The organism is Bacillus sp. MYb209 (assembly GCF_002975175.1).
Taxonomy (GTDB): domain Bacteria; phylum Bacillota; class Bacilli; order Bacillales; family Bacillaceae_G; genus Bacillus_A.
Window position 1 is genome coordinate 287,175 of the sequence record NZ_PCNZ01000001.1, and the last position, 102,968, is coordinate 390,142.

At 35.4% G+C, this 102,968-nt stretch carries 110 protein-coding genes, 4 riboswitches and 3 other annotated features (1 of these 117 only partly in view); of the genes, 26 read left to right on the top strand and 84 right to left on the bottom strand.

All coding sequences use genetic code 11. The annotated features are described in order from the left end of the window. The 4 genes from CQZ94_RS01605 to CQZ94_RS31045 all read right to left on the bottom strand — a co-directional run. Positions 1-323: the beginning of a type 2 isopentenyl-diphosphate Delta-isomerase gene (locus CQZ94_RS01605; protein ID WP_105584024.1), read on the bottom strand. The gene continues 727 nt to the left of window position 1, outside the view; only the first 323 of its 1,050 coding nucleotides appear in the window; the start codon lies at positions 321-323; the stop codon falls past the left edge of the window. 12 nt (positions 324-335) lie between these two features. Next, positions 336-1,484: a 30S ribosomal protein S1 gene (rpsA, locus tag CQZ94_RS01610; RefSeq protein ID WP_105584025.1), complete on the bottom strand. Its 1,149-nt coding sequence runs from the start codon at positions 1,482-1,484 to the stop codon at positions 336-338. Positions 1,485-1,813: 329 nt separating this feature from the next. Continuing rightward, on the bottom strand, positions 1,814-2,491 hold the full coding sequence (gene cmk / locus CQZ94_RS01615; RefSeq protein ID WP_002086629.1) for a (d)CMP kinase: 678 nt from the start codon (positions 2,489-2,491) through the stop codon (positions 1,814-1,816). A gap of 130 nt (positions 2,492-2,621) precedes the next feature. Next, positions 2,622-2,795, bottom strand: coding sequence for a DUF5359 family protein (locus CQZ94_RS31045; protein ID WP_181149417.1), 174 nt, complete (start codon positions 2,793-2,795; stop codon positions 2,622-2,624). Between the two features lie 211 nt (positions 2,796-3,006). Between CQZ94_RS31045 and ansA the strand changes: the two genes are divergently transcribed. After that, complete coding sequence (ansA, locus tag CQZ94_RS01620; RefSeq protein ID WP_105584026.1) at positions 3,007-3,981, top strand: asparaginase; 975 nt, start codon at positions 3,007-3,009, stop codon at positions 3,979-3,981. A 34-nt stretch (positions 3,982-4,015) separates the two neighbouring features. On the opposite strand, the gene CQZ94_RS01625 is transcribed toward ansA, so the two are convergent. The 11 genes from CQZ94_RS01625 to CQZ94_RS01680 all read right to left on the bottom strand — a co-directional run bounded on the left by CQZ94_RS01625 (position 4,016) and on the right by CQZ94_RS01680 (position 14,008). Beyond that, positions 4,016-4,996: a YpdA family putative bacillithiol disulfide reductase gene (locus tag CQZ94_RS01625; protein WP_105584027.1), complete on the bottom strand. Its 981-nt coding sequence runs from the start codon at positions 4,994-4,996 to the stop codon at positions 4,016-4,018. 109 nt (positions 4,997-5,105) lie between these two features. Further along, positions 5,106-5,636, bottom strand: a complete 531-nt coding sequence (locus tag CQZ94_RS01630) for a peptidoglycan recognition protein family protein (RefSeq protein WP_002011791.1) — start codon at positions 5,634-5,636, stop codon at positions 5,106-5,108. Positions 5,637-5,715: 79 nt separating this feature from the next. Continuing rightward, positions 5,716-5,952, bottom strand: coding sequence for a DUF3961 domain-containing protein (locus CQZ94_RS01635; protein WP_002086635.1), 237 nt, complete (start codon positions 5,950-5,952; stop codon positions 5,716-5,718). Positions 5,953-6,312: 360 nt separating this feature from the next. Next, positions 6,313-7,599, bottom strand: coding sequence for an NAD-specific glutamate dehydrogenase (gene gudB / locus CQZ94_RS01645; protein ID WP_000225168.1), 1,287 nt, complete (start codon positions 7,597-7,599; stop codon positions 6,313-6,315). A gap of 356 nt (positions 7,600-7,955) precedes the next feature. Continuing rightward, positions 7,956-8,564, bottom strand: coding sequence for a genetic competence negative regulator (locus CQZ94_RS01650; RefSeq protein ID WP_002158605.1), 609 nt, complete (start codon positions 8,562-8,564; stop codon positions 7,956-7,958). A gap of 77 nt (positions 8,565-8,641) precedes the next feature. Next, a complete protein-coding gene (locus CQZ94_RS01655; protein ID WP_105584028.1) occupies positions 8,642-9,517 on the bottom strand; it encodes a MerR family transcriptional regulator in 876 nt (291 codons plus the stop codon). Continuing rightward, entirely contained in the window at positions 9,517-10,293 is a 777-nt protein-coding gene (locus CQZ94_RS01660; RefSeq protein WP_105584029.1) for a metallophosphoesterase, read from the bottom strand. The genes CQZ94_RS01655 and CQZ94_RS01660 overlap by 1 nt, the downstream gene beginning before the upstream one ends. Positions 10,294-10,362: 69 nt before the next feature. Beyond that, entirely contained in the window at positions 10,363-10,842 is a 480-nt protein-coding gene (locus CQZ94_RS01665; protein ID WP_105584030.1) for a LysM peptidoglycan-binding domain-containing protein, read from the bottom strand. Positions 10,843-10,864: 22 nt separating this feature from the next. Continuing rightward, positions 10,865-11,428 (bottom strand): CPBP family intramembrane glutamic endopeptidase, encoded by a 564-nt coding sequence (locus tag CQZ94_RS01670; protein ID WP_105584031.1) that lies wholly within the window; start codon positions 11,426-11,428, stop codon positions 10,865-10,867. Next, complete coding sequence (locus tag CQZ94_RS01675; protein WP_105584032.1) at positions 11,428-12,957, bottom strand: RecQ family ATP-dependent DNA helicase; 1,530 nt, start codon at positions 12,955-12,957, stop codon at positions 11,428-11,430. The genes CQZ94_RS01670 and CQZ94_RS01675 overlap by 1 nt, the downstream gene beginning before the upstream one ends. Next, positions 12,947-14,008: a YpbB family protein gene (locus CQZ94_RS01680; protein WP_105584033.1), complete on the bottom strand. Its 1,062-nt coding sequence runs from the start codon at positions 14,006-14,008 to the stop codon at positions 12,947-12,949. The genes CQZ94_RS01675 and CQZ94_RS01680 overlap by 11 nt, the downstream gene beginning before the upstream one ends. A 297-nt stretch (positions 14,009-14,305) precedes the next feature. Between CQZ94_RS01680 and CQZ94_RS01690 the strand changes: the two genes are divergently transcribed. Beyond that, complete coding sequence (locus CQZ94_RS01690) at positions 14,306-14,554, top strand: ferredoxin (RefSeq protein WP_001151994.1); 249 nt, start codon at positions 14,306-14,308, stop codon at positions 14,552-14,554. Positions 14,555-14,671: 117 nt separating this feature from the next. Here CQZ94_RS01690 and CQZ94_RS01695 read toward each other — a convergent pair whose 3' ends face one another. Beyond that, complete coding sequence (locus CQZ94_RS01695) at positions 14,672-15,250, bottom strand: ECF transporter S component (RefSeq protein WP_002011769.1); 579 nt, start codon at positions 15,248-15,250, stop codon at positions 14,672-14,674. Positions 15,251-15,413: 163 nt separating this feature from the next. Next, positions 15,414-15,553: riboswitch (FMN riboswitch) on the bottom strand. Positions 15,554-15,954: 401 nt separating this feature from the next. Here CQZ94_RS01695 and CQZ94_RS01705 point away from each other — a divergent pair. Then, positions 15,955-16,641 (top strand): hypothetical protein, encoded by a 687-nt coding sequence (locus CQZ94_RS01705; protein WP_002149409.1) that lies wholly within the window; start codon positions 15,955-15,957, stop codon positions 16,639-16,641. Between the two features lie 225 nt (positions 16,642-16,866). Here CQZ94_RS01705 and CQZ94_RS01710 read toward each other — a convergent pair whose 3' ends face one another. From CQZ94_RS01710 to CQZ94_RS01775, 14 genes are all read right to left on the bottom strand, one after another. After that, on the bottom strand, positions 16,867-17,481 hold the full coding sequence (locus CQZ94_RS01710) for a peptidoglycan DD-metalloendopeptidase family protein (RefSeq protein ID WP_002141020.1): 615 nt from the start codon (positions 17,479-17,481) through the stop codon (positions 16,867-16,869). A gap of 85 nt (positions 17,482-17,566) precedes the next feature. Further along, complete coding sequence (locus CQZ94_RS01715) at positions 17,567-18,148, bottom strand: cob(I)yrinic acid a,c-diamide adenosyltransferase (RefSeq protein WP_002149412.1); 582 nt, start codon at positions 18,146-18,148, stop codon at positions 17,567-17,569. A gap of 136 nt (positions 18,149-18,284) precedes the next feature. Then, a complete protein-coding gene (gene resE, locus CQZ94_RS01720) occupies positions 18,285-20,060 on the bottom strand; it encodes a sensor histidine kinase ResE (protein WP_105584035.1) in 1,776 nt (591 codons plus the stop codon). Then, complete coding sequence (gene resD / locus CQZ94_RS01725) at positions 20,060-20,776, bottom strand: DNA-binding response regulator ResD (protein WP_002158614.1); 717 nt, start codon at positions 20,774-20,776, stop codon at positions 20,060-20,062. The genes resE and resD overlap by 1 nt, the downstream gene beginning before the upstream one ends. Before the next feature lie 301 nt (positions 20,777-21,077). Continuing rightward, positions 21,078-22,235, bottom strand: a complete 1,158-nt coding sequence (gene resC / locus CQZ94_RS01730) for a cytochrome c biogenesis protein ResC (protein WP_105584036.1) — start codon at positions 22,233-22,235, stop codon at positions 21,078-21,080. A 14-nt stretch (positions 22,236-22,249) separates the two neighbouring features. Further along, positions 22,250-23,872, bottom strand: coding sequence for a cytochrome c biogenesis protein ResB (resB, locus tag CQZ94_RS01735; protein WP_070139008.1), 1,623 nt, complete (start codon positions 23,870-23,872; stop codon positions 22,250-22,252). A 127-nt stretch (positions 23,873-23,999) separates the two neighbouring features. Next, on the bottom strand, positions 24,000-24,521 hold the full coding sequence (gene resA, locus CQZ94_RS01740) for a thiol-disulfide oxidoreductase ResA (protein ID WP_105584037.1): 522 nt from the start codon (positions 24,519-24,521) through the stop codon (positions 24,000-24,002). A 113-nt stretch (positions 24,522-24,634) separates the two neighbouring features. Continuing rightward, positions 24,635-25,363, bottom strand: coding sequence for a 23S rRNA pseudouridine(2605) synthase RluB (gene rluB / locus CQZ94_RS01745; RefSeq protein ID WP_105584038.1), 729 nt, complete (start codon positions 25,361-25,363; stop codon positions 24,635-24,637). 289 nt (positions 25,364-25,652) lie between these two features. Further along, positions 25,653-26,183 carry a spore maturation protein SpmB gene (spmB, locus tag CQZ94_RS01750; RefSeq protein WP_105584039.1) on the bottom strand — a complete coding sequence of 177 codons (531 nt, stop codon included), beginning with the start codon at positions 26,181-26,183 and terminating at the stop codon, positions 25,653-25,655. Further along, positions 26,180-26,776: a spore maturation protein SpmA gene (gene spmA / locus CQZ94_RS01755; protein WP_002086662.1), complete on the bottom strand. Its 597-nt coding sequence runs from the start codon at positions 26,774-26,776 to the stop codon at positions 26,180-26,182. Before spmA ends, spmB begins: the two co-directional genes overlap by 4 nt. Beyond that, on the bottom strand, positions 26,769-27,893 hold the full coding sequence (locus CQZ94_RS01760) for a D-alanyl-D-alanine carboxypeptidase family protein (RefSeq protein WP_142395719.1): 1,125 nt from the start codon (positions 27,891-27,893) through the stop codon (positions 26,769-26,771). The genes spmA and CQZ94_RS01760 overlap by 8 nt, the downstream gene beginning before the upstream one ends. 112 nt (positions 27,894-28,005) lie before the next feature. Continuing rightward, positions 28,006-28,920, bottom strand: coding sequence for a superoxide dismutase (locus CQZ94_RS01765; RefSeq protein ID WP_105584041.1), 915 nt, complete (start codon positions 28,918-28,920; stop codon positions 28,006-28,008). A 106-nt stretch (positions 28,921-29,026) separates the two neighbouring features. Next, complete coding sequence (locus CQZ94_RS01770) at positions 29,027-29,518, bottom strand: YpuI family protein (RefSeq protein ID WP_105584042.1); 492 nt, start codon at positions 29,516-29,518, stop codon at positions 29,027-29,029. A 22-nt stretch (positions 29,519-29,540) separates the two neighbouring features. Beyond that, on the bottom strand, positions 29,541-29,930 hold the full coding sequence (locus tag CQZ94_RS01775; RefSeq protein WP_105584043.1) for a hypothetical protein: 390 nt from the start codon (positions 29,928-29,930) through the stop codon (positions 29,541-29,543). Positions 29,931-30,116: 186 nt separating this feature from the next. Between CQZ94_RS01775 and mprF the strand changes: the two genes are divergently transcribed. Next, positions 30,117-32,702, top strand: a complete 2,586-nt coding sequence (mprF, locus tag CQZ94_RS01780) for a bifunctional lysylphosphatidylglycerol flippase/synthetase MprF (RefSeq protein WP_105584044.1) — start codon at positions 30,117-30,119, stop codon at positions 32,700-32,702. 4 nt (positions 32,703-32,706) lie between these two features. Here the strand turns inward: mprF and CQZ94_RS01785 are convergent, their stop codons facing one another. Next, positions 32,707-33,501, bottom strand: coding sequence for a hypothetical protein (locus tag CQZ94_RS01785; protein WP_105584045.1), 795 nt, complete (start codon positions 33,499-33,501; stop codon positions 32,707-32,709). Positions 33,502-33,674: 173 nt separating this feature from the next. Between CQZ94_RS01785 and deoD the strand changes: the two genes are divergently transcribed. The 4 genes from deoD to CQZ94_RS01805 all read left to right on the top strand — a co-directional run bounded on the left by deoD (position 33,675) and on the right by CQZ94_RS01805 (position 37,355). Continuing rightward, positions 33,675-34,382, top strand: a complete 708-nt coding sequence (deoD, locus tag CQZ94_RS01790; RefSeq protein ID WP_000110707.1) for a purine-nucleoside phosphorylase — start codon at positions 33,675-33,677, stop codon at positions 34,380-34,382. 201 nt (positions 34,383-34,583) lie between these two features. Continuing rightward, positions 34,584-36,401, top strand: coding sequence for a sensor histidine kinase (locus CQZ94_RS01795; protein WP_105584046.1), 1,818 nt, complete (start codon positions 34,584-34,586; stop codon positions 36,399-36,401). A gap of 107 nt (positions 36,402-36,508) precedes the next feature. Then, positions 36,509-37,039, top strand: a complete 531-nt coding sequence (locus CQZ94_RS01800) for a tyrosine-type recombinase/integrase (RefSeq protein ID WP_000806236.1) — start codon at positions 36,509-36,511, stop codon at positions 37,037-37,039. 121 nt (positions 37,040-37,160) lie between these two features. Further along, positions 37,161-37,355 (top strand): DUF3924 family protein, encoded by a 195-nt coding sequence (locus tag CQZ94_RS01805; RefSeq protein WP_002149425.1) that lies wholly within the window; start codon positions 37,161-37,163, stop codon positions 37,353-37,355. A gap of 215 nt (positions 37,356-37,570) precedes the next feature. Here the strand turns inward: CQZ94_RS01805 and CQZ94_RS01810 are convergent, their stop codons facing one another. Then, the gene (locus tag CQZ94_RS01810) at positions 37,571-38,416 is read right to left on the bottom strand and encodes a DUF72 domain-containing protein (RefSeq protein WP_105584047.1); all 846 of its coding nucleotides are present in this window, start codon (positions 38,414-38,416) and stop codon (positions 37,571-37,573) included. 161 nt (positions 38,417-38,577) lie between these two features. Here CQZ94_RS01810 and CQZ94_RS01815 point away from each other — a divergent pair, with 161 nt between their 5' ends. From CQZ94_RS01815 to CQZ94_RS01825, 3 genes are all read left to right on the top strand, one after another. Beyond that, positions 38,578-39,828 carry an ATP-binding protein gene (locus CQZ94_RS01815; protein WP_105584048.1) on the top strand — a complete coding sequence of 417 codons (1,251 nt, stop codon included), beginning with the start codon at positions 38,578-38,580 and terminating at the stop codon, positions 39,826-39,828. 334 nt (positions 39,829-40,162) lie between these two features. Beyond that, positions 40,163-41,227: a Gly-Xaa-Xaa repeat protein gene (locus tag CQZ94_RS01820; protein ID WP_105584049.1), complete on the top strand. Its 1,065-nt coding sequence runs from the start codon at positions 40,163-40,165 to the stop codon at positions 41,225-41,227. A 220-nt stretch (positions 41,228-41,447) separates the two neighbouring features. Then, on the top strand, positions 41,448-41,876 hold the full coding sequence (locus CQZ94_RS01825; protein ID WP_105584050.1) for a hypothetical protein: 429 nt from the start codon (positions 41,448-41,450) through the stop codon (positions 41,874-41,876). Between the two features lie 179 nt (positions 41,877-42,055). Here CQZ94_RS01825 and CQZ94_RS01830 read toward each other — a convergent pair whose 3' ends face one another. Further along, positions 42,056-44,095: a transglycosylase domain-containing protein gene (locus CQZ94_RS01830; RefSeq protein WP_105584051.1), complete on the bottom strand. Its 2,040-nt coding sequence runs from the start codon at positions 44,093-44,095 to the stop codon at positions 42,056-42,058. 311 nt (positions 44,096-44,406) lie between these two features. On the opposite strand from CQZ94_RS01830, the gene CQZ94_RS01835 reads away from it, so the two are divergent. The 3 genes from CQZ94_RS01835 (at position 44,407) to CQZ94_RS01845 (ending at position 46,955) form a co-directional block, all read left to right on the top strand. Then, complete coding sequence (locus tag CQZ94_RS01835; RefSeq protein ID WP_105584052.1) at positions 44,407-45,027, top strand: DUF47 domain-containing protein; 621 nt, start codon at positions 44,407-44,409, stop codon at positions 45,025-45,027. Between the two features lie 11 nt (positions 45,028-45,038). Then, on the top strand, positions 45,039-46,037 hold the full coding sequence (locus tag CQZ94_RS01840) for an inorganic phosphate transporter (RefSeq protein WP_105584053.1): 999 nt from the start codon (positions 45,039-45,041) through the stop codon (positions 46,035-46,037). A gap of 117 nt (positions 46,038-46,154) precedes the next feature. Further along, positions 46,155-46,955: a sulfite exporter TauE/SafE family protein gene (locus CQZ94_RS01845; protein ID WP_002158631.1), complete on the top strand. Its 801-nt coding sequence runs from the start codon at positions 46,155-46,157 to the stop codon at positions 46,953-46,955. A 293-nt stretch (positions 46,956-47,248) separates the two neighbouring features. Here the strand turns inward: CQZ94_RS01845 and CQZ94_RS01850 are convergent, their stop codons facing one another. Then, positions 47,249-47,476 carry a hypothetical protein gene (locus CQZ94_RS01850; RefSeq protein WP_000883004.1) on the bottom strand — a complete coding sequence of 76 codons (228 nt, stop codon included), beginning with the start codon at positions 47,474-47,476 and terminating at the stop codon, positions 47,249-47,251. 170 nt (positions 47,477-47,646) lie between these two features. On the opposite strand from CQZ94_RS01850, the gene CQZ94_RS01855 reads away from it, so the two are divergent. Then, on the top strand, positions 47,647-48,159 hold the full coding sequence (locus CQZ94_RS01855) for a Crp/Fnr family transcriptional regulator (RefSeq protein WP_105584054.1): 513 nt from the start codon (positions 47,647-47,649) through the stop codon (positions 48,157-48,159). A gap of 29 nt (positions 48,160-48,188) precedes the next feature. On the opposite strand, the gene hmpA is transcribed toward CQZ94_RS01855, so the two are convergent. From hmpA to CQZ94_RS01870, 3 genes are all read right to left on the bottom strand, one after another. After that, positions 48,189-49,397, bottom strand: a complete 1,209-nt coding sequence (hmpA, locus tag CQZ94_RS01860) for an NO-inducible flavohemoprotein (protein WP_105584055.1) — start codon at positions 49,395-49,397, stop codon at positions 48,189-48,191. A 222-nt stretch (positions 49,398-49,619) separates the two neighbouring features. After that, a complete protein-coding gene (locus CQZ94_RS01865) occupies positions 49,620-50,138 on the bottom strand; it encodes a hypothetical protein (protein ID WP_105584056.1) in 519 nt (172 codons plus the stop codon). 114 nt (positions 50,139-50,252) lie between these two features. Continuing rightward, positions 50,253-51,350, bottom strand: a complete 1,098-nt coding sequence (locus tag CQZ94_RS01870) for a site-2 protease family protein (protein ID WP_105584057.1) — start codon at positions 51,348-51,350, stop codon at positions 50,253-50,255. A gap of 151 nt (positions 51,351-51,501) precedes the next feature. On the opposite strand from CQZ94_RS01870, the gene CQZ94_RS01875 reads away from it, so the two are divergent. Continuing rightward, positions 51,502-51,699 (top strand): hypothetical protein, encoded by a 198-nt coding sequence (locus CQZ94_RS01875; protein ID WP_000776287.1) that lies wholly within the window; start codon positions 51,502-51,504, stop codon positions 51,697-51,699. A 185-nt stretch (positions 51,700-51,884) separates the two neighbouring features. Here the strand turns inward: CQZ94_RS01875 and CQZ94_RS01885 are convergent, their stop codons facing one another. After that, entirely contained in the window at positions 51,885-52,736 is an 852-nt protein-coding gene (locus tag CQZ94_RS01885; RefSeq protein WP_105584059.1) for a YhfM domain-containing protein, read from the bottom strand. Between the two features lie 108 nt (positions 52,737-52,844). Here CQZ94_RS01885 and CQZ94_RS01890 point away from each other — a divergent pair, with 108 nt between their 5' ends. Continuing rightward, positions 52,845-53,621: a class I SAM-dependent methyltransferase gene (locus CQZ94_RS01890; protein ID WP_105584060.1), complete on the top strand. Its 777-nt coding sequence runs from the start codon at positions 52,845-52,847 to the stop codon at positions 53,619-53,621. Positions 53,622-53,660: 39 nt separating this feature from the next. Here CQZ94_RS01890 and CQZ94_RS01895 read toward each other — a convergent pair whose 3' ends face one another. Beyond that, positions 53,661-53,870: a hypothetical protein gene (locus CQZ94_RS01895; RefSeq protein WP_000880630.1), complete on the bottom strand. Its 210-nt coding sequence runs from the start codon at positions 53,868-53,870 to the stop codon at positions 53,661-53,663. 262 nt (positions 53,871-54,132) lie between these two features. Beyond that, positions 54,133-54,391, top strand: a binding site (T-box leader). A gap of 58 nt (positions 54,392-54,449) precedes the next feature. Here CQZ94_RS01895 and brnQ3 point away from each other — a divergent pair. Further along, positions 54,450-55,805 carry a branched-chain amino acid transport system II carrier protein BrnQ3 gene (gene brnQ3 / locus CQZ94_RS01900; protein ID WP_105584061.1) on the top strand — a complete coding sequence of 452 codons (1,356 nt, stop codon included), beginning with the start codon at positions 54,450-54,452 and terminating at the stop codon, positions 55,803-55,805. Positions 55,806-55,829: 24 nt separating this feature from the next. Here the strand turns inward: brnQ3 and CQZ94_RS01905 are convergent, their stop codons facing one another. The 6 genes from CQZ94_RS01905 to CQZ94_RS01930 form a co-directional block, all read right to left on the bottom strand. Continuing rightward, positions 55,830-56,186 (bottom strand): DUF3992 domain-containing protein, encoded by a 357-nt coding sequence (locus CQZ94_RS01905; RefSeq protein ID WP_002126339.1) that lies wholly within the window; start codon positions 56,184-56,186, stop codon positions 55,830-55,832. A 10-nt stretch (positions 56,187-56,196) separates the two neighbouring features. Next, positions 56,197-56,829: a response regulator gene (locus CQZ94_RS01910; protein WP_103591984.1), complete on the bottom strand. Its 633-nt coding sequence runs from the start codon at positions 56,827-56,829 to the stop codon at positions 56,197-56,199. Then, on the bottom strand, positions 56,826-57,884 hold the full coding sequence (locus CQZ94_RS01915) for a sensor histidine kinase (protein WP_105584062.1): 1,059 nt from the start codon (positions 57,882-57,884) through the stop codon (positions 56,826-56,828). Before CQZ94_RS01915 ends, CQZ94_RS01910 begins: the two co-directional genes overlap by 4 nt. After that, positions 57,884-58,624: a cell wall-active antibiotics response protein LiaF gene (gene liaF / locus CQZ94_RS01920; RefSeq protein WP_105584063.1), complete on the bottom strand. Its 741-nt coding sequence runs from the start codon at positions 58,622-58,624 to the stop codon at positions 57,884-57,886. The genes CQZ94_RS01915 and liaF overlap by 1 nt, the downstream gene beginning before the upstream one ends. A gap of 107 nt (positions 58,625-58,731) precedes the next feature. Further along, positions 58,732-59,394, bottom strand: coding sequence for a PspA/IM30 family protein (locus CQZ94_RS01925; protein WP_105584064.1), 663 nt, complete (start codon positions 59,392-59,394; stop codon positions 58,732-58,734). Between the two features lie 44 nt (positions 59,395-59,438). Further along, entirely contained in the window at positions 59,439-59,795 is a 357-nt protein-coding gene (locus tag CQZ94_RS01930; RefSeq protein WP_105584065.1) for a lmo0954 family membrane protein, read from the bottom strand. A gap of 310 nt (positions 59,796-60,105) precedes the next feature. Here CQZ94_RS01930 and CQZ94_RS01935 point away from each other — a divergent pair, with 310 nt between their 5' ends. Further along, on the top strand, positions 60,106-60,528 hold the full coding sequence (locus tag CQZ94_RS01935; protein WP_105584066.1) for a GNAT family N-acetyltransferase: 423 nt from the start codon (positions 60,106-60,108) through the stop codon (positions 60,526-60,528). A 68-nt stretch (positions 60,529-60,596) separates the two neighbouring features. Here CQZ94_RS01935 and CQZ94_RS01940 read toward each other — a convergent pair whose 3' ends face one another. The 3 genes from CQZ94_RS01940 to gltP form a co-directional block, all read right to left on the bottom strand. Continuing rightward, positions 60,597-61,913: a Na+/H+ antiporter NhaC family protein gene (locus tag CQZ94_RS01940; protein WP_105584067.1), complete on the bottom strand. Its 1,317-nt coding sequence runs from the start codon at positions 61,911-61,913 to the stop codon at positions 60,597-60,599. Positions 61,914-62,007: 94 nt separating this feature from the next. Continuing rightward, positions 62,008-62,113: riboswitch (SAM riboswitch) on the bottom strand. Between the two features lie 120 nt (positions 62,114-62,233). Further along, positions 62,234-62,752, bottom strand: coding sequence for a ribonuclease FAU-1 family protein (locus tag CQZ94_RS01945; protein WP_105584068.1), 519 nt, complete (start codon positions 62,750-62,752; stop codon positions 62,234-62,236). A 67-nt stretch (positions 62,753-62,819) separates the two neighbouring features. Then, positions 62,820-64,094: a glutamate/aspartate:proton symporter GltP gene (gltP, locus tag CQZ94_RS01950; RefSeq protein WP_105584069.1), complete on the bottom strand. Its 1,275-nt coding sequence runs from the start codon at positions 64,092-64,094 to the stop codon at positions 62,820-62,822. Between the two features lie 494 nt (positions 64,095-64,588). On the opposite strand from gltP, the gene CQZ94_RS01955 reads away from it, so the two are divergent. Next, on the top strand, positions 64,589-65,863 hold the full coding sequence (locus CQZ94_RS01955; protein ID WP_105584070.1) for a murein hydrolase activator EnvC family protein: 1,275 nt from the start codon (positions 64,589-64,591) through the stop codon (positions 65,861-65,863). 99 nt (positions 65,864-65,962) lie between these two features. Then, the gene (locus CQZ94_RS31050) at positions 65,963-66,124 is read left to right on the top strand and encodes a hypothetical protein (protein WP_002158647.1); all 162 of its coding nucleotides are present in this window, start codon (positions 65,963-65,965) and stop codon (positions 66,122-66,124) included. 30 nt (positions 66,125-66,154) lie between these two features. Here CQZ94_RS31050 and CQZ94_RS01960 read toward each other — a convergent pair whose 3' ends face one another. From CQZ94_RS01960 to CQZ94_RS02020, 12 genes are all read right to left on the bottom strand, one after another. Continuing rightward, positions 66,155-67,510 (bottom strand): sodium-dependent transporter, encoded by a 1,356-nt coding sequence (locus tag CQZ94_RS01960; protein WP_142395720.1) that lies wholly within the window; start codon positions 67,508-67,510, stop codon positions 66,155-66,157. Between the two features lie 111 nt (positions 67,511-67,621). Next, positions 67,622-67,869: a binding site (T-box leader), on the bottom strand. Positions 67,870-67,930: 61 nt separating this feature from the next. Then, a complete protein-coding gene (locus tag CQZ94_RS01970; protein WP_105584072.1) occupies positions 67,931-68,548 on the bottom strand; it encodes an NAD(P)-binding protein in 618 nt (205 codons plus the stop codon). Beyond that, complete coding sequence (locus tag CQZ94_RS01975) at positions 68,523-69,275, bottom strand: sirohydrochlorin chelatase (protein ID WP_105584073.1); 753 nt, start codon at positions 69,273-69,275, stop codon at positions 68,523-68,525. Before CQZ94_RS01975 ends, CQZ94_RS01970 begins: the two co-directional genes overlap by 26 nt. 1 nt (position 69,276) lies before the next feature. Next, positions 69,277-70,053, bottom strand: coding sequence for a uroporphyrinogen-III C-methyltransferase (gene cobA / locus CQZ94_RS01980; RefSeq protein WP_105584074.1), 777 nt, complete (start codon positions 70,051-70,053; stop codon positions 69,277-69,279). Between the two features lie 85 nt (positions 70,054-70,138). Continuing rightward, entirely contained in the window at positions 70,139-70,339 is a 201-nt protein-coding gene (locus tag CQZ94_RS01985; protein ID WP_070141468.1) for a DUF3906 family protein, read from the bottom strand. Positions 70,340-70,349: 10 nt separating this feature from the next. After that, positions 70,350-71,972 (bottom strand): nitrite/sulfite reductase, encoded by a 1,623-nt coding sequence (locus CQZ94_RS01990; RefSeq protein WP_105584075.1) that lies wholly within the window; start codon positions 71,970-71,972, stop codon positions 70,350-70,352. Between the two features lie 11 nt (positions 71,973-71,983). Then, positions 71,984-72,577, bottom strand: coding sequence for an adenylyl-sulfate kinase (cysC, locus tag CQZ94_RS01995; RefSeq protein ID WP_105584076.1), 594 nt, complete (start codon positions 72,575-72,577; stop codon positions 71,984-71,986). 12 nt (positions 72,578-72,589) lie between these two features. Next, the gene (gene sat / locus CQZ94_RS02000) at positions 72,590-73,726 is read right to left on the bottom strand and encodes a sulfate adenylyltransferase (protein WP_105584077.1); all 1,137 of its coding nucleotides are present in this window, start codon (positions 73,724-73,726) and stop codon (positions 72,590-72,592) included. A 39-nt stretch (positions 73,727-73,765) separates the two neighbouring features. Continuing rightward, complete coding sequence (locus CQZ94_RS02005) at positions 73,766-74,470, bottom strand: phosphoadenylyl-sulfate reductase (protein WP_105584078.1); 705 nt, start codon at positions 74,468-74,470, stop codon at positions 73,766-73,768. Positions 74,471-74,556: 86 nt separating this feature from the next. After that, entirely contained in the window at positions 74,557-74,700 is a 144-nt protein-coding gene (locus tag CQZ94_RS02010; protein WP_002149491.1) for a YezD family protein, read from the bottom strand. Positions 74,701-74,772: 72 nt separating this feature from the next. Continuing rightward, a riboswitch (SAM riboswitch) is annotated at positions 74,773-74,881 on the bottom strand. Positions 74,882-74,994: 113 nt separating this feature from the next. Further along, complete coding sequence (gene lysA, locus CQZ94_RS02015; RefSeq protein WP_105584079.1) at positions 74,995-76,311, bottom strand: diaminopimelate decarboxylase; 1,317 nt, start codon at positions 76,309-76,311, stop codon at positions 74,995-74,997. Between the two features lie 180 nt (positions 76,312-76,491). Further along, positions 76,492-76,673: riboswitch (Lysine riboswitch) on the bottom strand. 89 nt (positions 76,674-76,762) lie between these two features. Continuing rightward, the gene (locus tag CQZ94_RS02020; RefSeq protein ID WP_105584080.1) at positions 76,763-77,161 is read right to left on the bottom strand and encodes a DUF3888 domain-containing protein; all 399 of its coding nucleotides are present in this window, start codon (positions 77,159-77,161) and stop codon (positions 76,763-76,765) included. Positions 77,162-77,422: 261 nt separating this feature from the next. On the opposite strand from CQZ94_RS02020, the gene CQZ94_RS02025 reads away from it, so the two are divergent. Both CQZ94_RS02025 and pssA read left to right on the top strand, forming a co-directional pair. Further along, on the top strand, positions 77,423-79,309 hold the full coding sequence (locus CQZ94_RS02025) for an LTA synthase family protein (protein WP_105584081.1): 1,887 nt from the start codon (positions 77,423-77,425) through the stop codon (positions 79,307-79,309). Between the two features lie 165 nt (positions 79,310-79,474). Then, positions 79,475-80,176, top strand: coding sequence for a CDP-diacylglycerol--serine O-phosphatidyltransferase (gene pssA / locus CQZ94_RS02030; protein WP_002011698.1), 702 nt, complete (start codon positions 79,475-79,477; stop codon positions 80,174-80,176). 95 nt (positions 80,177-80,271) lie between these two features. On the opposite strand, the gene CQZ94_RS02035 is transcribed toward pssA, so the two are convergent. The 21 genes from CQZ94_RS02035 to CQZ94_RS32215 form a co-directional block, all read right to left on the bottom strand. Continuing rightward, on the bottom strand, positions 80,272-81,243 hold the full coding sequence (locus CQZ94_RS02035; protein WP_105584082.1) for an NAD(P)-dependent oxidoreductase: 972 nt from the start codon (positions 81,241-81,243) through the stop codon (positions 80,272-80,274). Positions 81,244-81,387: 144 nt separating this feature from the next. Next, the gene (locus CQZ94_RS02040) at positions 81,388-81,552 is read right to left on the bottom strand and encodes a YozQ family protein (protein WP_105584083.1); all 165 of its coding nucleotides are present in this window, start codon (positions 81,550-81,552) and stop codon (positions 81,388-81,390) included. A gap of 68 nt (positions 81,553-81,620) precedes the next feature. After that, on the bottom strand, positions 81,621-82,640 hold the full coding sequence (locus CQZ94_RS02045; protein WP_105584084.1) for a histidinol phosphate phosphatase domain-containing protein: 1,020 nt from the start codon (positions 82,638-82,640) through the stop codon (positions 81,621-81,623). A gap of 14 nt (positions 82,641-82,654) precedes the next feature. Then, on the bottom strand, positions 82,655-82,978 hold the full coding sequence (hisE, locus tag CQZ94_RS02050) for a phosphoribosyl-ATP diphosphatase (protein WP_105584085.1): 324 nt from the start codon (positions 82,976-82,978) through the stop codon (positions 82,655-82,657). Between the two features lie 10 nt (positions 82,979-82,988). Beyond that, positions 82,989-83,294 carry a phosphoribosyl-AMP cyclohydrolase gene (gene hisI / locus CQZ94_RS02055; protein ID WP_105584086.1) on the bottom strand — a complete coding sequence of 102 codons (306 nt, stop codon included), beginning with the start codon at positions 83,292-83,294 and terminating at the stop codon, positions 82,989-82,991. After that, complete coding sequence (gene hisF / locus CQZ94_RS02060) at positions 83,291-84,049, bottom strand: imidazole glycerol phosphate synthase subunit HisF (protein WP_105584087.1); 759 nt, start codon at positions 84,047-84,049, stop codon at positions 83,291-83,293. The genes hisI and hisF overlap by 4 nt, the downstream gene beginning before the upstream one ends. Beyond that, positions 84,043-84,762: a 1-(5-phosphoribosyl)-5-[(5-phosphoribosylamino)methylideneamino]imidazole-4-carboxamide isomerase gene (hisA, locus tag CQZ94_RS02065; protein WP_105584088.1), complete on the bottom strand. Its 720-nt coding sequence runs from the start codon at positions 84,760-84,762 to the stop codon at positions 84,043-84,045. The genes hisF and hisA overlap by 7 nt, the downstream gene beginning before the upstream one ends. Next, a complete protein-coding gene (gene hisH, locus CQZ94_RS02070) occupies positions 84,735-85,364 on the bottom strand; it encodes an imidazole glycerol phosphate synthase subunit HisH (protein ID WP_105584089.1) in 630 nt (209 codons plus the stop codon). The genes hisA and hisH overlap by 28 nt, the downstream gene beginning before the upstream one ends. Continuing rightward, complete coding sequence (hisB, locus tag CQZ94_RS02075) at positions 85,365-85,949, bottom strand: imidazoleglycerol-phosphate dehydratase HisB (protein WP_105584090.1); 585 nt, start codon at positions 85,947-85,949, stop codon at positions 85,365-85,367. Next, the gene (hisD, locus tag CQZ94_RS02080; protein ID WP_105584091.1) at positions 85,949-87,238 is read right to left on the bottom strand and encodes a histidinol dehydrogenase; all 1,290 of its coding nucleotides are present in this window, start codon (positions 87,236-87,238) and stop codon (positions 85,949-85,951) included. Before hisD ends, hisB begins: the two co-directional genes overlap by 1 nt. Positions 87,239-87,249: 11 nt before the next feature. Then, on the bottom strand, positions 87,250-87,885 hold the full coding sequence (gene hisG, locus CQZ94_RS02085; RefSeq protein WP_002158672.1) for an ATP phosphoribosyltransferase: 636 nt from the start codon (positions 87,883-87,885) through the stop codon (positions 87,250-87,252). Beyond that, on the bottom strand, positions 87,861-89,123 hold the full coding sequence (locus CQZ94_RS02090; protein WP_105584092.1) for an ATP phosphoribosyltransferase regulatory subunit: 1,263 nt from the start codon (positions 89,121-89,123) through the stop codon (positions 87,861-87,863). Before CQZ94_RS02090 ends, hisG begins: the two co-directional genes overlap by 25 nt. A 307-nt stretch (positions 89,124-89,430) precedes the next feature. Further along, a complete protein-coding gene (gene leuD, locus CQZ94_RS02095) occupies positions 89,431-90,012 on the bottom strand; it encodes a 3-isopropylmalate dehydratase small subunit (RefSeq protein ID WP_142395722.1) in 582 nt (193 codons plus the stop codon). Beyond that, the gene (gene leuC / locus CQZ94_RS02100; protein WP_105584094.1) at positions 89,990-91,384 is read right to left on the bottom strand and encodes a 3-isopropylmalate dehydratase large subunit; all 1,395 of its coding nucleotides are present in this window, start codon (positions 91,382-91,384) and stop codon (positions 89,990-89,992) included. Before leuC ends, leuD begins: the two co-directional genes overlap by 23 nt. Continuing rightward, the gene (gene leuB, locus CQZ94_RS02105; RefSeq protein ID WP_105584095.1) at positions 91,384-92,448 is read right to left on the bottom strand and encodes a 3-isopropylmalate dehydrogenase; all 1,065 of its coding nucleotides are present in this window, start codon (positions 92,446-92,448) and stop codon (positions 91,384-91,386) included. The genes leuC and leuB overlap by 1 nt, the downstream gene beginning before the upstream one ends. Before the next feature lie 76 nt (positions 92,449-92,524). Further along, positions 92,525-94,045: a 2-isopropylmalate synthase gene (gene leuA / locus CQZ94_RS02110; RefSeq protein ID WP_105584096.1), complete on the bottom strand. Its 1,521-nt coding sequence runs from the start codon at positions 94,043-94,045 to the stop codon at positions 92,525-92,527. Between the two features lies 1 nt (position 94,046). Then, entirely contained in the window at positions 94,047-95,057 is a 1,011-nt protein-coding gene (gene ilvC / locus CQZ94_RS02115; RefSeq protein ID WP_142395723.1) for a ketol-acid reductoisomerase, read from the bottom strand. Positions 95,058-95,084: 27 nt separating this feature from the next. Beyond that, positions 95,085-95,594, bottom strand: a complete 510-nt coding sequence (ilvN, locus tag CQZ94_RS02120) for an acetolactate synthase small subunit (RefSeq protein ID WP_000822949.1) — start codon at positions 95,592-95,594, stop codon at positions 95,085-95,087. Continuing rightward, positions 95,591-97,291, bottom strand: a complete 1,701-nt coding sequence (ilvB, locus tag CQZ94_RS02125) for an acetolactate synthase large subunit (RefSeq protein WP_105584098.1) — start codon at positions 97,289-97,291, stop codon at positions 95,591-95,593. Before ilvB ends, ilvN begins: the two co-directional genes overlap by 4 nt. A 72-nt stretch (positions 97,292-97,363) precedes the next feature. Beyond that, positions 97,364-97,590, bottom strand: a binding site (T-box leader). Positions 97,591-97,606: 16 nt separating this feature from the next. After that, complete coding sequence (gene ilvE, locus CQZ94_RS02130; RefSeq protein WP_105584099.1) at positions 97,607-98,503, bottom strand: branched-chain-amino-acid transaminase; 897 nt, start codon at positions 98,501-98,503, stop codon at positions 97,607-97,609. A 141-nt stretch (positions 98,504-98,644) separates the two neighbouring features. After that, entirely contained in the window at positions 98,645-98,860 is a 216-nt protein-coding gene (locus CQZ94_RS32215) for a hypothetical protein (RefSeq protein WP_105584100.1), read from the bottom strand. Positions 98,861-98,919: 59 nt separating this feature from the next. On the opposite strand from CQZ94_RS32215, the gene CQZ94_RS02140 reads away from it, so the two are divergent. Together CQZ94_RS02140 and CQZ94_RS02145 are read left to right on the top strand one after the other, a co-directional pair. After that, on the top strand, positions 98,920-99,159 hold the full coding sequence (locus CQZ94_RS02140; RefSeq protein WP_105584101.1) for a DUF3911 family protein: 240 nt from the start codon (positions 98,920-98,922) through the stop codon (positions 99,157-99,159). Between the two features lie 84 nt (positions 99,160-99,243). After that, on the top strand, positions 99,244-99,483 hold the full coding sequence (locus CQZ94_RS02145; protein ID WP_142395724.1) for a YkuS family protein: 240 nt from the start codon (positions 99,244-99,246) through the stop codon (positions 99,481-99,483). Between the two features lie 373 nt (positions 99,484-99,856). Here the strand turns inward: CQZ94_RS02145 and CQZ94_RS02155 are convergent, their stop codons facing one another. Further along, positions 99,857-99,946, bottom strand: a complete 90-nt coding sequence (locus tag CQZ94_RS02155) for a phosphoribosyl-ATP pyrophosphatase (protein WP_142395725.1) — start codon at positions 99,944-99,946, stop codon at positions 99,857-99,859. A 114-nt stretch (positions 99,947-100,060) separates the two neighbouring features. Beyond that, complete coding sequence (ytfJ, locus tag CQZ94_RS02160; protein ID WP_105584104.1) at positions 100,061-100,462, bottom strand: GerW family sporulation protein; 402 nt, start codon at positions 100,460-100,462, stop codon at positions 100,061-100,063. A gap of 172 nt (positions 100,463-100,634) precedes the next feature. Between ytfJ and CQZ94_RS02165 the strand changes: the two genes are divergently transcribed. Next, the gene (locus CQZ94_RS02165; RefSeq protein ID WP_097881431.1) at positions 100,635-101,009 is read left to right on the top strand and encodes an imidazole glycerol phosphate synthase; all 375 of its coding nucleotides are present in this window, start codon (positions 100,635-100,637) and stop codon (positions 101,007-101,009) included. Positions 101,010-101,043: 34 nt separating this feature from the next. Here the strand turns inward: CQZ94_RS02165 and CQZ94_RS02170 are convergent, their stop codons facing one another. Then, positions 101,044-102,387, bottom strand: a complete 1,344-nt coding sequence (locus CQZ94_RS02170; RefSeq protein WP_002140965.1) for a TrkH family potassium uptake protein — start codon at positions 102,385-102,387, stop codon at positions 101,044-101,046. Positions 102,388-102,968 lie beyond the last annotated feature (581 nt).

Consider the following 102,968-nt stretch of genomic DNA (forward strand, 5'->3'; position numbering starts at 1 on the left):
TTATAAGAAGCCGCCTCGCTTTCATTTTTTAAAGCTGCCATTTGCGACCCTACAGCCATAGCAAGGTTATGATGTTTCGCTACATATGCTAATTGCTCATTAATATGTAATGTTTGCTCTCCTCCACCACCAGTCATCGCATTGATAAAAATCGGCGAACTTAGTGAAAGTTCGCCGATTTTTGTTTCACATGTTACAGTATCATAACTTGAATTTGGCAAGCTTTGATGCACAAAATCAATATCATGAAAGCCATGCGTACGAGACTGACCAGTAGAAAGAGCATATTCAATATGATCTAATTTACGTTTTGCCCTTACCACTTGTACCCCTCTTTATTTCTTTAATTTTTTCAGTTGTTCACCAATAATATCACTTAACTGGAAAGTAGCAGAATCAGCATTTGGCTCATATTGGCTATAATCTTCTGTTACATTATTTTCTTCAAGCGTTTCTTTTATGCTTAAAGAAATACGTTTTTCTGCTACATGGACTTCAAGTACTTTCACTTTTACTTCTTGTCCCATTTCCAATACTTCATTTGGGTTTTTCACGTGACGATTTGCAATTTGAGATACATGCACAAGCCCTTCAACACCAGGTAAAATTTCAACAAATGCACCGAATGTAACAAGGCGTTTTACTACTCCCTCAAGAATATCTCCAGCCTTTATTTTGCCAGCAACATTTTCCCAAGGTCCCGGCTGAGCTGCTTTAATTGATAAAGAAATACGTTGCGTATCAGCATCAACAGATAACACTTTTACCTTTACCTTTTGACCTTGCTCTAATACCTCAGAAGGTTGCTCTACACGTTCGTGTGAAATTTGTGAAATGTGAACTAAACCGTCCACACCACCAACGTTAACGAAAGCACCAAAATCCGTTAATCGTTGTACTGTTCCTTCGACAATATCCCCTTCTTTTAACGAAGAGATTGCTTCTTTTTTCTTAGAATCTAGTTCTAGTTCTACTACCGCTTTATGTGAAAGAATAACACGATTTTTTTCACGGTCTAATTCAACAATTTTCACCGCTAATGTTTTTCCTTTATAGTCAGCAAAGTCTTCTACATAATGTACCTCTACAAGTGAAGCTGGGATAAAACCACGAACACCAAGGTCCACAACTAACCCACCATTCACGATATCTTTTACAATAACATCAAATACATGACCAGAATTAAATTTTTCTTGTAATTCTACCCACGCTTTTTCTGCGTCAACAGCTCTCTTAGATAAAACAAGATCATCATCTTCTAATTTAATAATTTTCAATTCAAGTGTTTGATCTAATTCTACAACATCGCTTGCTTTTTCAATATGAACGTTAGCTAATTCACTAATTGGAATTACGCCATCTGTTTTGTATCCAACATTTACAAGCACTTGTTTCTCTTCAACTTTCGTTACAGAACCTGTAACAACGTCACCAACTTGTAATTCTTTTGAATTCATAACTTCTTCATTCATTTTCTCTACCATGGAAATACCTCCCTACAGAATTGACAAAGCATTTTTATGTATATACGAAATGAAAACAAATGTTTTCATTTGCATGTTTAAGAATTTATCATCACATATTCTGTTTCAATATAGTTCACAAGAAACTATATTAAACCTATATAAATAGTATACAGCAAAATCATCTTGAAGAAAGTATGATTTGAAATATAATAGCGAATATATTCTGACAGTTTTTTTCCTCTGTAACTAACTTCTTACAAATTAGCCCATTTGTCAAGAAAAGAGACTCATAATTCACTTATCCTTTACATTTCAAAAAAAAAAAGAAAGAGGACAGTCCTCTTTCTTTATTTCGCAAATACTCCTGAAACAATACCCATAATTTTTTGGACAACTTCTTCAATTGATAAAGAAGTTGTATCTAATTCCAATGCATCATCAGCTTTTTTCAAAGGAGAAACTTCGCGTTCTGAATCTAATTTATCACGCCTAGCAATTTCTTCTTTTAACTGCTCTAAATTAGAATCGAAACCTTTATTCATATTTTCTAAATGTCTTCTTTCCGCTCTTTCTTCTACAGAAGCAAGCATAAAGATTTTCACTTCAGCATCTGGTAGTACATGTGTACCAATATCACGGCCATCCATTACTACGCCGCCTTTTTTAGCTAACCCTTGTTGACGACGTACCATTTCTTCACGAACAAGACGATGCTTTGCTACAATAGATACGCGATTCGTCACATCTGGCGTACGAATCACTTCAGAAACATCTTGTCCATTTAAAAATACAAGTTGTGTATTTTCCCCTTGCTGAAATTCAATATTTACATTTTTTACAACTTCCATTAACTTTTCTTCATTTTCAATATCCACTTTTTGTTCAAGGGCTGCATATGTAATAGTACGGTACATTGCGCCTGTATCAATGTAAACATATGAAAGTTTTTTTGCAACAACTTTTGCAACTGTACTTTTCCCAGCAGCCGCTGGGCCATCTATAGCAATCGAAATTCGTTTATCCATTGTAACACCTCATTTTTCACTTATAAAACAAAACGAAAAGCAGGTATTCTCCCCCTGCTTCTTCTCATTTGCCTCACGTCATTAAATCCTCAATAATTGTAGCATAATCCATCATAGAAGAAAATGAAAACTACTTATTCACCTGTAAGATTTCCGCCTTATTTTTCGTGACGACACCTTCGTAATAAACAATTTTCGATAAATATTTCACTGAAGATTTATGTATAAAAAACAGTTGGACGACAGAAAGACAAATAAATTGAATCAGTAATATACGAATTATAATTTCCTCCACTTTTTTCAAAAAGACTCACTCCTTCCCTCTCTAACTTACACATCTACTCTCATAAATTTCCACAAACAAAACCTAACCTAATAACCACTTACCGAGCACACTTAAAGTAATTTATTTTATTGTCATTTTCTAAGCATACTTTTATACATTTTCATTGTCGAATTTACTCAAAACATGTTATGTTCTAAATGTATGTTTCAACTTGAAAGGGGTATAAGCATTGAAAAGAATCCTAGTTTTACACACAGGTGGAACAATTGCAATGGAGGAAGATAAAGAAACTGGGGTCGTACAACCAGGTGAAAAGAATCCTCTTTTAAAATTTATTCCTGATTTAGAAGTCGATGTTGATTTAATTGTCGAAGATGTGTTCCATCTTCCATCTCCTCACATGACTCCTAGCGAAATGCTACAATTACAAGTCATCATTGACGAAAGAGTAAAACAAGACAATATTCACGGCGTAGTCATTACGCATGGTACCGATACATTAGAAGAGACAGCTTATTTTCTTGATTTAACAGTTCAAGCAACTATCCCAATCGTTGTGACAGGTGCAATGCGTTCTAGTAATGAATTAGGTGCCGATGGTCTATATAATTTCTTATCAGCTGTAAAAGTGGCTAGTAGTAATGAAGCTGCTGAAAAAGGCGTTCTAGTCGTATTAAACGACGAAATACATTGTGCTACAAATGTAACAAAAACGCACACAAGTAATGTCGCGACATTCCAAAGTCCACAGTACGGACCAATCGGCATGGTAACAAAACGTGGTGTTGTTTTCCATCATGCTTTAGTGCATCACGAAACATGCACAGTACGACAGATTTCTAAAAACGTTGTCGTTCTAAAAGCATACGCAGGTATGGATGATACATTATTATCAGCAATCGAAACACTACCAGTAGACGGAATTGTTATTGAAGCACTTGGACAAGGTAATTTACCTCCAAGAACACTTCCTAGTCTAGGGCGATTAATAGAAAAAGGCATTCCAATTGTATTAGTTTCACGCTGCTTTAACGGTATCGTTCAAGACGTATACTCTTATGAAGGTGGCGGAAAACAACTAAAAGATATGGGCATTGTTTTCACCTACGGTTTAAACGCTCAAAAGGCGCGAATTAAATTACTAGTCGCACTAGAAAACACAAACTCTCACGAAACAATCCAACATATGTTTATGCACGATTAAAAAAGAAGCTGTCGAAGATTTCGACAGCTTCTTTTTATTCTTCTCTTGATGCAATGGTTTGCGCAATCGCATCTCCATGGAATCTACCGTTTTCGATAAATATTTCATTTGCGTTATTCCCCGCAGCAATTACACCTGCAATAAAAATATTTTCAGCGTTTGTTTCCATACTACCCTCTGTATAAATCGGGCGCCCTGTTTCTTCATCAATCCGAACTCCCATTTTGGTTAAGAAGCTGTGGTCTGGATGGTAACCCGTCATAGCAAATACAAAATCGTTTTGAATTGTATTTGCCTCACCATCTACTGTATACGTCAACGTATGCTCAGTAATCTCTTTTATATGCGCATGGAAATGCATTTGAATTGTCCCATTTCGTACTAACGCCTCAAATTCCGGCAAAATCCACAGCTTAATACTTGGCGAGTATTCCCCACCACGGTATAGAACTGTTACACGTGCACCCGATTTAACAAGCTCTAACGCCGCATCTATACTTGAATTTTTACCACCTATTACAACGACATCTCGATCAAAATAAGGATGTCCTTCTTTGAAATAATGAGCTACTTTCTCAAGTTTCTCACCAGGTACATTCATATAATTCGGATTATCATAATATCCAGTTGCGACAACAATGTATTTCGCAACATATATTTCTTTGTTTCCGTCACGCTTCGTCGTTTCAACTTTAAAAACATCACCATCTTTTTGAACTTGTTCCACTCGTTCAAATGCATTTACACGTATAGATTTACGCTTTACTACTTCACGATAATATGCAAGCGCTTGATTACGAAATGGCTTACGATTTTCTGTAATAAAAGCAACTTCACCAATTTCTAATTTTTCACTAGAGGAGAAAAATGTTTGATGAGTTGGATAATTATAAATTGCATTTACAATGTTTCCTTTTTCGATTACTAACGGATTTAACCCCACTTTTTGCAACGAAATCGCCGCTGCTAATCCACATGGACCGCCTCCGATAATAATAACTGTTTCTTTTTGCATACTCGGTTCACTCCTAGTCTTCTAACTCTGCTCTATTTATATAAACAAGAAAAAACCTACTTACAGCAGTAGGCACCTATCTTTATTGTATTCATTTTTCATATATTTGTCATCTAAACGAAACATACATCCGATAGACATCTGCTAAAAACTGCTGAAATTTAATTCCTTGTTGCCCTAATACATTTTCAGGATCGATTTTCCGAGTAGGATCCAACGTTTTGTGTGACACAATAGCCTTTTTAGGATTCAAACCGAAATTTTGACATAAATAAGCGTGATACCACGTAAAACGAGTATACGCCTCCCAAAAGTTTACGTCGCCACCATAGCAAAGTTCCACCCCAATTGCAGCCTTATTCGCATCATAACCGAATAACTCATTATCCGTTGGCACATTGTATCGAACATGGTACGCAACTTCATTTATAGGGACAATTTCTAATATTGTTTTATCATCAATAAATGTATGCGCTGAAGCTTTCGGTTGTATTTCATTAAAGTAATCCCGATTTCCTATCGCATTGCTACCAGGGTTCCCCGTGTCATGACTTACAATAAATCTTACTTTTGAAAGAGGAATTCCTGGTCGTGAATTTCCATACCCAATATAGTTACGCTCTATAGGGAACATCGCCATTACTACCAACTCCCGCTCTAAAAAATTACCTTACTTCCTTATATATGTATTCGGCGGCAATGTCCTTATGGCATATTTCTTATGCGAAGAGAACATCGAAAATATTTGATGTGAATACCATAAATAATACAATACTTACAGCCACTCCGTAAAAACCGTAAAACCAAACACAATCTTCTTTCGTATCTAAACCGAAAAACTTATTTACTGATTGTAATAATGATCCACGCTTACTATGATTATTTCGTAAAACTTCCACTCGTTCCACAACATCTGCTGGCATCATAAATCTTTGGTCTACTGTCATTTTCATCATTTATCTCTCCTTAAAATCGTTTCCGTTTGCTTATCTAAGGAAAGTATAGCACGTTTGTTCGTACAGAACAAGCGTTCTTTTCGTTTTTATTTTATTTTTCACCAATCCACGTAATAATTCTAAATAATACAGCGATAATCGGCCCTCCAACAACCAGATGCAATAAACCCTCTCCAAACATTCTAAAAACACTTGTTTTCTGAGTATTTTTAGTTCTTACTAGTTTAGGTTTATCCTTTCTTCCAATTGATCTACTTGATCCATTTTTTCATTGTTCATATCCAACACCTCTAACTAGTAACTTCAACAAAAAACGCGATTCCCTCAAAAGGAAATCACGTTTTCTCAAAACATTATATATTATACCCAACCTCTGAAGCGACTAGCCTCAGCCATTTTACGAACACCAATCATGTATGCAGCCAAGCGCATGTTCACTTTACGAACTTGTGATGTTTCATAAATTGAATCGAATGATTTTACCATTACTTTTTCTAAACGTTGTTCTACTTCTTCCTCAGTCCAGTAGTAACCTTGGTTATTTTGTACCCACTCAAAGTAAGATACCGTAACGCCACCAGCACTTGCTAATACGTCTGGAACAAGTAAGATACCACGATCTGTTAAGATTTTTGTTGCTTCTAATGTAGTTGGACCATTTGCAGCTTCAACTACAATTTTCGCTTTAATCTTATCAGCATTTTCTTCTGTAATTTGGTTCTCAATTGCAGCTGGAACTAAAATGTCGCAATCAAGTTCTAACAGTTCTGTATTTGAAATTGTATTATTAAATAGTTTTGTTACAGTACCGAAGCTATCGCGACGATCTAGTAAGTAGTCAATATCTAATCCATTCGGATCATGTAGTGCACCGTAAGCATCTGAAATTGCAATTACTTTCGCGCCTGCATCATGCATAAATTTAGCTAAGAAGCTTCCCGCATTACCAAATCCTTGAACAACAACGCGTGCACCTTTAATATCAATGTCACGTTTTTTCGCAGCTTCACGAATACAAATTGTTACACCTTTTGCAGTCGCTGTTTCACGTCCGTGTGATCCACCTAATACAAGTGGTTTACCTGTAATAAATCCTGGTGAATTAAATTCATCGATACGGCTATACTCATCCATCATCCATGCCATAATTTGTGAGTTTGTAAATACATCTGGAGCTGGAATATCTTTTGTCGGACCAACAATTTGGCTAATTGCTCGTACATAACCGCGGCTTAATCTTTCTAATTCACGGAAAGACATCTCACGTGGGTCACAAATGATTCCACCTTTACCTCCACCATATGGTAAATCAACAATACCACATTTTAAACTCATCCAAATAGAAAGTGCTTTCACTTCATTTTCTGTTACGTTTGGATGGAAGCGAATTCCACCTTTCGTTGGACCAACAGCATCATTATGTTGTGCACGATATCCTGTAAATATTTTAACAGTCCCGTCATCCATACGAACTGGAATTTTCACTGTCATCATACGAATTGGTTCTTTCAATAATTCATATACTTCGTTTGGATAACCCAATTTTTCTAATGCTTCATTAATTACAATTTGTGTTGAATTTAACAATTCAAAATGTTGTTCCCCTTGTTGTTGTGTTTTCGTTTGAGTTCCCTTTTCGGCTACCATAGTAAGTAAACCCCCTGTAATTTCACTTGTTTAGTAAACCTTCATTGCCTAGTATACACCGTTAAATTTGGAATGCAATAGAAAACGCTAACAAATATATACAAACTATTTTTAGTTGCAAGCGTTTTCACTATTATTATAGTCCTTTTATTGCTTTTAGAAAAGTAAAATACTTAAATATTTAAATATTTTTTATTTTTATCAAAATACATTCGATAAAACAATTATTTCATCAAGAAATACTGATTTAATTTTTAAATATAGGTCGGCTAGTCTTGTTGCCTACACTGCGCTTTATAGATTTTAGATTTTCCAATCTTCAGCTGAATAAAAATAAAACCTCAAGCTACGTTACATTAGCTGAGGTTTTGTTTTTTCACAAAGTAATTGTATATTTGTTCAATTGCTTGAGAATCCATTAATTCTTTACCATATTCCATTATACGGTAAATTGTTGCTGTTGACGGATTACCGTACTCCGCTAAAATAGCTATAAAATCCGCCTTCAATAATTGAAATTGCTCTTCCTCTTCTATCCAAAGATAAAAACGATCATCCCACGTATACAACTTCCCATCAGTTACACCAAGGTTATATAAGCGATTTGACAAATTGATTACATCATCTAATGTAGCAAACTCGTAAAGTATATGTTCACTTTCATCAAGAGTCACTTGCATTTCAATAAACTCGTCACGGAACTCATCTTCTGTATCCACTTCGTGATTTTCTTTTGTTACAATTACAACCATACCTTGAGCTTGTAGAGAAAATACTTCAACAGCAATCGGTCCATCCGCTTCAAACCCTAATTCTTTATTCGCTTCTTGCATCATATCACGGAATAGTTGCTGTACTTTCGGTGCATTTCTCCACAAATCTTCTTTCGTTAATCCTCGTTCAGATAAATCATCAAATGTTAGGAAAATTTTGATCTTATTATAATTTAAACGTTCCAGTCTCATCTCATACCCTCCCTACGTAACCATTGCATCTAATTTTTATTATATGAAATAGAAAATAGATGGTTCTTTTCGAACGACTATTCTGACATTTTTAACCATCCATCCCATTCTTCTTTCGTGTTACCAATTAGGATATTTTGAAGATTTAATTGATCTCCAATGCCTTTTCTTCCTATAAAACCACCAGAGAGGTTTTCATTTTTTTCTTGCAACAAGTCAATAAATTTTACTGCCTCTTCAAGTTCTCGTTCATCATCAAAAGATATAAACAAATATTTAGGTTGTAATTGTTCAATAGCTAGTAAAATACCTTCTTCATCTAAACTTGTCCCCATATACATGGCTTGATATCCTTTTAGTCGTAAATACGTCGCGAAAATAAATCCTTTTAATATATTATTTTCTAAAACGAAAACTTTGTTAACGGAAGAATACACTGACGCATTATGATAGATCATTCCTAGACGTGTTTGTAAGAATGATACAACATATTTGAATTGTGACATTGTAATCTCATTATTATTTTTTAAAGTTAATAACTTGTTTGCCACTTGAAGAATGATGCTTGTAACAACCTTTTCCGTTGAATATATACTAAAAACCTCGTTTAATAATGCAGAAGTTGTAATTTCATCAAATTTTAACAAAGCTTGTAGTATATCGTCCACTAAAACAACTTCTGTATCTGTAATTTTTTCTTTTTGAATGTTGTTCTGCAACCGATTCCCTTCTAATAACTGAACTGCTTGTCCAATCATCATCCCCTCAGAAACTTTATTCATTAACCATTTCAAAATATGAATATGCTCTTCGGTATATAAACGATGCCCCGCACGATTTCTCTTTGGGGCAATAATATGATAGCGTCTTTCCCATGCGCGAAGTGTACTCGGTTGAATTCCGAGTATATTCGAAACAGCTTTTATATTATATTTCCCATTTAAAGTCGGCATTATTTCCCTCCACATAACGTAATGATATGTGTTTGGGAAGGTGCCCGAAAACGAAGAGGGAATAATGTTGTTCCATACCCATTACTAACAAAGAGAGTCGTATTAGAATGCTTATATACGCCACCCTTTAAATACTTTTCAGATGGAAACAACCGAATCTGACCTCCATGTGTATGTCCACTTAATACGAGCGAAATTTGTTCTTTACCAGACATTTTCTTTATTATACCTGGGTTGTGACTAATTAAAATGCGAAAACCTTCTTCTTTACAATCAGACAACGCTAAATCTAAACGATCTCGTTCTAATCCAACATCATCGATACCGAGTAAGCAAATTTTCTCTCCTAATTCAGACTCAAATACAAATCTTGTATTATCTAATACCTTCACATTATTTTCTATTAATAAAGCATCTAATTCGTGATATTCAATTTCATAATCATTATTTCCCCATACAAAATATACAGGGGCTATTTCTCTTAACTTTTGAATATTTAAAGAGATTTGCGATAAAGGTACTCCTTTTTCAGCTAAATCGCCGCCAATAATTACGATATCTGCTTTTCCTTTCACTCGTTCAATTAGCGAGCTAGAAATGATCCTTCTATGAATATCCGAAATAAAAAAAACATTAACTTTTTGAAAACTTTCCGGAAATTCTTCGAATACTAAAGTATGTTCCAACACTGTATTACGCATCGCTTCTTTATACATTCCAAGAAGACATACAAAACCAATGCATATGAGAGTACATAATAATATAATCCATGACATATATTTTTTACTCTCCCTCCTCGTAAAGTATAGTCCTTAATTTTATGTGCAGCTATATCACTCATTTAGCTAGCTCTCATACTTCGTGGACTTATCTTTTATAGGAATTTTCAATTCTTGTCCTACTTTCACTTCGTCTTCTTGTAAATCATTATATTTTTTTATTATTTCTATCCCATTTTCATCTGAGAAATATTGCTTCGCTATACTTTCTAAAGTTTCTCCATCTTTCACAACATGAGTTGCTACTTTCTCAGACTGCTTCTTTGATTCAGTCTTAGCTGAATCAAAGAAAATTACTTCAAACGCACTTTTCTCAGCATTATTACTATCACTTTTTACCTGTATATACTTATCCGTATACCATAGGATACTAATAGGTAACAATATGAATAAAAATGTTAACACTCGGACGAAAATGTGATTCATTTTAAACTTTGGTTTTTTCTCTTTATTTCTATGAATTTCACTACGCGGCGGTAAACCTTCATCTTCTTCCACTCGCTCAACTTCTAACTCCTCTTCAAAATCAGGAATTCGTTTTCTCATGTTGTTCACCACCACCTTCCATTTATTTTCTTAATTGGAGTCCCATTATAAAATCAACAAGAAAGTGTGCAAAGATCGTTATAAATAAATTTCCTGTCCACTCGAATACATAACCAAAAACAAAACTAATAAAGCAGACGAAACAAAACAAAAAAGGCTTCGTTATATACCGAATATGTAACACAGCAAAAATTAAACTCGCTATTACAATTCCGAAATGAGTCTGCACTACACCTCTAAATAAAAACTCTTCCGCAAAGCCAATAATAAACGTGATAACGAGTAAATGCATGACAGAAATCTCTTGAAACATTCTATCGTTAATGCCACCATCATCAAACCAAGATTCTGGAAACACTCGCATTGCAACATAATCTAATAACACAATACAAATCGCTAACAAGCCACCTATTACAAGTATAGAAACCGGTTCCCATTTCCACAAACTATAAACTTCTCTTTTATCTTGAAATAATATATATGCTAGTAAACAACCGATACCAATAATGATTAGTTGTGTTATGTAGAGATTCAGTCTTATTTCTCTCGGACTCATATCTTCAACATTATGCCTTTGAATGTCCATCATTCCTCCATCTTCCCTAGGCCGAAAAGCTTTTGTAACTCTGTTTCCCAATTATAGTCGAAAACTGACTGTTGCGCTCGTCTTTTTTTATACTCCGTTTTTGTAATACCACAGTAATCACAACAGTTTTCTATCTCTTTTTCCTTTCTATAACCGAATTGTTGTAATAAATATTCACGTCTACATCCTTGAACTTGTATCCATGACTTCATATTTTCTAGCTCACTATATTTATTACGAAGTCTCACTTCCACTTCCGCTATTAATCTGTGCATTATTTCATCTGACAAGCTCTCTAGCATAAGATTTCGCTGTTGTATGATTCCAAGATGTTCAAGATGATAACGGATAAAACGCCAATATTGTTCATTAAATCTTGCTGCATTATAACAAATTTCTTCTACATCTTCTAATGGTAATACTTTCGTTTGAAACATTCTTTCTTGTAGTAACGAAAATAAAAATTGTATTTGCGATTTACTTGGTAATTCATCTTCAATGATTGAAATTGGCAAATCGTGATCCAATGGACTACATAATAAAATGGCTATACTCAATTCTCCATCTCTTCCCGCTCTTCCAATTTCTTGTAAATAGGAAGCTACATTTGTCGGATATTGAAAATGAATAATATATCTTGTATTCGCCTTATTTACCCCCATCCCAAAAGCACTTGTACATATTACAATTTGCAACTGGTCATTCATAAACTGTTGTTGAATTAACATACGCTCTTCATGTTCCATACCACCATGATAAAAAGCTACACCTGTAATTCCTTTTCCTCTTAAATACTCGGTTAAACGCTCTGTCCAGGCCCTACTTGAACAATAAACAATACCAGGCCCTTGCAAATACATTACATGTTCAAAAAGCGCCTCTTTTTTTTCTTCTATTGTTTCCACAAATTGCACTTCCATCGCAATATTTGGACGATCAATTGAGTACACATGCTCAGCGATATTTTTTAGATTTAAACTTTCCGCTATATCTCGCAGTACATCCTTTGTCGCAGTTGCTGTTAATGCTAGTACTGTCGGAGATCCGATACTCTCAATTACTTTATCCAATTTTTTATAATCTGGCCGAAAATCATAGCCCCATTGTGAAATACAATGCGCTTCATCTACTACAAATAATGAAATATGAATTTTTTTCAATTCTCTTATTAGAAGTTCCGACTGCAACATCTCTGGTGATACAAAAACAAATTTATAAAAAGATAGCTTTTTCATTGCTTCTCTTTTTTCAATTAACGTCCGAAAACTATTCAATGCAATAACTCGATTTTTCACGACATACTTTAATTGCGTAACTTGGTCTTCCATTAAAGATAATAATGGTGATACAACAAGCACCGTACCCTCTTGCAGAAGCCCCGGAAGTTGATAACAAATTGATTTTCCCCTTCCAGTCGGAAGCATTGCTACAACATCTTTTCCTTCCAATAAGTCCGTAATAACTCCTTTTTGCCCCGGACGAAATTCAGAATATCCAAACCACTTATATAAATATTCCTCAAGCTTCATTTATACCCTCCATCCGCGCCAATACAAGACGGACTTCAAAATAAGAGATTTCCTCTCCAACCGCTTGCTTCAACACACGCAATTTACGTGTTTGTAATGCTTCAATTACTTTTGTTACTGTTTCTATTTTTTCTTTTTCCATAAACATCTCAATAGAAAATTCTTTTTCTCGTAAAGCAATTTCTACAAAATGGTCTTCTATCGTGGCAACCTTCAAGTTCCGAATTGTTGCTATTTCTTCTAAAGAGCGTCCTTGTCTCCAAAGATTATATGTTTTTTTCGTTGATAAGCTAAATAAATCAGCTTTCTCATTTGGATAAGATATAATTTCAGCTAATAATGGAAACTCATTTTCTTTATTGCGAACTTCTTGAATAATGAAATGAATTGTACCCCAAAATAAAAAATAAACTCGAAATATATCTTGTTTCGTAATTACCGCTAATTGTTGTAAAGTACACCCAATACGTTCATACCCAGTTAACCGATATGTTACGATTGTCGCCTCTACTGGATTATTTTTTTGTAAAAGTGTATGCATTTCTTTCCATAATCTTTTAGCCAATTCACTTCTCATATATGGTATTCCAGTGAGAAAACGTTTCACCCACATCATTATTTCTGTATCCTGTTGAATTGGAATAAATTTCGTATTCGCCTGTTGTAAATTCGAAATGGTTTGAACGATCAATGATAATCTCTTCCAAAACGTTTCACCTATTTCACCATAGTGTAAACCATTTAAATACGTCGGAAAGGCAAAGTCACCTTCCCATTTGTTTAATTGCATGTTACCAGCAGTCGTTAACACATATGTATTATCATGTATACCTTGAACTAAATCCGTTTGTAACAACTTTGCAACTTCTTGATCATAATCAGCTCTATTTAATGATTTATAAATCCCAAACAAAAAAGAAATTTGAAACATATTCCCATCTTGTAATGTTTGCGATGATCTCTTTCCTTTTAATAAATAATAAATCGAAGAAACGGTTCTTTCACCATTCAATTGTTTTAAACAATATAATAAAGTATATTGTAGCTGCATTACCGCTTCCACCTCTCAGTCTAACTTCATTCCTTTTTCAATACGATTGCACATTAACCGCTATTCATTTAACTTATCATGTTCACACTACATGCTTGTATATATTCTATTGTATCAAACGAAATAACATTTAAGTATTTTGAAAATCTTATGAAATACTTCAAAAATAAGTTGACACTCTAATTGATAAGCATTATCATTATAATTTTATGTTGAAAAGTTTTAAAAACCGTTTTACAATAAGGTTATAATTTTTTGGCGAACTTTTCACATACATATTATCAGGAGGGAAAAAATATGGCAAAATATACAATCGTTGACAAAGATACTTGTATTGCATGCGGTGCTTGTGGTGCTGCTGCACCAGACATTTATGACTATGATGATGAAGGTATTGCATTTGTAACATTAGACGATAACCAAGGTATCGTTGAAATTCCAGATGTATTAATTGAAGATATGATGGATGCATTCGAAGGTTGTCCAACTGACTCAATTAAAGTTGCTGACGAATCATTTGATGGCGACTCTTTAAAATTCGAATAGTCTTTTATTAACTTCAAAAAATCCCCCTCATAAGTATGAGGGGGATTTTTTGCTCTCTTTTTCATTCTCACTAACAAAAAAACCATTAGCAGTTACGCTGCCAATGGTTTAATATTTTTAAGCATTTTTCATTTTTGCAAATACCCATACTTTCAAGCGTGAAAATAATGCTACAAATACAATTGTTACAACAATTCCTTTAATTACATTAAACGGTAATATCGCCGTTACAATAGTTTGTCGCATAATATCACTAGACATAGCTGGTGAATTTAAAAACCAAGTGTACGCTGGTAAAATAATAAAGTAATTTAACACACTCATAATAACTGTCATAGTAATTGTTCCTAGCATTAATCCTGTTGTTAAACTTTTTACTGTGCGATACTTTCGGAATAAGAATGCTGCTGGACCAATAAATAAACATCCTGCTATAAAATTTGCTACTTCTCCTACTGGTACTCCCGTTAAACTTCCTTGAATTCCGTAATGCAAAATATTTTTTATCGCTTCTACAATTACACCTGCAATTGGACTAAAAATTATCGCTGCAATTAAAGCTGGCACATCACTAAAATCAATTTTTAAAAATGGCGGAAGCCCTGGGAATGGAAAATCCAACATCATTAGTAAATATGCAATACTACTTAGCATCGCTACACTCACCATCTGCACTACACTGTTTTTTTGTTTCATCTTTCTCTCTCCTTTTCCATCGATCTTCTCATGGAAAGTGGAAAGGTTCTGCTATGCCTATTTTTTCATAGAACGAAAAAACCCTTTGTGATTTACACAAAGGGAGAATTTTAAGGCACATCAAACAGACGTTCAAATACTTATCTTTTTTGAACGCTTGAACCTCCATCTTCTCCCATCCAGACTATACTGTCGGCTTTGGAATCACACCAAATCCTGCCTTAACGGCTCGCGGGCTTAGAACGACATTATTAACTGTTCATCACCGCCGGTCGGGATTTTCACCCTGCCCCGAAGATAGACCGATATTCTATTTTCCACTTCATTATACAACAACATGATTGTATTGTGAACAAAAAAAGTGTAACTTACTAAAAATAAGTTATTAATTTTATATAATCAGAGAAACGATCACTATATTTTACAATACAACCCATATTTTTTATCCCGCATTAACGGGCAGTAAGACTCCCACCTCGAAATTCGGCGAATGCGAGGAAGTTAGGCGGGAGATCAACTGCCCGTAAAAGCCCGATTGGTGAGGGCTAATAATCAGTGGGGAGTGGAAAAAAACCCCCACTGATTAAAGTTTCACTTTATAATTCGGTATTTCTCTTATGAATCCCCTAGTCATATGTCGTCAAAAGTGATAAGATGTTGAATTGTTAAGATAAGAACATTTTCTGAGTTATGGAGGAAATGTCATGAAGAAAGATAAAAGACACTCTATTCGAGAAGCAATGAAAAAAAACTTAAGAAAAGAATACTTTTATTTGAAAAAAGAATTACTTTTCTACTGTCCAATTGATCTAGGCACATTCTCAAGAGAGACATACTACGCTACTTTTGACCAAGATGGCATAAGTATTTATCAGTATGATAAAAAAACAGAAAGTAAATTAAAATTGTGTGAACGTCATCCATGGAAGAGTTGGAATAAGGTAAAAGTTGATCACTATTTAACAACTTCTCAATTTATTTTCCAAGGTGAGCGAAACTGGATTTTATCCCTTTTCCAAAAAGGAAAAGAAGCTCAAAAAATAATTGAAGAACATACATCTTTACAAACGGAAGTTGTTTCCCGTCCGTTTTCCAAGAAACTTCCTGGTTTCCGTTCTGATACACCATTGAATAAATACATCGGTAGCATTTGTTACACTGCACTTATTGCATTTTTATTAAAATGGATGATTCCATTTCAAGCACCACAAATCGCCCTGTATTCTCTTTCAATTGGCTTTATGCTTCTTGGTTTACTTTGTCTTACAATTGGTCTAATCGAACCAACTATCGTACTATTTCGGACAAAAGAAAAAACAAGAACAAAAGTCTTTTACTTATATAGCTACTTAGCTATTTCTGGATTTATATGTGTCTTTATTTTTTGGTAAAAGAAACCGTCCCAAAAGATCTTTTGGGACGGTTTTTCGTTAGGAATAGGTTGCTCTTATTGTCGTATTTTGTTGTTAAGTCGATATTTCTTGTAGAAATGTCGATATAATAAGAGCTATGTTCGATATATTTCAATTTGCGTCGATATAATTTCATTTACTATCGCAATCTTAAATAAGAAGAAAATAAATCTATTCAAAAGTTATGCTTTTGGGACGTTGCCTTTACTTGACGTATAGTTGTTGGTTCGGATAGATTTGCTCTTGTCGCAATCCATTCCTCACTTTAATTTCCTCAACTGTCATACTAAATTTTCGAGCAATACCAACTAAAGTATCACCTTTTTGTACAATATATAGTGATGATGACACAACTTGATTTTTTTGTTCATTTAAAACAAGCAACGGATTCATCGCATTCCTTTTCTCCATCGTCCATCTCCCTTGATGCACTTCTAGATGTAAATGCGCTCCTCGCGATTCTCCTGTATTCCCTACCTCTCCAATTAGCTCTCCTTTTGAAATGTTATCCCCTTGAACTACATATCTCTTATTTAAATGCGCATAAACAGCCTCATATTCTCCATGTTTAATAAACACAACATTTCCATAACTACTTGAAAAATAAGACTTTGTCACCTTACCATTTTGAATAGCTGCAACAGGCGTTCCAATAGGCGCAGCTATATCAATACCATAGTGTTTCCCATGTCTTGTCCCAAAATAATCACTTATCTGCCCATCAACAGGCCATATCCACTGATTCCCTTCAGCGTAAACATGTAATTGAGATAAAAATAATACACTCAATATCACCACGCCACATTTTAACGCTTTCATATACATCCTCCGTTTTCTAATAACCGTCATACCTTCTCTATTGTGGGATATTACAGAAAAAAGTATACAAAAAAAAGAAAGTGTATTACTCCACTTCCTTCTCTTCTTTATTACGAAAAACAAGTGCACTGCGGTTATATTCCACATCTTTCACTTGTAAACGTGCATTTATTACTCTAGCAAGCGCAAATAAATAATCAGATAACCTATTTACATACTTTAGAACAATTTCATTGGTTTCTCCTTCTTTTTGCAATGACACTATACAACGTTCTGCTCTTCTTATAACTGTACGTGCAATGTGTAGTGCAGCCGATACCTCGCTACCGCCTGGTAAAATAAAACGCTCTAACGGCGGCGCTTCTTCTGTATACGAATCAATTCGTCTCTCTAAATACTCGACCATCTCTATCGTTACTTTATAGGGGATTTTCTTCTCTACTATTGCTAAATCCCCTCCACAATCAAATAGTTCATGTTGAATATTTTCAAGTTCGTTATAAATGTTACGAAAACATTCCTCTTGTAATTTAGACATGGCATATCCGATATGAGAATTCGCCTCATCAATTGTGCCATAAGCTTCTACACGTATATGATCTTTATCCACTCGGCCACCTATGACACTCGTTTCCCCTTTATCACCTGTTTTTGTATAAAGTTTCATTTCATCTCGACACCTCTCTTTTTATTTTAATTCTGATTATAAAAAAACTCTACCATTCTTTATTTAATTGCACTTACAAAAAAATAAAAAAACAGTAAAGCTTTTATTCATGATCAACTTAAAAAAACATATATATCTAAATTATACGATTTGGTAAATATACAGAGAATATAGTTCCTTCTCCAACGACACTTGATACAAAAATCTTCCCGTCATGACCTTGAACAATATTTTTAGCAATCGCAAGCCCGAGTCCTGTTCCAACTTTTTTCCCACGCGTTCTCGCTTTATCAGCTTTATAGAATCGATCGAACAAGAACGGAATATCTTCTTCTGGAATACCAGCACCTGAATCTTGCACTTCGAAAGTAAGGCCACTATTTTTCGTATTAATTACAAGTGTAACATGTCCACCTGCATTTGTATGACGGATTGCATTATCAATTAAATTCGTCAGTACCTGTTCCATACGGTCTGCATCAAACGGATATTGTGCAATTGGACTTTGGAAATCCACTGTTAATTGGACTTCTTTATCCTTTGCAATCCCCTGGAATTTACGGCCAATTTTTTCGACAAATGGATGAATATCTACTTCACCTATATGTAACTCTACATGTCCACTTTCCATACGGGCTAAATCTAATAACTCATTTACAAGTTTACCTAAACGAACAGATTCATCATAAATAATTTGAACAAACTCATTAATTTCTTCTTTCGTTTGCACAATATCATCTAAAATTGCTTCACTATATCCTTGAAGCATTACCATCGGTGTACGAAGTTCATGTGATACATTCGCAATAAAGTCTTGACGCATTTTCTCAAGACGACGCTCCTCCGTCATATCTCGCAATACTGCTACAGCTCCACGAATTTTTGTTTGATTGTAAAGCGGTGTCATAAGAACTACGTAGTTACCTTTTTGCAAATTAATTTCAACAACTTGTTGTTGCTCACTTTCTACAACGAGATGGAATAGTTCAACAAGTTCAGAAGGCAGTTTTTTACTTAACTCTACTTCTTTTTCTTCATGCCAAACTTGTAAGAAGTGTTCTGCCGGTGGGTTGATAACAACGACTTCACCTTCTTGATTTAACGTAATAACACCATCTGCCATACTACTCAAAATGCTAGCCAACTGCTCTTTTTCTTGCTGCAGGGCATTCATATTAAACTTCAACTGTTTCCCCATTTGATTTAAAGCAGTTGCAAGCTCACCAATTTCGTCCTGCGACACCATAGGGGCTTTCGTATCAAATTTCCCGCGCGCTACCTCAAATGCAACCTCACGCATTTTACGAAGCGGTGCCGTAATTCGAGTAGATAAGAAAAATGCAAAGAAAGTTGTTAAAATAATCGCAATCCCGGCTGATAAGAAAATAAAATCAGTCGTTCTCTCCATACCTTGTATTGGAACTTGCAATGATTCATATACAAACACCGCACTTTGATTTTTTGACTGTACTGGTTTCCCGACGATCATAATATCATTTTCAGTGTTCTTATTCTTCCTACTATTAGAAGCTTTTCTAATATTATTCTTAATATCCTTTTTATCTGTAAAAACAGCTGCTAATTCTTTATCATTTTTCAAATCATCTATTGTAAGAGTAACTAATCCTTCTTGTTTCGGCGAAGAAGAAATTTCCTTACCATCTTCTACAATGATAATCCTTGAAAGTGGATCAGAAAATTTGTAAGCAATATCCTCAATCGTTTTTACATCGGCACCTTCTTCAATTAATTCCGTTACACTTGTTGCAACTTTCTGAAGCCTAGCTTCACTCATATCAACATAATACGTTCTAAAAAACTGTGAAAGTAAAATAGCAACAAATCCAAGAACAAACGAAACGAGAAGTAATATGGTCATCCATAACTTCCCTACTACACTTCTCCAAAGCATCAGTCGTTCACAACCTCAAACTTGTAACCAACACCCCAAACGGTAACAATCATCTTCGCTGCATCTGGTGATTGTTTACTTAACTTTTCACGTAAACGCTTTACATGCGTATCAACTGTACGTAAATCTCCGAAGAACTCATATTGCCATACTTCTTTTAACAATTGCTCACGGTCAAAAACTTTATCCGGAGCTTTCGCTAAGAATAATAGTAATTCATATTCTTTCGGTGTTAAGTTTACTTCATTACCATCCGCTGTAACGCGGTGCGCATCATTATCAATTGTTAAATGAGGGAACACAGTAACATCTTTCGTCGTTGTATCTTGTGTAAAGAATGTCGTTGGTACAGCGCGGCGTAATACCGCTTTCACACGAAGTACTACTTCACGCGGGCTAAACGGCTTTACAATATAATCATCAGTTCCAACTTCAAATCCTTGTACCCTATTTACTTCCTCACCTTTTGCTGTCAGCATAATAATTGGCGTCGCTTTCTTCTCACGAATCCCTTTACACACTTCGATACCATCTTTACCAGGCATCATAATATCCAATAGGATTAAATCATAATCATTTTGTAACGCCATTTCTAAAGCTGTATCACCATTATCCGCTTCTTCAATTGTGTATTGCTCTCTTTCTAAATACATCTTTAATAAACGACGAATACGATCCTCATCATCTACAATTAAAATTCTTGATTCATTTTCCATTTCTACCCGCTGCGTACTTTTACCACAACGGTTTACACCTACCCTTCTACAATATAATGTTGCACCTATCCTCGTTTAATTAAGCATTTTTTAACGTTCCACTTCCCATATTATGCTTCACAAGAATAATAAAGTTTGTTCATTTTTTTTCCAAAACTATGTATTTTTTTTGAACAGTATATTTGGTCCTCGACATCATTTTACAGAATCAACCGCTACTTTGTCATGTTTTTCTCAAAAAAGAAGAAAATTTGACAAAAATAAAATAGGAAAGTGACATACACTCTCCTATTTTATTTCTCTATGCATATGAATGTAAACCCGCGATAATTAAGTTTACTACAATAAAGTTAAACATAATGATTGCAAAACCAATTACTGCAAGCCAGGCGGATTTTTCTCCATGCCATCCTTTAGATAAACGTAAATGTAATACCGCAGCATAAAAGAGCCAAGTAATAAGCGCCCAAACTTCTTTTGGATCCCACCCCCAAAAGCGCGTCCACGCTATTTGAGCCCAAATCATCGCAAAGATTAACGCCCCTAATGTAAATACCGGGAACCCAATTGCAATAGATCGATACCCAATTTCATCTAATAAATCGCTATTCGTATTTTTTACTAACGGCTGAAGTGCCGCTGATACTCGTTTTCGTAAAACAAGTCTTAATACAATATAAAGTAGCGTTCCGACTATCACTGACCAAATAACAGTATTTAATTTTTTCGCATTTACAATTGCTGGAAGCTCTACTGTCGGCTCTAATTTATTTTCTGTTATTAACTTCCCTTCATGTGGTCCAACTAAAGCCGGAAGATTATACTTCATCTCAACTTGTTGTTCATTTTTATCAATCCATTGAAACTTTGCTTCATATTTCATACTAGAGAATACCGTTGTTACTCCAATAAATCCAACTGTACAAACAAGTGTGAAAACTACTGTTTCTAACCAAAATGTGCGCTTACTTTTTGTTGATTGATCTACATTTTTCAGTAAATACATTACGCCTGTAATAAAACTAATTGCTAATATTGCTTGTCCCGCTGCCGCTGTCGTTACGTGAATATGTAGCCAATTACTTTTTAAAGATGGGATAAGGGGTGATATTTCTCTAGGAAACATACTTGCATATGCAATTAATAAAAGCGCGATTGGCAATGCAAATAATCCGATAATACTTACACGATACATAAAATACATAACAATAAAAGCGCCAACAAGCATCATACCGAAGAAGGTACCAAACTCGAAGAAATTACTAACGGGTGCATGTCCTGAAGCAATCCATCTTGTTATAAAATATACCGTTTGGGCTACAAAACCTAAAATCGTTATTGTTATACCTATATTTGCCCACTTGTTACCTTTTTCTTTAATTGCTCCTCCAAAAAATAAAGTTGCAATTAAATATAAGATGAACGCGGCGAACAGAAAATTACTACTTATTTGTACCATATCGTTTCCCCACCTTAACTAATTTTTTTATCATTCATTTTATCGTGTGGTTGTGGAATCGCTGTTCCTTCTAGTACTCTTTCAATATCTTTCTTTAAGCCGAACCAATTTTTATTCGTATGGCCTGCAACCCACCATTCATCATTAACACGTTGTATCCAAATACGTCGATGGTTCCAATACATACCTTGAATCACACCAACCATAAATATAAATCCTCCAATACCGAGAATCCAAAGCGTCAAATCTTTTCTTACTGTAAGAGCTGTTGCATTTTGCATTTCCACACCTGCAAATGACATTTTATATTTATTATTCCCGTCAGGCTCTATGTTTTGCTGAATACCGACGAAACTAACTTCACCATCTGGTGTTTCCGGGGTAAACATTTTAAAGACGAATGCAGGATTATTCGGTAATTTTGTTTTCGTATTCGGCCTTCCATTCTCATCAAAATAAAAATCAGGAAAATAGCTTAATAGTTCTAGAGAATACCCATTTCCTAAATCATATTTTTCTGTAGGATTCGCTAAATCTACTTTAATCGGTCCCCACTTTTGATTATTTTCTTTGTTTTGCAAATGGAAAGACATGCTTTTAAATTCACTTTCTTTGTAATCCACTTGATAAACAGCAAATTGATCAAATTTCAGTGGCTCATTCACTCGAATTTCAGCTTCTTTTACCTTTTCTAATTTTGGTTTTTGACCCGCTATATTTTCTCCTACCGCTTTATATAATACAGCATTTGTTTGGAAGTTTTTCGCAATCATTTTATCACCAACACGATCAATTGCTTCATCAAAAACTTCTTTATCCTTACTCTTATCATAAACTTCCTTGATAAACTTTTCGTTTTTCAAATAGTATTGACCATCTGTTCCTGGTATTTCTTTCGTTTCACCGTCACGTAACCAAAGTGCTTCATCTACATACATACTCGGTAAAAAACGTAGCATTGCACCGAATAGAAAGATAATAAGACCAATATGGTTTACATATGGACCCCAACGGGAAAAACGTCCCTTTTCCGCTAAAACGTTCCCGTCTTCCACTTTCACATTATAATTACGTTTCTTTAAATTAATTTGAACTCGTTCTAAGTCACCTTCATGTGGCGTACCAGTCCCATGCACTCTCTGTCTCTTTAAAAAACTTGGGTGTCTTTTCACCCCCTGTTTTTTTAATGCTTTATAAAGAGGAATCACACGGTCTAAACTACATATAACAAGTGAAATACCAATGGAAGCAATTAAAATCATGTACCACCATGATCCATATAAATTATTAAATCCTAATTGATAGTATAATTGTCCTAAAAATCCATACTCGGTCTTATAATATTCAGCTGGTTCGATTCCTGGAGTTATGTACATTTCTTGGGGAAAGATAGTTCCTATTGCCGATGCAGCTAAAGTTATTACGATTAACCATACGCCTACTTTTACAGAAGAGAAAAAACTCCAAATTTTATCGACTATCGTTTTTGTATGTGTGAGAGATCTCCGAGCACTCCCCTCATATCTCATATCCAATAATTTCATATTTTCATTACTTTCAAATGGTTTCCCACATGCTTCACAAAAAATGGTTCCTATCGGATTAACATGTCCACATTCACATTTAATTTCTTTCAAAGCCCTCACCGCCCCTGTATCTATTATGTACTATTGTATATTCTACCTTCAAGTTACCGCAATACTCAGAATCTTTTAGAGTGAAGGTGCTATACACCAAGCACCTCTTATGTGAAGGCTATCTTTATTATGGAGTAATTTTCTTTAAATAGGCTTCCAGTTGTTCCTTCGTTTGCTCACCTATAATTTGCTCAACTACCTTGCCTTCCTTATCAATTAAAAAGGTTGTTGGTAATGGTCCCACTCCATATGTACCTATGATCTTTTGCCCTTTATCAATTGCAACTGGGAATTTCAAATCATATTGGTTCACAAAGTTCTTCACTGCGATATCCGTTTCATCTGCATCTAAGGCAATAATTTCAACGCCTTTTTCTTTATATTTCGGATATAATTCATTCATATAAGGCATTTCTTTTTCACAAGGTTTACACCAAGTTCCCCAAAAATTTAAAAATACACCTTTTCCCTTTAAATCTTTTAATTCAATATTCTTTCCTTCTAAATCAGTTACAACAAAGTTAGGTGCTTCTTTTCCAATTTGCATTTTCTCTTTATCAGAAAAAAATCCTTGATACAGTGTAAATCCTACAGCACCGCTTAAAATGAGCAGAATGATAACACGAAATAATAATCTATTTTTTTTCATATTGTCTCTCCTCTCTTCAATGAATAATAAATATATGTATTCTTTACTTCAAATATTTTATTGAACAAATCACCAGCGGATAATTCCACTGGTGAAAGGTTTCACTTTATCGCTTATCTTGGCTTTGTAGAAGCAAGTGCACGTAACTGCTTCACCTCATGCGGTGTCAATTCTCTTGCATCACCAGGTCGCAAACTACCCACTTCTAAAAAGGCATAACGTTCACGTTTTAATTTCATTACTTTACAATCTAACGCTTCAAACATGCGACGTACTTGACGGTTACGTCCTTCATGAATCGTTAATTGTACAATCGCCATCTCTTTACGCTTATCCCAAGAAATAATTTTCACTTGTGCTGGTGCTGTTTTCCCATCTTCTAATGCAACACCTCGTTCTAACATGCGAATTTTCTCACCTGTTAATGGCCCTTTAATTTTCGCAACATACGTTTTTTCAACTTTATATCTCGGATGCATTAATACATTTGCGAAATCTCCATCGTTTGTCATCAATAATACGCCAGACGTATCATAATCTAAGCGTCCGATTGGGAATAGACGTTGTCTAATTTCAGGGAAAAAGTCTGTTACAACATTTCTTCCTTTATCATCTGATACACTTGAAATTACACCAGTTGGTTTATATAGTAAAAAATAAACAGGTTCTTCTTTTTCAAGAGGAATGTTATTTACTTCTACTTTATCTTGAGGAGTTACTTTTGTTCCTAACTCCTTCACTATTTTCCCGTTAACTTTCACTTTCCCTTGCTGAATTAATTCCTCAGCCTTTCTTCTCGATGCAATACCTGCTTGCGCAATCACTTTTTGTAATCGTTCCATTTCTTTTTTTCACCTCGAATTTATCTTACCTTACATTAGAAAGACTTGGCAACCGCATACGCTTTACGGTTATTCGCTCCATCTCACTTAAACAACATAGCGATGATAATAAACATATAAAGGTCAAATCATGTTTTTACCCTTTATTATTGTCCATATTTTTCATATTCCTCACAATAAAAGTTCATCATTTTGTCAAAAATACCGCATAAAAAAACCACTATTAAGCTACACCTTAATAGTGGTCGTATACATATTATAAGCGAAATAGCGTAAAAAATGAATAGCATTACTGAAACAATAAAGAAACAAACACAATTGAGCAGATAATTCCGATTAAATCTGCAAAAAGTCCTACCTTTAATGCATCTCCCATTTTTCTAATACCGACAGCCCCAAAGTATACTGTTAATATATAAAAGGTCGTATCTGTGCTACCTTGCATCGTTGAAGCTAACCTACCAATAAACGAGTCTGGCCCATATGTAGCGATTAAGTCGGTCGTAATACTTAAACCAGCAGATCCCGAAATCGGACGTATAAGTGCAAGTGGAACGATTTCGGCTGGTACATGAATAAAGTCTAACATCGGCTTCATTACTGATATCATCGCATCTAGAGCACCTGATGCCCGAAAAATAGAAATAGATGCAAGCATTCCAACCATAAACGGCAAAATGGAAACCGCAATTTGAATCCCTTCTTTTCCGCCCTCAACGAACGATTCATACGTTGGAACTTTCTTTATCGTGCCATACAAAAGGATAAAACCAATTACACAAGGAATTACCCATAATGAAATTGTATTTACAATACTCATTTTTTCCGCCCCTTTCTACTCCTTCTCCGGTAAAAATAGCGGTCAATCCAAATCGCTCCAATCATCGATAACACTTGTGCTATAAATGTTACGCCAACGATTTCAGTAGGGTTTGCTGATTCATAAGTCATTCGAATCGAGATGACAGTAGTCGGAATTAATGTAATTGCTGAAGTATTTAATGCTAGAAACGTCACCATAGAACGACTTGCTGAATCCTTTCCACCATTTAACTCTTTCAGTTGTTCCATTGCTTTAATACCTAAAGGTGTTGCTGCATTACCTAACCCAAAAAAGTTCGCCATCATATTTGATAAAATGAATCCCATTGAAGGGTGATCCTTCGGTATTTCTGGAAATAATCTTTTTACTATCGGCATAAAAAGTGATACTAACTTCTTTAACAATCCAGCTTCCTCAGCAATTTTCATTAAACCGAGCCAAAATACTAAAACACTAATAAGTCCAATACAAATCGTTACAGCATCTTTTGACCCTTCAAACACTGCTTTGGTCACTTCTTCCATCGTTCCATTTATCATGGCATACACAATCCCTATAACTGCCATCGCTGCCCATACGAGATTAACCATCTATCCCAACACCTATCATGTAAGAGAAGATTTCTTTTACGTTATTCCAATACATTCCCGTTGTAGCTACTAACTTTCGTTTACTGTAAAACAAATTTCGTTCTCCAACTTTCTCGTTCCCTACATAAATTTCTGTCTTCCCAATCTTTACTCCATCCGTAAGTTTTGCACTTTTGTCGAGCTCAACTTTCAATAACACGCTCTTTCTTTCCTCTTCAGTTAAAGGTACAGAAAAACTATTTTTCGTATAAACATGATTGGCATATTTCTTTTCATTTATTTCAGCGAGTGCTCCTTGTCCTAAAACTTTCGCTTGCTTATAGCGTTCAAAGCCTTTATCAAACAAATTCATATGATCATCCCAGTCACTAGAAGCACTCAAAGTTACGACAATTAAATCTAGTCCATCTTTTGAAGCTGTTGTGACAAGCGTCCGTCCTGCTTTCTTCGTAAAACCTGTCTTTCCCCCTGTTGCAAATTCATAATAGGATGTCACAAGCTTATGTTTATTTTTCCACGGATAATCCCAAGAATCTGATTTATACGTTTTTGTTCCAAAAATCTCCTTAAAGGTCTCGTTCCCCATTGCATATTTCGTTAATAATGCCATGTCATAAGCCGACGAATAATGCGATCCATCCCCATCCAAGCCATGCGGGTTTGAGAAATGCGTATCTTTCATTCCGATTTCTTTCGCCTTTTCATTCATTAAATATACGAACCCTTCTATACTCCCTCCCACGTTTTCAGCAATTACTTGTGCTGCATCATTACCAGATCTAAGCATTAATCCGTAAACTAAATCTTCTAACTTCACTTTTTGTCCAGGTTTTAAATAAATTGCCGATCCTTCTACTCGTACTGCTTCATTACTAACCGATACTAGCTCTTTCATTTTTCCTGATTCAGCAGCTAACAATGCTGTCATAATTTTTGTTATACTAGCAATTTTTTGTGGCTCATGTTCTAATTTTCCATATAGCACACGACCGGATTGTTGTTCCATTAAGACTGCGTTACGAGCACTGACACCACCGTTCATTTTTGCATATGCAGGAATCGGCATAATGCTTGCGTACATTATAATTAGCGTAATTATTATACAAATTCGTCTCATATTTCCCCCCACGTCCTTTTGGCACTTTTTGTACAAGTTTATGCTTGGCCTTTTAAAATATGAACGAAATCTTCCTTCCACCTCCACTAAAAAAGACGCATGGGATATGCGTCTAATACGGTGTCCATTCAATTTGCTTCGCAATTTCAAATCGCTTTTCTACATCTGGCCAATTTACAACATTCCACCAATTTTTAATATATTCATCTTTTCGATTTTGATATTGTAAATAATATGCATGTTCCCATACATCCAGTACAAGGAGCGGTATCGTATCCCACTGTGTAAACAATTGATGAAGCGTGCTTTGCAAAATTTCTAACCTTCCTGAACGGGGTACCCATACAAGAATCGCCCATCCTGAACCTTCCACTTTAGAAGCTGCTTCTGTGAAATGCTTTTGAAAACGTAAAAAACTTCCGAAATCTTGCTCAATTTGTTGTGAAAAAGCCCCTCTCGGACTTCCACCACCATCTTTTTTCATGTTATTCCAAAATATCGTGTGTAAGTAATGACCTGATCCATGAAAAGCCGCTTCTCTTTCCCAATGCTTAATTAAATCAAATTGATTTGTTTTTCTCGCTTCTTCCATCATCTTCTCTGCTTTATTTAATCCTTCCACGTAACTACGATGATGTTTATCATGGTGTAACATCATAATTTCTCGTGAAATGTACGGTTCTAGCGCATTATATGGATAAGGTAATGGCGGAAGGGTATGCCCCCCAATCGGAACAGCTCGTTCGCTATCCCCTCTTTCACATAGTTCATATTCCTCTCCTTCTTGCATAAATACTTCCTGTAAATGGTGTTGAATATGTTCTACATCCTCACTTATTTCATACATAAACTCGGCATCTGTGTCGTACTCATGCTCTTTCATACGCTCTAATAAAGTTTGAATTTTATAAGCAAGCATATGGACATCATACACTTCCATTGCACGGCTATCTAATACTTGAAGAACACTTTCACACCAGCTCTCTACTTCATGAAAGTAATCTGTAAATACACCTTGTTGACTCATGTCGCACCTCCTTGATGCTATCCACTTTAACTATATTCAATTAAAATCCCTTATATAACTGGACAAACGGAAAAGAAGCTAAGTGTCCTTAGCTTCTTTTCCTTAATTAATATTTGTGCAACATTTTTGTTTGGTAATCTGTCTCATAATATTCTAGTTCTTCACGCATCAATTGAAATTTCCCTTCTAAATCCTTCATCATTCGTTCTATAGATCCAGGGGGGCTTTGCTGAAAAACAATAGAATTTTTCCCTGTATAAGCAGAACGACTATTTTCATACCAATGATCATTCTTTGGCGAAAAAAACTCTGCAATTACTTGATGGTAAATCTTATATAAAACTTTTTCAGCTGCGGTCTTTCGAAATGGTTGGCTATTCAACAAAACAAAACATGCATCAAGTCCTTCTTCACAAAAAACAAGAAGTCTTCTTATTGATGCTAATATCCCTTTATAGTATTGCTCGTTTCCTGTTGGTGTCTCCTCCAATAAAGAAGGTAACGTATGATAATTTACATAATTAGTTATCAAGGAAATTACATCTTCTAAAAATATAGAAACTTGTTCTGTTTGATTTTCAACCATAAAATTAGACATGGCTTCTCTCTCCTTTGCCGTTTTACGCTATTTCTACTCTTTTATTTTTATGTAATTCAGCTAATATTTCTTGTACTTTCACCACTGTTCCCTCGTCAAAGTATCGTTGAAAGTCTGTTACTTCATTGAGATACAAGCGCTTCTGCGCGCGTAGCTCTTTATTGTTCACTAAACAAGCGATCGCTACAATATCTCGTAAATATACGTCTTGTTCTTCTACTTTATAAACTGGATTTCCTTCAAAAGGGGTAATTTCTTGTAAAATTTCTTCAAAATATCGAACATATAAGACAGAAAAGGTTTTCTCTTGATTATTTAATATATATGTCACTTCAGATCTATTAAAAAAATCTTCTGATGTATTCGGTTGTGCTTTTTCTAACTCATATCCTGCATAACCTATTATAATCATCTACTTCCCCTCTCTTCCTTCTTTCATCTTATTTTAACTTAATTTTTCGATAAACGAAATATTCTTTTAAATATAACCTATATAAAAAATAGCTTCCCTATACAGGAATTTACCTTTTTATTTTTCTTGAAGTTTGTCATAATAATATTATTGTCTCAGTTTTCTTACACAAGGAGAGTTGTATTTATGTCGTTTTCATGGAAACGTTTCTTACAAATCGGGAAAATAATCTTCCCATTTGTTGTCTTAACAATTGTTTTCTTTCAAGCTAAAAAAGAATTAGCGGGCATTTCTTTTTTAGAAGCAATTGAAACAATTAAAAACATTCCAACTGGTGGGGTATTTTTAGCGATTACACTCGGTGCATTTGCCGTTTCAACAATGTTCTTTTATGACTTTGTTATGCTTCGTTACTTAAAAGCAGATATACCTGTACAAAAGATTTTCCGTATCTCATGGATTGCAAACACTTTAAATGGATTTATCGGTTTTGGTGGTCTTGTTGGTGCCGGTGTACGTACAATGCTATATCGTCCACATATAAAAGAGAATGGGAAACTTATTAAAAGCATTGCTTGGATGACAACCGCTTTTATTAACGGATTAGCCATTCTGTCATTCCTCGGCCTTATTGGAATATTAGACACTAGTTTTATTCTGCACGAAAAACCGTGGTTATGGCCTGTTCTTATCTTCTTTGCTCTTTTCGTTCCTATATATATTGGGTTTTCTAAAATTAAAAATAGAAAAACAAAACAGACAGACGGACAAGATGAAGAAGAAGAAGAGAAAAATCCAACTGTTTTATATTCATTAGTTTCATTAGTCGAGTGGGTATCAGCTGGTATCGTTATGTACGTCATTTTAATATTGTTTGGAATTGATATCGAATTTCAAAAGTTTTTAGGTGTTTATGTAATTGCTGCTTTAGCTGGTGTCGTAAGTCTTGTCCCTGGTGGCCTTGGTTCATTTGATCTTGTTTTCTTAACCGGACTAGGACAATACGGAGTTGATACAGGCGTATTACTACCCGCTATGTTATTATATCGACTTGTCTATTACATCTTACCATTCTGCCTTGGTCTCATTTTTGCAGCATTTGAAATGACAGGAGCGGCCATAAAAAAAATTGAAGACAAACCATTTATTGCACCTGCATTAGAAACAACTGGTGTAATTTGGACTTTACAACGTGATTTTTTAGGGAAATTAGGTTCATGGGCATCCGCCGCATTAACCGTATTCGCTGGCTTAATGGTTATTCTATCAACAATTTTACCGACTAGTATAAATCGAGCTCACGCCTTACATATTTTAGCTCCAAAGCATCTTATTCAATTTTCTTTTAGCTTATCATTAACATTCGGTATTCTCCTCCTGATTCTTTCGCGAGGCATATATTATGGAACAAAGCGTTCTTACTATATGACGATTGTTTCTTTAATTGGAGCAGCAATCTTTAATACCCTAAAAGGAATTGATATTGAAGAAACCTTTATTTTATTAATCGTACTTGCTGTGTTGTATATGCTTCGCAAAAGATTTGCACGCGAGAAAATGGAAGTCTCTCTTTCTGACATCGTAAAAGTGTTTATCTTCTTATTACTTACGTTATATTTATATAAAAACTTAGGTATTTTATTTGCGGGTGCAAAAGAAGCGTTCCAACCTGATTTTGTCGTTCGAAATATTACACAAGTTAAACGAAGTGCATTAGCAGCAGCCTTTTTCGTTCCTACTTTTTTACTTATCGGTTCACTAATTGCCAATCGTTACCGTAGTCAATTTCCCGGGCAACCAGCTAATGATAAAAGGTTAGAAAACTTCTTAGATGAACATGGTGGGAACGTACTTAGTCATTTAGGTTTTTTAGGAGATAAACAGTTCTTCTTCAGTAGTGACGGAAAAGCACTTCTTCTCTTTTCAATTACTGGAAAACGTCTTGTTGTACTAGGTGATCCAATTGGTGATCCATCCTCCTACCGCACTGTGTTGCAAGAATTTTTAGCTGAAGCTGATCGATTTGGGTATATTTGCGTATTCTATCAAATTGAAAGCAAATGGATGAGCTTATACCACGATTTCGGCTACAACTTCTTTAAACTTGGCGAAGAGGCTGTCGTTGATTTAAATACGTTTACAATAACAGGAAAAAAACGTGCTGGTATGCGAGCTACTTTCAACCGTTTTGAACGAGAAGGTTATACATTCTCTATTCATAAGCCACCATTCTCAGACGAATTATACGAGGAATTAAAGAAAGTGTCTGATGCTTGGCTCGGCGGAAAAAAAGAGAAAGGATTTTCACTTGGGTACTTCGATCGTGAGTATATTAGTCGTGCCCCTATCGCTACATTATCTGATGCAGAAGGAAAAGTCATTGCATTCACAACCTTTATGCCAGTATATCAAAGTGGCATATTATCTGTTGATTTAATGCGTTATTATCCAGATGCCCCTAGCGGAATTATGGATGCAATTTTTATCCACTTATTCCACTGGGCAAAAGAAAATGAATACCATTCCTTTAATATTGGTATGGCACCACTCTCAAATGTCGGTTTATCAACGCAATCGTTCTGGTCTGAACGAGTTGCTGCTGCAATATTTAATAACGTTCGTTACACATATAGCTTCAGCGGTTTACGACATTTCAAAGAAAAATACAAACCTGCATGGAGTGGAAAATATTTAGCATTTCGAAAGAATCATTCTTTACCAATTACAATGCTCTCTGTAACAAAATTAATAGGAAAACGAAAAAACAGCTAAGTACTTAGCTGTTTTTTCGTTTTTGCACTTGTATACTAAACTCCTTTTCATACTTCTTACCATTTATATAGAAATCCCCCCATATTTTATATGTTCCTTCTTCTGGAAATGTAATACGATATTGTAATTGTTCATCCGTATCAACAGGAATGACATATAAAAAATGTTCCCTCGTTTCATCAACGATATATAGAGCGTTGACTTCACCTCTCCCTGAATTTAATTTCAGCTTTTCTCCCTTTTTCGCTTGAAACTGAAATGTTAATGTCGCTGCCTCATTCGGATGTAATGCACCAAATAAAAGAGACACTTGATGCTCGCCTATATTTTTTGTAAGTACAGTATCGACAGGTAGTTTCTTTTTATTCTTGTCCTTGCTTTTCTCCTTTTTTTCTTCACCAAAATCTTTCTTAGAAAATGATTCCACAGACTTATTTTCATCTTCATACAAAAATATCGTGTACTCTTCACCTTTTGCTACATCTGAAGATAGCTTATACGATCCATTTCCAGCAAATATAGGCTTCGTTTGTTGTATGTTTTTCAAATTCCCATCCACTATCACTGCTCGAATTTGATTGTTCACACCACGAACTTCATTATTCATTTTATTTAGCAATTGAAACGAAATATCGACTTTTTCATTTCCCTTTTTATTTTTTACATCCCATCTCACTTCTTGAACATCTCCGGTCGTTTCTACAGTTTCTTGATATTTTTTTATGTAAAATCCTCCTGCCACAATAAGTACTAGTGCAATAAGCCCAATGACAAGATTTTTCAAAATATCACCTACCATTTTTATTGTCTTTATCCATGCAAAACCTCTTAAATATATATTCTAGATTATGATTTACGAAATCCTCCTCTTTTGCACATATTACAAATAAAAAAGATTTTGATTGAAAGGAGTCGTAGTGTATAATGCAAATGATATTGATTTCTATCAATACATTATAAGGAGGATTTTTCATGAGTGTACATATTGAAGCAAAACAAGGCGAAATTGCTGAATCCATTCTATTACCTGGTGATCCATTACGTGCAAAATATATTGCTGAAACATTTTTAGAGGATGTTACTTGTTATAATAACGTGCGTGGCATGTTAGGTTTCACTGGAACTTACAAAGGAAAGCGTGTATCTGTTCAAGGTACAGGCATGGGTGTTCCTTCTATTTCTATTTATGTAAACGAATTAATTCAAAGCTACGGAGTGAAAAATTTAATTCGTGTTGGGACATGTGGTGCAATTCAAAAAGATGTTAAGGTACGTGACGTTATTATTGCGATGACGGCTTGTACAGATTCTAATATGAACCGCTTAACATTCCCAGGTTTTGATTTTGCTCCTGCTGCAAACTTTGATCTTTTAAAGAAAGCTTACGATGCTGGAACAGAAAAAGGATTACACGTTCGTGTTGGTAACGTATTAACAGCAGATGTATTTTATCGTGAGAGCATGGACATGGTTAAAAAACTTGGAGATTACGGTGTATTAGCAGTAGAGATGGAGACGACTGCTCTTTACACATTAGCAGCTAAATATGGTGTAAATGCATTATCTGTATTAACAGTAAGCGACCATATCTTCACTGGTGAAGAAACAACATCTGAAGAGCGTCAAACTACATTTAACGAAATGATTGAAATCGCTTTAGATGCAGCAATTCAGCAATAGCACACTAAAGAACTTGTCATACGTCTGGCGAGTTCTTTTTTATGCTAAAATACTTCGACGGTCACTGTACCTTCTCTTTATGTGACTTTCTATAAAAAACTACTTTAGAGAGAGACAGATTTATCCCCTCTACTTTTTTGTAACCTTTGTTATAATTAAGTAATCATTTATATTACAGTATTTTTCATACGAGGTGAAACAGTGAAGAACAGAAGCATCGTCTTTAAACTATTTTTATTAACATCAACTTTATTTACAATCATATTTCTCCTTTTTTTCCTTGGACAATCTCTATTTTTAGAGAAGTTTTATATTAATAAAAAAGTAAAAACCGTTCAAACGGCTTTTGAAAAATTCGTAGATAATTACGAGAAAAGCGACCAAGGCTTTGAGGAAACTAGAAAATTAAAACAAGAATTTCATGATAAAACAAATGCCGAAATCCAATTTTTAGATTCTAACGGAATTATTAAAAGTGAATACAGTTTTTCCATTGATGTGATTAACCCTAACAATAATAAAACCTATTCCATCCCCCTTAACAATCTTTTAACACCAGAAGAATATAATAAATTCGCAAACTTAGGATTAAAAAAAGATGGAATAATTTATGTAGACGGACTACTCCAACCGAATAATATAATAACACCTCAAGAATTAATAACTAATAATACTAGATGGGAAAATGAACAATTTAATTCAGATTTTCAATCCATTAGTGGTAATCCATCTAAAAATAAACTTAAAAATCGATATGATAATACTGGTTCCCCAATCCATTTTACTGGGGTAATATCTAAATTACAGCTTCCTTCCAAGGCTGAGGTTCGTCTTGCAAAGGATTTTGAAACATTACAAGCTGTTCAATATTTTGCAAGAACTATTAGACAAGGTACTTCTAATTCAAATCAATTAAACACGTATATTTTAGATAGTGGGGAAAATATAAAAAACAGTGTCTTTGTAAAGCCTATTATGGAAAACGGAGAAATTAAGGAGTACGCTTTTGTGATAGCATCTTTACAACCTGTTAATGAAGCGATGCTCGTTTTAAAAGATTATTATGTCTATGCCTTAATTATCGTGTTTCTCGTTATTATTTTGTTATCCTTCTACTACTCAAAAATCATTGTTAAACCATTAATTAAGATAAATCGCGTTACAAAAAAAATGGCCAACTTTGACTTTAGCGAGAAGTTACCTGTTACAGCAGACGATGAAATTGGCGGGTTATCCAGTAGTATTAATACACTCTCTGTAAATTTAAAAGATCGAATCGACCGATTAAATGTTGCCAATACAAAATTACAACAAGATATTGAACGCGAACGTCAATTGGAAAAAACGAGAAAAGAATTCATTTCTGGTGTATCTCATGAATTAAAAACACCACTTAGTGTTATTCGTAGCTTCGCTGAAGGTATTCAAGATGGCGTAAGTAAAGATACGACATATTATACAAATGTTATTTTGGAAGAGACAGATAATATGAACAGGCTCATTGTTGAAATGTTAGAATTAGCAAAACTAGAATCAGGTACGTACAAACTAGAAATGTCGACATTCTCGATCGGTGAATTAATTCAACAAGTCTATACAAAATTATTATTTAGCATGGAGGAAAAACATTTACAAGTGGACATCCATGCTGACTCTTCTCTATTTGTTAAAGCAAATCGTAGCCGTATTGAGCAAGTCGTTGTAAACTTACTTAGCAATGCAATTCGATATACTCCAGATGGTGAAAAAATACACGTCTCTGTTGTAGAAATGGAAGATACAGTGAAAATCGAAATTGAAAACACAGGCAATCCTATTCCAGAAGAAAGCCTTGAAAAAATTTGGGATCGCTTCTACCGTTTAGACGCTTCTCGTAGCCGTCATACTGGAGGTACTGGCCTTGGGTTATCCATTGTGAAAAACATTTTAGACTTACATCGCGCTGAATATGGTGTGTATAATACCACTAATAGCGTTGTATTTTATTTTAATTTACAAAAAGTGAAAGAAGTCAAATAATTTGTCTTAATTTCACTAGGAGTTCACATGAAATTCACACTCTCCCTTTATAGTAAGAAACAAGTTAATCCTTTCCTTTACACATATAAAAGAGGAGAGTGCGTGAAATGAAACAAGCAGGACAACCTATTCAAAATGAAAAACAATTAGAAACTATCAAAAATATACTTTTACAATCTTCGAAACGTGATGGCTTATTATTCGTATTAGCTGTAAATTCTGGCTTAAAAGTAAGTGAAATCTTACAATTAAAAGTTAGTGATGTAATCGATGAAAATGAAAATGTTCGCCATTCCATTTTATTTTACAATGAAAAAGTAAAGAAACATAAATGGTTTGCTGTAAATGAAGACTTACAGCACGCAATCGAAGACTACATGAAAGAACGTAAAACTTGGAAACGTAATGAACCATTATTAAAGTCTCAAAAAGGAACAAAGTCTATTACGAGACAACATGCATGGTACATTTTAAACAAAGCTGCAAAAGAAGTTGGATTAGAAGGGATTAGCTCACATACACTTCGAAAAACTTGGGGCTATTGTGCATACAAATCAGGTGTTGATATTGCATTTTTACAACACTTCTTTGATCACAGTACTCCATCAAAAACTTTAAAGTATATCGGTATTGCTTAATAACTCTTATACATAAAAAAGGTTACCATTTGTAAATTTGGTAACCTTTTTTATGTTTCATATTCTCTTTTCTTGTCTCTCCTATACTGTAGTGGTACTCTAATAGTAAGGGGGAGAAATTATGAACACATTAACAATTGAATTACCGAAAGAAACGGCTGAAAAACTTGATTTATTAAAGAAATCTTATGAAAAGAAAACAGGTGCTACAATTTCTGAAAGCACTCTTGTTCAAACACTTATCTCAAAGGAATTTATCCAAGCGATAACTCCTTTTGATTTACAACAATTCGTCAATGGAAAAGAACAGCAGTAATCGCTGTTCTTTTTTTATTTATTTTCAAAATATCAAAAGTTTTTTATTTATTTTCCGAAAAACTATTGACTATGATAATGATAACCATTATCATTTATTACGAAGCCAACAATTGATGAATCAACCAAACGCTCAGTAACATTGTTACCCCTCTTTTTCATATAGAAAAGCATTGTACATTCCCCCTGTTTGTACAGTGCTTTTCTTGTTTGTATTTATTCAAATAAATTTAATTGCTCTGGTTTCGGCTCGCCATATGTAATATTCGTCATTTCCATCAACTGTTTCGCATTGTCCGCCGCATCCCCACCCGAATTATTGTTAAACAAAACGTATATGTCCTTAGTCTTTTTTTTCAATTGCTCTAATCGTTTAACCCATTCTTTCAACTCATTATTATTGTAGCGATATAAACAACGAACCGCTCTCCAATTTTCCCCTTTGTCAAGCCATCCATGAACATTCCGGCCATGAAAACGTATTAACGCCATGTCTGAGTTTGTTGCCTCTAATACAAGCGGTACTGATCCTATTCCTGCCTGAGGCTCATCGCAAATTGTATGAATCCATTTTTCTTGTTCTAAAAATTGTAACGTCTTATCTCTCATTTCTAGATAAAACCATGTTTGATTTCGAAATTCTATTGCACATGGAAAATCTTCCATTTTCTCTTTCGTGTATCGAAGTAAATCTACATTTTTCACTTTACAATCGAACCATGGTGGATATTGAAATAAAATCATTTTTAATTTATTCGCTTCTATTAAAGGAAAAATTGATTGTTTATACACATCAAACATCTCATCGAACGTAGAAAAAGGGATTTCCCCTTTCATATGTCCTGTCATTCCTTGATAAGCTTTTACTATAAAAGAAAAATCTTTTGGCGTTTCCATCGCCCATTTTGTATAATTCCGCGCAGGTTGTATCGCATAAAATGAACTATCTACTTCCACAATGGGAAAATGTTCACTATAAGTTCGCAATTTATTTCTATTTTCATAGGGATTACTATATAAAGAATCATGATCTCCCCATCCCGTCACTCCAATAAAAAGCAAACGAATTCCTCCCTTCCCAACTTCAGCTTACACTCATTCTATATTACTTCACAAAAATACCATCCGATCACTTTCATAAAGTCGCTCTTTCTTTAAGAGTATCCGTATAAAAATATGATATACTAGATGGAAGAATTTTTAAATTGAGGAGTTATTTACTTATGCTTCAAGACGATATTATTTTATCTCATGAAAATCGAATAAAAGAATTGGAAAATAAAGTACGGTTATATGAAGAGCTTGTAAATCAATTACCACATCATTTCACATATAAAAATCCACATATTGGTTTGCAAATAAAAAAAACGAGAACATCTCATTCTATTCAACACATACAACAAAAAGATAAAGAGCCTACCTTTCAGCTTACTTGCGATTCACTATTTTTATTTGAACAACTCGAAAAACATTTTGTTCATATTTTCGATGCATTCTCGCATCACGTCACTTTTATTGATAATAAAGGTAACATTACATTATGTAATCAAGCTGCAGCAGATGATTTTAGTGTAATACGAAATTCTATAATTGGGGAACCAATTCAACAATTATTAAACTTACCTGAAGAACAAATTAAAGCTATTGAAACGTTAAAAACGGGAACCGAAATATATAATGAGGAAGTGTTAGACAAAAACTATGGCATCGTAAATAACCGCATTATTCGTGATTATAATGGAGAGATTTTCCGAGTTATTAGTGTATTTCATTATTTAAATACAGAACGTGATGCCGAAAAGTTTTCCCTAGCTGGGCGAATTGCAGCTGGGATTGCACATGAAGTACGAAATCCCCTTACAACGGTACGTGGGTACTTGCAATTTCTACAAGATAGCGTTTCTCCATCCAATAAAGAATTGTTTAAAAGTTTACTCATCCCTGAATTAGATCGTGCCAATAGTATTATTACAAAATTTTTAGCTATTTCAAAAACGCGTGAATTTACTAGAGAACATTTTCCAATCAATACGTTTTTACGCGAGTATATTCAACAACTACTTGCTAGTGAAGTTTTTTTACACAACATTTCTATTGACTATGATTTTTCTACCGAATTAGATGGTGTACTCGTCAATATTGATCGCCATGAACTCGTGCAAGTTTTTTTAAATTTATTTCAAAATGCTGTCGACGCTCAAGGTGAAGAACCTCTTTCTATTCAAATTACTAGTTATCGCTTAGATAATTTTGTTCGTATTACTTTCAAAGATAACGGAACTGGCATTCCTCCAGCTATTCAAGAATATATATTTGATCCATTCTTCTCTACAAAAGACTCAGGAACGGGACTGGGATTATCAGTAACGAAGAAAATTATTCAAAACCATAACGGTACATTAAAAGTTTCCAGTAATCAAAATAGTACAACTTTCACTATCTCTATTCCCTTATTACCAAAAATAAACAATTAAATGGTTGATAAATAAGAAACAGTGGGGCAGTTCATTCACATCCCACTGTTTTTGTTTATCTCACAAATCCCCCACTGATTATTAGTTGAACCAATCGGGTATTTACGGGCAGCCCAACTCCCCCTAACTTCTTTGCTTTACATCCGAATTTTGAGGTGGGAGTCTTACTGCCCGCAAATAGCTGGATAAAACTCCTATGCCTTGGTTGTTCTTACTAAGTAGGTGTCATTCTTATTTTTTAATAAATAGTAGTTTGTCCATCACGAATTTAGTTTTATTTTCATTTTATTATACGGTAAAGACTATTTACTTTATAAATGAAAGGAATGAAAAGATGAACAATAAAAATAAAGGAAAAGTATTCTTCGGTAACGATTGTTGCGAAGTCCGTGCTTGCAGTTATATTAACATCTCTAAATCTGAACTAAAAGAATTCGTTAAAATACTTCAAGAGCTTGAACAAAATATTAAAGATGTATTCCAAAATTCTTCTCAAAGTAATATTGATAAACTTATAGCTACCCTAGATAACCTACAAAAACTCCTCAAATGTTTAGACTTATCACCTGCACAAGAGAAAATCGGAACTTCTATTATTGCTAACCTATTAACTATTCTAAAGACAAAACCTTTCTCATGCGGAGCATTATACGTTGAACTGCAAAGTCTGATTAATTTTTTACTGTATATCGCTAAGTTATTTAAAGTTGATTGCGGTACTATCGACAAACTTGTTAAGCTGATTACAGAAATCCAAACCATTTTAGTTAAATATGGCTCTGGTTGCCTTGGTGGAGGTGCTACCGGTGCTACTGGACCTCAAGGTGCTATCGGACCTCAAGGACCTCGGGGTGCTCAAGGTGCTACTGGTGCTCAAGGACCTGCTGGTGCTACTGGTGCCCAAGGACCTGCTAGTGCTACTGGTGCCCAAGGACCTGCTAGTGCTACTGGTGCCCAAGGACCTGCTGGTGCTACTGGTGCTACAGGGGCTGCTGGAACTCCAATCCCTGTAACTATAGCTGCAATAGGAAACTCAATTGCACAAACTATATCCCCTGGAACAAACATCCAATTCAATCAAGTTTTCGAATTAACTAACATTACTTTTAATGACACTTCAGATACTTTAACTATTTTAGAAACAGGAGTATACGATATTAGTTTCTCAGCATCTACGACCTTCCCAGGTTCTTCACCGTTTGGATTTGGTCTTTCATTTAACGGTCAACCACCTACTCGTAATTTTTCAACTAACGTTATCGGTAGTGCAGTTTCTTTCTCAACGATTGTTACATTAACAGCTGGCACAACAATTTCTGTACAACCTACAGCAAATACTATTTCTATCCCTAACACAGGTGACACAACAGCTACACTATCTGTCTTCCGAATTTACTAACTTTTAGTTTTCAATCTTTTTTTGAACGAACAAGCAGAATTGATTTATAGTAATCCGTATTGTTTTGATTGTGTGTTAAATCTCTCTTTAAATAGAAAGGAGCACTTATTTGGGAGGATAAGTGCTCCTTCTTTACGTTTCTTTACTTCAAATTTACTCTAGCTTAATCCTCTTTTTGTATAATGAATAGTGAAGACAAAGACATGAAAGAGGGATGATAATGAGAGTTATATCACTGCCACGTTTTTGGTTTGTTCTCATGGTATGCATGATTTTATGTATAGGATTTCTTTTAACTCTAAATTATTCAGCTATATCAAAAGCAGAGAGAAAAACAGTCCCATACGAACTTCTGTATACAAAGCAAAACAACATCCCTTATTCCTCCTCCACAAAGAATGAAAAAAAGGTTATAAAAGGAATGCTTATTACAGAGGCTTCTAGTTATGAAAACTTACTTCAAATTGCAGAAACGATTAAAGATCAATATAAAAATAAATACGTTGATGAAATAACACTTTCTATCCATAATGAAAATACTGGAAATTACGAAGAAGAATTACCATATGAACCCATTAGTAAAGGAATAATAACCGTTACGTATGATTCTCAATACTTCGGTAGTACCAATGTTACGCTAAACAAATAAATTGAAGCTTTAATCAGTGGATTTTGCTCCCTACCCACTGATTATTAAGTTAAAACAATCGAATTTTTATAGGCAGCTCGACTCCCACCAGACTTCTTTTCTGCTACCAAATTTTGAATCGAGATAAAATCACTCATTTCTCATAAAAAAAGAGGCGAACTCGTTATTCGCCTCTTTTTTTACCAAAATGGAATCCACTCTTTTACTTTATCTATCCATTCCTTTTGCTGTTCTTTTCTTTGTTGTTCCTCTTCTTTTCGTTTTTTCTCTTCTTCTTTCCTCCGTTTTTCCTCCTCAATCATTTTTAATTGTTTTGTATAATCCGCCTCAGGTATTAGAGATAACTGAAATGCCTTTTGAGTTGGATTTCCATTCGCTTTCTTCATAATGTCCCGGAACATTGTCGTTGTAATTTGGCTGCCTCCTGGCACATAATGCTCACTATCCGTTTTATCATACCCTACCCAAATCGCACCTACTAAATCCGGTGTGTATCCAACAAACCACGAATCCTTCGCACCAGTGCTTGGTCCATTTACAAGCTGGGTAGTCCCTGTCTTGCCTGCGGTATCGATATTATTAACTTTCGCTTTTTCACCTGTTCCCCTTTCAATAACACCTTTTAATAAGTATGTCATCTTTTGGGCAACTTTCTCGTTCGTCACACGAGTTTCTTTCTTATACCATTTTCCAATTGTTTCTCCTTCAGCATTTTGGATTTCTCTAATGGCATGAGCTTCTACTTGGACACCATCATTTGCAAGTGCGCTATACGCTTGAGCCATTACAAATGGAGAAGTCCCTACATACATACCTCCTAAAGCAATCGGATACGTATGGTCTTCAGGCTCTAATGGAATACCAAACCGCTCTAAAGATTTCAATCCTTTATCTAATCCAATTTGCTCTAATAGCCAAACTGCTGAAACATTATATGACTTTGCCACCGCTTCATACATCGTCACATTACCATGGAACGTATGATCACTATTTTGTGGTGCATATTCTTTAATATTAAACGGTTCATCTTTTAAGACATCGTATACTTCATATCCTTGTTCTAACGCTGGTACATACACTGCAAGAGGCTTTAACGTTGAACCTGGCTGTCTTTTTAATTGTGTTGCATGATTAAACTGTAAAAATTGATAAGGACCTCTACCTCCAACTAAAGCCGGAACACCGCCAGTTTTTGGATTCATAAGGACCACTCCAGTTTGCATAAGCTGATCTGAACCACTATCTTTAAAATAACTATCATTATTCACGACATCTTCAACCGCTTGTTGTTTTTTCGGGTCAAGTTCCGTATAAATACGATAACCACCTGCTAAAATTTCATTTTGTGTTAATTCATACTTGTCCATCGCTTCTCTAACAATATAATCTACGTATTGAGAATATTTTCCCTTATATTTATCGTCAACACCACGTCGTAATACAAGACCTGATTCTTTCTCCTGATTATATTGTTCTTCAGAAATATATCCTTGCTCCTTCATTAAACCTAATACAACATTACGTCTTTCAATTGATTTATCAAAGTTTTTATACGGCGAATACGCAGATGGCGCTTTAATTAATCCTGCAATCGTTGCAGCTTCTGAAATCGTTAAGTCTTTTACTTCTTTATCAAAATAAGATTTAGCTGCTCTTTTTATCCCCCAAGCACCTTCACCAAAATAAATTTGATTCATATACATTTCAACAATTTCATCTTTCGTATAAGTACGTTCTATTTTTTTCGTTAGAAAGTATTCCTTTATTTTACGCGAGAATGTACGGTCTTGCGTTAAAAATACATTTTTCGCAAGTTGTTGTGTAATCGTACTACCACCTGCCACAACTTCACCGGCTGTAATGTTCTTAAATACAGCACTTATGATTCCACTATAGTAAATACCATGATGACTAAAAAATTCCTTATCTTCTACTGCAACAATTGCTTGAACCATAATATCAGGAATATCTTTCCTTTTAACCCCTTCTGTTTTAGAAGAAGCTAATTTAGTCGCAACTTCATTATTTGCATCATAAATTAAAGTCGGTTGTGGAACAGCTTGTTTTAATTCAGATATATCTTGAATGGAAATTATTATATTTACAACAGTAAATAGAGTAGCAAGTAAACTTCCCAATACAATTAATGAATTGCGTAGTTTCTTCCTCTTATTGAACCACTCAAGCGTTTTTTTTAAGTGAGTGTTCTTCAATTTCATTCGTTCACTTCCTTCATTTGTTTACACCCTTCTTTTTAAAAGGAAGAATATACCTCCTTTTAAATTTATTATAATAACGTAGTCGTTCCTATAGTGTAAAGCTTTTCTTTCACATTCATACTTTTCACAAGAAAAGGACATTCTACAAGTAAGATATTCACTATTCAGTATTAATATTATTAATACAACAATGAGAGTTATGTTAAGTTTTTGTAAACTTTTCGATAAAATGTTTTAAAAAACGACAGTTTTTTGTTAGAATTGATTAGCCAATATATTTTACATATATTACTTTTGTGGGGGTAACAATAATGGTCTTTAAATCAAAGAAAGATAAATTTTCTGAAATGCTAATGAATGTTTCCGAAAATTTAAAAGAAGGCGCGCAGTTTTTCGTGGAGTATAAAATTAAAAATGCTAGCGATTTAAAAGAGTTTTCTATGCGCATGAAAGATTATGAGTCAAAAGGTGACTCATTCATTCACGAAATCATTATGGAGCTAAACAAAGCGTTTATTACTCCTATTGAACGTGAAGACATCCTACAGCTTGCAATGAGTATGGATGATGTATTAGACGGATTAGATCATAGTGCTGGTCTATTCGAAATGTATTCTATTACAGAAGCTGATGAATACATGATTAAATTCGTAGAAGCAATTAATCAATGTGCGATTGAAATTGCAAACTCTGTTGAATTACTGTCTAAAAAGAAATTAGTCGATATTCGTACAAATGCGATTAAGATTAAGGATTACGAGTCACAATGTGATGATATTCGCCGTCATGCGATTAAGCACCTATTCTCTCGTGAAAAAGATCCGATTAAGATTATTCAATTTAAAGAGATTTACGAAGAGCTTGAAGAAGTAGCTGATAGCTGTCAAAGCGTTGCAAACGTATTAGAAACAATTATTATGAAGAACGCGTAAGGAGTTTGATCATGGATACACTCTTGATACTGACCGTTTTAGTAGTCATTTGCGCTTTAGCTTTTGACTTTATCAATGGATTTCACGATACAGCAAACGCTATTGCAACGGCTGTTTCAACGAAAGCTCTAAAGCCTAGACATGCAATTATTATGGCAGCTATTATGAACTTTTTAGGTGCGATGACATTTACAGGTGTAGCAAAAACTATTACAAAAGATATCGTTGACCCATTTGCTTTACCTAATGGTTCTCTTGTAATTTTAGCTGCTTTGCTTGCGGCAATAGCTTGGAATTTAATCACTTGGTACTATGGTATTCCAAGTAGTTCTTCGCATGCAATCATTGGCGCAATCGCTGGTGCAGCAATTGCTGCTGCTGGTGTTAACGCATTAAACTATAAAGGGTTTATAAAAATTCTTGAAGCTTTAATCATTTCACCGATTATCGCTTTTGTTATTGGTTATATCGTATATAGTATTTTTAAAGTCGTCTTTAAAAACTTTAACTTAACGAAAACGAACAAAAACTTCCGTATATTCCAGATCTTTACTGCAGCATTACAAGCTTTTACACACGGTACGAATGATGCACAAAAAGCAATGGGAATCATTACGATGGCTCTTATGGCCAATAACTATCATACTTCTGACGACATCCCTTTCTGGGTACAATTAGCTTGTGCAACTGCAATGGGCCTTGGTACTTCTGTCGGTGGATGGAAAATTATTAAAACTGTCGGTGGACAAATTATGAAGATTCGTCCTGTAAATGGTGTAGCTGCCGATTTATCATCATCACTTGTTATTTTCGGTGCAACATTCATTCACTTACCGGTTAGTACGACGCACGTTATCTCTTCTTCTATTTTAGGGGTTGGTGCTTCTCATCGTGTGAAAGGTGTAAAATGGGGAACTGCAAAACGCATGTTAATTACATGGGTTATTACACTTCCAATTTCAGCTTCTTTAGCTGCTCTATTTTATTACCTACTACAATTACTATTCTAATCAAAAGTCGTCTTCCTTATTTTTCTAGGAAGACGACTTTTTTGTGAACAAGCCTATTTCTTATTAAAAAGCGTGTATAATGATTGTTGGATAAGTTATATAGAGGAGTTGGCAATTTTGGAATACATCATGTTACTTTTCATCGGATTAATCGCTGGGACAGTCGGGAGCCTAGTCGGACTTGGGGGCGGAATTATTATCGTTCCGTTATTAATTGGATTGCACAGTTTATCCCCACAACTCGCAGTGGGAACTTCTATGGTAACAGTCGTTTTTACAGGGCTGTCTTCTACCCTTACTTATATGAAACATAAACGGGTAGATTATAAAAGTGGACTTATTTTATTTATCGGGAGTGGTCCTGGTGGTATTATCGGATCATGGGCAAACAAATTTTTAAATCAAGATACATTTTCTTTATACTTTGGGATTTTTCTTATATTCGTCTCCATTCTTCTTATACTACGAGACAAATTGAAACCTCTTTCCCTATCAAATATGACTGTAATTAAGCGATCTTTTACAGATAACGAAGGAAATACTGTAGACTATCAATTCCCACCATTTCTCGCTATCTTTATTGCCTTTATAGTTGGATTTATATCCGGATTATTCGGAATCGGTGGTGGCGCCTTACTTGTGCCAGCGATGATGCTCCTTTTTGCGTTCCCAGCACACATTGCTGTAGCAACTTCAATGTTTATCGTATTTCTCTCAGCAATTGTAAGTTCTTTAACTCACATCTCTCTAGGAAATGTCAGCTGGGCTTATGCATTAATTCTTATTCCTGGTGCATGGATTGGCGGAAAAATCGGGGCTTATATTAACACAAAATTAAGCGGTAATGCAGTAATTAATTTATTACGTATCACATTAATTATTCTTGGAACTAGATTAATCATTACTTCATTTTTATAACGCGTTCTTTCTAGAATGCGTTTTTTCTTATACACATGAATATAAAAAGGCTCCTAGGAGAACAAATAAAACTAAACAAACACTTAATAGCATAAAATTTGAAATATGTACTTTCTTCAAGTTGATCACTCCTATAGCTATGACTGTTATCTTTATGATAGCGAAAAAACAGTTATCTTACAGTTACAAAGTGCTAACAATGCAAAATCATTTATTACAAATTTTATCCTTATATTGCATTTCTTTGTATAATCTATCGATTAAATAAAAAAAGATGTCATATTGACATCTTTTTAGTGAAGAAGTGACCATCCCATAAAGTCTTCATGTACTTGGCACGCCCTCTTATCGTTTCGATCATATAATTCAGCATAACTATCTGTTTCTTCATCATAAGCCATCGTATAAATAATTTGGCCGTCTATTTCAACGGATAAAACGACTCCACCTTTCATCTCTTCTACATGAATGATAGCATTCGCCGGAATTCTCATATCCGTCATCTTCATCGCATCTAACAATATACTAAACCCCCTACAGCGTATTCATTGCTAGTACTATTACACACTAAATAGTATACTACTGTAATAGCATACATTTCGTCAATGAAATTGCTGTTTAAAAAGCATATTATCTTTATACATATACGCTAAAATAGAAGAGATAGAAATGTTTTAATGGGGGGCTAACATTGATTCTACATAAGGGAGATGTATTATTCCGTCAAGGTGAGGACGGTCCTTTATACTTTATAAAAACAGGTTTATTAAAAGTTATTCGATTAGAAGAAGACGGAACACCATTTTTATTTAATATTATCGTTCCTGGTGAAACGATACCTCACCATTCTTTAATTTCACCGAAGGAATATCACGGCACAGCTATCGCTTTAATGAAAACAGAAGTTGAGCCTATAATTAGTAATGAATGGTACGATAAACTTCAGGCGAATCCCGCATCATATGCAAATATCGCTATGCAATTACAATCGAAATTACGAATGATGCAACAGCGTATCGATCAATTGACAACTGTCTCTCCTAAAGAGCGCCTTCATCGTTTACAAGAGTGGTTCACCTTATATTTAGGTGACATCCCTATTTATGAAATATTAACACAAACTGAAATTGGTCAGCTCATAGGTGTACGCCGTGAAACAGTAAATCGATTATTAAGAGAACAAGCAAAAAACGAGGTAAAATAATACCTCGTTTTTTGCTTGGCAACGTTAATCTATTGTAAGCTTGCTGCGGGACCGAAAAATTCATAATGAATGTTCTCTTGTTTAACACCTAACTCGATTAATGCGGCATAAATATGTTTCATAAATGGCACTGGACCACAGAAATAAAATTCTGCTTCAGTTGTCGGAATAATAGATTGTAGCCACTCACCTTCAATGAATCCTTCTTTATCAAAATTCTTCATTTCCACATCTTGCTCTGTCGGTGAAGAATAGCAAGTATATGCTTTAACTTGTTCATACTCTTTTTCTACTGTCTCAACATGCTCTTTCATCGCATGTGTATTACTATTTATCGCCGCATGAACAAAGCATACATTACGCTTTGATTCTTGTTCAATTAACGTATTTAACATACTCATCATCGGTGTAATACCTACTCCACCACTAATTAGTACAACAGGTAATGTTGACCCCATATTTAATACGAAATCTCCCGCTGGTGCACTTACTGGTAAGACATCTCCTTCCCCTACATAATCATGTAAGTAATTAGATACTTTACCATCTGGTGTATCTACACCTTTTTCTTTCTTTACACTAATACGATAATATCCTTTTCCAGGAGCATCAGATAAGCTATATTGACGATTATGCGTATATGTTTCACCTTCAATATTTATTTGAATCGTTACATATTGTCCTGGGATGAATGAAGAAACTTTCCCACCATCTTCAGGTTTTAAATAAAATGATGTAATAACGTCGCTTTCCTTCACTTTTTTAACAATCACAAAGTTGCGGAAATCTTTCCATCCACCTTCTTTATGTGCAGCTTCTTCATACATATCCGCTTCAATGCTAATGAATGCATCAGCAATGACGCCATATGCTTCTCCCCATGCATTTAAAACTTCATCAGGTGCGCCTGCGACCTCTTTAATCGCTCGTAGTAAGCATGTACCTACTATTGGATAATGCTCTGCTTTAATACCTAAACTTCTATGCTTATGACCGATTTGTTTTACAACTGGAATAATAGCTTCTAAATTATCAATGTACATTGCAGCTGCATAAACAGCATTTGCTAACGCTTGTTGTTGTCTTCCCTTTTTCTGATTCGTATGGTTAAAAATATTCAATAACTCCGGATGTTCCGAAAATAAAATTTGATAAAATCTCGTTGTAATTTCAACGCCTTTTTCTTGTAATAACGGTACTGTTGACTTTACGATTTCAATTGTTTTTGCACTTAACATTGCATCCCACTCCTCTATTTCCTTAACTGTTTTTAGTTTAACTGAATTGTGTAATACATATTGTGATTTTAATCACTATTAACATGGTGTTTTTGTGAAAAATATATGAACAATGCACATATTAAATAAATTTTAACTAGTGGCGTGCTCCCATCCGCTACTAATTATTAGCCCTCATTAATTGTGCTCAAAAAAAAGCTAACTAGAATTCTAGCTAGCCTACTACTTTGTTTGTATTGCTTGTTCAATTACTTTTAGATTCTGCCCGTTTCCAAGCTCTGTATACCCCCATATATTCGTTTCACCTTTATATTTATTCATAAGTATATCCAAGTCATGATATACGCGATGAGCATAGATCACATACTCCATATTCTGAAGCTCCACACCTTTTTTTACAATTTCATAACTTCTATTCACATCGCGTTTTATTTTTTCATTTTTTATTTCTTTATGTATATTTTTTAAAGAGGCTTCTTGCTCTTGAAACCATTGTTTAAAATGTTTCCAATCCCCATCTGTATATTTCTCTGCCTTACCATAATTCAAGAAATTATTATAACTTTCATGTGTCGTACGAACAAAATCGAGTGTCTTCTTCTTCTCTTGCACCTCTTCCATTTGTGCTACTGTATTTACTCCAGCAGACTTATTCGCATAATATAATAGTATTTTCATAAGACTATAGCTCGCTATTGCCATCACAGTAATAGTTACCAATACACTTAACAATTTCTTCATATACAGAACTCCTTTTCTACTATGAATATTACAATGTACTTTTACACTTGTAACATTCTCTCGCAGAAATACAATTCCTGTTTAAACCTTTCCTATCATTTCGACACTATTTTTCTACAAACTTCTCTTTGGCAAGTGTTCTTGTAAAACAACATAACCTTCATAAGCTGTATAACCGAGTATAGCCATTAATCCGATATAACAAGCAAATACTGTCCATTTTGTTTTTGTATCGACTTTATAATAATTTTCTTGTTGTTTCTTTTCTGTTTCCCATTCATTTAATTTTCTTTCCGACAGTTCAAACGCTTCTCTTATACGAATTGTATACTCATCTTGTTCATCTTCATATGGAACATAATCAAGTGGCTCAAATTTTGGTAAAAGATACTCTAGCACTTCAATCTTTTGAAGTTCTCCTGTTTTTAATTCTTTTTCACGTTCTCTTTGTCTTAATACATTCATCTCATGGTGAATCATATAAATCGTTCGATGCACCGCACCAGTTTCTTTTAATTCCTCTTCAAGCCTAGCAACATATTCTTTCATTCCATCGATTTTATATCCTAATTCCTTAATCGGCTCATCTCTCTTTATTACTCTATATAGTTCCATACAGCCGATAATAAAAATAAATCCTCCTAAAATACTCTTGAAGTAAATAGAATAGCCGAGTAGTAAAGCTAGCCCTGCTCCCCAAATTTTCGTGCTTACAACTGAAATTATTCGTCCACCATCTAACGGAGAAACTGGAATTAAGTTAAAGAAATTAATCATACTTCCAAGTAAAATAATAAGCGCCCAAAACGGCTCTTTCGTTATTATATACAGTGGGATCGCGGGTAAAAATGAAAGCAATCCGAAAAGAGGTCCCATATATGCAATGTAAGCTTCATCTTTTGCATTTTTCGGCATCTCTTTCATCCCAATAAGAGCTCCCATAAATGGTATGAAGATTGCTGGCGATGTTGGTATACCTTTCTTTCTCGCTGCCCATAAATGCCCCAACTCATGTACAAACAATAAATACACGAGTGCTACCCCAAACTTCCAACCATATATGACTGCGTATGCACCAAGCGATAAAAACATACTAAATACTGTTGAAAATTTTGCTAACTTAAAAATTGCAAATACCCATTTTAACTTAGATAGTAAAAATAACCCTATTGCAACAATAATTCCCCATAACCCTTTTTTATTATTTTTCATATTCCTCTCCTTTATCTCGCTTTACTGAGCCATATACACTCATCAAAACTTATTCTTTTCTCTATTATGACATATTTTTTTCTATTGTTAGAAATAATGTTTATTTCATCCATTTTTAGCCAAAAATAAAAATAAAAGGAGGTAAATACAAATGAAATTACAATCTCTTATGATAGGCGCTCTATCGTTTTTAGCTTCAACTCTTATTTTTTATACCGTCAGTTACGTATTATTATTAGATTGGTTGCCAAATCACTTATTTATAGCCCTTATTATTCTTTCTGCTCTTATGATTTCCTTTCTAATTACACGAAAATCAATGAATGAACCATCTGCAAAAGCAAAATAATAGAGGGGACCTTTCCCCTCTATTATCATTTCCTAGGAAAGGCCATATAGACTTTATGATTCTTACTGCCCGCTATTTGCGGGTAGTAAGAATCCCACCTCAAAATTCGGCTGGAGCAAAGAAGTTAGGTGGGAGTCATGCTAATAATCAGCGGGGGATGCCCCCCCACTGATTAAAGTTTCACTTTATCTTTGTAAATTCATTTTTTCACCATACTCTTTAACAATTTGAATAATGTTTTGAAATGCTCCTACTTTTTCTTTCTTACTATTTAATATTTGCAAATCGTAATTATCATAATAGGTTTCTAGTGATTTTAATTGTGATTCTGAAGCATCTTTTATCGGAACAGTAACATTCAATTCATACTGTTTATACCCTTCCTTTACTTTTTCAGCTGAAATTATTTCACTCTCTTTTGCGCTAATTAATTTTTGAACCTTTTCCGGGAAAATTAATTGCAAATAATATTCTTGTTCCTTTGCTAACTTATTATATAGTGATTGTGAAATCGTATAACGTACTGTATAATTCATTTTTTGATCACCTGCTTTAATATGAAACGCAGTAATCTGCATGTCTTTTTTTGTTACTTCCGTTAAAGTACCTACCTGCATCTCATCTTCTTTTTGTTCTGGAATCTTTGGAAATATAGCCAAAAGCTTTTCCGTATCTTTTTCGTTAAGCATATACATATCTTTCTTATACTGTACCCATCCTCGGCGGTCTTCTCCTCTTAACCATGCATAATATGTTTCTTTTTTTCCATCTCTACTAATTTGTATTTCATATTCCGGTTCACCAAAACTACCCGTTACTTCTTGTTTTTCCGCTTTGTTTATAATATCCACCACCAACTCCGCATCCATTTTCTTTAAATTTTTTTCTTCTTTACCTTTTTGCATAACAGTTACTTGTAATGGTTCTTTCACTTCATTCACTGTCTCCTCTACTTGTTTTGATTCTTTCTTTTGCTCGGCTTGACCACACGACGCGAGTAAAATAACACATAAAAACATTAAATATTTCCCTTTCAAATCGATTCTCCTTTTCCAATAAGAAATTCTTATAATCCTCATACATAAAACAAAAACGTTACATTATATAGAATGAGCTATACTATACATTGAAGGGAGGATTTTACAATGTCCATTAATTTTCATGATGCAAATAATAAGTATACGTATGCAAATCGTAACGCACATATTTCATGGCAGGACACAATAAATAATATTGCAGATGTGCAAAATAAAAAAGTAATTGATATAGGTTGTGGTGGCGGCATTTATACGAAAGAACTTGCTCTTATGGGAGCCAAAAGTGTTGTTGGGCTTGATTTTTCAAAAGAAATATTACAAGCTGCAAAAGAAAATTGTAATGCCTTCCCGAACATTTCATTCATTCACGGTGATGCGCATAATATTCCATACCCTAACGAAACATTCGACCTTATCATTTCGCGTGCAGTCATTCATCACTTACAAGATATTCCTATTTTTATACGAGAGGCTTCTCGCATATTAAAAAAAGACGGTACACTTATTTTACAAGACCGAACTATTGAAGATTGTACAATTCCAGGAAATCCTGAACACATTCGTGGATATTTTTTCTCTGTATTTCCAAAACTCATTGAAATAGAATCAAAAAGAAGACCAAAAACCACTACCATACAGCAAGAATTACAAAAATATTCTCTTCAAGTATTCCCCATACAAACACAATGGGAAGTACGAAAAACACATGATTCTGTAGAAGCATTGCTGCAAGATTTATCTCCTCGAACCGGACGATCCATTCTATATGAATTAACAGATAATGAACTTTCTCAACTTCTACATCATATCCAAACCGCATTACAAAACGTCTCTCCTATCATCGAAAGAGATCGTTGGACAATTTGGAGCGCGAAAAAATTGTAAGGAAGGAAGCCTCACAAAATAATGTGAGGCTTCCTTCTTTCATAATCTAATTTTGCAACACTCTTGATATCCTCCACTCCTGGCCTGTGCACTTCCACACTTCGGACATACTAAATATCTAGACTGATTTGTCAACAAACTACCTTTTTGGAAGAGTAAAACTTCTGCTTGTTTAAACGAACGCGAATAATATAACCACATAAAACCAATTATAGCAATAATGCCAAATAATACTCCCATCGCAAGCATTTCAGTCACCTCTTTTGGTTTGTTCTTTCCAGCAAGTGGATTGTTGTATTATTCTCTGCAAATTCAAACAATTCCTCCCTTACTCCTATAAATATCGATTTTCTCCATAAACTTTACAATTCTCTATAATGTTTTACAGCATTTTTACAAACAGCATTAACCCTTATATTCTCAGCTATATTTCTATAGGAAAGTGTATTTCCCAAAAAATATGTTGACTTTCTAAAAAAAACATGTGAAAATATTGTCAGAATACTTGAATAAAAATTCATTGACGAGAACGAGTATGTTATAGAGCTGTTCCCCAGAGAGTTGGTATTTTGCTGAAAGCCAATGCTCAGTTCGTAACCGAAAATCATCTCCGAGAAGTAGAACCGAATGCTGAAGTAAGTTCTTACCGGTCGTCCCCCGTTACAAGGAACACGTATCATGTTGTACGTTGTAAAGCCGTATACATATAGATATATTTCTACATGTATAAATTAGGGTGGTATCGCGGGTAAATATAACTCGTCCCTTTCTTAAGGGACGAGTTTTTTGTGTTCTTACAATGAATTTACAAAAAAGGAGGAAAAAACAATGAACACTGTATCAAAAAAACATGTTTTTTTCACAGGTCTTATGCTATTTTCTTTATTTTTTGGAGCAGGCAATTTAATTTTCCCTCCAATGCTTGGACAAAATGCTGGTGAAAACTTTTGGCCAGCAATGATTGGTTTTTTACTAACAGGAGTCGGCTTACCGCTACTTACTGTTATCGCCATTTCTCTATCAGGAAATGGAATGCAACAACTTGCAAGTCATGTTCACCCATTATTCGGAATATTCTTTACGGTGGTTGTATACATTGCAATCGGTCCGTCTATGGGCATCCCACGTGTTGCTAATGTCGCTTATGAAATGGGAGTTAGTTCTTTCTTACCAGAAACTATTCGCTCTAGCAGCCTAACGCTATTTTTATACACAGTCATCTTCTTTGCTATCGTATTTTGGCTTAGTTTAAATCCTTCTAAACTCGTCGATCGTATTGGAAGTGTATTAACACCTATTTTATTACTCTCTATTTTCTCATTATTTGTTAAGGGTGTATTTACACCCCTCGGGCAATCCGGACCAGCAATGCAAGAGTATCAAATTTCTCCAATTTTCAAAGGTTTTATGGAAGGATACTTAACGATGGATACCATTTCAGCACTTGCATTTGGAATTATCGTTGTAAATACAATTCGCTCAAAAGGTGTGAATGACCGTAAATCAATTGCCATCGCAACAGCAAAAGCAGGACTTATTGCCGCTACTGGTCTCATACTTGTATATGGTGCACTTGGCTGGCTCGGTACAACTAGTGTCTCTCTCGGATACGCAACAAACGGCGGACAGCTACTTACCGTTATCGTACAACAATTACTTGGTCCCTATGGTCTAATTCTATTATCTCTTATCGTTACACTCGCTTGCTTAACAACATGTATTGGACTTGTATCTGCATGCAGTCAATACTTCTCAACATTATTGACAAAATTTTCATACAAAATGTTAGCAAGTGTCATTTGCACATTAGGATTATTAGTTGCCAACTTAGGTTTAACAAAAATCATCGCAATCTCTGTTCCTATTTTACTTGTTGTATATCCAATTGCGATTGTACTTGTATTACTATCCTTACTTCATAAATATTTCGGTGGATATCGTTCTGTTTATGTAGGTGCGTTAATCGGATCTGCAGTTGTGAGCGTATTTGATGGATTAAAACAAGGGAATATTCCTGTTTCATCTATCACATCTTATTTCGAGTTTATTCCATTATATAATGAAGGAATCGGCTGGTTAGTACCAGCATTAGTTGGGGCTATTATCGGTCTTGCTATCGCAAAATTAAGTGGTGCAAAAGCAGTACCATTAACGGATCATTCACCTGAATCGAAAGTATCATAAAAAAACTCCCATTTCGGGAGTTTTTTACATTTGATAAGAAGTATGATTAAAGCTACTTACTTTATAAGCTTTCGTATAGTAATCAATATTCGTATCCACTGTTTCTACTTTTACAACATCATAGCAATCTTCTTGCTTCACTAGAAATAAATAATATTCTTCTGTTGCCTCAATAATTGCAATACGATCTGTTTCAATATCATATTGTTCACAAAGTGCTTGCAACGCATTCACATAGTTACCTAATTTTTTCGTTTCATCCATTCCAAATATCGTTTGAACTAACATACACTCTCTCCCCTTTGTATGTACTGTTAACACCTTAATGATAACGCTTACATAAATGACCGTCAACAAAAAGCTTTGACCATATATAGTCAAAGCTTCCTTCTTATTTCGTCAATTGGTGTCTAAACGCATAAATAACCGCCTGTGTCCGGTCACTTACATTTAGCTTATTTAATATATTACTCACATGTGTCTTTACTGTTTTAAGGGCAATAAACAACTCATCTGCAATCTCTTGATTACTTTTCCCCTCTGCAATTAATAACAAAATTTCAGACTCTCTTTCTGTTAACTCCTCATGCAAAGGGTGTTCTTTCTTCTGACGCATACGAGACATCATTTTGCCAGTAACTTTCGGCTCTAATACCGTTTCCCCATCATAAGTAGCTCTTACAGCGTCTGCAATATCACTCGCTCTTGATGTTTTTAATAAATAACTTGTCGCTCCCGCCTCAATAACAGGATATAACTTTTCATCATCTAAAAAGCTCGTTACAACTACAATTTTCGCTTCTGGCCATTCTTGAATAATAGCACGTGTTGCTTCAACCCCGTCCATCTCATCCATAACAAGGTCCATTAAAATAATATCCGGTCTTAATTGCAAAGCTAACTCTGAACCTTTTCTTCCATTTTCAGCTTCTCCAACTACTTCAATATCTGGCTGCGTTGATAAATATGCTGATACACCCATTCGAACCATTTCATGATCATCAACTAGTAATACTTTTATCATGATTCTCCCCCCCCTCTCTCAATCATAATAGGTACTTTCACTTCTATTTGCGTACCTTTATTCGGAAAACTAAGAACTTTTAATGTACCACCAATTTCATGAACTCGCTCTTGCATTGACCTTAAACCGTATGAACCAGCCTTATTAACCCCAACTTTAAACCCAACACCGTCATCAATAATTTTCAAAATCGCATATTGATCAATTTTACGAAGGCGTACTTCGGTTTTCTTTGCCTTCGCATGCCGTAAAGTATTAGACAGCGCCTCTTGTACAATACGGAATAAATGATCCTCTACACCTTTTTTTAATTGAATCGGTTCAATTAACCATTCAATTTTCATATGTTGCTTTCTAGACAGTTCTGTTAATAATTCTTCTATACCCTCTGTTAGTTTCTTACCTTCTAACTGCACTGGGCGTAAATGAAGGAGCAATGCTCTCATTTCTGATTGTGCATTTACAACCATATTCTCAACAAGCTGCAACTGTTTTTTCGTCGTGTCTGGAATTTCAGCTACTTGTTCATTAATGGCTGACATCATCATCGACATTGCAAAAAGCTGCTGACTTACAGAATCATGCAGCTCTCTCGCTAATCGATGCCTTTCTTGAGAAATCGCTTCTTGTCTCATCTCTTCATTCCAATGGGCTCGTTCATTCGTTACTTTTTGAAATAGCCCAGCTTGCTCCTCTAAGCGACGAGCAAGACCAATTACTTTTCGTTCCACTTCATGAAATTCATCGTCCGCAGTAAATGAAACATCACTCGGAAAATTCCCTCGCTCTACTTCAAATAGAAAAGTATTTAATCCTTGTATACGCTGTTCTATATAATAACCGATTGCATATCCTACAATTCCTCCGATAAGAAGACTCGTACTCATAATAAACAAGCCAATTGGAACAGAAGCAATGGATTCTTTCCATAGTAAATCATAAACTTGTTGCTCGCTTTTCCATACATATACAATTGTACAAATAAGTGCGATACTTACAGAGGACAACATAGAATAACGAATATACATCCACGAAATATTCCTTTGTTTTTTCATTATACTTTCCTCACTTCCGTATCGCCTACGACAAGCGAAGAAATAATTTTAATACGACGAGGGGCTTCTTTATACTGTTCTGTTCTAAACGTAACATTACGGTTAAATCCTGTTTCTTCGTGTCCTGGCAGGAGCACTCGCCCAACAATAACAGAATGATTTAAAGACAATTCAATATCATATGGTACATATAAACGAATATTACCAATGACGCCCCGAATAACAATAACCGTTTCCCCCTCCGGAATCATAGCAGTTGTTAAATCAATCTCGACATCACAAGCGCCATATTGGACGTTAATATCCTCTAGTTCATAAATATGATCCATCATTCGTACATTACCTACAAACATATTTTTTATATACGGTTCTGTACGATATATTTGTTTTTCTTCATCTATATATCCCTTTTCTTTAATTTCAACTTTCATTGCTTTTTGCTGATGTCCTTGTTGAATAAGTTGATAACCAATTAAAGCTAAACAAGCAAACACAACAAGTACGAATGCTGCTGATGAAAATAAGAAGAATAAGAATACAATACCACCAACAAATAAAAATACATTCCCTCTTACATAACGGTTCTTCTTTCGATAATGTCTTCCAAACATAATCATAATAAATGCAAATATTAGACCACCTGGTTCAAAATGTCCAAGTAGCATATCAAGAAAAAGACCGAATCCAAATATGATGAGGAGCATCCCCATTAATTGTGTTTTTGAAAAGTGCTTCTTCATTTCAGCTCCCCCCCTCTTTGTCACCTATACATAGAAGAAAAGGCATTGCTTTCCAACACCTTTTCTTCTATCACTATATCATAAGCCAGTTTTATTATATACTACAATTATTTTGTTACTTCTTTCGTTAACGATACTTCATTTTTCTCTTTCATTTCACGCTCTAGTTTTGCAATTTTCATATCAAATGTATCACGCTCATGCTCTTCATTTATACGAAGCTCTATGTCACGAATGTGATCTTCAATTTCTTCGAATCGTAAGAACGGATTATTTTCATCCATTTTATGCATAGCAGTATTCATACGGCGGTTTGCATGCGCCATATTTTCACGTGCCATTAATTCCATACGCTTTGCGTTCATTTCTTTTAATTTATTTTTCATTTCTGAAAGCCGACGCTCTAACTCATCAATTTGCTCTACAACACCAGCATACATTTCTTCTAAGCGAGTTACTTGCCCTTCATAATACGCTACTTCTTCTAATGCACGTTCATGCAATTGCAATTCGCCTGCTTCTTGTGCGATGATAGCTTGCTTTGATCTTTTATTAATGAAATAACGTGCTTGCTCAAGCTCACGAGCGAAGTTAGATTTTAATGTTTTATGACGCTGAATTAACTTCTCAATTTTTGTTATTTCACGCTCACTATCGCGTAAATATTGGTTTAACATAGCAATTGGATTTTTTCTTTCTTTCTCATCTAACACATTATGAAAATCAGCTAAAATTGCATCGCGTACACGTCCGAATAAAGATTGTTTCATTATAATCTTCCTCTCTTCTACTTTATAATTTGATTTATTTTATATTAGTTTTTCATTAACTTGTTCCACTCATCTTCAAAGTTGCTATATGGTTTAGAACTTTCTGGAGCAGAATCAACAACTACATTTTTTCCTTTTTTCCACTCACGGTATCCGTAGTATAAAACTACTAATGCTGCGATACCGATTAATGCTGGGGAATGAGAAAGTGCAATGGACAAGCCGATCAAACCAACAATACCCCAAGCTAACTTTCCAAAAAATGATTTAGCTCGCACAAATGATTTATAGCTCCAGTACACAACTCCTGCTCCGATTGCGAATCCTATAATACCAGCAAGACTACCAAGAGCAATTAAAGCCAAAATACCGGCCGCGATAAACGCTAGAAATTGTTTCATCTTGTGCTTGCCTCCCTTCGATTTGATACTCTTATCTTAACTATTTTTTCATTTTTTCATAACGAGCTTAAGAACTGTTTTCAACTCAGACTTAAGACTGAGTTGAATTCAGCCTCTCTCAAAACGAACATGCATTCGATGTGTATAGATACAGAAAAATTCTTATTCAATAACGGGTGATAATCTCAACTTGCGCGTCCAAAAAATTAGCAATACGTACAAACGTTTATTAAATTACATTAAAAATATTATTAAGAAAATTATGTTAAAATACATCAGAAGGCTATATTTAAATTAAAGGGGATATATCATGAATTTACACATTACGAAAGAAATCAATACCACCGCTAAAAACTATATAAACAATCAGCTTTATGAATATAATTTAAAGCACTTTCCATCTGATTTAAGAGACAGATACTTAGAGATTCATTTATTTCTTAAAGATGAAAATAGTAAGATACGCGGGGGAATATTAGGTGAAGTCTGTTGGAATTGGTTAGAGATTCACTCTTTTATCATCGATGAAGATATACGTGCATTAGGGTATGGAACTAAACTGTTATTAGAAGTAGAAAAAATTGCTTTAGAAAGAAATTGTGATTTTATAAAAGTTGACACTTTAAGCTTTCAAGCATTAGATTTCTATAAAAAATACGGTTATAAAGAGTATGGTATCCTCGATAACGTAGGAAGAGATTATAAGCACTACTATTTGAAAAAGGATTTATAAATAATAAAAAACGCTCAGAGAATGTTCTCCGAGCGTTTTCAACTGCTAATAATAAATGTCTCTTTATTTTATGCAGTTTTATGATACTCTTTTTTTTCCGCCACTTTAGAAAACCTCGGGAAACCAATTAATATAGAAATGATTCCACATACTCCAACTAAAATTGGATAAAATGCATATGGTAACAATTCGACCGGAGATAACGCAGCAAATCCTGCCGCTGTTAACATTTGAGCACCATATGGGATTAACCCTTGTATACAGCAAGAGAAAAGATCCAGTACACTCGCTGATTTACGGGGATCAATTTCATACTGATCCGCAATATTTTTCGCAAGCGGACCTGTAAAAATGATAGAGATTGTATTATTTGCTGTACACATATTCGTCATACTCACTAAGCCAGCAATACCAAACTCCGCTCCTTTTTTCGAACGAATATTACGTGTTAAAAGATTCATTAAATATTGAATGCCGCCATTATACTGGATAAGTTCAACCATACCACCGATTAAAATGGCAAGTAACACTAACTCCATCATACCGCCCATTCCAGTCGTTACACTTTTAAAGAAACTCTCTAACGTATAACTTCCATCTATAAGACCGATAACACCAGATAGTACAGTTCCACCAGTTAATACAATGAGTACATTCCAGCCAAGTAGCGCTGTAACAAGTACACCTGCATATGGTAAAATCTTCACCCAATCAAACGTATGAGCTTTAATTTCTGTATCATTTCCTAAAGTAATCATTACTAATAGTACAATTGTAATGACTGCAGCTGGCAATACAATTAAAAAATTCGTTTTAAACTTATCTTTCATTTCTGTTCCTTGCGAACGAACAGCAGCAATTGTCGTATCAGAAATAAATGATAAATTATCGCCAAACATCGCTCCGCCCACAACAGTAGCCATCGTAAGCGCAATTGAGATATCAGTTTGCCCACTAATACCTACAGCAATCGGTGCTAATGCAGCAATTGTTCCCATTGAAGTTCCCATCGCTAATGAAATAAATGCCCCTATAACAAAAATTCCAGCAACGATAAATCCTTGGGGTAAAATAGATAACGCTAAGTTAACAGTGGAATCGACTCCGCCCATCCCTTTTGCTGTTTCAGAAAACGCCCCTGCAAGTACAAAAATCAGAACCATGATCATAATATCAGGGTTTCCTGCACCTTTAGCAAATCGTTCTACTTTCACATTAAAGCTTTCTTTACGATTCATCACTAAAGCGATTCCTACAGCAATTGAAATCGCTACAAGTATCGGCAATTTATAGAAATCACCTGTAATAATCCCAGAACCAATAAATAGCGCCAAAAATATTCCAAGTGGTAATAAAGCTAAACCATTTCCTCTCGTTTCTTTCAAAGTATCATCTCTCCCTAGTTTTCAACCTTTTCTAATAAACAACAAAAGACCTCTTCCAATGAGAAGAGGTCTTATACATCTATAAGAAACGCTCTTCTCATCTTTCAAGCACATGCTTGCTGGATTTGGCACAGCACTCTGAAATCGAGTCCGCTGCCGAGGCATCGTAGGGCCAGTCCCTCCGCCTCTCTTTATAAGAAGGTTTCATATTTAATTTTTAATAATAATTTCTTTCCTAACTTTACTCGCTTACAAAACAAAAGTCAATTATTTTTTGTATAGTTTTTTTTGGTAATTATACAAAAAGGTGAATAAACCAATCATTTTAACTTTTTAATTTCTTTATCCAATATTGAGATCCAATAAAATTTTCTATTTTTTATAGTCGCTATAATCCATTTTGTTGTATTCCATGCTAACTCATATTCTTCCTTTGTAACATCACCAATTTTATAAGCATCCTCTAACTCGTCTTCATCCAATACATAGATTTCACCGTTCGGTAACAATACTACATCTAAGTATAAATCATCAAAATAAGGTAAACCACGATCGTCTATTTTAAATTCTTTCGTCACATCGATATAATATTGCACTAATTGTTTTTGATTGTCTAACATAGCTGTAATTGCAAAGTTTTTCCCGTTTATAAAATATTGCATCCATGTATACCCATCACCTGCAATGCAAAGCTCTTTACTATTGTATTCTTTATAACTAGGCTCTCTCACCTTTTTTATATCCAATATTCCTAACATACCTGCTTCAGCTTGTTTTACTGTGTATGTCTTCTCTAGTAATCGCTTCCACGTAGAACCATCACCGTACTTACGTTTCATAACTTTCTCTCCTCTTCTACATACAGAAAAGCTCTCACATAATATGTGAGAGCTTTTCAAATCATAATTAAGCCGCTTGACCCTTTTCAGATATCTCTTTTAAATAGGCTTGTCCTTTTTCAGCGTCATATTGACCTTCCCACTTAGACATAACTACAGCCGCTAAAGAGTTACCTACAACGTTAACTGCTGTACGAGCCATATCTAGAATACGGTCAATACCTGCGATAAACGCTAAGCCTTCTGCCGGGATACCTACTGTACCAAGTGTTGCTAATAATACAACGAATGATACGCCTGGTACACCCGCGATACCTTTTGATGTAACCATTAATACAAGTAATAATGTAATTTGTTCTGTAATGGATAATTCAATACCGTACATTTGTGCTAAGAAAATTGCTGCAATTGCTTGATATAAAGTTGATCCATCTAAGTTAAATGAATAACCTGTCGGAATAACGAAAGATGTAATTGCTTTCGGACAACCGAATTTCTCCATTTTCTCCATAATTTTCGGTAAAACTGTTTCTGAACTCGCAGTAGAATACGCAAGAATAAGCTCGTCTTTTAAAATTTTAAAGAATTGGAAAATGTTAATACCGAATATTTTCGCTGTAAGTCCTAATACAACTACAACGAAGAAGATCATTGCTCCGTATACTACAATGAGTAATTTCCCTAATGGAATTAATGAAGATAAACCGAATGTAGAAACTGTTACACCAATTAATGCGAATACACCAAACGGTGCAAATTTCATAACTTGGTTAGTCACGTAAAACATCGCATCTGCTACACCTTGGAAAAATTGAAGAACCGGTCTTCCTCTTTCACCAATCGCCGCAACTCCTAAACCAAATAGTACAGAGAAGAAGATAATAGCAAGCATATCGCCTTCAGCTAATGATTTCATAATATTCGTTGGAACGATATTCACAAATGTATCTGCAAACGAATGACTTTGTACTTGAGCCGTTGTTTCTGCATATTTAGAAATATCAGTCTTCGTCAATTGATCCATATTCACGCCTTTTCCTGGTTGGAAAATGTTCGCTATTAATAGACCAACAACAATTGCAAGTGTTGTAATAATTTCAAAGTAAAGAATTGTTTTTCCGCCTAGTCGGCCTAACTTCTTAACATCGCCAACACCAGCAACACCAACAACGATACTTGCTACAACAATCGGTACAACGATCATTTTAATTAATCGGATGAAAATATCACCAATTGGTTGTAAGTACTTCACCACTTCCGGATTGCCAAAGAAAATCGCCCCAACTGCAATACCAAGCGCAAGTCCTATTAAAATTTGCCATGCAAGTCCTATTCTTTTCATACTTTTTGTAACCCCCTCTTCGATGTGTCACTCTATCTCTCATTCTATCTCTATAAAACATGAAATTAAGAGTATTACATATTATTCGACAATTCACTACATTTTGTCCCTGTTAAAAATCATAAATCAAAATTTAAAATCTGACAACAAAATAAGTTTGCCCGAATACAAATAATTTTCTTGACAAAAACAAAGCCCATGTCAGAAAACCTCACATGAGAACGATTCCTCACTAGTGATTTAAAGGTTTTCAAAGTAATGTTTCACCATGGAAAACTCCATCATTTCCCATGACTTTTTTAGAAAAAATAGAAATTGATACCTTTTTCTATACATTCAAGAATTTTAACTTTATGACAAACACTACGAAAAGATACTAAATTCCGACAAAACTTAGCAAATTTATAAAGTTTTCTTTACATTATGATTACAACGATAGACACCCTTCTTCTTCTTATGATATATACATTCATAGGGAAAGGAGCAAGACAACAATGAAAAAGAAATTTGCAGCATTTAGTGTTTTAGCAGCTGGAACGATTTTCGTTTCCCCGTTACTTTCACCCGTATACGCTGAAACGAATGAAAATAAATTATCTAATATTCAATCCGAATTAGAAGGCAAACAAAATGACTTACAAAATAAATCAGCTGAGAAAGAACAAATAGAAAAAGAAATCCAGGAATTACAAAAGAAAATCGACGAATTAACTACTTCTATTAATAAAAACGAAGCTGAATTAAACGATACAAAAAAAGAAATTAGCAACACACAGCAAACAATTGCTGAAAAAAAGAAACATATCGAGCAATTACAAACAAACATAGATACACGTCAAGAGGTTATTAAACAACGGCTACAATCTATGCAAGAGAAGCCTCGTACGAGTATCATTACAGAAGTAATAACAAGCTCTGCAAATATTGCCGATCTTGTTGATAATATGTACTCCGTAAGTTTAATTTTAAATAACGATACAGATATTGTGAAAAAGCAAACAAGTGATCAAAATGCCGTGACGACAGAAAAAGAAGCTGTTGAGAAAAAAGAGCAACAATTGAAAGAATCTGAACAAAAATTAGAACAAAAACAACAAGAGTTACAAAGTAATCAACAACAGCAACAAACTCTTATTAAAGATCTACATACGAAAGTATCAAAAGTAGATTCCGAGATTGAAGGATTAGAAGAGTCACAAGGTATTTTAGAAAACCAGCGTCAAGCTGTTCAAAAAGCAATTGAAGAAGAAAAACGTGCGGAAGAAGCTCGGAAAGCTGAAGAGGCACGCAAGGCTGAGGAAGCAAAAAAACAAGCCGCCGCTTCTGCTAAAGAAAGCACACAATCCACACCAACACCGCAAGATACGAACAAAGGTGGATTTATTAAGCCAGCCGCTGGATCAAAAACTTCTGGATTCGGCGCACGTTCTTTAGATAACCATAAAGGAATCGATATCGCAGCTTCGGGAACAGTTCCAATTATTGCCGCTGCAGATGGCGTTGTTATCCGTTCAGAATTATCCTCTAGTTACGGAAACGTTGTTTACTTATCTCACCGTGTTAACGGAAAAACATATACGACAGTGTATGCACATATGAATAGCCGCTCTGTATCCAATGGACAAACTGTAAAACAAGGCGATCAACTTGGCTTTATGGGAAATACCGGTCAATCTTACGGACAACATTTACACTTCGAACTTCATATTGGGGAATGGAATGTTGGTAAGACAAACGCAGTTGATCCGTCTCCTCATATCGGATTATAAAAAAACTCGGTGCATACCGAGTTTTTTTTACTACTTCACACTTTTTAGGCATTTTACATAAACTACAACTAAATGCCTATATTTTGCGGGGTGATAAATATGAATACACAATTACAAGAAGAAATAGAAGAAGCTAGAGAAACATACATCGGCCGGTTATTTACATTCGGGGGCTCAGCGTTATTTTTAATTGGATCATTTATCGCAGTTGTCACAGCTTATAAAGCATATAATCGCTTATTAAATACTTCTACAACATAATAAAAAGATGGAGAAATCTCCGTCTTTTTATTATGCAAATATTTTAAATACGCCTACCGCATTTAAAAATACGATAATTACAGTTACCGGAATGACATAACGAAGTAAGAAGAACCAAATGTTAAATAATGTTTTCCCTTTCGTATCCGTAACTTCTAATTCTTTCATTAATAACTCTTTACTCATTTTATTTGGTACGAATAGCGAAATGGCTAGTACTCCTAATGGCAGTAATACATTACTTACCGAAAAATCGACGAAATCAAAGAATGTCTTACCAAATATTTTCACATCACTCATAATTCCAAACGATAACGCTGATGGAATTCCAACTGCAAAAATAAGAATACCAATTAATAACGAAGCTGACGGACGCTTCTTCTCATTATCTTTCGCAACAGATGCTACTACAATTTCAAGCATTGAAATAGCAGATGTTAAAGTCGCAAAGAAGAATAACACTAAAAACATAATGAAGAAAAATTGTCCAAATGGAATTTTCGCAAAGACAGCAGGAAGAACGATAAACAGTAGTCCTGGTCCTTCTGTCGGTTTAACTCCTAATGCGAAAATCGCCGGAAAAATCGCTAATCCTGCAAGTACTGTAATAAATACAGTTAAACTTACAATAGATGTTGCTGATTTAGCTAAATGCTCTTCTTTCTTTAAATACGAACTATACGTTACCATTACCGAGGCACCTACCGTTAGTGAGAAGAAAGATTGTCCCATCGCATATAAAATCGTATCTGCTGTAAGCTTTGAAAAATTTGGTTTTAAGAAGAACTCTACCCCAGCCATAGCACCATCAAGTGTTAACGCACGAATAATGATAGCAATAAATAAAATGAATAATAGCGGCATCATGTACTTACTTGCTTTTTCTATGCCTTTTTCCACACCTTTACTAACAACAAAAATGGTACAAAGCATAAAGATGAATTGCGCCCCAATCGCACTTACTGGATTTGAAATTGTTTCAGCAAACAATTTCCCATAATCGACTACTCCGTTCCAGAAACTACCTGTGACACTATAGTATAAATAAAGTAAAATCCATCCACCTACAACACTATAAAAAGATAGTACGCTAAAACAAGTAACAACTCCCATACGACCAATCCAAGGATATAACTTGCTATTCGGTACTAATACTTTATAAGCTGTAACTGCCTCTTTTTGAGTACTACGGCCAATAACAAATTCAGCTAAAAGAAGAGGCATACCAATAAATAAAGTTAATAGTAAGAATACAAGGAAGAATGCGCCTCCCCCTCCATTACCTGCAACATATGGAAACTTCCATATTGCACCAAGACCTACTGCGGCTCCGGCTGCTGCGAGTACAAATCCAATTTTCGACGTCCATTGCTGTGTTTCTTTCATCATAATTTCTCCTTTTCTGAATATTATAACTTTTATTAATTATACACTTTCATTTCATACTCGCACACCTCCTTTAGAAAATAAAAAAGTCCCCTACACGCAAATATGCATGTAGAGGACGATATATGTAATATAAATACCGTGGTACCACCTCAATTGGATTGATAAATCCCACTTGTTCAAGCACAGGAAAATTCCGATACTCTATCCTTTTAACGGCGGAACCCGGGTTGCCTACTGCAATGTTCAGCATACCTCTCGCAAGCCCATTCTGTATATTTTATCGTACCGGGCTCACACCTTACCCCAGTTCTCTGAACGCCTCAAATATACGTACTCTTCTTGCTCATCGATTTCATCTATTGAAGTTACTTGTGATTATAAATTATATTTTTATATTTGTAAAGCACAATTCACTCACTATCCTATATAAATTCCCCTCTCTAATTCTTGTAAAAAAAGCTCTCTTTTTTGTTCACTTTGAACATATATCGACTTTAATACTTCTTGCAACAATATATTTTTTTGCCTTTTCTCTACTTGTAATTCTTTCACTTTTATTCTAACTTCATATAAAAAATCAAGATACGATTCATACTTCTCATCATATTTATTTGCGATATCATCACGGATTTTTTTTGCAAGTTTCGGACTTGCCCCTCCAGTAGAAACAGCTACATTAAGTAGTCCACGATGAATTGCCGCCGGAAAATGAACATTTCCACTTTCCGGATTCGTAATAACATTTACCAATTGATTTACCGAGGCATCTTCAGCAATTTGTTCATTTAGTACCGAATCGCTAGTCGCTGCAACTACTAAAAAAGCATCTTTAATATCACTTTTCTCATACTCTCTTTGATACCAACGAATTTGCTTTTCTTCTACAAGTTTCACTAAATTCGCATCTAATTCTGTACTTACCACAACTATATCCGCACCTTGTTTTAGTAAAGGAATAATTTTAAACCCTGCTACTTTCCCTCCACCAATGACAACAACACGTTTCTTATCAACTCGCACTGTAAGTGGATACATATTGATCTCCCTTCAATATTTCCTCTGTTTTCTGAATTAACATCTCTCGAAACGCTACATTCTTTCCTAAATATGGACTTATTTTTATCTCTCCCGACTCATATTGACGCACTTCTTTCTCAACATGCTTCATGAGTAAGCCTGTAAATAATAAGTAAGGTAACACAACAATGTTTCGTTCTTTTTGTTCTACAATTTCTTTCAACTTCTCATCAAACTTCGGCTCCGCGGCTGCTAAATAACAGACTTCCACCTCTTTAATGTTCTCTTCTTTTTGAAATAAAGAAGAAATCCACTTTATGTCTTGTAAAGTTTCCGGATCACTACTCCCTCTTGCAACAAGCAAAAGTGTTACTTCTTCTTCATATTCTTTAATGCCACTGCCGTTATATACCGCTTTTACAAGCACTTCTGATACACCAAATGGATTACCATACACTATTTTGATATCCGGATATTCCTCGTTTAACTTTCGTAATTCAAGCGGAATATCTTTCTTTACATGTCCTGCCGCCAATAAAAAAACAGGAATAGCAACAATCTCTGTAGCACCACGCTTCACACATGTACGAAATCCTTCTTCAATAGAAGGACTCACTAGCTCTAAAAAACAAATTTCTTGAATATTTGCCTCTACACGGTTCATACATGACGTAATAAATGCAACCGCTTCTTCTTTTGCTGCTTTCAAACGACTTCCATGACATATATATATAACAGCCTTCATTTTACAATACTCCGCTTACTTGATATGCATTTTCCGTTTGTTTCTCAAACCAATGTATCTTTTCTCTAAAACGGACAACTTCTCCAATAATAATCATACTCGGATTTTGAATTTGTTCTTTTTTGGCAACATCTACAATTGTTCCTAACGTCGCTGTAACAGTGCGCTGCATAGATGTCGTTCCCCACTCAATGATAGCGGCGGGTGTACTTTGATCTTTTCCATGTTTTATTAGTTGTTCACATATGTAAGGTAAATTACTAACCCCCATATAGACCGCTAATGTATCTACACCTTTCGCTAAACTTTCCCACTTCACTTCCTCTTCAGCCCCTTCTTTCCGGTGCCCTGTCACAACAGCAAAACTTGCACTTGCATCGCGGTGCGTTACTGGAATTCCAGCGTAAGCAGGAGCAGCTATACCAGCTGAAATACCAGGAATAATTTCAAATGGGATACTTTGCTTCGCTAACGCTTCAGCTTCTTCTCCACCTCTTCCAAATACAAATGGATCTCCACCCTTAAGCCTCGTTACAACTTTTCCTTTTTTCGCATATTTAATAAGAAATGTGTTAATTGTCTCTTGCTTCATCGTGTGATAATTCGGGAGTTTCCCGCAATAAATTAAATCTGCTTCAGGCTTTGCATAAGAAAGTAACTCTTTATTCACAAGGCGGTCATACAAAATAACGTCCGACTTCTCGATACATTTCAATCCTTTAACAGTAATTAAATCTGGATCACCAGGACCCGCCCCAACGATATAAACCTTCCCCATCATCTCTCCTCATTTCTACTATAAAATGAAACTTCCACTCTTCATCACGAATGGAAGTTACTCTTATTTCGTGTTACACTGCTCCTTACTCGTGAATAACAAATGCCGCACCTTTTCGAATCTTCTTTTTTTCATATAAAGAGAGTTCTTTCACTTCTGGTAGCGGTAAAAAGTATTTTTCAAGTTCTATCTCTGCAAGCTTAAATGCTTGTTCTTCACTTTGAGCAACAACGACTATCGGAACAACACTATTCGCTAATACAGCTTCAAATCGATATAAATCCATATTGTCCCTCCTAAGACTCTATTACTTCTTCTAATACACGATTTAGTACAATTTGTAATTCTTCCACTCCAACACGTCCTACGAAATCATAAAACGTTTCGGCTAGTAATTTATTCTTTTGGAAATAACTTAAAAAGGACACGAGAACATCCGGCAAATCTTCTCCATCTATTTTCCCTTTTAATTTTTCGTTATATGCTCCTCCGTCTAATAGCGTTCCGCCCACATATATTTCAAACGCCTCAACGATTCCCTTTTCCTTCGTTTTCAGTTTTACCCCTTGCAAACCAATATCAGCAATTTGACGTTGACCACAGGAGTTCGGGCATCCTACCATATGAATTCGAACTGGAACATCGAGTGCAATTTGTGTATCTAAGTACTCTGCGATTTTGCGTAATCTTTCTTTCGTTTCTACTAACGCAAGATTGCAATACTCAATACCAGTACATGAAACCGCATGACCAATAAATGATTTCGGATTTGCAGAAATTGCTTCAAACAACGGTTCACTTAATAATCCTGCAACATTTTCTGGCGGAATATTCGGAACAATGAAGTTTTGAGAGTTACAAGTTCGAATTTGCCCGTTTCCATATTTCTTTGCAATTCTTGCAATCTCAAACATTTCCTCTGCATGCAAACGCCCTACTGGTACATTAAAGCCGACATACTTTAATCCTTCTTGTTTTTGATCTTGAACGCCATAAAAGTATCCTGCATTCCAGCCTTTGAGAGCACTTTCCCCTTTACTTTGCAATGGGCCTGTGTATTCTACTAGTTTCTCTTTAAATTTCTCAGCGCCCCAGTCAGCGACAAGAAATTTCAAACGTGCTAAGTGGCGTTTTTCACGATATCCAAAATCACGGAATATAGTAGCAATTGCAATCGATACTGCCTTCACTTCTTCTGGTAAAACGAATACATCTAATTCTTCCGCTAAGTACGGACGAGCTGATAAGCCTCCGCCTACTTTTATATGAAAACCAACTTTTTTCTCACCATCTATTTCTTTCGTAGCAGGTGTAAATGCCACACAGTTAATCTCTGCATTTGCTGAATTATAAATGTTAGAACTAATAGACATTTTAAATTTACGTGGTAGATTAGAAAACTCTTCATTATGTTGGAAGTAATCGTATATTTCTTTAACAATCGATGTTGTATCAAATAGTTCATTCGCATCAATTCCAGCAAGTGGATTACCTGTAATATTACGCGTAATATCACCACATGCCCCTGCTGAAGATAAACCAACTCTCGCTAATCTTTTAAAAATATCCGGAATTTGCCCAATTTCTAACCAATGAAACTGAATCGCCTGTCTTGTCGTAATATCTAACACATCACGCCCATAATCTTCAGCGATAGAAGCAAGTGCTTCTGCCTGTGCATTTGTAATAATCCCAGAAGGAATATTAACACGCATCATAAAATATCCTGCTTCTTTCGGACGTTGTAAATACAATCCTGCCCATTTAAAGGAGTCCCACTCTTCTTGCGGAATAGATTCAAATCCATTCTCCGCATAATACGGAATATCATTAAAGATTTCTAATCCATCTTTTTCTAATTTCTTTTTCTCGGACGGATTCAATTTTTCATTATTTGCCCATACTTTTTCATACCTCATCTTTTATCCCCCTATATAAAACTACGCTCTTGTAAGTAATTCACAATTTGTTCTGCACATTCTTCAATAGAATTCATGTGCGTTTCTACAATTAATTCCGCCTTTTCAGGTTCCTCGTAAGGTGAATCAATACCAGTAAACTGTTTAATATCACCTTGTCTTGCTTTTTTATAAAGCCCTTTCGGATCACGTTTCTCACACTCTTCAATCGGACACTTCACAAAGACTTCAATGAATTCATCTGCCGCTAAAAGGTCTCTAACTTGTTTACGATCTACTCGAAATGGTGAAATAAACGCTGTAAGGACAACTGTTCCTTGATCTACAAATAACTTCGCTACTTCACCAATGCGTCGTATATTTTCCATACGATCACTTTCAGAGAATCCCAAATCCTTATTTAAACCATGGCGAATGTTATCCCCATCTAGTACGTAATTCCCTATATTTTTTCCGAATAATTTTCGAGCAACTGCATTTGCTACAGTAGATTTACCTGAAGCCGACAAACCAGTAAACCAAACTACAAAACTATGATGCCCATTCTTCAATCTTCTCTCATCTTTTGAAACAGACGCTGTATGCCAAGTAATATTCGTATCCATGTCGTTCTCTCCCTATTCTGTTACTACTTCTTTTTTCAAACCTTTAATTAACACTTCTACTACCTCTTTACGACTAAATGTACTTGGCGGAATCTCACCATTTCTTAACATTTCTCTTACTTTTGTACCTGATAAAATGACACGGTCCTCTTTTCCGTGCGGACACGTTTTCGTTGAAGCCATTGCTTCACATCTAGTACAGTAAAAACTATGTTCAAAGAATAGCGGCGTAATCCCTAACTCTTCTACTGTAAAATTCGTAAAGATTCCCTGTGCTTCGTATGTTCCGTAATAGTCTCCTACCCCAGCATGATCACGCCCTACAATAAAGTGGGTACATCCAAAATTCTTTCTTACTAATGCATGAAATATCGCTTCCCTTGGACCTGCATATCGCATCGCTGCAGGAAATACCCCTAAAAAAACACGATCTTTTGGATAGTAATTCTGTAGTAATACTTCATAACTTTCCATCCTTACATCAGCAGGAATATCATCTGATTTCGTTTCACCAACGAGCGGGTTTAAAAAGAGACCATCTACAATTTCAAGTGCCGACTTTTGAATATACTCATGGGCACGATGTACCGGGTTTCTCGTTTGAAATCCGACTACTGTTTTCCAACCACGTTTTTTAAATCCTTCTCTCGTTTCAATTGGATCTAAATGATAAGAAGGAAATAGATTATTTTCAAAGCGTTTTATAAGAGTAATAGCTCCTCCAACGTAAACATTTGATCGTTCATATAATTTTTTCACTCCTGGATGAGCCTCATCCGGCGTTTTATATACAAGTAACGCTTCTTTTTCTTTATCTGGTACAAAAATATCTTCTATTCTAATGACACCATATACATTTCCGGCGTTGACAAGTTTTACTTCCTCTCCAACCTGCAGTTTCTCTGCTACTTCTTCTGTTACCGGTAATGTAATCGGTATACTCCATACGCTACCATTTGCTAAACGAAGCGTTTCTACTACTGAGTCATAATCTCTCTTCCCTAAAAATCCTGTAAGAGGGCTATATCCTCCTGTCGCCAAAAGTTCTAAATCACTAAGTGCAATTTTGTCTAGCTCGATTCCCTTTACAATGTTCGATATGTCATATGTTTCATCAATGCGATTTACTAATTCATTTGTTGTACTCATCTTCTTATATCCCTTCTTAGCTTTATTTCAAAATCTATCTCATTGAAAGTGAAGTCCACATTCTGTCTTCATTTTCCCAGCCCATCTTCCATCTCTTGAGTCGCCACCATCACCTACAGGTAATGTACATTTCTCACACCCAATACTCGGATAGCCAACATCATGCAATGGGTTATATGGCAAACTATGTTTGTATACATATCGCCAAACTTCTTTCCAAGTCCAATGAATGAGCGGACAAACTTTAATAGATTGAAAACGACGATCTTGATTTATAAACTGTGTATGCTTACGCGTTTCTGATTGTTCCCTTCTAAGGCCTGATATCCACGCTTTTTCGGCTGCTAATGATTTTTCTAGCGGCAAAATTTTTCTTATCTTACAACAGAGATTCGGATTACTTTCCCATAACTTCTCTCCATGAAGCTTCGCTTGTTCATCAAGTGTAAGTTCTGGCTGTTTTTCTATAATATTTAATGAAGGAAATCTCTCGCGTACCTTCTTAATTAATTCGTATGTTTCTTGAAAATGAACATTTGTATCTAAAAATACAACTTTAGCAGATGGATTTACTTGGTTTATAAGATACAATAAAACCATTCCCTCCACCCCAAAGCTACATGCATATACAATTTCATCTTTATACTCTCTATAAGCCCAACTTAATACCGATAACGCACCCTTCGTTTCATTTTCTTCAGAAAATGAAACACTATTTTCTTTCCACGTTTCGTACGTCAACATGTTTTTTCCCCCTGTAAAAGCAAAAAGACGGTTTTAATCTAATAAAATAGATTAAAACCGCCTCTAGTTTTTCTAGTCAGCGCTTTTTACTTTAAACGGACCTTTTCACTTTTCTCTAATTGAATCACTTTTCCATCTTGCACAACAATTGTAATTGAACCATATTTCATATCAGCAAGCATCGTTTGAATTTTTTCGGACACTTCATCAAAATGTTCCCGTACGCTCACGCAAACAGCCCCCCTTTTTATTCATAAAAAAAATCTTTCCCATTTCGAAAAGACTGTTCGGTAATATATTTTACCTTATCTTTCAAAATGGATTCCATTTTGCTGGATTTAGCACCTTGCTTTCTATAAGCAGGTTGCCGAGCTTCGTAGGGCCAGTTCCCTCCGCTTCTCTTGATAAGCTTTGTATTTGTATTTTATCACAATTCTGATTTTTTTCAATCCTAGTTTTCCGATATATTTTATTTATTTTATAAAAAAGGAATTGCCCATCCTGAACAACTCCTTTTTTCATATTTAAACAAGTTCTTTAATACGTATGCGATCGTTCCCAATAATATTTTCATATGTTTCACGTTCTACAACAATTTGTGATGTTCCGCCTTTTGCGAAGACTACAGCCGGTCTACGAATACGATTATAATTATTAGCCATCGAATACCCATATGCTCCCGTGCAAGAAATTGCTAGTAAATCAGAAGAAGCAACTTGCGGTAGATTAATATCCCAAATCAGCATATCTCCACTTTCACAGCATTTCCCAGCAATCGAAACAAGTTCCTCATTCTCATCATTCCCTCGATTCGCCAACATGGCTTCATAACGCGCTCCATATAGAGCCGGTCTTAAATTATCTGTCATCCCACCATCGACTGAAACATATTTCCGAATACCAGGAATCTCTTTCACCGCTCCGACTGTATAAATTGTTGTTCCAGCATCACCTACAATACTACGCCCTGGCTCAATCCATATTTCAGGAAGCGGATATTCACATAATGTAAACTGCTCTCTCACCGTACTTGTTACAGCGTGCACATACGTTTCAAGTGTTAACGGTGTATCAGACTCCGTATAACGTATACCGAAACCTCCGCCGACATTTAATACTTTCACTACATAATTTGTTCGCTCTCGCACTTCTTCTAAAAATTGACGTAATACTTCAATTGCTCGAACAAAACCAGCCGTTTCGAATATTTGCGATCCGATGTGCGAGTGAATCCCTAGCACATTATAATTTGATTTTTGCAAAGCTAGCTCAATTGCTTGCATCGCTTGACCATTTGAAACACCAAATCCAAATTTCGAATCCTCTTGACCTGTTGTTATATATTCGTGTGTATGTGCCTCTACTCCAGGCGTTACACGGATTAATATGTTCACAAATTTCCCATGTTGCACTGCTAAATCATGTAAAATTTCTAATTCTAAGAAATTATCTACCACAAAACAACCAATATTCGCCTGAAGAGCCATAATCATTTCTTCTTCTGTTTTATTATTTCCGTGAAAATGAATGCGCGATGCCGGAAATCCTGCTTGGAGTGCAGTATATAATTCTCCTCCAGAGACAACGTCTAAAGACATATTTTCTTCACGAGCTACTCGGCACATCTCCATGCACAAGAACGCCTTGCTAGCATATGCTACTTGATAAGAGAAACCACTTTCCTTAAAAGCACGATGAAACGCACGACATTTCCCTCGGATTGACTCTTCATCGTATACATAAAGTGGTGTTCCGTATTGTTTTGCTAGTTGCGTCGTATCGCACCCTCCAATTTCTAAGTGTCCTTGCCCATTGATTCGGCTTGTGCCGTGAAAATACATTTGAATTCCTCCCTTATTTCCTCTAAAACTCATAACCCCAATCTTCTATTCATTGCAGCACGCTTTTAGATAGACAAAAAACGCGCGGAACAATGTTCACACGCGTTTCTTATTAGGAAAAATATATATTGAAAAAATAAACGAGTTGTTATCTTCTCAAAATAAGAAACCGCATCAACATCTCCAAATAGTTCTCCATAAAATAAATATTATGACAGTACTACATTTATTCAATGCAGTCCCAATATAAGAATAACGTGGTTATTCTTATATTTCGGCAATAGTCCCTTTCAACCTATGGTCACAGATTCCACTAAATCTCCCATAGCTTACTCTTTCCTATCGCGGCCTCTACCTTTGAGAGTAGATGAGGTAAGTCTATTTAATTTTCAAACATCTAATTGTTGCTATTAACAATACCAAAGGAACATTTTATTTGTCAAACAATTTTTTATATTGTTTTTTTACAGTTTAATTTCGTGTCATTTGGTAAGCGCTTTATAGAGATTTTTGTAACAGTCCATTCTCCTTCTTCATTGTTAAACGTCATACTTATCTTCTCAAACGGCGGAAGTACTTTTCCACCTATTCCTGATTCATATTTCGTTATTTCAATTACTGCTTGAAATAAATATGTACCGCTATAAAGTTTTTTTAGACTAATAATTTTAGGACAATCAAACGGTTTTAATTTTCCATATTGTTTCTCAATCGCTTCATTTATTTTTGGAAATAACACAGAATAAAGAGCATCTTCCATGAGCGGTGCATCATATTGTGCTACTGATACACTCGGTGAAACAAAAAGCATAAAACTAATGCATACTATAAAATATAATAATTTCCGCATCATAACCTCCGTATCATTACGCGATACTTTCCATGTTTAACGAATGATAATAATCATACATAGAAATTCCATTTTATTGTCTCCCACTTCGCTTTTTCTACTCAATTGTTACAAAAAAAGCCCACAACTCCCCTTTATTTTCGTATAATGATACTCATAGTATAATAATCATAATAATAAAGGACTGTTCGTATATATATAGTGAGACGATTTTCAAACAAACTCACATGAACTGTCATGCTTTTAGGAGAGGAGTATATTATGCTAAAACATTTGTTTCCAAAACTGCGATTTGCACTCGTTGCGGTCGTTTTATTATGGATTAAAACATATATTGTGTACAAGCTAGCATTTGATATTAAAATTGATAACTTCTTTGAAGAATTTATGCTTTTTATTAACCCAATAGCTTCATTACTTTTATTTTTCGGTTTAGCTTTACTTGCATCTAAGTACCGAAACCGAATTATTATTGGAATTAGTTTTATACTGTCATTTATTTTATTTGGAAATGCAATGTTTTACGGGTTCTATAACGATTTTGTTACTTTCCCTGTTTTATTCCAAACAAATAATATGGCTGACTTAGGAACGAGCATTAAAGAGCTCTTTACGTACAAAACATTACTTTTATTTGCAGATGCAATTATTTTAATGTTTATTTCACGTAAATTCCCATCATTTTGTGACAGGGCGCCACTTTCTCGTTCTGAAAAACGGACTTTCTTTAGTGGTGTAACAGCGCTATTGGCACTGCAAATTGCTGTTTCAGTTATTTACAAACCACAAATGTTCTCACGCTCATTTGATCGTCAAACTGTCGTGAAAAATTTAGGTTTATACACATATCATCTATTCGATATTACACTTCAATCTAAATCTTCGGCTGAACGTGTATTTGCAAGTGGCGACGGATTCTCCGAAATTAAAAATTATACTGACGCAAAAGATAAGCAAGTTGATAAAAACTTATTCGGAGCTGCAAAAGGTAAAAATGTAATTTTAATTTCAATGGAATCTACACAAAGTTTTGTTATTAATAAAAAAATAAATGGAAAAGAGATTACTCCATTTTTAAATGAGTTTATAAAAGATAGTTTTTACTTCGATAACTTCTATCATCAAACGGGACAAGGTAAAACTTCCGATGCTGAATTTATCGTTGAAAACTCCCTTTATCCGTTAGATCGTGGTTCTGTATTCTTTACTCATGCAACAAATGAATATACTGCCACACCAGAACAGTTAAAGAAATATGGATATTCTTCCGCTGTCTTCCATTCAAACGATAAAACATTTTGGAATCGTGATGTAATGTATCCTGCACTTGGATATGATCGTTATTTTAATTTAAATGATTACGTAGGCACTGAACAAATGTCTGTCGGTTGGGGATTAAAAGATAAAGAGTTCTTTGAACAATCTATTCCAAAGTTAAAATCTTTACCACAACCGTTCTATACAAAATTTATTACTTTAACAAATCATTTTCCGTTTCTTCTAAATCCAGAAGATCAATATGTTGATGAGTTTAATTCAGAAAGCGATGTTCTAAACCGCTATTTCCCAACGGTCCGCTACACGGATGAAGCTCTTAAATTATTCATTAACCAATTGAAAGAAGAAGGATTATACGATAATTCCGTTATTGTCATTTATGGTGATCATTATGGTATTTCTGAAAACCATAATGCAGCTATGGCTCAGTTCCTTGGGAAAGACGCTATTACACCGTTTGATTCTATGCAATTACAACGCGTACCTCTCATTATTCATGTGCCAGGTCAAGAAGGAAAAGTCATTTCTAAAGTATCAGGACAAATTGATATTAAACCAACGCTACTTCATTTACTTGGTATTAAAACAAATCAATCCATTGAATTTGGAACTGACTTATTTATAAAAGAAAAAGACCCTCTTATGGTAATGCGCGATGGTAGTTTTGTAACAGAGGATTATGTTTATACAAAAAATATGTGCTACAAAAGAAGCTCAGGTGAAGAGGCAGATGTAACACTATGCCAGCCGTATATTGAAAAAGCAAAAACAGATTTAAAACTCTCCGACAAACTGATTTATGGAGATTTATTACGATTCGATCCTAACAATCGATATAAAACTGGAACGATGACAACGAAATTTGAATAATGAAAGAAGCAACTTTATGAAAAGTTGCTTCTTTTTTACTTACACTTCAAATCTTTCACCAATTGGGAATTTTTTTCGTATGAGAAAGAAATTTATGGTATGATAAAATAAGTAAACTTTCATACACTAATTAAGAATTTATAACAGAAAGCAAGGGATCAGATTTTGTATAGAGCAGCTATTCCAAACTTATTTACGCTCGGAAATTTATATAGCGGATTTTTGTCAATCGGCTATGCATCTTTAGGATATTATAAATCAGCTGCTATTTTAGTACTGATCGGGATGATGTTAGACAGTCTTGATGGTCGTGTCGCTCGTTTATTACGCGTTGATTCACAAATGGGAAAAGAGCTTGATTCACTCGCGGATGTTGTAACATTTGGCGCAGCACCTGCTGTTTTAATGTATTACACATCTTTTTCCAACTACGGAATCATTGGACTATACATAGCGGGATTATTCCCTCTGTTCGGAGCATATCGCTTAGCACGATTTAATGTAACACCATCTTCTACTTCTATGAAATATTTCACTGGAGTTCCGATTACTGCAGCAGGAGGGCTTGTCGCTTTCTTAACATTATTTTCACATACCATTCCAAAAATCGTTCTCATTACCGTATTTGTAACGTTCGCATTTTTAATGGTGAGCCGTGTTCGTATCCCAAGTTTAAAAGACGTACCAATTCCACGATATAGCATAATTATTACACTATTTTTAGTTGGAATTATTATTACAATGTACCAAACAAGTTTTGGCAACATTTCTGTTTTCTTATTCATTGCCATTCCACTATACATTTTGTATATGTTATCTCAATTTATTAGACAAAGACCTTCTAAAAAAGCAAATAAAGAAAAATAAGAAAAACCTTCCGTTTCGGAAGGTTTCTTTTTATCTCGCTATTTACGGGTAGCCCGATTGGTGAGGGCTAATAATCAAAGAGAGGATGGACACCCTTATTTTGTAACCAATACTTTTTGATTTACAGGTGTTACAGGTTCTTCACCATTTAATACAGCTAAAATATTTCTTACTGCCATTTCAGCCATTGCATCACGCGTTTCGAATGTTGCATTCCCTACGTGAGGAGCAAGTACCACATTCTTTAATCCTTTTAGCTCTTCTGTAATTTTCGGTTCAAATTCAAACACGTCAAGAGCTGCACCTTCAATTTCATTTGTTTTTAGTGCATGAGCAAGTGCAAATTCATTCATAATTGGTCCACGTGAAGCATTTACAATATATGCTGTTTTCTTCATCATTTTAAACTGTTCTTCATCAATCATATGATGTAATTTCGGGTTATAAGCACAGTTAATTGTAATAAAGTCTGCTGTTTGTAATAATTCTTCCAATGTTACATATGTTGCTCCCAGTTCACTTTCAGCTTCAGGCTTACGATTTGGCCCTGTATATAAAATATCCATTCCAAATGCTTTCGCACGCTTTGCAACTGCCTTCCCAATTTCTCCAAGGCCAATAATTCCAATTGTCTTACCGTGCACTTCACGACCCAAGAAAAATAATGGTGCCCAGCCGTTAAATCCAGTTGTACGACATAACGTATCCCCTTCAGGAATTCTACGTGCCGCTGCTAAAAGAAGTGCAAATGTTAATTCTGCTGTCGCTTCAGTTGATACTTTCGGTGTATTCGATACTGTAATTCCTTTTTCTCCTGCATACGTGAAATCAATATTATCGTAACCAGCACCGTAGTTTGCAACAATCTTTAAATTAGATGCCGCATCAATAACTTCTTTCGTCACCTTTGTAGAAAGTAAACTTAACAATGCATCTTTATCTCTTACACGCTCTGTTAATTCCTTTAAAGAAATTAACTCTTCTTTATCGTACATTTCTACATCATGATTCTTTAATAGTTCTAATCCGATTTCTGGAATTTTCCCTGCTACTAATATTTTCGCCACTACTAACACCTCTTCTATAGAAAATAAGATATCTCTTATATTTCATTGTAAGAAATCCACATATAAAAACCAAGGAATTTGATTATAGTTTTGAAAATCGACACTTTTCCATAAAAAAAGAGGAGATGCAACTCTCCCCTCTTTTTACGCTTTTTCTTGCGATTCTTTCCCAAGCTTCGCATCGATTGTTCCTTCTGCAACTGTATCGCTAATTTGTTCCTCAATAACAGAGTTAGCTGTATTACTCGTTTCAGAAGTATAGGCTTGCTCCGCCACTTGTACGTTTTGTTTATTTTGTTGTTCCGCCATTTTCCACCCTCCTTTTTATTCTTTCTTATTTTGAACAAAAAGGGTGGTTTTCATCAAAAAATCGTGCTTCATTTTAAAATTGTCACTTCTTCTTCAAGCAATCTCATCGTTCTTACTCGTTTCGTAAATGTAGCTATGTGAGAAATATCATGATTGCGTAATGTCTTTATATTCTCTTTCACATACTTTCCTAAATCATTCGGATAATGAGCATCTGAGGATAGAGTAATCGGAACTCCATGTTTAGCTAATACTTGTAAATAAAGCGGACTTGGACACATTTCGCGCACAGGATAACGATAGTACAACCCTGCATTTATTTCTGTTGCTGTATTTGTTTCCACTAAAGCACGAGCGATTTCCTTATAATAAGAAAGCTGTTCATTCTCATCTAACCGGTAATTAAATACTTTTATGTTATCGAGGTGAGCTATAATATCAAAGAGCTCAGAACGAACGGCACTTTCAACTGTAGCGAAAAACGTGTGATATAAAGTATGTAACTCATGCGTACCAAAATACTCTTTCGTATCTGGATTATCAAATCCCCATCCATCTATAAAATGGACCGAACCGATTACATAATCAAAGTCTCCTAATGCTAGTAAGCCTTTTAACTCTTGTTCACCCCCGATAAAATAATCCGCTTCAATTCCAAGTTTGAGCGTTACCCCTTGTTTATTCCATCTCTCTTTTGCCTCTTCTATCGCCTTTGTAAAATCATAAAGAGACGTTACTCTTACTTGATCTAACCATTCTTTTTGTAAACGACCAAGCTTAGAATCACTAATATCTACATACTTTTCATAATATCCTTTCGCTTCATGAAAACGATATAAATGATCGACAATACCAACTTCTTTTATACCTTTTCGCAAAGCCTCTTCTAAATATAAATCAATCCATTTCGCTGTAAATGGACCTTCCTTCACACGTTTTTTCAGGCGTTCTTGTGTTTTCATAAGCCATTCCATTGAATGTTTATCTTCTTTAAGCGGTTCAAAATATTGTAGTGCATCATTTATTTTAGCAAGCCAGCCTATTGAATATGGGCCTTCCTCTAAATGAAGATGATAATCTACTTTCATCCATATTCCCCCCCTTATAATGTATCTATTTCTCTTCGATCCCCTACTCTCGAAAGCTTTCCATTTCTTTCTTTCACTTCTTGCATGACATCTTCTAATGAAATATTTTTTTCAGCTAATAGAACAAAACAGTGATAAAACACATCAACCATTTCTTTTACTAGTTCTTCTTTATCATTATTTTTAGACGCAATAATTACTTCTGTGCACTCCTCACCAATTTTCTTTAAAATTTTATCTTCACCTTTTGAAAATAAATAATTCGTATATGATTCAGAGAGTGGATTTTTCTTTCGTTCTTCAATTGTTTCAAATAATAACTTAAGGATATCTTCCATATGTATCCCCCTATATAATTTTATAGTGAAAACACGTTTTTTCTCCCGTATGGCAAGCAGGCCCTACTTGCTTTACGACAACAACGATTGAATCTTGATCACAGTCTAAATAAAGTGATTGAACATATTGGACATTTCCCGATGTACCTCCTTTATTCCATAACGATTGTCTCGAACGGGAATAAAACCATGTTCTTTTCGTTTCCAGCGTCTTGTCATACGCTTCTTCATTCATATAAGCTAACATTAAAACTTCTTTCGTATCTTCCTCGACAACAACAGCTGGTATCAATCCTTTTGAAAAGTTAGGTTTCATAACCTCACCTCAACGTTTGCTTCTCTTAATTTCCTCTTCACATCCTGTACAGTCGCTTCACCATAATGAAAGATTGATGCTGCTAATGCTGCATCAACTGTTGTTTTTTGAAATACTTCTATAATGTGATCCGCATGGCCACATCCTCCTGACGCGATTACTGGGACGGAAACGCTGTTTGAAATTGTTTCTGTTAAACGAAGATCATATCCATTTTTCGTTCCATCTGCATCCATACTCGTCAGTAAAATTTCTCCTGCTCCGAGCTTAACAACGTGCTTCGCCCATTCGATTGCATCCATTCCAGTATTAAGTCTTCCACCATTTACATATACATTCCATTTATCCTCTTCTACTTTTCTAGCATCGATCGCTACGACCATACATTGCGATCCAAAGTGTTCTGCCCCTTCCTGGATTAGCTTTGGATTTCTTACGGCAGCTGAGTTAATCGAAACTTTATCTGCTCCAGCTCTTAGTAAATTGTACATATCTTGAACATCTGAAATCCCCCCTCCAACAGTAAGAGGAATAAATACTTTTGAAGCCGTTTTTTCTACAACATCTATAATCGTTTTTCGCCCTTCATGCGTTGCAGTAATATCTAAAAATACAATTTCATCTGCTCCCGCATCATTGTATAAAGCAGCTATTTCAACAGGATCACCGACGTCTTGTAATCCTATAAAATTTACTCCCTTTACTACCCGCCCTTCTTTTACATCTAGACATGGTATAATTCGTTTCGCTAACATAGCTTTGTAACCTGTAACACTTCTTCTAAATCAATCGTTTTCTCGTAAAGAGCCTTACCAATTATGACTCCATATATATTCATATCATTTAATCTTTTCACATCTTGAATAGATGCCACTCCTCCAGAAGCAATCACACGAATGCCCACGCTTTTTTGCAGTAGCTCTAATTGTTCAAAGTTCGGACCTGCAAGCGTCCCATCTTTTGAGATATCTGTAAACACAATCGTTTGAACACCTAAACTTTCCATTTGCTTCGCTAAATCAATGTAAGAAATTTCAGATACATCTAACCAGCCCCTCGTTGCTACGAAACCATTTTTCGCGTCAATTCCAACAATGATTTTCTCGTTATATAGACGAACTGTTTCTTCTAAAAATGACTTATCATAAAGTGCAGCTGTTCCTAAAATCACTTTTTCTACACCCACTGACAATAACTTCTCTACTGCTGCAAGTGACCGAACACCTCCTCCAACTTGCACCGGAATGCGTACCGCTCTGCATATTTTTTCAATGACAGGCAAATTTACTGCCTCCCCAGCAATTGCACCATCTAAATCAACAATGTGTAATCTTTTCGCTCCAAGTTGTTCAAATACGATTGCTTGTGCGACTGGATCTTCATTCATCACCGTTTCTTTACTAAATTCTCCTTGATAAAGCCTTACACATCGCCCTTCTTTTAAATCGATAGCTGGGAAGATTTCCATGCTTCTACCACCCCTTTGAAATTTTTTAACATTTGCATTCCAATTTCACCACTTTTTTCAGGATGAAACTGTGCGCCAAATATATTTCCTTTTGCTACAAAACCAGGTACTTGCACTCCATACTCACTTGCCCCATACACAATTTCATTCGGACAATCTGCATAATAAGAGTGGACATAATATACGAAAGAACCGTCCTCGACTCCATTCCAAAGCGATATTTCTCCTTCTTTTTTTAATTCATTCCACCCCATATGTGGAATTTTATAAGGAACTTTTAACTTTCGAATGACACCTGGCAATAAATTTAATCCGTTACAATTTTGTAGTTCCTCACTTTTTTCAAATAATAACTGCATTCCTAAGCATATGCCAAGGAGCGGTTTTCCTGAGCTCCCAACTTCTTTTAGCACACATACTAAATCTTTTTCTTCTAAAACGTCCATCGCTTTCGGAAATGCGCCTACTCCAGGTAAAATAACTCCATCACTTCTCAATATTTCTTCTTTATCATCCGTTATGATGTACTCTGCTCCAATATACTTTAATGCTTGTTCCACACTGCGAATATTTCCCATTCCATAATCTATAATTGCAATCAATTACAACATCCCTTTCGTTGAATTTACACCATTAATGTTGGCATTTTTATCGACTGCCTCTCTAAGCGCTCGACCAAATGCTTTAAATAAAGCTTCAATTTTGTGATGTGTATTGCTTCCGTATAGAATGCGAGCATGTAATGTAATATTTGCCGCATGAGCAACTGCTCTAAAAAATTCTTCCGTTAATTCTGTGTCAAAATCTCCAAGCTTCGGATTTGTTAATTCACCTTGAAATACAATATATGAGCGCCCGCTTATATCAATCGCGACAAATCCTAAAGATTCATCCATCGGTACATACGCTGAGCCGTAACGGTTAATCCCCTCTTTATTTTGCAATGCTTCTTTCAAGCAAGTTCCGAGTACAATTCCAACATCTTCAACCGTATGATGCGCATCAACGAATACATCACCTTCAGCTTCAACTTGCAAACCGAATCTTCCATGCCTAGCAAATAAAGTTAGCATATGATCAAAAAAACCAACTCCCGTTTGCACAGAAACATTCGTACTTTCATCGAGCTGCAAACTTAATTTAATCTTTGTTTCAGTCGTCTCACGTGCTTGACTGGATTGGCGCATTATTCTTCCTCCTTAAACCTAATTTGGATCGCTCTTGCGTGTGCATGTAAACCTTCTTTATTTGCAAGTTCTACAATATGATGCTGTACACTTCTTAACGCTTCTTTCGTATAAGAAACGAAGCTTGATTTTTTCACAAAATCATCGACGGATAACGGAGAGAAAAACCTTGCCGTTCCACTTGTCGGTAATACGTGATTCGGCCCCGCCAAATAATCTCCGAGCGGTTCAGGTGCATATGGACCAAGAAAAATTGATCCAGCATGCTTTACATAAGCTAGAGCATTCATTGGCTCTTTTATGTGTAACTCTAAATGTTCTGGAGCGATTTCATTTGATAAATGAAACGCCTCTTCTAAAGAAGGGACAATAAAAATTGCTCCATTTCTTTTTATTGATTCACGAGCTATTTCACTTCTTGGTAACGTCTCTAGCTGTCTTTCTATTTCTCTTTCTACTTCTTTAGCAAGCTGTACATTCGTTGTAATACAAATAGCAGTCGCTCTTTCATCATGCTCTGCTTGTGATAATAAATCCGCAGCAATATAATTGGCATTTCCTGTTTCATCTGCGATAACTACAATTTCTGATGGTCCAGCAATCATATCGATATTGACTATCCCATATACTTCTCGCTTCGCTAGAGCAACATACAAATTTCCAGGTCCAACTATTTTATCTACTTTAGGAATCGATTCCGTTCCATATGCTAGAGCAGCAATTGCTTGAGCACCACCGACCATATAAATTTCATCTACACCTGCAAGACTTGCAGCAGCTAAAATATGCGGATCAATTCCTCCTTGCCTCGGCGGTGTTACCATTACAATTTTTTTCACTCCTGCGAGTTTTGCTGGCAATGTATTCATTAATACTGATGAAGGATACGAAGCAGTCCCGCCTGGCACATATACACCTACATTTTCTAACGGCCGAATGAGCTGTCCTCTAATTACCCCTTCACTCACGCAATCGAACATAGATTGTCTTTTTTGCTTTTCGTGATACGAGACAATGTTTTTCTTTGCCTCTTCTAACGCTTCTAAAAAAGCTTGTTCTACAAACTTACTTGCTTGTTTTATTTCTTCTGCACTTACACGAAAATTTTTTATCTCTACACCATCAAACTTTTTTGTATAGAACGATACAGCTTCATCTTTACTCTCCCTTACGTTTTGAACAATTTCGCTTACACTTCTTTGAACAGTTTCTTCTATTATATTAGCGCTTTCTCGTAGCAATTTTATTTTCGATAAAGCCTCTTGGAAATCTTCAAAAACTATCTCCATTTAAATTCCCCCTATTTCCCTGACAAAATTTCTTGTTCCATCATATTTATAATACCGAATATTTCGTCTTTTTTAGTTTTCAATGCAGCCTTATTCACAATCATTCGAGCTGATATAGAGCACATTTCCTCAAATACAATTAACCCGTTTTCTTGTAATGTTTTTCCTGTTTCAACAATATCAACAATTGCATCTGCCAAACCTAGAAGTGGAGCAATCTCTACAGATCCTTCTATTTTAATAATTTCTACATCCTCCCCTTTATCATGAAAATATGTAGAAGTAATGTGCGGATATTTCGTAGCAATTCGTTTTTTTCGATAACTCTTCGGATTATACGTAGGAATAGAAGCGACACAAAATTTACACACGCCTACTCCTAAATCCACCATCTCATATATATCTTTCTCAAATTCCATTAATATATCTTTTCCAACGACTCCAATATCAGCTACGCCATGTTCTACATAAGTAGCAACATCTACCGCTTTCACTAAAATAAATGAAATGTTTGTGTTTTTACTTTTAAACACAAGTTTTCTTCCTTTATCTTTGAGCTCCGAACAATCAATTCCAATTTTTTCAAACAGTGGAATAACATGCTTTTCTAATCTTCCTTTCGTTAACGCAATTTGAATGTTACGCATGAAGCCTCCCCTTCTTTCTGGATGATCCATTTCTCTCTCCATACATATTCCACTAGTGACTCACTCTTCGCCTCAACGACTGTCATTATTTTATACTTGTTTGCAAATTGAAAAGTATCATTTAAATTAGAGAATAAAGATAACTGGGCATTCTTCCCGTCCTTTTGAAGTAAATTTCGTAACCTTTCCCCTTCTGCTAATCTATTTAACTCATAATGAATCATAATATCTATTCTCTTTCGTTTATATGGTTCTTGCTGCTCTTGAAGTGCCTTAACTATTTGATTTACTTGCACCGCGAGCCCAACAGCTGGCATCATCTCTCCAAAATTTCCAATTAACTCATCATATCTTCCGCCACTAACAATCTCTTCTCCAATTTCATATATATACCCTTTGAAAATAACACCCGTATAATAATCCAAATGTTGAACCATACCTAAATCAATTGATATGTAAGAGGCATATCCTAACTGTTCAATTGTTTCATATATTTCTTTCACTCTTGCAATGGCCATTTTCATTTCATTACTTGAGGCGAGTTTTTCTGCTTCCTCAATAACATCTAAACTCCCGAATAACCTTGGCAACTTCTCAAGTAATCTTACTGTTTCATCACACCGATCTAATTTTTTTTCTTCGATAAAATTTGAGAGACCGGCATAATTTTTACTCTCAATATATGTTCTAAGTAACCTCTCTTCTTCATCATGAATGGAGAGTTTTTTTACAATACATTTATATAACTGCACTTGCCCAATCTCAATTGTAAAAGATTGTACCTTCAATTTTTGAAGTGCTTGAATTACGCTTATGACACACTCAATTTCCGCTCTTACATTATCAATCCCGATAATTTCAATACCACTTTGTACCATTTCATTATATTTTCCAGAAAGAGACTCATTCGCTCGAAATACATTTCCACTATATGTAACTTTAAGAGGAGTGTCCCATCTCTGCGTTCCAATTACTCTTGCTAAAGGAATTGTCATATCTGGGCGTAAAACGATAATCCGCCCTTTTTCATCAAAAAATTTATACATCTTTTCTTCATCTATTGGCCTATTTTGAAATGCAAAAACATCGTAAAATTCAATTGTTGGTGTCCTTATTTCTTCATAACCTCTCTCTAAAAAGGTCCGTCTTAATTTTTGTTCCACTTCTTCAATTAACGTACATTCTTCGAATAAGTAATCCCTCGTTCCATTCGGATTTGCACGCTTCCACTTTGTCATCTCATTTCACACACCTTTCCTTCTCTAATGTATGCTCATTCCATTCACCTAAACCGAAAATAAAAAGAGCCTTGTAGAAAAATACCTACAAGGCTCTTTAGTAGAGTGTAGGTACAACGGGAATAACCCTTGTGCCTACACGTTTTCACGTTAGGTTCAAGGGTTTCATGTATGATGATGTAGTTGTGTAAGCATTTTAATAGATTGCACGATATTCATAATACTTACTCCCTTTCTCCTCTGATTTTCACATAGTATATAACAGTTAATTCTGAATGTAAATAGATTTTTAATATTCCGTCTTTTATTAATATAAGGCTATCTCTCTTTCATACTCTCCAATTTCTCGTTCGTATTGCATCGTAATGCTAATTTCATCTAAACCATTTAATAATTTCTCTTTCCACATTTTCTCGATTGTAAAATGAAACCTATGCGTATTCGTTGTAATTACCTCATTCTCTAAATCTACTTCTATTTGTTCTCTCGTATCCGTTTTAGCAAGTTGTTCACGCATTTCTTTATCCATTACAATCGGCAACATACCATTTTTCATGCAATTCATATAAAAAATATCTGCAAATCCCCCGGCGATAATAACGCGGAAACCATAATCAGCAAGCGCCCACGGAGCATGTTCTCTTGAAGAACCGCACCCAAAATTATCACCCGTAATTAATATACTTGCTCCTTTTCGTTCTTGCGCATTAAGAGGGAAATTAGGATTTTCATGGCGCTCATTATCATAACGCCACTCATCAAATAAATATTTTCCAAATCCCGTCCTTTCAATTCTCTTTAAATATTGCTTCGGAATAATTTGATCTGTATCAATGTTATCATTCATAAGTACTGCGGCAGTACCTTTATGAATACGAAATGGCTCCATCATAATTCTCCTTTCTAATATCAACAAAATGACCATATAACGCAGCCGCTGCTGCCATAGCTGGGCTTACTAAATGTGTTCGTGCTCCTTTCCCTTGCCTTCCTTCAAAATTACGATTTGAAGTAGATGCACAATGTTCCCCTTCAGGCACTTGATCCGGATTCATTCCAAGACACATTGAACATCCAGGCTCTCTCCATTCAAATCCCGCTTCTTCAAATATGTGATGTAATCCTTTTTGCATCGCTGCTTCTCTTATCCTTTTAGAACCAGGCACAACGAGGGCTCGCACACCGTCTTTCACTTTTTTCCCTTTTACAACAGATGCTGCAATTTCTAAATCAGATAATCGAGAATTTGTACAAGACCCAATGAAGACATGCTGAACTGGAATTTCAAAAGTACTTTGTCCAGGACTCAATCCCATATACGAATATGCTCTTTCATCATTTTTATCATGTTTTTCTGGTAATTTTTCATCAATTCGAACACCCATACTAGGATTTGTTCCCCAAGTGACATACGGTGCTAAATCCGTAACATCTATCGAAATATGTAAATCATAAATTGCATCTAAATCTGTATAAAGCTCCGACCATTTTCCCATAAACGTTTCATAGTCTTTCGGTGCATATTCACGCCCTTTTACATAAGAAAATGTTTTCTCATCTGGTGCAATGATGCCAGCTTTCGCTCCCCCTTCAATTGTCATATTGCAAAGTGTCATTCTCTCTTCCATTTCCATAGCATGAATCGTCTCACCGTAAAATTCCATTACATACCCAGTTCCAACTGCTACACCGTACTTTGAAAGGAGATGCAAAATAATATCCTTTGCATAAACGCCTTTTGGTAACTTTCCTTTTAATTCAATTCCCATCGCTTTCGGCTTTCGTTGCCACAACGTTTGCGTTGCTAATACATGTTCTACCTCACTCGTACCAATGCCAAATGCTAACGCTCCGAAAGCACCGTGGGTTGCTGTATGACTATCACCACAAACAATCGTTTTCCCTGGCTGTGTGAGTCCAAGTTCTGGTCCTATAACGTGAACGATTCCTTGCTCTTCATCACCAATATCAGCTAATGACACCTGAAATTGTTTACAGTTCTCACGAAGTGTATCCAATTGCTGCTTCGCAATACGATCGGTAATATTCCAAACATCTATCGTTGGAATATTATGGTCCATCGTTGCAAACGTTAATTCCGGTCTCCGTACAGTTCGATTTGCAAGCCGCAAGCCTTCAAAGGCTTGCGGTGACGTTACTTCATGAACGAGATGAAGATCGATATATAATAAATCCAATCCATTTTCATTCGTTGCAACTACATGTCTTTCCCAAAGCTTATCTAGTAATCTTTTTCCCATTATCGTCCTCTCCCTACTAGCGCTTGCTCTTCCATTTCTTGAATAACCGCTTTCGTAAATGAAGTTGTCGTCTCATCTCCCCCAATATCAGCTGTACATTTTCCAGATTGAAGAACTGCAGATATTGCAGATTCAATTGCATACCCTTCTCTCGTTAATCCAAATGATTGCCCCAGCATCATCGCAACTGAACGCATCATCGCAATTGGATTTGCTTTATTTTTCCCTGCAATATCTGGTGCTGATCCGTGAATAGGCTCATATAAAGACGGCCCGTTTTCCGCATGACTCGCTGATGGAAGCATTCCTAATGACCCAGCTAATACAGAAGCCTCGTCACTTAAAATGTCACCAAATAAATTTTCTGTTACGATAACGTCAAATCTCCTTGGGTTCCGAATTAACTCCATAGCAGCTGCATCTACTAAAATATGCTCTAATTCAACACCTGGATAACGTAGTGCTACTTCTTCTGCCACAGTTCTCCATAGTTTGCTAGACTCTAAAACATTCGCCTTATCAATGGACGTTACTTTTTTCTGTCTCTTACTCGCTAATTGAAAAGCATACGAAACGATGCGTTCAATTTCATGACGATGGTACGTAAGTGTATCAGTTGCCGATTCTTCCGTTCTTTCTTTCGGATAAGAGAAATAAATACCACCTGTTAGTTCACGAACGACAACGAAGTCAATTTCATCAGTATTTTTTAATGGTGATAAATGCGAGGTTGCACTTTCTACCGTCACAGGACGAACGTTTGCAAATACACCAAGCCCTTTTCTCAGAGCTAGTAAGCCTTTTTCCGGTCTTTCTTTCGCAGCGTCCCACCGTGGTCCACCAACTGCTCCAAGTAATACTGCATCACTCGCTAAACAAGCTGCAAGCGTTCGTTGTGGCAATGGCTGCCCGCTTAAATCAATAGCAGCTCCGCCAAAGTGCTCATCCTGCAAATAAAAACGATGACCGTATAATCTCTCTACCATATACAATACTTCTTTCGCACTTTCCATAATTTCCGGCCCTACACCATCACCAGCTAAACAAACGATACGTTTTTCCAATTCGAGCACCCCTTTGACTGAATTTTCAGAACTTTATTTCGATAGGTGGGGAAAGACTTCCTCACCTATCAAATACTTATTTCACAAGAGTTATAAAAGATTTCAATTTTCCAGCCGCATGGACATACGCTCTCGCCGATGCTTCTAATACGTCTTGTGCAACACCAAAACCTGATACTTGATGCGTTCCTTCTTTTAATTCAACATGTACATGAGCAAGTGCATCTTGACCTTGCGTAATAGATTGGATGCGATAATCCGCCAATTCACATTCTAATCCTAAAATTCTTTGAATTGCATTATAAATCGCTTCAATACTTCCAGAACCAGTTGCTGCATCTTCGTATACATTTCCTTCCTCATCTTTCAGTACAACTGTTGCGCACTGTGTACTATTTGATACGAAGTGTACTTGCAATTGTGTAATGCTATATTGTTGTGCCGAAAATGCTGCTTCACCAAGCATAAGCGCACGTAAATCTTCTTCTGTAATTTCCTTTTTTCGATCAGCTAATTTTTTAAATGCTTCAAATATAGCATCTCGTTCTTCGTTCGTAAATTCATAGCCAAGTTCTTTCATTTTTTCGGTAAATGCATGACGTCCAGAATGTTTTCCAAGTACAAATAGGTTTTGAGATTCACCTATAAGCGCCGGTTCAATAATTTCATATGTCGTCACTTCTTTTAAAACACCATCTTGATGAATACCTGATTCATGAGCGAATGCATTTGCTCCAACAATCGCTTTATTTTTCGGTACAATCATACCTGTTAAACGACTTACCAATGTGCTTGTCGCTTTAATTTCTTTTAACGTCATAGAGGATTCTGCTTCATAGAAATCTTTTCTAATATGGAGAGCAACTGCGACTTCTTCTAAGGCTGCATTTCCTGCCCTTTCTCCAATTCCGTTAATCGTTCCTTCTACTTGTAACGCTCCGCCTTCAACTGCAGCTAACGAATTCGCTACTGCCATCCCAAGATCATCGTGACAGTGACAAGAGAAAATTGCTTTTTCATACGAAGGAACGGATTCTTGTAAATATTTAAAAAGAGAATAATATTCTTCTGGATTCGTATATCCAACTGTATCAGGAATATTGATTACATTCGCTCCTGCACGAATCGCTACTTCTACTGCTTCAGCTAAAAATGCTCTCGATGTTCTTGTCGCATCTTCTGCTGAAAATTGTACTGTTGGAAATAATGATTTTCCGAGTGTAACTGAGCGATGAATGCTATCTAATACATCTTCTTTAGACATACAAAGCTTATATTTCATATGAATATCACTCGTAGCTAAAAATACGTGTAAACGAGGCGAGACAGCACCTTTCACTGCGTCATATGCTCTTCGAATATCGCTTTCCTTTGCTCTAGCTAAACTCATAACCGTAGCACTTTGAATGGTATTTGCGATACGTTTTACCGATTGAAAATCACCTTCAGAAGCCGCTGCGAATCCAGCTTCCATTACATTAATTCCAAGTCTCTCTAGTTGCCTCGCAATTTGTAATTTTTCTTGTTCATTTAAATTAACTCCTGGTGATTGTTCGCCATCACGAAGCGTCGTATCCATGAACAAAATCTGCTTCATATTATTTAATCCCTACCTTTACTCGCGGCTGTACAAAAGGCATCATTTCACGTAATTTACGTCCAACTACTTCGATTTCATGTTCATTTTCTTTCTCATTTGTCGCCTGGAAATTTGGTCTTCCTGCTTTATGCTCTGCAATCCAGCCTCTTGCAAATGTACCATCTTGAATTTCTGCTAATACTTCCCCCATCACTTTCTTTGTATCTTCAGTAACAACGCGTGGTCCCGATACGAAGTCACCCCACTGCGCTGTATCTGAAACTGAATATCTCATATTTTCAAGTCCGCCTTCGTACATAAGATCAACAATTAGTTTCAGTTCATGTAAACATTCAAAATATGCAAGTTCAGGTTGATAGCCAGCATCAACTAGCGTTTCAAATCCCGCTTTTACAAGTGCAGTCACTCCGCCGCAAAGTACAGCTTGCTCTCCAAACAAATCTGTTTCTGTTTCTTCTTTAAACGTTGTTTCTAGTACACCCGCTCTCGTCGCTCCAATTCCATCTGCATAGGAGAGTGCCTTTTCAGTCGCAATTCCTGTTGCATCTTGATATACTGCAAATAATGCAGGAACAGCTCCCCCTTCCGCAAACGTACGACGTACTAGATGTCCTGGACCTTTCGGTGCTACTAGAAATACATCTACATTAGCTGGCGGTTTTACTTGATCAAAGTGAACATTAAATCCATGCGCGAAAACGAGAGAATTGCCACCTTGTAAGTTTGGTGCAATTTCAGCTTCATATACTTCCGGCTGTAATTCATCAGGTAGTAGAATCATTACTACATCTGTTTTTTCTGCTGCTTCCGCTACTGTATATACAGAAAAACCGTCTTCTTTCGCCTTATCCCATGACTTCCCTTTCCTCAGTCCTACTACCACATCAAATCCGTTATCACGTAAGTTTTGCGCATGCGCATGGCCTTGCGATCCATATCCGATGATTGCTACTTTCTTTTCCTTTAATACATTTACCGTTACGTCTTTTTCATAATAAACTTTCGCCATTTTCATTTCCCCCTATTTTTTAAATAATTATTGAATTAACATAACTTGTTTATCTTGTTTTTTCATACTACGTGTAAATGCCGTTACACCTGTTCTAGCAATTTCTTTCAAACCGTATGGACGAAGTAATTCAATTAACGCTTCTACTTTCTCCTGAGTACCTGTTACTTGCACCACTATGGAATCCTTCCCAACATCTATTACAGTGGCTCGAAATGGTTCAATTAAACTATATAATTCTGCTCTTGCTACAGACGTTGCTACTTTAATAAGTGCAAGTTCTCTAGCGATCATCGCTTCTTCTGTAATATCTGATACTTTCAGTACATCGATTTGCTTATGAAGTTGTTTAATTAACTGCTCAACTTGCTGTTCATTTTCAACGTGTACAACAATCGTCATTCTCGAAATATCCGATGATTCCGTATGACCTACTGAAATACTTTCAATATTAAAATGTCTACGTGTCATAACACCTGTAATTCGATTTAACACACCGCTTTGATTTCGAACTGTCGCTGTTACAATTCTCTTCACCTTTTCTCCACTCCCTCCATTTGGTGAACCCCTTTCCCTGGGGCAACCATCGGCATAACCTTTTCAGATTGAAGTACACGGCAATCAATTACAACAGGCTCTCTTAATTCAATTGCATACTGTAATTGTTGCTTTGCAAGAAGTGGGTCTTCAATACGAATACCTTTTATGCCATATGCATTGGCAAGCGCGACAAAATCTGGTTGGCATGAAAGTAAGGAGTGCGAATATCGCCTATTATAAAATTCCTCTTGCCATTGTCTTACCATCCCTAAAGCTTCATTATTTAAAATAAAAACTTTAACTGGTAAAGAATGCTCTTTTAACACACTAAGTTCTTGTAGTGTCATTTGAAATCCAGCATCACCGACAATTGCAATAACTAGTTCTTCAGGCTTTGCGATTTGTGCACCTATTGCTGCTGGAAACCCGAATCCCATTGTTCCTAATCCTCCAGAGGTTACCCATCTATCTGGGTTTTTCAGTGGATAATATTGAGCTGCCCACATTTGATGTTGCCCAACATCTGTTGTTACAATCGCTTCTCCTTTCGTAATTTCATATAACATATCAATTGCATATTGAGGTTTAATACGTTCCGAATGTTCTTTGTAAGCAAGAGGGTATTTTTCTTTTCTACTATTCAATAACGAAAGCCAATCATTGTGATCTACTTCCCCTTCTTTAAAAGTGAGTAGAGCTTCTAATGCTTGCTTCGCACTTGCAACAATAGGAATTTCAGTCGGCACATTTTTCCCAATTTCCGCTGGATCAATATCTATATGTGCGACAATCGCTTCTTTAGCAAAATAAGCTAAATTCCCAGTAAGACGATCATCAAATCTTGCGCCTATATTAATAAGTAAGTCACATTCATATAACGCCATATTTGCGGTGTATGAACCGTGCATTCCTCCCATCCCTAAAAATAGTTCATCATCTGGCGGAAACCCACCAAGACCAAGTAATGTATGAACAACTGGAATATGATATTTGCGAGCAAAACTTGTTAATTCTTTCGATGCTTTCGCATGCAATACACCTGCTCCAGCTAAAATTAATGGCTTTTTTGAGACCTCAATCGCTTGTAATAATTTGTTTATTTGTAGTAGATTCGGTTCATAATTAGGCTGGTATCCTGGTAAATCCATTTGTACGTCGCTACATCTCTCGCCTTGCTCTACGACCATATCTTTCGGAAGATCAATTACGACTGGGCCTGGTCTTCCTGTTCTAGCAATATGAAACGCTTCTTTAATAATTCGAGGTAAATCCGATGCTTTTCGCACTTGATAATTATGTTTTGTCACCGGCATCGTAAGCCCCATAATATCTGCTTCTTGGAAAGCATCACTTCCGATTAACGTTGTTGCTACTTGCCCTGTAAATACAACAAGCGGTAATGAATCAATCATCGCATCAGCTAGACCAGTAATAACATTTGTAGCACCCGGTCCACTTGTTGCAATTACCACTCCTGGATTTCCTGTAATTCTTGCATATCCTTCAGCAGCATGAATTGCACCTTGCTCATGCCTTGTTAAAATATGTGGAATTTCACAATCATAAAGCGCATCATATAGAGGTAAAACCGCACCACCTGGATAACCGAAAATCACTTCTACTTCTTCCTTTTCTAGCGCTTCTAACAATAGCTGTGCACCAGTTGCCAGTTTCTCTTCCGTTTTTGCAGACATTTTTCTTATAAGCCCCCTTTTTTTAAACATTTATAAAATAAAAAATCCTACGTCCACACTCCAGCTATGTGCTGAAGGGACGAAAGATTTCGCGGTACCACCCTTCTTTGCAAGATTACTCTTGCCTCAGTGACTCGGGATGAGTCTAGCTAATAACGGAGCTACCGTCTAAGCCTAAACAAACGCTTCAGCTTAGCACTCAAGGGTGATGTTCGTCGACGTGAACCATCGGTTTCCAGCAACCACCGACTCTCTGTGAGGCTTCACAGTCAACTACTCCTCCCTATCAACGCTTTATCATGTCATAAAGAGCTATTATCCAACTTTATTTTCTTCGTAAATTTTCTCTCCATCTTCTATAACTAATTTATGGAATTCTTCTAATAAACGATTCGTATGTGGCCCTGTTCTACCTAAACCAATCGTTCTCCCATCTACTGTCGTAACAGCAATTACTTCAGCAGCTGTTCCTGTTAAAAACACTTCATCAGCTACATATACATCGTGCCTTGTAAATAATTCTTCTCTTACGTCATATCCAAGTTTTTCGCCGATTTCTAAAATCGCGTTTCGTGTAATACCTTCTAACGCTCCAGCAGAACTTGGTGGTGTAATTAATTTATTTCCCTTCACAATAAATACGTTATCTCCAGAGCCTTCAGCTACGTACCCTTGATCATTTAACATAAGTGCTTCTTGTACTCCAGCTAGTTTCGCCTCAATGCGAACTAGAATATTATTTAAGTAATTTAAAGATTTTACTTGAGGTGATAAAACATCCGGGCGATTGCGACGCGTTGCAACTGTTACAATCGGAATTCCTTTTTCATAATATTCTTGTGGGAATAAAGATAATTGTTCTGCAATTACTACTACATTTGGTTTCGTACAAGAATCAGGATCTAATCCAAGATTCCCTGGTCCTCTTGATACTACGAGGCGAATATATCCATTAGATAGTTTGTTTTGTCGAATCGTTTCAACAACGATCTTCGTTGCTTCTTCTAACGTATATGGAATTTCTAGCATAATGGATTTCGCTGATTCATATAACCGGACAAGATGCTCTCTCAAACGGAAAACATTACCGCTATATACTCTAATCCCTTCGAACACCCCATCGCCATATAAATAGCCATGATCATATACTGAAACTTTTGCTTCGTCTTTTGGAACAAATTCTCCATTTAAGAAAATCCACTGCTCGTTCACTTGAAAGCGCCCCCTATGTTCTATGAATTTTTTATTGTTTCCTAGTTTACTCTCCTTTTCAAATAAATCAAGTGAATTTTTAGAAAATTTATAATTTTTAATCGTACGTACATCTTTGATTATATTGATTTAACAACATTGTTAGCGTTTACAAAAAGTCAAAATATTTTTTTCGCTAATTTCCACTAAAAAAATTATTTGTTTAAGAGAAGGATTTTCGTTAAATGGTGCGAATCTATTGTATTCAATAAACGGACCTCCGATTTTATATATTCGGGAATAAACAACGACTTTTGGTGAAAAAGGGGGAAAATAACAAAAATAACGCTGTCTAAAAATAACATTCATATTTTTCATTTCGCAATCATAATCCTATTTTTAAAAAACAATTTGTCAAAATGAAGGAGGAAATAAAAATGGCGTATGTACAAATTAAAGGCACGAGAGAAGAGGTAGTAGAAATGCTGCAACTATTTGATCTAATGGATACGAAAGGTTTTTGTAAATTCGATAATTACGTAGAAGTAGAACCAAATAGCAGAGAATATAATAACTTTACTGCTTCAATCGATATTCAGTCTAATAACGCTTCAACACAAGATACATTAAATGATCAATTCGTTACTCAAATGCTTACTGGTGTATATAACGACTAAACGCATATACTCTTCTACCATCTTTTTATAATATATGCTAAAAACTTGAGCATACTAACAACTAGATGGTAGGAGGTGAGAATTATGGCTAGAATTGGCGTTGAAAATTCGTTAACAGATGTTCAACAAGCTCTTCAGCAACATGGACATGAAGTCGTTACACTTAACTCAGAACACGATGCACAAGGGTGCGATTGTTGTGTTGTAACTGGGCAAGATTCTAATGTGATGGGTATTGCAGATACATCAATAAAAGGATCGGTAATTACAGCTCATGGTTTAACAACAGATGAAATTTGTCAGCAGGTTGAAAGTCGCATTTAAATTTTTACAAATCACAATACACAAAAGAAAGAGGGCTCCTTTTCACAAGGAGCCCTCTTTTTTATATTCACCTAACGGGAAAGTAACATATACTGGATGAAAGCCCTACCTCTCTCTCATCATTACGGTTCCACTGACCGCTCCTTGATTCACTAGTATACATATAAAGCTTACAAACACAATTTATAGGGTCTGTTCACAAAAGTTGTTGATAAAATTACCCGATCTTTCGCAAACTTTTCATATTGTATTCATAAGAAATATTCACTTTACACTAGTTGTAACCGAGACACGAATTAATATTTTATCACCGATACTACATACTGTCAACATTTTTTACAAATTAAAAACAGACATTAACGGTTTGTCTGTTTTAAAATGGAGCTTTTTCTTTTATTACATATACAACAAATCCGCTTACTAGCATAAATAAGCCGACTATCAAATTTTTGATATTAATCATAAATTCCTCTCCCTTATTTCGCACATCATATATATTTACATTTCAATTATTTCAATCGTCCTTAAGCGCACTTTTTCTAATATATCACAATTCCTAAAAAATGCAAGTTCACCTTTAGCGACCGTTCACAAATTTATCTACAGTGCTTGGTACAGCATTTAAAGCTTTTTCGATTAAATGGGTGCTACTATTGAGATGCAATACCTGTACACCGTTAGAACCAACTACTAAAAAAGCCACTGGGCTAATGGAAACCCCAGCCCCACTTCCGCCTCCAAATGGATGCCCTTGCTTGTTCTCTTTATGCTGCCCTTGTCCACCATTATGTTTTTCAGAAATAAAATCCCCTTTAAAGTCACTTCCACCAGCTCCAAAACCAAAAGCTACTTGAGATACTGTTAATACTACATTTCCGTCAGCTGTTGAAACCGGACTTCCAACAATCGTATTTACATCTACCATCTCTTTTAAATTTGTCATTGCTGTTTTCATTAAATTTTCAATTGGATGTTCCATTATGTACTACACCCTTTCCTCATTATTCTTTTTTATACTTTCCAAAATAGAGAAAGTCATACTAAGCTTTCCTATTTTGAAAAAACATTTTTCACTTTCCAATTGGATATTACTCCCTGTACAGGTTCGGATAAAAACAGTAAAGAGAAACATACTACTATTGAACCTTGTTATGAAAGGAGTCCTTACTTTGACTGAGAAATTTGATGAATATAAAAAAAGAGATCGGATAGATAGTGATTATAAAGAAGAATACGCAGCTGAAGTTGCACCACAGCGTATTGATTATGATGATAAAGATAACGATGATGTAAGATCATCTGCAGCTGGATCGACTGCTGGTTTTATTGCTCTTGCCTTAGCAATATTATCATTATTCACATTCCCAACACTATTTGGTCTTGTGTCTGTTCTACTTGGTATTTACGCTTATAATCGTGGAGCTACTGTAACTGGCGGTATCGCTGCCATTGTGGGTGGTATCGCTGCACTCATTGCGATTTTATTCCGAGTGGCGCTTATTGGTTTATTGTTCTCTCTTTTTTAAAAAGAAAAAGGTATCTCGCTTTATGCGGGATACCTTATCCTGTAAATACATCTTCTGATGGATATTTAATTTTTTGTTTCGCTGGTCGTGCCAAAGAGAACACAAGTGTTAACGGTCCGATTAATCCACAAAACATAACAAACATAATAATACATTTTCCAAACGCCGATAGCTTCGCAGTAATCCCCATTGTTAACCCTACTGTGCCAAACGCTGAAATTGTCTCAAATAATAACTGAATAAAACTGAAGTCTTCTGTAAGCATTAATACAAATACCGCTGTAAAAATAAGTATTTGACTAGCAACGACAATTGCTAACGCTCTCGTTACTGTCGACATTTTAATCGTACGCTGAAATAAAACAAAATCCTCTTTCTTTCTAAAGAAAGAAAGAACTGATGTAATTAAAATAACAAATGTCGTTAACTTAATTCCACCGCCTGTCGATACACTTCCCGCACCAATAAACATTAATACCATCGTAAATAGTATCGATGACTCTTCCATCCCCCCATAATCTACCGTGTTAAAACCGGCTGTACGAGGTGTAATTCCTTGGAAGAACGAAGCCCATAACTTTTCATTTAAAGATAAATGTCCCAAAGTCTTCACATTATTATATTCCAATACAAAAATCACAATCATCGCAATAACATTAAGTGCTATTGTTCCAACAATCATGATTTTGGAGTGCAGCGATAATTTTCGGAAACTACGGCTATACCATATATCAATTAATACAGTAAACCCTAATCCTCCTATTACAATTAAAGAACAAATCCCAATATTAATAATAGGATCTCCTACATATCTTGTTAAATTATCTGGCCAAAGCGCAAAGCCGGCATTATTATATGACGCAATAACGTGAAAAATACTATAGTATAAACCTTTTCCAAAACCAAACTCTGGAATAAAGCGAATCGATAAAAAGATAACCCCAATTAGCTCAATACAAATAGAAAAAATAAAGACACGTTTCACTAATTTCACAAGACCACCAATATTTGTTTGATTAAATGCTTCTCCAATTAATAATCGGTGGCGTAAACCGATTTTTTTACCTAATACCCAAACAATTAAAATGGCAATCGTCATAAGGCCGAGACCACCCGTTTGAATTAAAAACATAATAACAATTTCACCAAACATCGTAAACGTACTTGCAGTATCTACAACACCTAAACCGGTTACAGTCGCTGCCGACGTAGCTGTAAAGAAAGCATCTACCCAACTAATATGTACTTTCGTTGCAAACGGTAACTTTAATAACAATCCTCCGACCACAATTAAACAAAAAAAGCCTAATGCTAAAATTTGTGGTGGATTTAATCGTATAAAGCGATTATACAACCCTTGTTTTTTTGCTACTTCCATATCACTAACTCCCTTTATCAATTGAAGCTTTTATCCCCCCATAAATAAAGACTCTTTAAGAGCCTACAAGTAGCGGGATAAACCTTATATTCTCATAATATAGTTGAGCATAATCCTTTTTTTCATAGATTTCAACTTTTTTTTATATTCAGACTCCTATCGTTTTACAAAAGAATATTTTCTATTATATCTCCACTTATACTATAACTCTTACAACAACAACAACAACAACAACAACAACAACAACAACAACAACAACAACAACAACAACAACAACAACTATTTTATCCCTTTTCAAATTCCCATATCTTTCACTCCAAGTTCACACGAGGGTCACATCTACCTTTTATAGTATACGTATCGGAGCTGTTCCTCCCTAATTTATAAGACATTCCCCAGTGTCTTTGAATAGCTTCCATCCCTAATTAAATTGACATAAATTGTCCCCTTCCCTTGACCATCCTATATGTGATGGTCTTATTTTTTTGTTCTTTCTATCTTTTATTTGAAACTCCCTCTCTCTTTCACTCCATGTTCACATCTAGGTCACATCCACCTTTTATAGTATACGTATCGGAGCT

Bases quoted from the DNA above. Each gene is read 5' to 3' on its own strand.
- rpsA (WP_105584025.1), bottom strand. From the start codon at position 1,484: ATGGTAGAGAAAATGAATGAAGAAGTTATGAATTCAAAAGAATTACAA.
- cmk (WP_002086629.1), bottom strand. From the start codon at position 2,491: ATGGATAAACGAATTTCGATTGCTATAGATGGCCCAGCGGCTGCTGGG.
- CQZ94_RS01625 (WP_105584027.1), bottom strand. From the start codon at position 4,996: ATGCAAAAAGAAACAGTTATTATTATCGGAGGCGGTCCATGTGGATTA.
- CQZ94_RS01630 (WP_002011791.1), bottom strand. From the start codon at position 5,636: ATGGCGATGTTCCCTATAGAGCGTAACTATATTGGGTATGGAAATTCA.
- CQZ94_RS01635 (WP_002086635.1), bottom strand. From the start codon at position 5,952: ATGATGAAAATGACAGTAGACCAAAGATTTATGATGCCAGCAGATGTT.
- gudB (WP_000225168.1), bottom strand. From the start codon at position 7,599: ATGGTAGCCGAAAAGGGAACTCAAACGAAAACACAACAACAAGGGGAA.
- CQZ94_RS01650 (WP_002158605.1), bottom strand. From the start codon at position 8,564: ATGAGACTGGAACGTTTAAATTATAATAAGATCAAAATTTTCCTAACA.
- CQZ94_RS01655 (WP_105584028.1), bottom strand. From the start codon at position 9,517: ATGCCGACTTTAAATGGGAAATATAATATAAAAGCTGTTTCGAATATA.
- CQZ94_RS01660 (WP_105584029.1), bottom strand. From the start codon at position 10,293: ATGTCATGGATTATATTATTATGTACTCTCATATGCATTGGTTTTGTA.
- CQZ94_RS01665 (WP_105584030.1), bottom strand. From the start codon at position 10,842: ATGAGAAAACGAATTCCTGATTTTGAAGAGGAGTTAGAAGTTGAGCGA.
- CQZ94_RS01670 (WP_105584031.1), bottom strand. From the start codon at position 11,428: ATGGACATTCAAAGGCATAATGTTGAAGATATGAGTCCGAGAGAAATA.
- CQZ94_RS01675 (WP_105584032.1), bottom strand. From the start codon at position 12,957: ATGAAGCTTGAGGAATATTTATATAAGTGGTTTGGATATTCTGAATTT.
- CQZ94_RS01680 (WP_105584033.1), bottom strand. From the start codon at position 14,008: ATGCAGCTACAATATACTTTATTATATTGTTTAAAACAATTGAATGGT.
- CQZ94_RS01690 (WP_001151994.1), top strand. From the start codon at position 14,306: ATGGCAAAATATACAATCGTTGACAAAGATACTTGTATTGCATGCGGT.
- CQZ94_RS01695 (WP_002011769.1), bottom strand. From the start codon at position 15,250: ATGAAACAAAAAAACAGTGTAGTGCAGATGGTGAGTGTAGCGATGCTA.
- CQZ94_RS01705 (WP_002149409.1), top strand. From the start codon at position 15,955: ATGAAGAAAGATAAAAGACACTCTATTCGAGAAGCAATGAAAAAAAAC.
- CQZ94_RS01710 (WP_002141020.1), bottom strand. From the start codon at position 17,481: ATGAAAGCGTTAAAATGTGGCGTGGTGATATTGAGTGTATTATTTTTA.
- CQZ94_RS01715 (WP_002149412.1), bottom strand. From the start codon at position 18,148: ATGAAACTTTATACAAAAACAGGTGATAAAGGGGAAACGAGTGTCATA.
- resE (WP_105584035.1), bottom strand. From the start codon at position 20,060: ATGCTTTGGAGAAGTGTAGTAGGGAAGTTATGGATGACCATATTACTT.
- resD (WP_002158614.1), bottom strand. From the start codon at position 20,776: ATGGAAAATGAATCAAGAATTTTAATTGTAGATGATGAGGATCGTATT.
- resC (WP_105584036.1), bottom strand. From the start codon at position 22,235: ATGGTACAAATAAGTAGTAATTTTCTGTTCGCCGCGTTCATCTTATAT.
- resA (WP_105584037.1), bottom strand. From the start codon at position 24,521: ATGAAAAAAAATAGATTATTATTTCGTGTTATCATTCTGCTCATTTTA.
- rluB (WP_105584038.1), bottom strand. From the start codon at position 25,363: ATGGAACGATTACAAAAAGTGATTGCGCAAGCAGGTATTGCATCGAGA.
- spmB (WP_105584039.1), bottom strand. From the start codon at position 26,183: ATGAGTATTGTAAATACAATTTCATTATGGGTAATTCCTTGTGTAATT.
- spmA (WP_002086662.1), bottom strand. From the start codon at position 26,776: ATGGTTAATCTCGTATGGGCAGCGATGGCAGTTATAGGGATTGTGTAT.
- CQZ94_RS01760 (WP_142395719.1), bottom strand. From the start codon at position 27,893: ATGAGACGAATTTGTATAATAATTACGCTAATTATAATGTACGCAAGC.
- CQZ94_RS01765 (WP_105584041.1), bottom strand. From the start codon at position 28,920: ATGAGTCAACAAGGTGTATTTACAGATTACTTTCATGAAGTAGAGAGC.
- CQZ94_RS01770 (WP_105584042.1), bottom strand. From the start codon at position 29,518: ATGTCTAATTTTATGGTTGAAAATCAAACAGAACAAGTTTCTATATTT.
- CQZ94_RS01775 (WP_105584043.1), bottom strand. From the start codon at position 29,930: ATGATTATAATAGGTTATGCAGGATATGAGTTAGAAAAAGCACAACCG.
- mprF (WP_105584044.1), top strand. From the start codon at position 30,117: ATGTCGTTTTCATGGAAACGTTTCTTACAAATCGGGAAAATAATCTTC.
- CQZ94_RS01785 (WP_105584045.1), bottom strand. From the start codon at position 33,501: ATGGTAGGTGATATTTTGAAAAATCTTGTCATTGGGCTTATTGCACTA.
- deoD (WP_000110707.1), top strand. From the start codon at position 33,675: ATGAGTGTACATATTGAAGCAAAACAAGGCGAAATTGCTGAATCCATT.
- CQZ94_RS01800 (WP_000806236.1), top strand. From the start codon at position 36,509: ATGAAACAAGCAGGACAACCTATTCAAAATGAAAAACAATTAGAAACT.
- CQZ94_RS01805 (WP_002149425.1), top strand. From the start codon at position 37,161: ATGAACACATTAACAATTGAATTACCGAAAGAAACGGCTGAAAAACTT.
- CQZ94_RS01815 (WP_105584048.1), top strand. From the start codon at position 38,578: ATGCTTCAAGACGATATTATTTTATCTCATGAAAATCGAATAAAAGAA.
- CQZ94_RS01820 (WP_105584049.1), top strand. From the start codon at position 40,163: ATGAACAATAAAAATAAAGGAAAAGTATTCTTCGGTAACGATTGTTGC.
- CQZ94_RS01825 (WP_105584050.1), top strand. From the start codon at position 41,448: ATGAGAGTTATATCACTGCCACGTTTTTGGTTTGTTCTCATGGTATGC.
- CQZ94_RS01830 (WP_105584051.1), bottom strand. From the start codon at position 44,095: ATGAAATTGAAGAACACTCACTTAAAAAAAACGCTTGAGTGGTTCAAT.
- CQZ94_RS01835 (WP_105584052.1), top strand. From the start codon at position 44,407: ATGGTCTTTAAATCAAAGAAAGATAAATTTTCTGAAATGCTAATGAAT.
- CQZ94_RS01840 (WP_105584053.1), top strand. From the start codon at position 45,039: ATGGATACACTCTTGATACTGACCGTTTTAGTAGTCATTTGCGCTTTA.
- hmpA (WP_105584055.1), bottom strand. From the start codon at position 49,397: ATGTTAAGTGCAAAAACAATTGAAATCGTAAAGTCAACAGTACCGTTA.
- CQZ94_RS01865 (WP_105584056.1), bottom strand. From the start codon at position 50,138: ATGAAGAAATTGTTAAGTGTATTGGTAACTATTACTGTGATGGCAATA.
- CQZ94_RS01870 (WP_105584057.1), bottom strand. From the start codon at position 51,350: ATGAAAAATAATAAAAAAGGGTTATGGGGAATTATTGTTGCAATAGGG.
- CQZ94_RS01875 (WP_000776287.1), top strand. From the start codon at position 51,502: ATGAAATTACAATCTCTTATGATAGGCGCTCTATCGTTTTTAGCTTCA.
- CQZ94_RS01890 (WP_105584060.1), top strand. From the start codon at position 52,845: ATGTCCATTAATTTTCATGATGCAAATAATAAGTATACGTATGCAAAT.
- CQZ94_RS01895 (WP_000880630.1), bottom strand. From the start codon at position 53,870: ATGCTTGCGATGGGAGTATTATTTGGCATTATTGCTATAATTGGTTTT.
- brnQ3 (WP_105584061.1), top strand. From the start codon at position 54,450: ATGAACACTGTATCAAAAAAACATGTTTTTTTCACAGGTCTTATGCTA.
- CQZ94_RS01910 (WP_103591984.1), bottom strand. From the start codon at position 56,829: ATGATAAAAGTATTACTAGTTGATGATCATGAAATGGTTCGAATGGGT.
- CQZ94_RS01915 (WP_105584062.1), bottom strand. From the start codon at position 57,884: ATGAAAAAACAAAGGAATATTTCGTGGATGTATATTCGTTATTCTATG.
- liaF (WP_105584063.1), bottom strand. From the start codon at position 58,624: ATGAAGAAGCACTTTTCAAAAACACAATTAATGGGGATGCTCCTCATC.
- CQZ94_RS01925 (WP_105584064.1), bottom strand. From the start codon at position 59,394: ATGAAACAATCTTTATTCGGACGTGTACGCGATGCAATTTTAGCTGAT.
- CQZ94_RS01930 (WP_105584065.1), bottom strand. From the start codon at position 59,795: ATGAAACAATTTCTAGCGTTTATCGCGGCCGGTATTTTGGCTTTAATT.
- CQZ94_RS01935 (WP_105584066.1), top strand. From the start codon at position 60,106: ATGAATTTACACATTACGAAAGAAATCAATACCACCGCTAAAAACTAT.
- CQZ94_RS01945 (WP_105584068.1), bottom strand. From the start codon at position 62,752: ATGAAACGTAAGTACGGTGATGGTTCTACGTGGAAGCGATTACTAGAG.
- gltP (WP_105584069.1), bottom strand. From the start codon at position 64,094: ATGAAAAGAATAGGACTTGCATGGCAAATTTTAATAGGACTTGCGCTT.
- CQZ94_RS01955 (WP_105584070.1), top strand. From the start codon at position 64,589: ATGAAAAAGAAATTTGCAGCATTTAGTGTTTTAGCAGCTGGAACGATT.
- CQZ94_RS31050 (WP_002158647.1), top strand. From the start codon at position 65,963: ATGAATACACAATTACAAGAAGAAATAGAAGAAGCTAGAGAAACATAC.
- CQZ94_RS01960 (WP_142395720.1), bottom strand. From the start codon at position 67,510: ATGAAAGAAACACAGCAATGGACGTCGAAAATTGGATTTGTACTCGCA.
- CQZ94_RS01970 (WP_105584072.1), bottom strand. From the start codon at position 68,548: ATGTATCCACTTACAGTGCGAGTTGATAAGAAACGTGTTGTTGTCATT.
- CQZ94_RS01975 (WP_105584073.1), bottom strand. From the start codon at position 69,275: ATGAAGGCTGTTATATATATATGTCATGGAAGTCGTTTGAAAGCAGCA.
- cobA (WP_105584074.1), bottom strand. From the start codon at position 70,053: ATGGGGAAGGTTTATATCGTTGGGGCGGGTCCTGGTGATCCAGATTTA.
- CQZ94_RS01985 (WP_070141468.1), bottom strand. From the start codon at position 70,339: ATGGATTTATATCGATTTGAAGCTGTATTAGCGAATAGTGTTGTTCCG.
- CQZ94_RS01990 (WP_105584075.1), bottom strand. From the start codon at position 71,972: ATGAGGTATGAAAAAGTATGGGCAAATAATGAAAAATTGAATCCGTCC.
- cysC (WP_105584076.1), bottom strand. From the start codon at position 72,577: ATGGATACGAATATTACTTGGCATACAGCGTCTGTTTCAAAAGATGAG.
- sat (WP_105584077.1), bottom strand. From the start codon at position 73,726: ATGAGTACAACAAATGAATTAGTAAATCGCATTGATGAAACATATGAC.
- CQZ94_RS02005 (WP_105584078.1), bottom strand. From the start codon at position 74,470: ATGTTGACGTACGAAACGTGGAAAGAAAATAGTGTTTCATTTTCTGAA.
- lysA (WP_105584079.1), bottom strand. From the start codon at position 76,311: ATGTATTTTCACGGCACAAGCCGAATCAATGGGCAAGGACACTTAGAA.
- CQZ94_RS02020 (WP_105584080.1), bottom strand. From the start codon at position 77,161: ATGCGGAAATTATTATATTTTATAGTATGCATTAGTTTTATGCTTTTT.
- CQZ94_RS02025 (WP_105584081.1), top strand. From the start codon at position 77,423: ATGCTAAAACATTTGTTTCCAAAACTGCGATTTGCACTCGTTGCGGTC.
- CQZ94_RS02040 (WP_105584083.1), bottom strand. From the start codon at position 81,552: ATGGCGGAACAACAAAATAAACAAAACGTACAAGTGGCGGAGCAAGCC.
- CQZ94_RS02045 (WP_105584084.1), bottom strand. From the start codon at position 82,640: ATGAAAGTAGATTATCATCTTCATTTAGAGGAAGGCCCATATTCAATA.
- hisE (WP_105584085.1), bottom strand. From the start codon at position 82,978: ATGGAAGATATCCTTAAGTTATTATTTGAAACAATTGAAGAACGAAAG.
- hisI (WP_105584086.1), bottom strand. From the start codon at position 83,294: ATGAAACCTAACTTTTCAAAAGGATTGATACCAGCTGTTGTTGTCGAG.
- hisF (WP_105584087.1), bottom strand. From the start codon at position 84,049: ATGTTAGCGAAACGAATTATACCATGTCTAGATGTAAAAGAAGGGCGG.
- hisA (WP_105584088.1), bottom strand. From the start codon at position 84,762: ATGGAAATCTTCCCAGCTATCGATTTAAAAGAAGGGCGATGTGTAAGG.
- hisB (WP_105584090.1), bottom strand. From the start codon at position 85,949: ATGCGCCAATCCAGTCAAGCACGTGAGACGACTGAAACAAAGATTAAA.
- hisD (WP_105584091.1), bottom strand. From the start codon at position 87,238: ATGGAGATAGTTTTTGAAGATTTCCAAGAGGCTTTATCGAAAATAAAA.
- hisG (WP_002158672.1), bottom strand. From the start codon at position 87,885: ATGCGTAACATTCAAATTGCGTTAACGAAAGGAAGATTAGAAAAGCAT.
- CQZ94_RS02090 (WP_105584092.1), bottom strand. From the start codon at position 89,123: ATGACAAAGTGGAAGCGTGCAAATCCGAATGGAACGAGGGATTACTTA.
- leuD (WP_142395722.1), bottom strand. From the start codon at position 90,012: ATGGAGCCATTTCGTATTCATAAAGGTACTGCCGCAGTACTTATGAAT.
- leuC (WP_105584094.1), bottom strand. From the start codon at position 91,384: ATGGGAAAAAGATTACTAGATAAGCTTTGGGAAAGACATGTAGTTGCA.
- leuA (WP_105584096.1), bottom strand. From the start codon at position 94,045: ATGAAGCAGATTTTGTTCATGGATACGACGCTTCGTGATGGCGAACAA.
- ilvC (WP_142395723.1), bottom strand. From the start codon at position 95,057: ATGGCGAAAGTTTATTATGAAAAAGACGTAACGGTAAATGTATTAAAG.
- ilvB (WP_105584098.1), bottom strand. From the start codon at position 97,291: ATGTCTGCAAAAACGGAAGAGAAACTGGCAACTGGTGCACAGCTATTG.
- CQZ94_RS32215 (WP_105584100.1), bottom strand. From the start codon at position 98,860: ATGAAAAATATGAATGTTATTTTTAGACAGCGTTATTTTTGTTATTTT.
- CQZ94_RS02140 (WP_105584101.1), top strand. From the start codon at position 98,920: ATGGCGTATGTACAAATTAAAGGCACGAGAGAAGAGGTAGTAGAAATG.
- CQZ94_RS02145 (WP_142395724.1), top strand. From the start codon at position 99,244: ATGGCTAGAATTGGCGTTGAAAATTCGTTAACAGATGTTCAACAAGCT.
- CQZ94_RS02155 (WP_142395725.1), bottom strand. From the start codon at position 99,946: ATGATTAATATCAAAAATTTGATAGTCGGCTTATTTATGCTAGTAAGC.
- ytfJ (WP_105584104.1), bottom strand. From the start codon at position 100,462: ATGGAACATCCAATTGAAAATTTAATGAAAACAGCAATGACAAATTTA.
- CQZ94_RS02165 (WP_097881431.1), top strand. From the start codon at position 100,635: ATGAAAGGAGTCCTTACTTTGACTGAGAAATTTGATGAATATAAAAAA.
- CQZ94_RS02170 (WP_002140965.1), bottom strand. From the start codon at position 102,387: ATGGAAGTAGCAAAAAAACAAGGGTTGTATAATCGCTTTATACGATTA.